Below are 112,302 nucleotides of genomic sequence, written 5' to 3'. Positions count from 1 at the left end.
ACCGTCTTGCCTGGGCGGGAAGGTGGCCCACGGTGCACGGCTTTCGATGTTGCCGGTGGCGGCATCGAACACAAAGCGGTCGATGCGGTGCTCGGGCGTGTTGGCCCAGTAGAGCCAGCGCTCGTCCGGGCTGAACGCCAGGCCGTTGGCGGTGAAGTTGTCGCCCGCCATCTTCTGCACCCGAAAGCCGCCGGGCGCCGCCTCCAGCCGCCACAGGGCCGCGTCGGGCGCCGTGCGCGGGCTGATCACCGAGCCGGCCCAGAACCGGCCCGCCGAATCGCAGCGCCCATCGTTGAGGCGCAGCACCCGGGTGTCGTGCGCGTTGCCGGGCAGCAGGGCCAGGCAGGTGAGGGCACCGCTGCTGGTGTCGAGCAGGTAAAAGCCGTCCCGTAACCCGATTACTAGTTTCTTGCCCGCCACCGGGGCGCAGCAACCGGGTTCGGAGGGCATGTCCCAGGTGCGCAGCTGCCCGCTGGCTGGCGCCCAGGCGTTCACCTGCCTTCCCTGGATGTCACACCAGTAAAGGGATGTTTCATGGGGGTGCCAGAATGGCGATTCGCCCAGTTCCGAGGGGGGCAGGGGGAGGGTCTGCAGGGTCATGGGCTTGATCCGGGGTAGTTATCGAGTTACATTCTAGAGGCTCCTGTTGGAGCTGTACTCTCTTTTCCCCACTATCCAAGTCCACCCCCGATGGAGCATCCCATGCATTCAGTCGTAGCGCGCGTGACGGCCCGCATCATCGAGCGCAGCAAGGACACCCGTGCCGCCTACCTGGCCACGGTCGACGCCATGGTCCAGCGCAAGCCCCCGCAGGACCGCATGGGCTGCGCCAACCTGGCCCATGCCTATGCGGCGCTGCCGGGCTCCGAAAAATTCAAGGTCACGGTCGAGAAGGCGCCCAACATCGGCATCGTCACGGCCTACAACGACATGCTGTCGGCCCACCAGCCCTACCAGAGCTACCCGGCGCTGCTGCGCGACGAGGCCGCGCGCCACGGCGCCATGGCCCAGGTAGCAGGGGGTGTGCCCGCCATGTGCGATGGCGTGACGCAGGGTACGCCCGGCATGGAGCTGTCGCTGTTCTCCCGCGACGCCATTGCCATGGCCACTGCGGTAGCGCTGTCCCACGATGTGTTCGACGGCGTGCTGCTGCTCGGCGTGTGCGACAAGATCGTGCCGGGCCTGTTGATCGGCGCGCTGCACTACGGTCACCTGCCCTGCGTGTTCGTGCCCGCCGGCCCCATGGGCTCGGGCCTGCCCAACAAGGACAAGGCCAAGGTGCGCGAGCTCTACGCCCAGGGCCTGGTCGGCCGCGACGAACTGCTCAAGGCCGAGTCGGCGGCGTACCACAGCCCCGGCACCTGCACCTTCTACGGCACGGCCAACAGCAACCAGATGCTGCTGGAAGCCATGGGCCTGCACGTGCCCGATGCGGCGTTTGCCCCGCCCGGCACCGGCGAGCGCGAGGAGTTCACGCGCCAGGCCATGCGCACCGTGCTCGACATCGGCAAACGCGGCAAGCGCTTCACGCCCATCGCGCATGTGGTGGACGAGCGCTGCATCGTCAACGCCATGGCCGCGCTGCTGGCCACGGGGGGCTCCACCAACCACCTGATCCACTGGGTGGCGATCGCGCGCAGCGCCGGCATCCTGATCGACTGGACCGACTTCGACGACCTGTCCTCCGTCGTGCCGCTGCTGGCCCGCGTCTACCCCAATGGCGATGCCGACGTGAACCAGTTCCAGGCCGCGGGCGGCCCGCCCTGGATTCTGCGCGAGCTGCTGGCCAACGGCCTCATGCACCCCGACGTGCTGAGCGTGAACGAGGGCGGCATCGCGGCCGGGGGCGCCCCTGCGCCCGCCACCTCGGGCGACGAGGCGGTGCTGCGACCCGTGGCCCAGCCGTTTTCGCCCACGGGTGGCCTGCGCCTGCTGCAGGGGCGCCTGGGCCGCGCCGTGATCAAGGTCTCGGCCGTGCCGGAAGACCGCCACATCATCGAGGCGCCAGCGCGCGTGTTCGACTCGCAGGAGGACTTGCTTGCGGCCTTCGCTGCGGGCGAAGTGCAGCAGGACATGGTGGCCGTGGTGCGCTTCCAGGGCCCGCGTGCCAATGGCATGCCCGAGCTGCACAAGCTCACGCCGCCATTGGCCGTGCTGCAGAACCAGGGCTTCAAGGTGGCGCTGGTGACCGACGGCCGCATGAGCGGTGCCTCGGGCAAGGTGCCGGCCGCCATCCACGTGACGCCCGAAGCGCTGGGCGGCGGCCCGCTGGCCAGGGTGCGCGACGGCGACCTGCTGCGCGTGGACGCCGTGGCGGGTACGCTCGACGTGCTGGTGGACGAGGCCGAATGGGCCGCGCGCATCCCCGACGAATGCAAGGCGCCCGCAGCCACCGGCTTTGGGCGGGAACTGTTTGCCAACTTTCGCCGCCATGCGGGCGGCGCTGAACAAGGAGCCTGTACATGGCTGTGAATGCCTCCCCCCCCGCCCTGAACCCGCTGGACATCGCCAGTTACGGCCCGGTCATCCCGGTCATCGTGATCGACCGGGTCGAAGACGCGATTCCGCTGGCCGAGGCCTTGCTGGCCGGTGGCGTCAAGGTGCTTGAAGTCACCCTGCGCACGCCCGCGGGCCTGCCTGCCATCGAGGCCATTGCGCGCCAACTGCCCGAGGCCGTGGTCGGCGTGGGCACCGTGCTCAACGCCGAGGATGCGCGCCGCGCGAGCGAGGCTGGCGCCCGCTTTGCCGTGAGCCCGGGCTACACCTCGGCGCTGGGCTCGGCCTGCAAGGGGCTGAACCTGCCGCTGCTGCCCGGCGTGGCCACCTCCAGCGAGATCATGCAGGCCTTGGCCGATGGCTTCCAGTTCCTCAAGCTGTTCCCGGCCGAGGCCGTCGGCGGCATCCCGCTGCTCAAGTCCTGGGCCAGCCCGTTCGGCCAGGTGAGCTTTTGCCCCACGGGCGGCATCACCAACGCCACGGCGCCCAACTACCTGGCGCTGCCCAATGTGCGCTGCGTGGGCGGGTCTTGGCTCACCCCCGCTGACGCCGTGCGCTCGGGCGACTGGGCGCGCATCACGCAACTGGCGCAGGCCACGCAGGCGCTGAAATGACCTGAACGGCGCGCACCATGAAAAAAGCCCGCAGGCCGTAAGGCCTGCGGGCTTTTTGCTGGTTGGCAGCGCAGTGAGCGGGTCACTGCGCCAGGCCGGGCAATTACATGCCCATGCCGCCCATGCCACCCATGCCGCCCATGTCGGGCATGCCGCCGCCGGCACCGGCCTCGTCCTTGGGTGCTTCTGCAACCATGGCTTCGGTCGTCAGCAGCAGCGATGCCACGGAGGCAGCGTTCTGCAGGGCCGTGCGGGTGACCTTCGTGGGGTCCAGAATGCCCAGTTCGAGCATGTCGCCGTAGGTGTCGTTCGAAGCGTTGAAGCCGTAGTTGCCCTTGCCGGCCAACACAGCGTTCACCACCACCGAGGCTTCGCCGCCGGCGTTGTTCACGATTTCGCGCAGGGGCGCTTCGATGGCCTTCAGGACCAGCTTGATACCGGCTTCCTGGTCGGCGTTGTCGCCCTTGACCGAGTCACCGACAGCTTGCTTGGCACGCAGCAGGGCCACGCCACCACCGGCCACGACGCCTTCTTCCACCGCTGCACGGGTAGCGTGCAGGGCGTCTTCCACGCGGGCCTTCTTTTCCTTCATTTCGACTTCGGTGGCAGCGCCGACCTTGATCACGGCCACACCGCCGGCCAGCTTGGCCACGCGTTCCTGCAGCTTTTCGCGGTCGTAGTCGGACGTGGCTTCCTCGATCTGCACGCGCACTTGCTTGACGCGGGCTTCGATGTCACCAGCAGCGCCGGCGCCGTCGATGATGATGGTGTTTTCCTTGCCCACTTCGATGCGCTTGGCCTGGCCCAGGTCGGCCAGGGTCACCTTCTCGAGGGTCAGGCCCACTTCTTCAGCGATGACCTTGCCGCCCGTCAGGATGGCGATGTCTTCCAGCATGGCCTTGCGGCGATCGCCGAAGCCAGGGGCCTTGACGGCCACGACCTTCAGGATGCCGCGGATGGTGTTGACCACCAGCGTCGCCAAGGCTTCGCCTTCGACTTCTTCGGCAATGATCAGCAGCGGACGGCCAGCCTTGGCAACCTGCTCCAGCGTGGGCAGCAGGTCGCGGATGTTGCTGATCTTCTTGTCGAACAGCAGCACGAAGGGGTTGTCCAGAATCGCGGATTGCTTTTCGGGGTTGTTGATGAAGTAGGGCGACAGGTAGCCGCGGTCGAACTGCATGCCTTCCACGACGTCCAGTTCGGAGTCGAGGGACTTGCCGTCTTCCACCGTGATCACGCCTTCCTTGCCAACCTTGTCCATGGCGTCAGCGATCAGCTTGCCGATGGTTTCGTCGGAGTTGGCCGAGATCGAGCCGACCTGTGCGATTTCCTTGGAGGTGGTGGTGGGCTTGGAAGCCTTCTTCAGCTCGATCACCAGGGCCGTCACGGCCTTGTCGATACCGCGCTTCAGGTCCATCGGGTTGATGCCGGCGGCCACGTACTTGAAGCCTTCGCGCACGATGGCCTGGGCCAGCACGGTCGCGGTGGTGGTGCCGTCACCAGCGTTGTCGCTGGTCTTGGAGGCCACTTCCTTCACGAGCTGGGCGCCCATGTTCTGCAGCTTGTCCTTGAGTTCGATTTCCTTGGCCACGGACACACCGTCCTTGGTCACGGTAGGGGCGCCGAACGAGCGCTCCAGCACCACATTGCGGCCCTTGGGGCCCAGAGTCACCTTGACCGCGTTGGCCAGGATGTTCACGCCTTCAACCATGCGTGCGCGGGCTTCGCCGCCGAAAACTACGTCTTTTGCTGCCATTTGGAGCTCCTGAAAATTAACTGAATCAATTGCGACTGGCTTGGGGGAGAGGGGAAAGCGTAGCGAGCAGGTGCCAGGCTAGGCGCACGGAGCACAGCAACCGGAACGTACTTCCTGTACGTGAGGATTGCGAGCACCGCGCAACGACGCATGGCGCCTGCGCAGCAGCTTTACTTCTCCACCACTGCGAACAGGTCGTCTTCCTTCATGACCAGCAGCTCATCGCCCTTGATCTTGACGGTCTGACCCGAGTACTTGCCGAACAGAACGCGGTCGCCGACCTTCACGTTCAGGGCGATCAGTTCGCCCTTGTCGTTCTTCTTGCCGGGGCCGACGGCCAGCACTTCACCTTGATCGGGCTTTTCAGCGGCGTTGTCGGGGATCACGATGCCGGAGGCGGTCGTGGTTTCGCTTTCGATACGCTTGACGATCACGCGATCGTGCAGGGGGCGAAGGTTCATTGCATTGCTCCTGGTTCAAAAATTACCGACAGTACGAAGCGCCCGGACCGGGCCCAGGCGCTACCAAACTTCATCCAGCAAGGAGTGTTAGCACTCCGTTGCAGTGAGTGCTAATGATACGGGCATTTGTTGCCGTTTCAAGACATGGGGTGATTGGGAGGGTGTGAAACACGCATCCAGTTGCGGAACGCCACTGTAGTTTCGTCAACGCGCCACTTAACCTTCGTTTTTTAGAGTGGCTGGCAGAAGCCGTTTGGACGGTTGGGTTCGACGCATTGTGAAGCCGGGATTGATTCGGATGCTGCGAATTTCATAGCAATTTCATTCTAACTGTGGGAAGGCATGCACTGCCTGGGCGCTGCGCGCGAGTCACATCCAACACGACGTCAAAGCCGCCGGATTGAGGGTTGTATGTAACTATTTGTGTTTTGAGTTTGAAGCTGTTTTGGGGCGCGAGGTCGTCCTGAGAGACCGACTAGCAAGGCAACACGGGGCGACGCTGTCCGTCAGATCTATATCACCAGCTAAACCAGCGGGTTGATTCGACTCTTGACGAGACAGACGTGGACCAGTCATGCAACTTGGCCAAGAGCGTGATGGTGACTGAATCGGTGCTGCTTACGGGTCCCTGTGATCGTATAAATAAAAGGTGTCAGGTAAAAATAAGAGGTGTCAAAACCCACAGGTGGCCTCTCCCTCAAGAGCAGGGATCGCGCGAAGGTGATGTTTGCAGCTGTCAGGGTCTACAACCTTGTTCATCCGACCTGAAGCCCGAGCTGAGACACATTGGTCTGCGGACAGGTTCTGCAATCCGGCTAAGCCCGTTACGGTGACTGCACAAGGTGGGGTTTTGACTCCTAGTGACTACAACAAATAAAGTCCGTCGGATGAAAACAAGGTCCGTCGGGCACTTCCTGCATTGTGGAAATTGCCAGGCCTGGCCGTCCTGTGGCATGAGGGCGGCAGGCCAACGGAGTGGCACTATTGCACTGAGGGCAGCAAGCAGGTGTTCTCGTCGGGCCAAGCACCCATCGTGATAGCGGCCCAGATGGCTTCACTCACATCTCCCGAGACCTGAACCAGGTCTCGGGCTGCGTTTAGCACCATGAGCGACCTCAGAAGTTGGTCTTCCTCAGGTGGAGCGCACAGGTGGTAGCTCCGTCCTGACTCCGTTTTGACAATTGCCTTGGGCAGGTCTATGGCTTGCAGCAAGGAGGTGACACGCAGTGACCCCGAATCAAGTTGGGCGGCAATGTGCAGGGTTCCATTGCCCCGCCGCAGGATGCGCCAGTGGTGCAGTTGGACTTCGGGCTGCGAAAGGACATCCGGCGCCGGACGCTTGTTGACAAGGTGAAGCTCCATGATGAACCTCGTTGTTCGTCCAGAGACAAGCAGGATAGCAAAGCCACTGCGTGCACCCAAGGTGTCCCTCGAAAGCCTTGATTGGGCAGCGTTGGTTGCACTTCAACAGGCAGGACCTGCAGCCCATGCTCGGTCTTGCCTATGAATTAAGCACTCCGTTAGGACCCGCGCCGGTGCGGGCACTGCAGGACATACCACGGAGATATCCACAGATTCATCCACGGGTTGAGTGGACATTCTTCTATCGGAAGGCTGTTTGGCCGTCCATCCCCAGAAAATCTCGGCAGCGAAGCTTGAACTGCGCGCATCGAGGCGTACTGGCCACTGCTTTTGCCGAAGATGGTGCGGGGGCTGGACCAAAGCAATGCACGAACACCGTGGCCTTGATTCCATACTGCCCTTGAAGCCCCAGCCCGTTGGAGGTATGTTGCTCCCATTGCAAGGAGCGACCATGTCAATCGACCGTTCCATCCACAGCGGAATCCCCGCCGACTTCCCGATAGTCGCGATCCCTTTTGCTCTCTCTGGCGCGCATGCCAAGATGAGCTTGATCGAAGAGAATGGAAAGTTCTACGCCCCAGGTACCTCACCCTCCGAGGTCGCTACCGCCTTCGAGGTCTGCGAGGACTTGGTCGTACAGATGGTCCCGTACTGCGAGCGCAAACTGGCTGCGTTTCAGGGGGACCAAGAGGCTACGCTGAGAGCGGTTTTTCAGAGCTTGCTCAGCAAGAAGTGGTGTACAGACTTGCAATCCGAATGGATTGTGCGCAAGACCGCCGAGCGCCTTGGATGGCCAATCTCACAATCAAATCTTATGCCATGACGCTGTCAGGCTGACCTCCGTTTTGAATTTTGGTCAGTGGCGTCAGTGGACGCATCAAGTTAAGCGCAAAAACTATTTGAGTATTTTGCGATTCCGTACCAGAGTGATGGTGGAGGCGCTCCCAGTGCAGAGTGATTTGAGCGCATCTAGAGGCGATTAAACGGGGTGGCCTAAAAATATGGCGATTTAGGAGGGAGAAATAGGTGTGGCATGACAATGAAACGACGATCGACTATCTAAACTTTGGGGTCGTAGCGGATGCTTGTGCAAAGCTGCTGCAGCAGGCTGGAGGCGAGCCCATATCTGTCGGAATTTCTGGAGGGTGGGGCGCGGGTAAGACCTCGCTGGTCAAAATGGTCGCTCAGCGCTTACAAGCGTTGAACAAACCAAATGAAAACACATACGTGCTTGTCACGTTCAACCCTTGGCTCTACCAAGACTTCGATAGTGCCCGCAATGCTCTGCTCCAACTGGTAGGTGACGAAGTGCTCGAGCGAGCAAGGAGCAATCAGGACCTATATGAGAAAGCCAAGCGCCTCTTGAAGCGCATCAATGTTTTGCGACTTGTCCAATTGGGAGGCGAGGCAGCTGCTACCTATTTCACGGGCGTACCAGTCGGCATGGTTGGTCGAGCGATGCAGCGATTTGGGCTCATCGGCAAAGGCGATGCTGAAGAAAAAGAGAATGAAGAAAAAGAAAAAAAGAACGGCGGAGACGGACTTCTCAAGCCAGCCGAGCCTATCTCACTACCTGGAGAGATTCAGGCATTTCGAGCAGCGCTCGAAGCGTTGCTTGAGGAGCTGAAAATTACGTTGGTCGTCTTCGTCGACGATCTTGATCGCTGCCTGCCAAAAACCGCGATCTCAACGCTCGAATCTATCCGTTTACTGCTCTTCATCAAGCGCAGCGCTTTTGTGATCGCTGCCGACAATGACTTCATCAAAGGTGCAGTCCGTGTTCATTTCGCAGGGACTGAAATCAAGGACGAGGTCGCGACCAACTACTTTGACAAGCTGATCCAGGTTCCATTGCAGGTTCCGAGATTGGGCGTGAACGAAGCCAAGGCATACATCGCGCTTTTGCTCATGCAGCGCGCAAAGGAGGATGGGGTCTTTAACCCGACGAAATTTGACATTGCCCGAGCCGAAGTTTCCAAGAGACTGCGTGACGCATGGCGCGGCGATGCGGTTAGCCTAGAATTTTTAGAGGCGCAGGTTGGTGTCGACAACCAACTGATGGTCGAAAGGATGAAGCTCGCGGATGGGCTTGCGCCATTGTTGACCAGGTCGATCGCCGTCAATGGAAATCCGAGGCTCATTAAACGCTTCCTGAACACCGTCTTTCTGCGATCGAGCTTGGCGGAGCCCCAAGGTATCACGCTGGACCTCGAAGCACTCGCGAAATGGCATCTGGTCGAGCGCTGCGCCCCTGAGCTCGCCATCGATCTTTCAAATCTAGTGACGTCGGAGTCAGACGGGCGAGTAGCAGCGCTGAGATCTGCCGAGGAGTCTAACGCGACGGGGCAAGCCCTTGTAGCGCCGTTCAACGATCAAGACACATTTGTGCGTCAATGGCTCGGGCTTTCTCCATCGCTTGGCAACATGGACCTTCGTCCATTGCTGCATCTCAGCCGAGACACACAAACCCGAGACTTCGGTGCGGATTCGTTGACGGCCGTTGGGCGAGAGCTGCGAGACGCGCTCGCTGCAGCAACGACCCCAAACGTACATCTAACAGTGGCAATTACCAACGCCGGTGCTCTTCAGGCCGGCTTGGCGATGACAAGGGCTTGGGCACTACAAGCGCCCAAGCGCGGCTGGCGTAACGCCGTCGACGTCTTGATGCTCATCGAAACCTGCAAGGTATATCCACAACATGGTCCAACAGCGGAAGCGCTATTGTTTAAGGCCCCCGTTTCCCAAATTGGCGCAGGGATCATCCCTGGACTCAGTACTCAGCAGTGGGCAAAGCCTGTGCTGGATTCCTGGCTTGCTCACTCGGACACTGACGTGAGGGTCAAGCGTGCAATCCAGCCCGATGGCAATAGGTCAAGCTGATGGGAACTTCAACTTCGAGTAAGGGAGGCGGTCCCCGCTCACCGTTTGATCCAGAGTGGTTGGAAGGTGCCCCCGGCGGAGGCGATACTGGCGCTGACGATAACGACGATGCACCGGGTGATGGCCATTCTGGAGCCCCTGGAGAAGACGATGCACCTCAAAGCGAAATAGAGCCCAGTCATCTGGTTCCAGCTGCGAATCCGGCACGAAGGTTCGCCGGGGCACGCGTCGCGATGTCCGGTGCCCTCGGCGGCGGAGGGCGGGACGGCTTCAAGACCGCAGCGAAGCGCATGGTTAGTCGAGGAATGGGCGGTGCTGCTCGTGCTGCAAACACTATGCGGGCTACTGCGCAAGGAGCCGGTGCACTCGGCCATTTCCTCACCCAGGCGCGTGACGGAACAGATTCGGGCATCGTCAACTGGGTTCAGCGCGCTCGAGCGGCCAACCTCTCCGCGAACGACCTTATTTTGGAGGTGGTTAGAGAGGTTATCCCGCAGTCTGGAAGCATTGACGAAGACTCGATTCGCAATGCGGCAACGGAGACGTTGTCGATGTTGTACGAAACGTCACCAGATGTCGATATCTTCAATCTGAGTGATCAACAGATCGCAGACATCGTCGGCTTCACCGTGGCCAACGACATCTGCAATCGTGTAGACCTGCTCCTCGGTCAGAGCTATGAGAAGCTCAAGTACACCCCACAGCAGGTGCAGCTGTGCCGAAACGACATTCGTGAATATGTGCGGGGATTGGTTCGTGTAGAGATCGATAAGTTGGGAACAAGACCCGTTGATGCACACAGTCTAGCTCGGGAAGTCCTTGCTGCAACCTTGGAGGTGTTCGGCGAATGAAAGTCCTATGCACAAGTGCTGACAGCTTGCCGGCGAGCATGCGGCCTGATGAGCAAGCCTTCGCATTTTTTCGAACGGCGGGGCGCGAAGGCGTCGGTAACATTGCCAATAAATGGAGGTCTCAGTTGAAGCGCAAGGGCTTCGCGCCTGACTCTGTGACTTGGGATTTTGTACAGTTTTGCCTTGCCGCCTGCGCGGCCGACCTGGCGTGTCCTAGAGAAAATAGCGCTGACGGATGGACTCGCGTAATAGAGCTGACCATTGGCCTGCACGAGCCTATGCGCTGGGTTGGATTTGAGGAGCATCTGGCGAAGATGCTCAAGTTGCTGACGGGTGACTACTGGACTCTCCACTTTGTCGCAGGTGGGGAGGCGCCACCTACGGGAAAAGTGACGTCCTTGCCGCACGACTGCGTGTGCCTGCTTTCTGGTGGACTGGACAGCCTTGTGGGCGGAATTGACCTCGTTTCTGGAGGTCGAAGGCCGGTTTTCGTGTCTCAACTGGCGCATGATGACTCGGTTAAGCAGGGGAAGTTCGCGAACAGGCTGGGTGGCGCCAGCGCACATTGGCAGTGGAGTCACGGCATCAACTTCGCTGGTCAGCGTGAGCCGTCGACACGCGCCCGGTCCCTGGCTTTCTATGCTTTTGCGGTACTAGCTGCGTCTCGCATTGAGGGAGAACGCGTGCAAGTATTTGTCCCGGAAAACGGATTCATCTGCATCAATCCTCCATTGGTGCCGGGTCGTGTATCTAGCCTGAGCACCAAGACAACTCACCCTCAGTTCATCGCGATGATGCAGTACCTGCTGGACGAACTTGGTTGCAGGGTAGTGCTTGAGTTGCCCTACAGATTCAAGACCAAGGGCCAGATGCTCCAGGAGTGCCGCGATCAATCCCTGCTGCAAGGCTTGGCCTGTGAAACGACAAGCTGCGGCCGCTTTCGCACATACAACCGAAAACATTGCGGGCGCTGTGTACCTTGCATGATCCGGAAAGGCGCGTTTCACGCATGGGGGCCAAATCGAGATGCAACGGTCTATGTACACGACTCCCTTGCTGCATCGGACAAGTCGAGCGGACCTGACGACGCAATGGCTGCAGCGCTTGCAGTTCTCACCATGGAAGAACGAGGACTAGATCGGTTCCTGGGCGCAACGTTGGCATTCGCTGGACCTGACGAGCGGGCGTTGTATCGACAGGTACTTAGCGATGGCCTGGTCGAGATTGAAGCGGTCCTTCGGAGGGATGGCGTGCTTTGATGGACTTTCACTGCCATCTTGATCTATATCCTGGTGCCAAAGCTGTCTCAGAGGAGGCAGCTCTTCGCAATGAATTCACCTGGCTTGTAACCACCAGCCCCAGAGCCTATGACGCCACGTCGAGGGTGCTGGGTCATGTGCCGCGAGTACTCATTACGCCTGGCCTGCACCCCGAACTGGTCGAGACCCGCGCCGGCGAGCTCCCCCAACTGCTGCAGCAGATGGAGCATGCAGTAGCGGTAGGTGAAGTAGGGCTGGATGGCTCCTATCGCTTTAAGTCGAGTTTGGCGATCCAGCGTCAAGTTTTTGATGCCGTCGTGTCGCGAAGCAGAGAGCTGGGCGGGAGAACTTTGAGCATCCATTCACGGGGTGCCGCGAAAGAGGTCCTGTCCATTCTTCTCAAGAACCCAGGCTTCGGCACTGCGGTACTGCATTGGTTCACTGGGACAGTTGGAGAGATGGAGACCGCATACAAATTGGGGTGTTGGTTCAGCATAGGACCCGCTGCGTTTAACAGCGCAGCCGGCCGCACGCTTGTCGCAAAGATCCCTCGTGACAGGGTGGTTCCCGAGAGCGATGGACCGTTCGCCGAGGATAATGGCGTGCCAGTTCAGCCTTGGAGTATGGAGAGAACAGCCCAGCTATTTGCACCTCAATGGGAATGCGCAGAACCCGAAGCGTTTGAAATACTACGCACGAACGGACGCAGACTGCTGCGCACGATGGGCCGACTGCTGTAGCTCCCAATACATGCCACCCCTCTGACACGCGAGACTATCGTGGCGCGTAGAAGGGGTGCAGTCACTCGCCTGTAGATGTGCCCGTACGATGCCGCCTCACATCTCCACATATTGGTCTGGGACGTTTTCCCAGACACGGCACTTCCGATAGACAGCTCGTTTGAAAGCTCGGAAAAGTGCGTACGAATCAAACTCCGCATTCGGAATCTCCTCTCGTACCGCGTCTTCCAATGCTCGGCGCATTTCCGAGCTGAGGTGATCTACTACATCTTCAATTTTTACTCGTGCCATATGAATACTCCATAGAAAAGTGAGTTGTCATTTACGATCTTGTAATCTGCCGGCCTGCTTCGGATCGCTGAGCTCGATGTAGCTTTACGCCTTGATGATGCGGCTGTACGCGGCCCAGTCAATTGCCGGTACTGTTCCCAGACTCTGCAGCCGCGCGAGGAGACGAAAGAGGAAGTACATCATTGCACCCTGTTCAGACACCACGAGATGGCTGCCGTCATAGCAGTCGTAGCAACCATGATCCAGGGAGCACACGCAGTCAAGTGCGGACACGGACTGGCTGCCGAGGTTGCCCAAGAAGGTGCTGTCCAGGCCATTGACCCACCCCGAGCGTGGTGCCAGCAGCCCTGCCAGGATGCGGAAGTGCGGCTTGGCCTGGTAGGTACCGCCAGCGTGCGAGATGGCCACGGAAGTGCGCGTCATGCTGCGGACAGACGCAGCCTTCTTCTCCGCATACTCGATGTATCCCTTGTTGACTTCAGGCTTGCATTCGAAGATTGCGTAGACGGCCTCGGCGGGAATGTACCGGTGGTTCTTTTGATCAAGCAGGGTGGGCGTGAAGTGCCGGTCAAAGATGACCACATCGATTTGATCGCTGCGATTTCCCTTCGAGTCAATAATGATGCCGGTTGCTACCTCATAGCGATTTGGTAGGTAGGAGCGGAGCAACTCCAGCCAGTGCTCCTCATTCACCGAGCCCATCGTTCCCGCGTGGCTGATGGACTGAGTGGCTAGCGCCATCTGGCTGCCGAGCGCGGTCTGGACGTTCGCAAAAGCCTGTTTGAGCCAGCTGGTGTCGTCGACAGCGGCATTGAGCGCGGTCGTCGTCGTTGTTGTTGTTGAATTTTGGGTCATAGGTACGCTCTAGGAGAGTGGGAACTTGGGGCCGAACAGAGCACGCCACGCCTTCAATGCCTCGCCGCTCTGCCCCTTGCGAGCCAGGTGTATGGCGTTGGAGGCCTCACGGCTGGCAGCGAGAAGCAGTTGTTGTGCTCGGTCCCTTCTCGCAGCATCCATCCCGTCGCTGATGGGTGATCCCATTGCCGCTGGATCAGGCCACTCGTCCGTGATGCGATTAGCGAGCGACGAGAACATCGCCTGCATCTCATAGTCAAAGCGCCCCTGCCAGCCGCCGTGCAGGCACTCCAACGCCATCACCTCGATGAGGAATGACGGCTTTACAGGTTTGTCTGCGCCGTGCTTAGGGTTGTTGTTCCAGTACTTGACCATCCGGACAAGCCCTTTCCACTCCGAGGAGAAGGCTTGGTGCGCATCCCGCGCCTTGTTCGCGTGGATTTCGGGATTGGTTTTCATCCATTTGCCGGTGTCGTTGTTGGGAATTTCGAAGTCAGAGCCAACCGCTACAGCAGGTACTACGTCCACGCTGACGACACGGTAGTCCGTGTTGTCTTCTGCATCGACAACCACGCCGAAGTCGACGCTGACGGAGCGCCCTTGCTTGCGAACAGCCTCCTTGCCGTACTTCTCAACCAGCGCGTTGTAGAAGTCTTCCAGAATCTCTGAAGGTGCCTGGGGGCGGTACTTCTTTTCCTCGGAGTCCGACAAGACGAAGAAGATGTCGATGTCCTTCAAGGGCTTGGTCTTGGTGTGCCGTTTGTAAGAACCAGTCAGGAAGTCGCGCTGGATCGAAAATCTGGAACAGATATGCTCACGAACTTCGGTGTGGCGCTTGGAGGCGTTTGCCTGTTCGCGGTCGTTGAGCTCAAGCCGGGACTTGAACTTTCGGAAGGCATCATCGAGGGAGATCATCAGCGGGTCCTCCAGTAAGCGGTGCTCGCCCCGAGTCCGCTATGTTCAACAGTAGAGCCAAGGGTCTGGCGCACCATGCCATCGGTCGAGCGCGAAGTAGCAGGCCCCCAGCCAGAGACATCCGGCCGACCAGGCTTGGTCTTCAGGATGACTTCATAGCTCGCGCTCTCAGGGGCCACGCCGGCTTTTCTGATGGCGTATTTCAGCTGCTCGGTGTCGGTGTAGAACGAACCATCGCAATCGCTCCACTGGTAGACGATGTCCAGGTCCCAGCGGACGATCATCGCGTTCGTCGCCGGGTTGAAGATCTCCAACTCGACCCGTTCAAGGTGGCGGGATTCAATCCAGGTCTTTATGGCGCGGTGTTTGCTCTCCCAGCTGTTCACTAGGTTTGCGGGTGAAAGTCCGCTCATGCGGATGATGTCTTTCAGGCTCTTGAGCACGTTGTCGGTGACGTAAGTGACCGAGTGGGTGTACGAATAAACGGAAACGGTGCTCATGGCTTCAGGAACCCTTGCCAGTCGAGCGCCACGGCGGATGCTCTGGCCGACTTCTTGTCGGCGTCGACTTCAATGCCGTCCGCTGCATCACGTGCGACCACCCGGTTTGTCTGCTTTTTAAGCGCCGCCTGCACCCAGGAAAGATCTTCGGCAGCCACCGCGACTGAGACCTTCCAGTCGCCCTTCGTCGCATCGAATCCTAGCTTTGCTTCGTTGCTAGCCGAGTCATCGAGTGCGTCGTCGTCATACAGACAGTAGATGCGCGTGCGCGGTCCGTCGCAGGTGACGACGATTGGGCTAGATTGCGGAACTTGATCGGTGATCACGCTCGCCACAATTCCTGCGATGCTCAGGAGTTCCTTGCGGGCTTCGGCATTGGGACTGCTCGCCGTAATGAGGTCTACGATGGCACTCCATGTCTCTGCGGCATCGCGAGACGGGACGCTGCGGAAGTCTCGGCGGACGGTACTCATTTGAGGCCCCCCTTGCGCGAGCGCACCAGCTTTGCCTCCTTCGCCGCAGCGAGCAGATGAGCAGCGGTCAGCTTGTTCGGGTCAGCAGCAACTTCTCGACTCATGGCCATCGCATTCACCACCATCTTGCGCAGCGCGCGACCATCCAGTCCTTCACATGCATGTGCGATTTTGTCGATTTCCTGGGAGTTTGCGACAGTGGCGATTCCCGGGAACTGGGTTGCTAGGCCGGCCAAGCACTGCTGGAGAATCTCTGTGACAGCGTCTCGGTTTGGAGGGGGCACTTCGATGACCAAGTCGCAGCGCGACGTGAATGCGTCGTCAATGGCTTGTGGGAAGTTGCTGGTGGCGATAAACAGTATGTTCGGATTGCTCTCTGCCAGCGCATCGAGTTGGACGAGCACTGCATCGGTGGCGCGATGAATGTCCACCGGATTTGCCTCCAGACTCATCCGTGAACGGTCTGCAGCCAAGGTCTCGACTTCATCCAACAGAACCACGGTCGGCCCGTTGCTCGCCTGTTCCGAGATTGTCTGGGAAAACAGCTCGCTGACTGCGCGCTGCGTTTTCCCCATCGCCGAGCTCGTCAACGCATGGGGATCGACTTCGACCAGGCGAGGCTTGGCCTTTGGCATGAGACCCGCCAGCTTGCTGGCCAGACCCCGCGCCAACGAGGTCTTGCCTGTGCCTGGAGGGCCAACTAGAAGGATCACCCCATGCATCGGCAACTGGTCGCGCGAGACCTTCGGGCGCAGGGAGAAGTTCAGGATGGCCTGAGACAGCAGGCGCTCCTTGATGTCTGGGGCCACAATGATGCTGTCCCAGAGAGCGTCAAGCGTTGCGTGTGGGAGCACGCGGATAGCAGAGATGCCCCGCGGCAGGTCTTCGGGGCGTACCAGATGGTGTGCTGGGGTATTGGCGTTCAAGTCTGTCCCGTCCTTGTGAGGACGCCGTTGTTGTGTTGGACAGAAGTTTTCCAGCAGTTGGGAAAGGGTTGGTAGAAGACCGGTTCAGGTGTTGGGGCGCTTGCCTTGCTCGGTTATACGTTTCCGTGAAGGCGCCTCGACATCTTGTCATGATCGTCCTGTGGTTAAGAAACCTGAACCGCGTGCCCCCAAATCCTGCACGTGTTTGTGAGATGCTGCGATTCTCTGAAAACCCTTGTTCTGGGGCCCCCATGATTCGTATAGCCATCATTGAAGACGTCCAGGAGGACAGCGATAACCTGAAAGCGTTGATCCTGAACTCGCTGCAGGCTGACGTCAGACAGGCCTATACCAAGGCGGAAGCTGAAACGTTGCTGAAAGAAGAAAAGTTCGACCTGGTCCTGATGGACATCGAGCTGGGAACTGGCGCGAAGAATCGCTATGCTGGGCTTGGGCTGCTGAGCGACATTCGCGCGAACTGGCCAACGATCGTAGTATCCGGGATGCCGGAGGACAACCTCAGGGGGTTGGCGCTCACGCTGCATGCATACGACTTCATTGCAAAGCCGGTTGATGAGCAGGATCTTATTAATAAGATCGAACACGCGCTCGAATGGTCGAATTCAGAGGCCGGGAAAGACCTGACTACTCAACAAGGGTTACCGGATGGTCTGACCGCTGACCCTCTGCGGAAGAATCGCTACCTTTGGAAGGGGAACGCGGTGGCGCTGACGATGACACAACTCAGCATCCTGCAATGCTTGATTGAACGACCTGGTACCGTAGTGGAGACAAGGAACTTGGTCAGGAACCTGAAGTCGGGAATGTCAGCCAAGGCAATCGCAACGCAATTGTCAAACGTGCGCACTAAGTTCCGTGAGTTCGACCCAGATTTTGACCGAATTGACAACGAACCCGGCCGTGGCTATTTCTGGAAAACAACACCGTAGTCGTTTGCCGCAGTGGTGGCAGAGTTGGGACTTCACTCTCACCACTGTCGCACTCCTCGCCCTCCTCATCGCCATCTTGGGCGGGGCGGTATTTGACATCAGCATATCGGCGCACAGGAAAGAGCAGCGAGTTCAAGAGTCCGAGCTCAATGGACAGCTTGCCCAGTTCCTGCTCAGTACACGTGAACCCGATGGATCGTCGCTGCTTGAGAACCCCGCTGAGTTTTCGGCGGTTTCTCGCGCGCTGAACGTCATCACGTTACGTCGCTCGTTCTTCTCTTACCTGCTCCAGACTGGCAACGCAAGGGCGTTCAAGACAGGAGACATCAACTTCGAGGCGCCGAGAGCCTGCCAAGTGGAATACACCGGTGGTCGGCGGGAAGGACCGCTCGCGGGAAACCTGCGTGCCTGTTTCGCCGCAGTGCCAGGGGACCAGACTGGGCGCTATGTGTATTTCTCTTTGCGCTACCCTTCCAGCAAGATCGAGCGCCATCACCCTGGCCGCCCGCTCGCAGAGGTGAATCGTGTAGTCCTCACGTTCGGCGGGCCCCGAGAGAATCGCCTCACTCTCGCCTATCAGGTCCCTCCGCTGGCCCGCTCGCGGTACCCCTCACAATTGGCCCGCTTCGAGCAGGTCCACGAGCTTGCCGGATTCGCTTCAGGAGAGGGGGGCTTGCCCTCCCGATTCGTCAGCGGGCAGGCGTTCGAAAGCCAGGTCGAAGAGGATGGCAGCGCGCCGCAGAGTTTCGTGACGGTAGTAGGCCGCCTTGACTCAGCATTCCTGCTGCCGACTGGCTCTGACGACGCATGGCCCTCAACTGCTCTGAAGCAGATCGCAATTGGTGTGAGGATCTACGACAAGGCATCCACTACCTCGGACACGGAAGTTCTTTTTGATGTGCCTCCTGGAAAAGCCGGCACTCCGGTTGTGTCTTTGACACAGGCTTATCTATCAGCGGTTCCGTCACGCGCGTCTTTGCAGGTCAGCTCCATTGGCTCTGGAGGTGCTCGGCGCATTCTTTGGCGATCTGACGATGCAGGCATCAGCCAGTCGACGACGCGGCTTGATGGGTGGTGGCAAGACATCGCTGATCATTGGTCCGAGTTCATCATCTCCAAGGGCGTTCTTCACAGTGAGCCTGTGCAAGCCTCCCAAAACATGCGAGTTGGCGGAGTTGTGAATGCTCGAGCTACGCTCACCGCTACGCCATTCACGCTGCCCGACCTTGCGACACGTGCGTTCACGTGGGTTTCTGCGGCAGTTGGACTCATTGTGGTCTTGGCCATTTACTGGGGGCACAATGCACTGAAGCTACGTCGTCTTAGAACGGTAGCTTACGCAATGGCGGTGCGGCCCGCTGGCGGTGGCGATCTGAAGAAGTTCGCCGCCCCCAACGAAATTGGTACCTTAGCGCGCGTCTTTCACCTTTTGCTAAGACGCAATCGATCCCGGGATGCAAACTTGGTCAAGCGGCTACGCGCGCAGGAATTGCGGCGCGCTGAAAGGCTGCGGTTGGCCGAGGCTCATGTGCAGAACAGAAAGGCGATTCTGGATGCCATTGGGCACGAAATCCGAGCGCCGCTGCATTCCCTCGTGAACACGACCAAGGACCAGCAAGCGGTTCAGCAAAAGCTTGCCCGCATTCGACGCGCGGTCGAAGCGCTTCATGAAGCCACAAGTGTGGAGGACGGGCTTCGGTCAGGCGAAATCGCAATGTCACCACATGACTTGACAGATTGGCTCAAGCGGTTCGCGCGTAACCTGAATGAAGACAATAGGGACGTGAAGTACGTCGGCCCTGAGCACGAAGTTGTTGTGCAAATGGACTCCATCCAACTGGAGCAAATCTTGGACAACCTTCTGGACAATGCCCAGCGTTATCGAGTTGCCGGCAGCAGCATTGAACTGCGATTGTCAGAATCAGGTGATCTGGTTGAACTTGCAGTCTTTAACCGAGGGGAGTCAATTCCGGAGGCGGATATCGAGAGAATCTTCGACTTGGGCGTGTCCGACAGTGACGCACCGAGTCATAGCGGACTTGGGCTCTTCGCGTCACGCATCTATGCATTGGCGATGGATGTGACTGTTCGTGCTCGTAACGAGTTGGATGGCGTCTCATTGGTATTGCAGTTTCCACGCCCAAGTCGAGATTGAGCGATCTCTTGGTCAATTTGGGCAGCGAATAGCTGATCTTGACCGTCCACCGCAATCTAACTTTGACCTCCAACTTTTGTAGCGATCCTGTGAGTTCATCCTGTCCGCGCTGTCTTGTTGAATGGCGCGGCAATAGCGCTGGTGAGAGTCTTCACGCAACGCGGTTTGGTGCTCCACGTCGCCGCAGGTCCGCAACGATCGGGTCGAGTTCGTCATTCGCCGTTCTTCCATTCTTAGCCGTGATCAGATGCCGTCACGGCTGAAGCATTGTTTTGATATGTCCTACTGTAGGGAACCTCTAGAAACCCCTGATTATTCAAAAACAGCGCACGTATGTCATTTATTCATATGGGCGAAAATCTGGAGAATTGAGGATTTTAGAGGTGCCCTGTGGTTCCATCCAGTCATGCACAATCACCGCATGGAACTCGACCAGATCGCCATCGCCCTGTTCGGCGCCCTCGCCGCCTGGCTGTCCCAAGCCCGCAGTGAGAAGCTGCGGCGCTGGGCCTGCATCTTCGGCATGCTCGGCCAGCCCGCCTGGTTCTACGCCGCGTGGAAAGCCGACCAGTGGGGCATCTTCCTCGTGAGCGTGATCTACCTGGGCGCCTGGATGCGCGGAGTGTGGGTCCACTGGATCGCCCCGCCACCTGCGTCTGGCCTGGGCACCATCCAGATCGTCCCCCGCAAGTGATCCGCATCCGCAGCCATCCTTCTGCCCGCCCTCCAGAGGAGACCTCTTCGTGAAATTCATCCACACCGCAGACCTGCACCTGGACAGCCCCCTGCGCGGCCTGTCCTCCTACCCCGATGCCCCCGCGGAGCGCCTGCGCACCGCCACCCGCGATGCCTTCGAGCGCCTGGTCACGGTGGCCATCGACGAAAAAGTGGACTTCATGGTCATCGCCGGTGACGTCTACGACGGCGACTGGAAGGACTTCAACACCGGCCTGTTCTTCGTGCGCCAGATGGGCCGCCTGCGCCAGGCCGGCATCCCTGTGTACCTGCTCTACGGCAACCACGACGCCGACAGCGAGATGACCAAGGGCCTGGAACTCCCAGACAACGTCCATGCCTTCGCCTCGCGCAAAGCCGAGACCTTCCGGATCGAGCCGCTCAAGGTCGCCCTGCACGGCCGCAGCTTCAAGGTGGCCGCCACCACGGAGAATCTGCTCCCCGGCTACCCCATGCCCATCGCCGGCTGGCTCAACATCGGTGTCCTGCACACCGCGCTTGAAGGCCTCACCGAGCATCCCAAGTACGCCCCGTGCACAGTGGCAGAGCTCCAGGCCAAGGGGTACCAGTACTGGGCCTTGGGCCATGTGCATGAGCAGCGAATCGAGCGCGGCGACACCACCATCGCCTACCCAGGGAACCTGCAAGGCCGCCACATCCGCGAGACCGGCCCGCGCGGTGCGCTCTTGGTCAGCGCCGAAGAAGGCGAGATCACCGAGGTCGAGCGGGTCGAAGTCGACGTGCTGCGCTGGCACGCCTTGGCCGTCGATGTCAGTGTCTGCGAAGACCTGCGCAGCGCCATTCGTTTGGCGGGCCAGGCCATGGAGGACCTGCTCACGAACTCACCCGCTGGCCTGCCCTTGGCGGTACGTGTGAGCTTCACAGGCCAGTCAGCCGCCCACGCGGCCCTGGCCAGCGACGAGGGCCAACTGCGGCAGGAGATGATCGCCCAGGCCGTGGTGCTGGACCCGGACCGCATCTGGATCGAAAAAGTGCGCGTCGCCACTACTGCGCCTGCGACACAAGCCGCTGGCCTGGAGGGCGAAGCCCAGGATGCGCTCAACGCACTGCAGGAACTGGCCGCCTCTGCCCATGCCGATCCGGAGTTCCTGCAGTCGCTTCAGGCTGATTGGCAGGCCATGCTGGAAAAGCTCCCGCACGACGTGCTCCAGGCATCTCTCGAACTCGCAGAGCTTCGCCAAGCGGATCCATCGCTCATTGCCGATCGGGTCCGCCAGGCTACCCCCGTACTCATGGCTCGGGTAGCTGGCGCTGGCGCCTCAGTCTGACATCACCACCCAGCTCGACACCTCCATGCGCATCCGCGAACTCAAGCTGATCCGGTACGGAAAATTCACCGACCGCCACCTGTCGCTGCCCCAGCAGGCGAGAGATATCCACCTCATCGTGGGCCCCAACGAAGCCGGCAAGTCCACAGTCCGCTCAGCTATCGGAGACTGGCTGTTCGGGATTCCCGTCAGGACTTCCTTAGGCTTTCTTCACCCCATGTCGGAGTTGCGGGTTGGCGGCGTGCTGGAGCGACTGGTCTCGGGCGCGGCAGAGAACGTGCAACTCGCCTACGACCGCACCAAGGGCAACAAGAACACGGTGCGTTCACCCGAAGACGCGGCACTGCCGGACGCTGTGCTGCAGCCCTGGCTGGGCGGAATGCAGCTGCAGGCCTTTACGCGCATGTATGCGCTGGACCACTCCACGCTGGTCGAAGGCGGCGCCGGCATCCTGTCGGCTTCAGACGATGTTGGCCGGCTGCTGTTCCAGTCGGCCGCTGGCATTGAAGGACTCGCTAATGTCCTGCAGAAGCTAGAAGCGGAAGCGGATGCCTTGTGGGGACCGAAGAAAGCCGGCTCTCGGCTCTACTACCAAGCACTCCAGAGCCACGAAGCTGCGAGCGCAGAGCTGAAGCAGGCCGTTCTCAAAACCAAGGATTGGAAATCCCAGCATGACGCCTTGCTAGCAACCGAGCAGGCCCTCGCCGACACACGCCAGCGCGACCGGGATACCCGCCAGCAGCTGAACCAGTTGGAGCGCATTCGCCGCGTGCGTCCCATGCTGCAGGCGCTGGATGCCGCCCAGACCCAGAGGGAAGCACTGGGCCTCACCGATGACGTTCCGCTACTGCCAGAGAACGCATCCTCCACCATTCGGGATGCGGCCCAGGCCATGGCCCTGGCCCAAGCAGAGAGCCAGCGCCTCGAACAGGAGAGCTCTGCGCTGCGCACCCAACTAGAGGGCATCCACGTCGACCAGGCTCTACTGTCTTTGGCTGCGGATATCACCGACCTCAATGAACGCAGGCTGCAGTACCGCAGCCACAGGACGGACATCGTCAAGCGCGCCGAAGAGATCCAGACCCACTGGACTAGGGTGAAAGAACTCTCCGGCAGTCTGGGTTGGGCGACCGATACCGAAGACGCGGTGCGCAAGCGCCTGCCGGCGTCGACCACGCGCAACCGCCTGGCAAACCTGCTCAAAGAGCGGGGCACACTGAACCAGCAGTTGCGCAGCGCCCAGTCCGCGCTGACCGATCGCGAGCAGCAGATGGCGCAGGCGCAGCAGGCTCTGGAGCGCCTGGTCGCCCGCGAGGTGCATCCAAGGCTGGCAGGCACTGTCGAGAAGGCGCTGAAGCTTGGCGACCATGCCGGAGCAGTCTCCCAGCTGGCCCAGAAGGCGGATGCACAGAGGGCATCGCTTGCGACTGCCTTGGCCGGCCTTGGAAAGTGGCGAGCCGAACCGGACGATCTCGCAGGCATGCTCGTACCCGACGACACCGTTGTGCAAGGCCTGCTGGATGAGAGCCGAACAGGAGTCGCAGAGGCCCAGGCACTGCAAGACGCGGTAGCGACGAAAGCAGAGGAGTTGCAACGGCTGGAGTTGGAGCTGCAGCAGTTCGTCCAGGACTTCCAACCGGTGACCCGAGAACAGGTCGACGAGGCCCGCCAGTCACGAGACCTGGAATGGCAAGCGATCAAGGCCGCGCCAAGCGAGCTGACCGCCAAGGCCAATGCCTATGAGCAATGGGTGGGCAAGGCCGATGTGCTCGCTGACACCCGGCTTGATCGCGTCCAGCATGAGGCGACCCACCGGTCCAGGGCCGAACGCATCGAGCATGTGCGTCTGGAGTTGCAAGGGCAGCAGGCGCGGCTGCAGGCGGCAAACGACCGGAACGAGGCCCGAGCGCGCCAATGGCAAACATTGGCCGAGGCGAGTGGCTTGCCACAGCTGCCGCTGGAAATGGCGCCGGCATGGCTGCGCCAACGCAGGGCGATTCTGGAGATCAGTGCCGAGCTGGGCCAACTCGACCAGCAGCACAAGGATCTGGTGACCGCTGGTGTCGAACTCGCAACTGCCCTCTGGTCGATGCTGGGCGGTGCAGCGGAAGCGACCGAGATGCCCACCCTCCACGACGGTCTGCAGCGAGCACGCAAGCTGCTGGCTGCCGTCGACCAGGCGCAAGGTCAGCGCAGCGCGCTGGAGCAGCAGGTGGCCGACGCCCAGAACAGCGTTCCCAGACTGCAAAGCTTGGTCCAGCAAGCGCAGTCAGCGTGGAGCGAATGGGAGACTGCCTGGCAGGCGGCCGTAGCAGCGGCAGGCTATGAGAGCGCGACGACAGCTGGCCAGATCGAAGCAGAGTTCGAAGCAATCCAGGAGGTTGAACGGTTGCTGACCCAGATTCGTAGTGTCCGCAGCGAGCGCATTGAACCCATGCAGATGGACCTCTCCGACCTGAAAGCGTCGGCAGAGGCCCTTGCACAGCGTGCCGCCCCGGACTTGGTCGAGCAGGAAGCCGACATGATCGCCCAGGAACTCTTCGCGCGCCTTGCGACCGCCAAGCAGTCCGAGAAGACGCAACGCGAACTGCGTACCAGACAAGCCCAGGTCGAGGCCGAGCTCGCCGAGGTCCAGCAGCGCCAAGCAACTCAAAACGCGCGCTTGGCGCCATTGATGGCCACGGCAGGTGTGGACGATATCAACGCGCTCGCCGCCGCAGCCGAGCAGTCCGAACAGCGCCGAGCCTTTGAAGCCAAAGTCAGTGCAGCCCAGTCCAACCTGGTGCACGGCGGAGATGGACTTGGCCTGGACCAACTCCGCCAGGAAGCGCAAGGCGTCGCTCCCGATGAGCTGATGGCCGAGATCGATCGACTGGGCGCGCAATCCGCGCAACTGGTGGAAGAGATCGCCCAGTTGAGCAATCAGCACGGAACCCAGCGCAAAACCTTCGACGCCCTGGACGGCACAGACGCCGCTGCCAGGGCCGATGCACGCCGCCAGGAGGCGGTTGCGTCCATGGCCGATGCAGCCGAGCGCTACCTCAAGCTGCACACGGCCGCCCGCCTGCTCAAATGGTCGATGGAGAAATTCCGCGAAACGAGACAGGGCCCGATGCTCGCCAAAGCCTCCGCAACCTTCAACACGCTGACCCTGGGCTCATTCGAGCGCCTGCTCGTTGACGCCGCTGACGATAAGCCCAGGCTCTTCGGTATTCGGCCCACCGGTGCACAGGTTGAAGTGTCGGGGATGAGCGAAGGATCCCGGGACCAGCTGTATCTGGCGCTGCGCCTGTCGGCCCTGGAAATGCAGATCGAGCAAGGCCTGAACATGCCGCTCATAGCGGATGACCTGTTCATCAACTTCGACGACCGGCGCACGGCAGCCGGGCTTCAAGTTCTGGGCGAGCTGTCGAGGAAGATGCAGGTGATCTTCCTGACCCACCATGATCACCTGGTGCCTCTTGCCAAAGAGGTGCTCGGCAGCGAGCTCAATGTGGTGACGCTCTGACCGAACTGGGCTCAATTGCAACGACCGGCTGCTATGCTTTCTTCATCAGAGTTTCGATGGAGAAGAAAACATGGACGCCAATGAACGCTTGGTAGCTTTGAGCCGCATGCAGGAGACAGCGGATGCGTTTTATCGCAGCGCCGTGTCCATCGGCAACCATCCCTTCATCGAGTTTGCCGGGCTCATGAATGAGTACATCACGGCCTGCCGGGCTGCACACAGGGACGGGATTGACTTCACGCAATGCAATGTGCACAACGGGCAAACGCTGCCGCTGCACCCAGTGATGTCGGACTACATCAATGAGAAGCTGGAGTGCATTTTCTCTGGTTCGAAGGTGCTGCGGGCCAGGCAAGCTTCCTGATCAAGGAAGCCAGCAAAGCTTTACTGGCCGTCTGCGAGCAGTGCGAGGGCTTTTCTTTTGCCCATGCCAAGCACCTCGTGGATACGCTCCAGTTGCGTTGCGCGAGGAGCGGCTTTGCCGGCTTCCCACTTGTAGACAGACGGGGAAGAAGCCTGCAGCAGCTTGGCCATGTCTTGTGCTGAGATACCCAATTCAGATCGCTTTGCCGCCAATGCTTCTGGTTTGAAAACCCACTTTCGACCGCCCTTGCGCACGGGCGCTTCTTCGACTACGGAGGCTTGCACCGGCACTTTGACCGACTTCTGGGTTGCCTTGAGTTGCGAGGTCAACGCTTTAACTTCGCGCTTGAGTGCCGCAATCTCCGAACGGTGTGAGGTAAGCGCCTTGCGCATGCTCTGCAGCTCTGGCTTGAGTTCCTTGCGCGCCATGCGGACGACTTCAGCGCGGAATGCATTTGAGAAAGTATTCATGCGCGCATTGTGTACGAATCGAGTTGGATAGCTGCTTCGCTCAAAGAAAAACCGCCAAAGCGGTGAGCCCTGGCGGTCAATCGCTGGAATTGATTTGAAGGCGAAACGCAGACTACTTGCCAGCCTTTTCTGCTTTGCGCTTTGCGGCCTTGGGATCTACCGCGGCCTTGAATTTGGCACCGGCCACGAACTTTGGCACGGTGGATGCAGGGATCTTCAACGCGGCGCCGGTGGATGGATTCTTGCCTGTGCGCGCGGCGCGCTTCGCAGACTTGAACGTGCCGAAGCCGACCAGTTGAACTGCATCGCCCTTCTTGACGGCAGTCTGAATGGTGTCGATGAGCGTATCGAGGACAGCGTTCGCTGCGACCTTAGAAAGGTCATTCTTTGAAGCAAGGATTCCGACAAGATCAGCACGGTTCATATGTAGTCACGGTAAAGGAGGGAGAGTGAGTTATATCGTACTTCCCATGGATTGATCATTAGCTTCCAATCCACCCGTCGGCCCTGCCGAAAATAGACGGGCGCAACTGCTCCATCCCAGCAAAAAATCTCTGTACAGGACGCCGGACGATGTGCACGTGTCTTTACTCAACTGCATCGTGGAGGTGTGAACCTTGAGTCGCCCGAGGCGACTTAGCAATTCGATGTACAAGCAGAAAGAGGCTGGCTTGCGCTTGCAAAGTAGCCAACAAATGCTATCGATTCCGGGCTCAAAGTCGATCAGGCGGCTTTGGCATTCATGGAAAGTGGCCGCGTGAAGTTCTTCGGAACGGACTCTTTGGTCAAACACCTGTCGCGCAGCGGGTTACCCCGCTGGACGCACAAGATCACGATGTAGACAAGAAAAAACATGGACGGCACCCGCCGTCCTTTTTTCTTGGGCGGATGCGATGTGCTCCTGCCTGACGATGTCCGTCGTCAAATCGACGCCTGGTTCACCCGCCGCATCAGTGCCTCACCCGACTCCTTGCGCTCGCTGTAGCGGTCCACCAGGTAGGGGGACACGTCACGGGTAAGCAAGGTGAACTTCACCAGTTCCTCCATCACGTCCACGATGCGGTCGTAGTATGGCGATGGCTTCATGCGGTCGTCGTCGCCAAACTCCTGAAAGGCCTTGGCCACCGAGGACTGGTTGGGGATGGTGATCATGCGCATCCAGCGCCCCAGCACGCGCAGCTGGTTGACGGCGTTGAACGACTGCGAGCCGCCGCACACCTGCATGACTGCCAGCGTCTTGCCCTGCGTAGGGCGAACAGCACCGACAGACAGCGGAATCCAGTCGATCTGGGTCTTCATGATGCCGGTCATCGCGCCGTGGCGCTCGGGCGAGCACCAGACCATGCCCTCGGACCAGGCGGCCAGTGCGCGCAACTCCACCACCTTGGGGTGCGTATCCGGGGCACCGTCGGCCAGGGGCAGGCCCTCGGGGTTGAAGACCTTCACCTCAGCCCCCAACGCAGTGAGGATGCGCGCACCCTCCTCGGTGGCCAGGCGGCTGAACGAGCGCTCGCGCAGAGAGCCGTACAGCATCAGGATGCGCACGGGGTGGGTGGATACCAACGGTGCGGACAGGCGCGCGGTGTCAGGTTGCTGCAGCAATTGGGCGTCGATTTGGGGTAAGTCTGGATGCATGAGGCAGATAAGTGTAGAGAGGGTCGCGCAAGTTGGTGCGCGCCCAGTGTGCGGTCAACTGTGCGCGATCCTGTTCAGTTGCGCTTGCAGGTCCGCGTCGCTCAGTTCGTCCAGCGGCAACTCCAGCAGTTGAAGCATGCGGTAGCCGATGGCCTGGCGCGTGATCTCGAAGGCCTGGCGTTTGGCCTCGTCGCCGCCCTGTGCGTTGGAGGGGTCGGGGTAGCCCCAGTGCATCTGGATGGGGGTGCCGGGCCAGTATGGGCAGACCTCGCTGGCGGCGCTGTCGCAGACGGTGATGACGATGCGCATCACCGGCGCGTCGGCGGCGGTGAACTCGTCCCAGCTCTTGCTGCGAAACGCCTCGGTCTTGACGCCCGCGCTGGCCAGCGCTTCGAGCGCCAGGGGGTTGATGCGGCCACTGGGCGCACTGCCCGCACTGTGGGCCTGCACGTCCAGGCCGCGCACGGCAGCCAGGTGGTTGAGCATGCCTTCGGCCAGCACGCTGCGTGCGGAGTTGTGCGTGCAGAGGATGAGGATGTGGGTGGTCATGGTCTTGGCAAGGTCTTAGAGAGATGCAGCGCTGGTGGCGGGCCCTGCTTATGCTCGACCAATGTCCTCAACTTGGCGCTTGATGGCCAGGGAATCGAGTTTGTGCAGCGGCAGAGCAAGCAGCAACTCGATGCGCCGCTTCAGAATAAGAGCGGTGTCGCGGAATGCCTTTGTCACTTCATCAGGTGTTCCTTCAGCAGCAGATGGGTCAGGTACGCCCCAATGTGCGCTCATTGGCTGACCTGGCCAGATGGGGCAGACTTCGCCGGCAGCGTTGTCACACACGGTGAACACGAAGTCCAATTCAGGAGCGCCAGGCGCGGCGAACTCCTCCCAGTTCTTGCTGCGCGCATCAGTGGCCGGCACATGCAGGCGTTCCAGTGTGGTCAGTGCCAGCGGGTTGACTTTGCCCGAGGGAAAGCTGCCAGCCGAGTAGCCCTTGAAGCGCGCTCCTCCGAAGTGGTTCAAGATAGCTTCTGCCAGGATGGAGCGGGCAGAGTTGTGTGTGCAGATGAACAGCACGTTGTAGATTTTTTCGCTCATGAGAAGGCTCCTTAGCCAGTTGGGGTGGAGGGGAAATCTTTTGGACCCAAGTCAGGGGACGTGATCAATGGGGCTTCTTGATCGAATCCACTCTCAGACAATGCAGACAGGCGTTCGATGCCTATTGGTTCTTCTCTCAGCAACGGAACCACGGCGTAGCGCGTGGCATGCTTGTGAGCTACGGCATCAATCTCTCTCAGTTCATTGCGTGCTCTCTGTTGCAGCAATGCGGAACCAGGCCGCGCAGCCGCCAAGCTGTTGTTCACGATCCATGCCCATGGGCTGATCCCGGCACGTCGCAAGTCGGATTGCAAACTCGTAGCTTCCAGCACAGGCGTGGTCTCGGCGAGCGTTACAACGATCACCTTCGTCTTGCGTGGGTTCTGAAGATCCATGAGAGGGGTCGTGTAGTGCAACCCGGTACTGTCCATCTGCCGCGCTATTTCACGGTGATAGGCTCCAGTGGCGTCCAACAGCAAAAGCGTATGGCCGGTAGGCGCCGTATCCATCACGACGAACTTCTTGCCCGCTTCGCGAATGATCCGAGAAAATGCCTGAAATACGGCAACCTCCTCAGTGCATGGCGAGCGGAGGTCCTCTTCCAGGAGCGCTCTCGACTGCGGGTCCAGCTTCGCGCCTTTTGTGGCGAGCACATGCTGGCGATATCGCTCGGTTTCCACGTGCGGATCAATGCGCCCCACCGAGAGGTTGTCCAGAGTTCCCACGAGGGCATCATTAAGGTGGGCGGCCGGATCTGACGTGGTCAACAACACGGGCAACCCGCGCTGGGCCAGCCCTACGGCGATGGCGGCAGCAAGGGTTGTCTTGCCCACCCCACCTTTGCCCATCAGCATGATCAGGCCGTGGTCTTCTTTGGCAAGATCGGAGACCAAACTGCCCAGTTGCGGGGCGACTACTGGTGCAACGTCTAGGGAGGCTTCACCAGGGTAGACACGCTCGTCGAGCAGCGCGCGAAGTGCCTCCACGCCGACCAAGTTGAAGGACTTCAGTGCAATGCGGTCCGTGGGAAGAGCTAGCAGTTGCTCGGGCATCGCGCCCATGGCCGCGGTCTCGCGGCGAAAAATTGCGGCGGCAACTGCGTCCTGAACCGCTTCACTCTCTGGCAGCAACCCGTTCACCACCAGATGCTGCCGCTCAATGCCGATATCAGAAAGCTCGGAATGGGTGCGCGCTGCCTCGCGCAATGCAGCACCCTGGGCACGCGCTACCAGCACAACGCGCGTATGCAAAGGATCCGTCAATGCACTCAGCGCTTGACGGTACTGCGACTGCTGTTTCTGCAACCCGGCCAGTGGGCCCAGACACGACGCGTCGCCTTTACCTGTTTCAAGAAAGGTGCTCCAGGCACCCGGCAGTTGCAGCAACCTGATGGTGTGGCCAGTAGGGGCAGTATCAAACACCACATGATCAAAATCCTGGTCCAGAGACTCACTGGTGAGGAGCGCCGTGAACGCGTCAAACGCCGCTATCTCCGTGGTGCAGGCCCCCGATAGCTGCTCTTCTATACCGATGACCACTGCGGGCGGGAGCACGCCTCTGACCGGAGCAACGATATTCTCGCGGTAAGCGAGCGCCGTCTCCTCGGGATTCAGCTCCAACGCGGACAACAGCGCCACGCTCGGCACAGGCGTCACGTGGTTGCCAATTGAAATACCGAACACCTGACCCACGTTGGACGCTGGGTCCGTGCTTACCAAGAGCACTCGCGAACCCGACTCAGCAAGATGGACTGCAACGGCGCAGGCGATCGAAGTCTTGCCGACACCTCCCTTGCCTGTGAAGAAGAGAAATCTGGGGGGGGCGTCAAGAATGTGCATGGAACGGTCGGATTCAGCAGCATCCGTTGCCTGCGCAGCAACTGCGAACTGCGGCAGGAGTGCCTTCGGCTTCAATCCCTGCCCAACGGGCCAGTTCGCCACGCGCCGGATAGCGCCCAGCCAATACAACTTGCCCATCCACCAGGACCAGTGGAAGCGACTCAATTCCGGAAGTTTCCAGGAACCGCTTCACTGGCGGGGAGTCCGCAAACGCCACGGGCTGCTGGGCGAGGTTGAAGCGCTCAATCTGCGCTCCATGTCCTTGAGCCCATCGCAAGTCGGCGGCGAAGTTCACAAGCGCCTGGTCGGAATCAACACCGCACACTCCAGAGTTGCAGCACATCGCAGGATCAAAAATTTGAATTGTTTTCATTTCAATATTCCATTAAACATTGAATTAATGACCGAAAGAAGACACCAGAGTGAGTCCTGCTTCACTCCACAGTGACGACCTTCGAAGCCTTCCTGGTCTTCGCAGGAGACGCCACTGGCGCTACGACTTCACCACAGCCGGTTGGCCCACTCAGTTCCACACACTGACCGGGATTGCCAGCGCAGCACTCCGCCGTGAGGTAGGCGATGACCTCCACCATGACTGAAATGTTGGTCCGATAACGCTGATAACGCCCCTCCTGCTCGACCGTCAGCAAGGAGGCATGGGTCATCGCCTTGAGGTGAAACGACAAGTTGGTGGGGGGGAGGTCCAAGGCGGAGGCGATCTCCCCCGCAACCATGCCCGCAGGGCCTTGCTTCACGAGGAGGCGGAATACATCAAGCCTCACGGGTGAGGACAGAGATTCAAAAACGGATGTTGCAGCTATTTTATCCACGAATTGACTATACAACAATTGTTGTAATGTTGTGAGACAACTCGGCATGAAGGGTTATGCCCTCAGTCGCCCTCCACCATCGACCGCTCGGCTCAAGTAGGTTGGGGAGCAGTCTGCTTCGCAGGTTGCCTGGTCTGGGACAGGGTGTCTTCGACGCATTGGGGCAGTGCAATTCCGCATTCCTCCGGTGAGCCATTGCAGCAATGTTCGGCCAGGAATGCCAGGAGTTCATTCATCCGCGGAAACTGCGCTCGATAAAAAACGAACTTACCTTCCTGCCGCCCGTTGATCAAGCCGGCGTGCGTGAGTTCCTTCATGTGAAAGGACAGCGTCGCAGGCGCCAGTTGAAGTTGCTCTCCGATCTTTCCGACCGACATCCCAGCCTCACCAGCCACGACCAGCAGGCGATAGATGCCTAGACGCGAGGGTTGGGCCAAAGCGGCAAGGGCAATGACGGCTTGATCAGTGTTCATCAGGGAAGCGCGAGGGCACCGGGTTTGGCTGCGAGGAGACTAACAGAGCATTATCGCCGCAGCACATGACAGGTTTGTGGCGGTCTTTAATCCATTGGCCACCGGCGACGGAATAGCGCCTGTCACGAATCTGTCACCAAACCTGCACAGAATTCGCTTCGACATATCCACATTTCTAGTTATGTCGGCAATCATCCAACTACCCATCAAGGCTCCCATGGAAAAAATGTCTTTCAAGCTGGCGCTCGCTTGCGCAGCGTTCGCGTCGTTGACCGCAGTCCCTGGATATGCGCAGGTTGTGAAGATCGATGGATCTTCGACCGTTTTCCCTCCCACTGAAGGTGTCGCCGAAGACTTCCAGAAGCTGAAGAAGGGTGCCATGAAAGTCACCGTTGGCATCTCTGGCACCGGCGGCGGTTTCAAGAAGTTCTGCCGCGGCGAGACAGACATCTCCAACGCATCGCGCCCTATCCTGAAGGCTGAAATGGACGCATGCAAGGCCGCTGGCGTCGAGTACTTCGAGCTGCCAGTGGGCTTTGACGCTCTGACCGTGGTGGTCAACCCCAAGAACACCTTCCTCAAGCAATTGTCGGTTGCGGAACTCAAGACCATGTGGGAGCCTGCTGCACAGGGCAAGATCACTTCGTGGAAGCAAGTGAACCCCGCCTTCCCCGATGCCCCGCTCAAGTTGTATGGCGCCGGTTCGGATTCGGGCACGTTTGACTATTTCACTGAAGCCATCAACGGCAAGTCCAAGGCCAGCCGCGGTGACTACGCCGCGACTGAAGACGATCACGTCACGGTCAAGGGTGTCGCGGGCGACGTGAATGCGATCGGCTACCTGGGATATGCCTACTACGCGGAAAACCAAAGCACTCTCAAGGCCCTGCCCATCGTGGAAAAGGCGGGCAAGGCTGCTGTTGCACCCAATGAGCAGAACGTCATCAACGGCTCTTACCAGCCCTTGGCACGCCCCATTTTCATCTACGTGAACTCCAAATCGCTGGAGCGGGCCGAGGTCAAGGAATTCGTCGCCTTCTACATGAAGGAAGGCTCGCGGATCATGAAGGAAGTCAAGTACGTGCCACTGCCGGCCAACGCCTACAAGAATAACGAAGAGCACCTTGCCAAGGGCAAGAAGGGCACCGTGTTCGGCGGCGTAGCGGAAGTCGGCGTAACCATCGAAGAACTGCAAAAGCGCGAAGCCAAGTTCTAAGCACGGCATAGCCCACAGCCTCGCTTTTCGAGGCTGTGGGCGCCTCTAACGCCTTTTTCAGGATCACCCTAGTGAGCACCTTGCCAGCCGCCCCCCTTGGCGCCAGGACCAGCCCGCCCCGTGCGACCGGCGCGGCGAAACTGGCCCAATACGCACGCAACAAAAAGATCCGCAAGCAAAAGGAAGCTCTCATCGAGTTCGTCCTTCTGATGTGCGCCTGCGTATCCGTCTTCACCACCATCGGCATTGTCTATATCCTGGTCAAAGAGTCCGTGGTCTTTTTTTCCGCCGTGCCCATCTGGCAGTTCCTTACCGACAAGCAATGGACTCCGCTTTTCTCAGATGCGCACTTCGGCATCTGGGTACTGATGTCCGGAACCCTCACTAGTTCGCTGGTGGCACTAGCGGTAGCAATACCACTGGGCACCATGATCGCCATCTACCTGTCGGAGTTCGCTCAGCACAGGGTGCGCGAGGTGCTCAAGCCGGTGCTGGAGATCCTGTCCGGGATCCCGACAATCATCTACGGATATTTCGCACTGATGTTTGTGACCCCGCTGATTCAGAAGATCTACCCGGGCTTGCCGACATTCAACATCCTGTCTGCCGGCTTGGTCATGGGGGTAATGATCATCCCGTACGTCTCGTCTCTTGCTGAAGATGCGATGCGCGCCGTGCCCATGACCCTGCGCGAGGGCTCATATGCCATGGGCGGTACGCGGTTGCAGACGGCCATGCGTGTGGTGGTGCCTGCCGCTACGTCCGGCATCGCTTCCGCCTACATCCTGGGAATCTCGCGGGCCGTCGGTGAAACCATGATCCTCGCAGTAGCCGCAGGCATGCAACCCAACTTCACGCTGAATCCGCTGGAGCCGGCCGCGACGATCACCGCCTACATCGTGCAGGTGGCCCTCGGAGACCTTCCCCATGGCAGCGTCGGTTATCAAACCATCTTCGCTGCGGGGCTGTCACTGATGGTGCTGACCTTGACATTCAATCTCATCGGCCACTGGATGCGCCGCCGCTACCGGGAGGTGTACTGATGAACGCGAAGACAAACGCGCTGCGTGCTTCAATACGCACAAGAAAGCGCTGGGACCTGCTGTTTGGCGCGCTGGGCATCCTCTCCATCATGGTCGCCGTGATGACTCTCCTGGTGCTATTTCTGGACATGGCGATCACGGGGATACCCCGGCTGAGCACCGAGTTTTTCACCTCTTTCCCATCGCGCCGGGCGGCCAACGCAGGGATCCTGTCCTCATGGGTCGGCTCCATCCTGGTGATGATGGTGACCGCTGCAGTGGCGGTTCCTATTGGCATCAGCAGCGCCATCTACCTGGAGGAGTACGCACGCAAGAACTGGTTCACTGATGTCATCGAGATCAACATTACGAACCTTGCTGGCGTACCGTCCATCATCTACGGTCTGCTTGCCTTGGGTCTGTTCATCTACACCTTCGGCCTCGGCCAGAGCATCCTTACCGCCGGGTTGACGCTCGCGTTGCTGATACTGCCGATCGTCATCACGACCACCCGAGAAGCGCTGCGCTCCATTCCAGTGCACGTCCGCGAAGGAGCGTATGCGTGTGGGGCCTCCCGTTTCCAAGTGGTGAGCCATCACTTGGTCCCCTACAGCCTTCCAGGCATCCTCACGGGCGTGATCATTGGCATGTCGCGTGCCATCGGTGAGACGGCGCCCATCATCACCATCGGAGCACTTACGTTCATCGCCTTCTTGCCGCCTGTGCCTTTCAGCGGCACGCCCCCGGCAGGCATGTTCGACTGGCTGACGTCACCCTTTACCGTGATGCCCATTCAGATCTTCAACTGGACATCCCGCCCGGACCCCGCCTTCCTCCAGAACGCTGCTGCAGCCAGCTTTGTTTTGGTCCTTATGACTCTTTGCATGAACGCAGCGGCCATCTGGTTGAGATACCGCCTGCGCAAAAACATCAAGTGGTGACCTGCCCATGATCGCGAAACCAAGCACCCATCGTCATCTGACCGCGAACGACGCGGTGGAAGAGGCAGACGAGCCAGTACCGCCGACAAAAGCCGAGTCCCGCAACCTGGAGTTTCACTACGGCGATTTCAAGGCGCTCAAGGGCATCTCAATGCCTGTCTACGAGAACAGGGTGACTGCTCTGATTGGCCCCAGCGGCTGCGGTAAATCCACGTACCTGCGCTGCTTCAACCGCATGCATGACCTGTACCCGGGCAACAAATACGGTGGCAGCATCCAACTGCTGCCGGATGATGTGGACCTGTTGGACCCTGCGGTCGACCCCATCGAAGTACGCATGCGCATTTCCATGGTCTTCCAGAAGCCCAACCCGTTTCCCAAGTCGATCTTCGAGAATGTGGCCTACGGCCTGAAGGTGCGGGGCGAAAAGTCCGGCAGCTACATGGAAGACAAGGTGGAAGCCGCATTGAAGAGCGCAGCGCTTTGGAACGAAGTGAAGGACCGCCTGGGCGAGTTGGCCATGAACCTGTCGGGCGGGCAGCAGCAGCGTCTGTGCATCGCGAGGTCGTTGGCGACCGACCCCGAACTCATCCTGTTCGATGAGCCGACATCCGCGCTCGATCCGATTGCCACCAGCAGCATCGAGGAGCTGATCGCCGAGATGAAATCCAAGGTCACTGTCCTCATCGTGACCCACAACATGCAGCAGGCCGCACGGGTATCCGATTACACCGCCTACATGTATCTGGGCGAGTTGATCGAATTCGGTATGACCAAGGATGTCTTCATGAAGCCGCGCCGACGCGAAACCGAAGACTACATCACGGGCCGTTTCGGCTGATGCGCCCATGTCCGGGCGGCATCTGGATCATCAGTTTGACGCAGAGCTGGAAGACATCACTCGTCGCGTCTTGAGCATGGGCGGGCTGGTGGAAAACCAGGTATCCCAGGCACTCTACTGTGTGGCTTGCCCCACTCCTGAGGTAGTTCAAAGAGTTCTCCAAAGGGAGCGGGACGTCAATGCCATGGAGCTGGAGATTGACCGCGAAGTGTGCTCCATCATCACCCGTAGACAACCAGCCGCTATGGACCTGAGACTGCTCATGGCGCTGTCGAAGACCACGGCCAACCTTGAGCGCGCGGGGGATGAGGCAGTAAAGGTAGCCCGCATGGGCAAAGCGATGCATGAGCACAGCCGGACACGGGACTTTCCGACGTCAGGTCTGCGCATCGCGGGAGATCTGGCATCTGAGCAACTGAGCAAATCGCTGGATGCGCTGGCACGGATGGACGCTCCGTCCGCCCTGAGTTTGCTTGAAGATGACCTAGCGATCAAAGCTGCGCTGGAGGGGTTCGTGCGCTCCATGATCACGCACATGGCCAACGACACTCGCAGCGTACGCGCAGGCCTGGATTTGCTCTTTGCAGCCAAGGCCATCGAGCGCATCGGCGCTCACGCCAAGAACCTGGCAGAGTTCACGATCTACGCAACCAACGGGTTGGACGTGCGGCATTCCAGCTCCGCAGGCCGCCTGCAGCCCGCAGCGCCATCCGCGTAAGGCCTGCGGCCATTGCCGCCAAGCTTGCCTGAGCTCAAGCGACCCGCTGTCCTTGGGCGTCGATGACCAGCTCACCGTCTTCCTTGGTGAACGGGCCGGGCAGCGCGGGCAGCAGGTCCAGCACCGCCTCGGAGGGGCGGCACAGCCGCGTGCCGGCGGGCGCCACGACGATGGGCCGGTTGATGAGGATCGGGTGGGCGAGCATGGCGTCCAGCAGGTGCTCGTCAGACAGCGCGGGGTCTTGCAGGCCCAGCTCGTCGTACGGCGTGCCTTTTTGCCGCAGCAGCGCGCGCACAGGGATGCCCATGGCGGCGATCAGCTCGGTGAGCTTTTCGCGGCTGGGCGGCGTCTTGAGGTACTCGACGACAGTAGGCTCGATGCCGGCGTGGCGGATCATCGCGAGCACGTTGCGCGACGTTCCGCAGGCCGGGTTGTGGAAGATCGTGATTGGTTGAGAAGGTTGCATGAAATCAATTATGCAACTACTATTGAAATATTCAAACTCCCGGTGTATAGCCGCGCCGACAGCGCAAGCATTTCGACCGGTTGCCCATCACAAACCCCTGCACGTATTGCTCCTGATCCGCTGGATCTGGGGAGTTCTCACGCGCGAGCACCAAGAAAGAGGAAACAGATGCTTCTGGCTCTGTCAATATTCGTCGCCACCATTGCCCTGGTCATCTGGCAGCCGCGCGGGCTGGGCATCGGCTGGAGCGCCAGCGCGGGCGCCGCCGTGGCCCTGCTCACCGGCGTCGTGCAGCTGTCCGACATCGCCGTGGTCTGGCAGATCGTGTGGAACGCCACGGCCGCCTTCATCGCCATCATCATCGTCAGCCTGCTGCTCGACGAGGCGGGCTTCTTCGAGTGGGCGGCCCTGCATGTGGCGCGCTGGGGGCGCGGCAGCGGCCGCATGCTGTTTGCGCTCATCGTGCTCTTGGGCGCGGCTGTCGCGGCGGTGTTCGCCAATGACGGCGCGGCCCTCATTCTCACCCCCATCGTGATTGCCATGCTGGTGGCCCTGGGGTTCAGCCCCGGCGCCACCCTGGCGTTCGTGATGGCAGCGGGCTTCATTGCCGACGCGGCCAGCCTGCCGCTGGTGGTGTCCAACCTGGTGAACATCGTCTCGGCCGACTTCTTTCGCATCGGGTTCAATGAATACGCCTCGGTCATGGTGCCGGTGAACATCGCCTCGGTCGCGACCTCGCTGGCGGTGTTGCTGCTGTACTTTCGCAAGGAGATTCCGGCTGCGTACGACCCGGGGCAGCTCAAGCCCCCATCGGCCGCCATCCGCGACCTGGCGACCTTTCGCACGGGGTGGGCGGTGCTGGCCTGGCTGCTGATCGGCTTTTTCGGGCTGGAGCCGCTGGGCGTGCCGGTCAGCGCCACCGCAGCCGCAGGCGCCGTGCTGCTGCTGGCCGTGGCGGGCCGTGGCAAGGTGATCAGCACCACCAAGGTGCTGCGCGAGGCACCCTGGCAGATCGTCATCTTCTCGCTGGGCATGTACCTGGTGGTCTACGGGCTGCGCAACCAGGGGCTGACGGCGTACATCAGCCAGTGGCTCAACGCCTTTGCCAGCTACGGCATCTGGGGTGCGGCCATGGGAACCGGGGTGCTGACGGCGGTTCTGTCATCCATCATGAACAACATGCCCACCGTGCTGGTAGGCGCGCTGTCCATCGATGCCTCTGCCGCCACCGGCGTGGTCAAGGAAGCGATGATCTACGCCAACGTCATCGGCAGCGACCTGGGGCCCAAGATCACCCCCATTGGCTCGCTGGCCACGCTGTTGTGGCTGCATGTGCTGGCACGCAAGGGCATCCGCATCAGCTGGGGCTACTATTTCCGCGTGGGGGCGGTGATCACCGTTCCCGTGCTGCTGGTCACCCTGGCGGCGCTGGCGCTGCGGCTTTCGCTGCGGTAAGACTTCGCCGGGCCGCAAGGACTTCTGTCCAGGGGTCTGCTGGGGCGTTGACGCCTGTGCTTTCGTACTGCAACAAGCCCGTCACTTTATCTGCAGGATCCACACCACCAACGCTCGCGCATCTGCATCAGACAGGCCCGCATTGGGCGGCATGGGCATGGGTCCCCACACCCCACCGCCGCCTTTCTTCACTTTCTGCACGAGCTTGTCGGTCGCACCCTTTTCGCCCGCGTATTTGGCGGCTATATCCTTGAAAGCGGGTCCCACAATTTTTGTGTTTTTGGAATGGCAGGCCATGCAGTTGCTCTTCGTGGCAAGAGCATCGCTGGCTTGGGCGGCAGGATTGGCAAGAATGAGCACAACGGCAATGCCGGATATCTGGGAGATGGAACGAAACATGGAATGCAAAGTAGACGGGTTAGTGGAGAAACTACGCGGATAGAACGCGCAGAACGGAATGGGGATCGGGGCGTTGCCGCTCACGCGGCGGCGCCGAGGACGTGCCCAGTGCGATGAAGCAGATGGCACGGTGGTGTGGATGAAGCCCGAGCAGAGAGCGCACGGCGTTCGAGCCCAGCGACCGGCCGCTGGTCAGGCCACTCGCATAGCCCATCGATGTTGCGGCGAGCAGGATGTTCTGTATCGCGCACCCCAGAGACACTAGCCGCTCCTGGTCAGGGATGCCACTGGTGCCGTCATCAGCGTGCATAACGGCAACCAGCAGGCACGGTGCGCGATCGGCCTTCTCTGCTGCAGCCGTGGTCTGGGCCTCCGTCGCGCCTGGATCGCGCTCGATCAATGCCGCTGCAAACGCCCGGCCAAGCGCTTGCCGCATGTCTTTCGGAATGAGGATGAAGTGCCATGGAACCAGCAGGCCATGGTCCGGTGCAGTGACTGCAGCCTCCATCACAGCCGAAAGGGTGTGCGCATCTGGGCCGGGCCCGGACAGGCGCCTGGGAGATGTGTTCTTGCGGCGTGCGAGCAGTGCCATCAGGTCTGGCTCTGCCCGCACGCTGGTCCGGGGCTGTAGCGGGTCCTGGTGCCCAGGGGTTAGCCCTGCCGCCGGGTTGGGCACCGCACTCATGCAAAGTGCCTTTCCTTGAAGGACACGGTCGCTTTGTAGTCTGCCAAGGTGCCCACCCGCCGGATGCTGGCCCACGCGCCCTTGTAGTAGGGAATCACATTGCGGTCCGTCCAGTCGCTGGTCACGTTGCCAGCCGTGCCGTTGAAGTAGCCGAACAGCATGAAGGTCTGCCCGGCTTTGATCGACTTGGCGGGGTACACCATGGCATAGGTGCTGCCATAGTCGTTGAACACCTCGACGACATCGCCAGCGCTCAGGCCCAGGGCCCCGGTGTCGCTCGGATTCATTTCCAGGTAAGCCATCGGGTAGCGGTCCTTGACCAGCTCGTTGTACTGGTCGTGGTAGGCGGTTTGCCATACCTCGTTGGCGCGACCATTGTTGATCCAGAACTTGTGCTTCGTCTTCTGGGCGGCAATGGGTGCGGGCAGGCCATTCCAACTGGCTGGCTTGAACGCCGCCTTGCCGTCCTTGGTGTCGAACTTACCGTCGCCGTAGAGTATCGGCGTGCCGATCAGCTTGCCGCCCTTGACTTCGACAATCGGAAGCTGCACACCATCGTTGCCCGCCTTGCGCAGGAGTTCGTAGGTGGCCAAATAGCCTGTGTCACCACCCTGGCTGTCGATATGGCCAGCGCCGGGCCGACCTGCCTGGCGAAATCCGTCGTTGAAGGCATCTTCCTCCGTCTTCCAGTCGAATCCATTGAACCGGGCCGCCATGCTGGCGTTGCCAGCCTGGGAGTACAGGGCCTTGAGGGTGTTCGCGATGTCCGCCGCAATCAGGCAGTCGGGTTTGGCGGAGCCCGGTGGATCCATGAACCGCTCAGACAAGCGAAGGCGACGCTCCCCGTTCATCGAGGTGAGGTTCATCTCCCCGGGCTGCGCTGCGGGAAGCAGCATGTGTGCGGCCTCTGCCAGCTTGGTCGGGTACAGGTTGATGCCAACGACGAACAGCCCGCCCTTGTTCTTGCAGGCGTCATAGATGACGTCCACCATCGCCGCCACGTCCGCACCACGGGCCTTTGCCATGGCCTCGCGCACGATGTTGGCGCGGCGCGTCAGCACTTCCCGGTGCTGCTGCGCGTTGTTGGTGGACTGGAAGGGATTGGTACCCCAGATGGTGTACATCAGGCCGCGGCCCTGGATGACCTCCTGGTCGATGTAGATCTTCTTGTCGCCTGGGTAAGGGGGCCGCGTGTAGCCCTCTTGGTGCCCACCCATGCGCACGACGCCGGTCCCACGACGCCCCACGTTCTGCGTAGCGATGACCAGGCTCACCAGCGCGCTCTGGATCACATAGTTGTCGTTGCCCCAGATGATGCCCTTCTCGTAGGCGTGCATCGTCCTGGGTTGGTGCCCCGAAGACTTCGGCTTGTAGGCCCATTCAGCCGCCTTCTTGATCTTTTCGATAGGCAGCCCAGTGATCCTGGCTCCTTCTTCAAGGGACATGCGGTTGGTCTTCATGGCCTCGTCAAAGCCCGACGTGCGAGAGCTGATGAACGCCTTGTCGTGCCATCCCTGGTCCACCACGTAGGTGAGAAGCGTATTGAACAAGGCAGTGTCCGTGCCCGGCTCCAGGTCAAGGTGCAACACGTTTTCCTTGCCTGCCACCTGCTCGGCAATGGCGATGGTGGATGTGCGTCGCGGATCGACCACGATCAGCTTGCCCGCCGCAGCTGCCTCGCCGGGGAACCACTTCTTCTTTTTGTCGGAGGTGCCGCCAGACAGGTTGGGCACCCAGTGGTTGAGAAAATAATTGGTCTGGGTCTCATAGGGGTTGCAGCCCGTCGCCACGATGCAGTCGGCCACCTGCGCGTCTTCGTAGCTGTTGTTCAATTCACCGATGCCCATCTCGCGCGTGGCATGGCATTCGGAGTTGTATGCGGGGCGGTTGTGTATGCGCACCATGGGCGTTTTCAAGGCCGAGAACATCAGCTTGCCCGTACCCCAGGTGTTCTCGAAGCCGCCACCCGCGCCGCCGTGGTCGAAGCAGTCGTACATCACGCCCGAAGGGCCGTCGGTGTCGAGAATCTTCTTGGTCACGCCGGCATAGATGGCGAGCGCTTCACTCCATGTGGTGTCAAACCAGTCCACGCCCCGGAAGATGCGAGGCGTCTTCAGGCGGTCCTTGCCGATCCCGTCGGAGGTGTACATGTACGAACCCATCTTCCCGCCTCGGGTGGATGACAGGCCACTGTTGACCACGCATGCCTTGTCCGGCAGGACCATGATGTTCCACCGCTTGCCCGAGTGGTCGGTGATGGTGTTGGTCATGGCAGGGGTCATGGTGATGGCCATGGGCGGCACCTGCTTTCGGAAGTCCACACCCAGGGCGTTCTCGCCCGGTGCGCGCCCGCCTTCCCGGTTCACGTCCCACTTGTAGACGTGGTAGCCGCAACCGACGATGCAGAAGTGGCATGTCATGTTGCTCTTTTGCGCGTCCTTGGGAGGCAGCGCGATACGGTCTCTGATGTCGGTGCTCATGGTGTACCTTCCTCACAGAACATTGGATTGGCGGCCGTACAGCAGGCCGTTGATGGCGACGGCCTGCACGCTGTCGGTGCGTGCGTCGTACTCCAGCAGAATTCTCGGAAGGTCCTCCGTTGCCTGGCCGCACACCATCTGGCCGCTGTTCTCTGGGTCGAACACCGAGAAATGGCAACCGCACTTGAAGGTCTTGGTACCGCCGTCGTAGGTGACGGGGCAGCCCATGTGGGTGCACATGGCGCTGTAGGCGACGATGTCCTTGTCAGGGCCGACACCGCCAGGAACGGGCGCGCCCATGCGGATGGCGTAGCACATGGAGCTGGCATCGGGATAGTTGAACGTGACGGCTTCGTTCACCGGCATGGCGCGGGCCTTGCCGACTGCCCGGCGCGGGTAGTTCAGCGTGGTGGCGCCCGCGCCCGCTGCGCTGGATGGCGCCGCATGTGCGGTGCCGAGGTGGGTCGTGGCCAAGGCAGCCGCGCTGCCCCCGCTGGTCATCATGAAGATGCGCCGGCTGAGTTTTGGGTTTTCCATCGTGTCTCCGTTGTGTGTGCTGACAACGGACTTGTGCAAGTTGGATGCCCGCACAGGAAATCAATGATTTCAAGCACTTAGCGAAGTCAATCCTCGGGTATGTCCGGGTTTGGTAACTCTCACAAGGGCGCTAAGTTACGGTTTCGTAACCATAGAACCCACGATGCAACGAAGAACTGTGCTCCGGGTGCTGCCTGCCCTGGCGGGCTGCGCCGGCGGTGCCAGTGCCCACAATGTGCCGCGCATTCGCGTTGGACTGACGGCGGTGATCCTTGCCGACCAAGCGGCGTTTCTGTCCCGCTGGGGGACCTATCTCTCCAGTCGTACGAACGCCGAGGTCACCTTCACCACCCGCGAGTCGTACCAGGAGATCCTTGACCTTCTGTTCGCTGGCCATTTGGAGGCCGCCTGGGTATGCGGGTATCCGTTCGTGCGGCAACGCACTCGGCTGGAGTTGCTCTCGGTACCCCTGTTCGAAGGCCAGCCGCTCTACAGGTCCTACTTGATTCGCCCGGTGGACCAGCGCCACAAGATCGAGGGCTGGGCCCAGTTGAAAGGTCGTGCACTGGCCTATTCGGATCCGCTCTCCAACTCGGGCTGGCTGGTACCGCAGGCGCAGTTGCGGCAGGCCGATCTACGTGCGCGCGACCTTCGCCGATCATTCTTTGCCCACGGCCATCGCAACGTTGCGGAAGCTGTGGCGGCGCAGCTGGCCGACGCAGGGTGCATCGACGGCTATGTGTGGGAGACCATGCGTCGCCAGGGCATGGCTGCTGCATTTGCCACCGAGGTAGTGTGGCGGTCTGAGTCCTTCGGGTTCCCGCCATTGGTAGTGCAAAGCGGCATGTACGACGCGGCAGCCCGGAGTCTGCAATCGGCCCTGGCGGGCATGGGTCAAGACCCTCTCGGAAAGCCTTTGTTGCAGGCCCTCAACCTGGACGGATTCGCACAGGAGCCTGCCAGCATCTTTGCCTCCATCGAACGCCTCGCCGAAGAGCAGGCGCGGGCGGGCTGAGTCCATGTTTCGCAGGCTTCCCTATCGTTTTCAGGTACCGCTCGGGCTGGTATTGGCCGTCTTGGTTTCGGCTTTGCTGGTTTCGGCTGTGGCGGCCCAGATAGCCGCGCGCTCAGCCAGGCAAGAGGTATTGACCACCGTGCGCCAGGCGATGGTTCTTCTGAGGGCCCAGGCCCGGCCCCTGCTCGCCGCAGACGATACCTGGCGTGCCTACACCCTGCTGCGAGACACAGCGGCGTTACTACCGGGCACAGAGCGGGGCCAGACACGTGCCGCCATCCTTGACGCTAAGGGTCGGTTTCTCGCAGGCTCTGATCCTTCCAGGCTGGTGACCGGGGTCATGGCATTGGGAGAGTCAGCGCATGCGAAGCTTGCTCTGGCGGCGAATGATATTCGCGCCCGGGTTGAGCAGGCGGCCGATGATGGCGCGCTGACACTCGTGGAGCCTATCCGCAGCGAGGACGGTGGTTTGCTGGGATTTGTGTATGTCGAGATCGATGCCCCTGCTTTTGCAACCGACTGGGTGGCTGTTGCCCAGCCTGCGGCGATAGGTGCGCTGCTGGCAGCTGCACTGCTGGTGCCAGCCGGCTGGTTTTTGGGCGAGCGGATGGGCCGGCCCATCGCGCAAATCGCGAGTTGCATCGCAAAGATCGGCCGCACCGATGCCGCGCAACTGAGCGCCCAGGTGCCCGTGGCCAAGGATCCCGAACTCAATCGCATTGGGGATGCGGTCAGGCGCCTGCTATCCGAGCTTCAGGTGCGCCAGGAGGCTGAACTGCGTGCGCTGTCGGCTGAGCGCCTGGCTGCGGTTGGGCGCATCACCGCAGCGGTTGCGCACGAGATCAACAACCCACTGGCGGGCCTGCTCACTGTCGCCCAGACCCTGCGCATCCATGGCGCAGCAGAAGAAACACGGATTCGCAGCATCGATCTGATCGACAGAGGCCTTAAGCAGATCCAGACCATGACGGCAGCTCTGCTGCCCCAGGCGCGCGTGGAAGACCGGGCCCTGCTCCCCGGCGACATCAACGACGTTGTCACGCTGGTTCAGCCCGAGGCACAGCGCCTGGGCGTGCAGATCAGCCTCCACCTGGACATCTCTTCGGCGTTTCGCGTTCCGTCAGCGGTGGTGCGCCAGGTCATGCTCAATTTGTTGTTGAACGCCATCAAAGCCGCAGGCGATGGCGGACTGGCGCATGCCTTGGTCCAGTCAGATGCGCAGGTCTTGCGAATCAGCATCGGCAATACCGGCTTGCGCCTGACGGCGGCTGACTTGGAGACTCGCGTCGCATCCGAGGGGGGCAATGACCCCCGTGGATTCGGCCTGTGGATATGCCGCGAGATTGCCAATCGCTTCGGTGGCGGCTTTCACTTGGTCGCCGATTCAGCGGCTGCAACCGAGCTTTGTTTCTGGATACCCAACCTCAATGCACATGAGCAAGTCACTGTTACTCGTTGAAGACGATCCAATCATGGGCGAATCGCTGCAGCAGCGCTTCGAACTGGAGGGCTATCAGGTGGTCTGGTGCCGCCGCTTGGCCGAGGCCACTGGCCGTATCGCTGATCCCTGGGCCGTGGTCATCAGCGACGTGCGCCTGCCTGACGGATTGGCCACCGACTGGTTTTCGAGTCTGCCGCCGGCAAGCCGGTCCATCCCGTGGTTTTTCCTGACAGGCTATGGCAGTGTGAATGACGCTGTGGCCGCCATCCGGGCGGGAGCCCGGGAGTACCTCACCAAGCCCTTCGAAATTGAACGCTTGGTGGAGCAGGTACACGCCTGTACCTCTGCCGGTCATCCTGAGACCGACGACGCAGTTCTCGGGGTATCCCAGTCGATGCGCAGGATCGAAGAAATGATCCACAAGATTGCTGGGCAGAAGTCTTCCGTGTTGCTCACGGGCGAATCGGGTGTGGGCAAGGAAGTAGCCGCGCAGTTCATCCACAGTCTGGATCCGCGCAAGGCCAAAGGCGACTTCGTGGCCGTCAACTGCGCTGCGGTCCCGGAGAACATGATGGAGGCGGAGTTTTTCGGGTACGAGAAAGGAGCCTTCACGGGCGCGCAGCGCGCGCACAGAGGATTCATGGAGCGGGCGCACGGAGGGACGCTGTTTCTGGATGAGGTGGGAGACCTGCCGCACCATATGCAAGCCAAGCTATTGCGGGCTCTGCAAGAGCACTGCTTCTTCCGTTTAGGTTCGGAGCGCACCACGGTCAGTGACTTTCGAGTGATTGCAGCCACCAACCGTGACCTGTATGCAGACATGGTGGCCGGTTCGTTCCGGGAAGACCTTTTCTATCGCTTGGCCGTCATCAATCTGCGCCTCCCGCCCTTGCGCGAGCGGCCCGAGGACATCCGCTGGCTTGCACAGCGCATGCTGGGACAGTTGACGGCGGAGCACGGCCGCGTGCTCGCTGTCTCGGAGCCATTTATGCGCGACCTCATGGGGCGCACTTGGAAGGGAAATGCACGGCAGCTACGCGCCTACCTGGAGCAGGCGGTCGTGCTCAGTGATAAGGGCGTTATCGATTTGCCCGTGGACGCGGAATCTCCGGCCACACGCAATCCGTCGCACGGGAATGACGACGAAGCGGCTGATTTTGTACCCCTGCAGGCGATGGTGGAAGAGGCAGAGCGCCGCCACATACAGCGTGCGCTTCAGCGCGCCGAAGGCAGTGTGTCGGGTTCGGCAGAGCTTCTGGGAATCAGCCGCAAGACCTTGTGGGAGAAGATGAAGCGGTTCAAGGTGGTAGGTACGGACGCCGCAAAGGTATCTTCCTGACCTGTGGAGGTCAGTCCTCAGCGAGGGCTTTCACTGGGCTGCAAATATGAACGGCCTGCGGCTGGTAGCCCTCGGCACCGGTGCCGGGGGGCGCGGCAAGATGCCCGCATCGGTCAGGTCGGAAGTCAGAGGTTTGCGAGAAAGCCGATAGCCCACTAGCCTTACCGTCTGGATCATGGAATCCATCCCAGTCGGGGCCAGCGCAGTCCTGAGGCGCTTGATGTGGGCATCGATCGTCCGTTCATCGATGGCCTGGTCCTCACCCCAGACCCTGTTGCGGATTTCCAGCCGTGTATGCGCAACCTCCGGTTTGCTCATGAGGAAGTGCAGCATCCGAAATTCCGTGGGGCCGATTTCGATGCGGACCTCCCTGTGCCCGACCAGACAAGTGACCTCGTGCCTGGCGGGGTTGAGCGTGAGCGCACTGACTGTCACCTCTCTGTCTGAAATCTCAGGGGCGCGCCGGCGCAGTACCGCCATCATCCTTGCCAGCAACAGGGCGGGCGAAAAAGGCCTGACCAAGAAGTCATCAGCGCCGGCCTCCAGCGCCTCAATGGCCTGCTGCTCGCCCGCGCCCTGGTCGATTGCGATGACCGGTGTGTGGGGGTGGGCCAGGGATGTTCGCAGGCTTTCGATGAAGGCCTCCGGAGACGCCTGCGCAAACGACCAATTGACGACGATCAGGTCTGGTTTGGCCCGACACAGACAATCTTTCGCCAGGGAAGGCTTGGCCGACTGGAACACGGAAAAGCCGTTCTGCGACAGGAAAGTAGCGGTAATTTGCCTCGCCAGATTCTCGCCATCGATGACGAGGACGCTTCGCGGAAGAATTCGCGCATTCATCATGGTCAAACCTTGCGAAAGGATCAGGTACGGTCGTCCGTCCAGTGACCCAAGTAGGTCGGCGAATCACGCCGGGGAGTCCAGTGTTTAAAAATGAGCAGGCCCGTGCTGCTGCATGGGCCTGCTCTGTTCTCAAGTCAACTATCAGTCTGATCAGCTACCGATGCGACCACCGTCGTTCTTGGTGATCACGATCGTGGCGGAGCGCGGACGCTTGCCAGGGCCGTAGCCGGCGTTGGACGGCCATTGGCTCGTGTACTTTGCGGGGTCACCAATGTTGGCGTTCGCAGTGTTCTCGCCCGGGTGCTGGATGTTGATGAACATGGCTTTGCCATCCGGGGTTTCGCACAGGCCCGTGATCTCCGATCCGACCGGTCCGACGAGGAAGCGCTTGAGGGTCGACGGGGTCGGCGCCTTGCCCACGTCTGTGGCGACATCAAGCTTGCTGCCATCGGCCTTGGTGTAGCTCAGGGTTTTCTTGCCACCGTCACCCACACGGCCAGGGATGGCCGCCAGCATCATGTTGTTCGTCACATCAGTGTAGGCACCGTCATCGGTCTGGATCCAGCAGATGCCGGTGGAGGGGCTGAACACCAGGCCGTCTGGGCTGGAGAAGTCCTGGTCGGCAGTCAGGTTGGAGATGTTCACCATCCCCTTGTCGGCACCGGCTTCGGCGCCAAACAGGTAGATGTCCCAGGTGAACGAAGTTGCAGCGCCGCCTGCGCTGCCTTCCTTCATGCGCAGCAGGTGGCCGTTCGGGTTTCCTGGCTGTGCGGTGGAGCCCTTCATGTCGGTGTAAACACGAGGATTGGAGGCGTCAGGGGCCAACTGTGTGGAGCCCGATGGCTCAACGCGGCGGTTGCTGTTGTTGGTCAGGGTCTGGTAGATCTCGCCATTGGCGGGGTTCACGCCACCCCATTCGGGACGGTCCATCTTGGTGGCGCCGACGGCGTCGCCTGCAATGCGTGCGTTCACCACAATGTCGGCCTGGTCTGCGAACTTGTAGCCGGCGTAGTTGGCGATCAGGGGGTTGGCCATCGACAGCTCAATCCATTGCCCGGACCCGTCAGCGTTGTACTTGGCGACATACAGCTTGCCGTTGTCCAGGTACTTGTCGCCAGTCGCCATGCGATCGGTGGGATTGGCGTCCGCTGCGGACCAAAGGGCGCTCGAGACATACTTGTAGACGTATTCATTGCGGGCATCGTCGCCCATGTACACCGCCAGAGGTTGGCCCACCACTGGCGTGCTAAAAGCGGCACTTTCATGCGCAAAGCGGCCCAGGAAAGTACGTTTCTTCGCGAGCTTGGACTTGTCCAGCACGTCGATCTCGACGATGTAGCCCATGCCGTTCATCTCGTTGCGGTAGTCGTCGCTTCCGTTGGCAGAGGTGCCCAGCTTGCTGTTGATCCAGCGCGCGTACTTGTCCTCAGTGCCGCCGCTTTCCCAGCCGTGGCGGGATGCTGCACCCTGATTGCGGCCGTAGCGGTTGAGCGAGGTAACGCTCTTGTCGTTGCCACGGGCGGCATCGTCGGTTGAGGAACGGGTGAAGTAGCCGAACCAGTTTTCTTCACCGGTAAGGAAGGTGCCCCACGGCGTCTTGCCAGTGCCGCAGTTGTTCAAAGTGCCGCGGGTCCGGGTGCCCGTAGGCGAGAACTTCGTGACCATCAGCGCGTTTCCGCGCGCAGGCCCTGCCACTTCCATCTCGCTCAATCCAGTGAGGCGGAAGTTGAATGCGGACGACTGCACCGTCGCCCATTTGCCAGCGGTCTTCCTGACCTCCACGACGGAGATGCCGTGGGCAGCTACTTCCTTGTCGATCTCGCTGGCAGGACGTGGCAGCGTGGTGGTTCCGCCATTGGCGTGCATGAAGAACGAGCTCAGCTTCTCGTCGGTCGTGGCTTCGTGGTTGACGGCCAACAGCCCACGGTCCGTCGAAGACGTGGAGAGGCGCCCATCGCTGCTCAGGCCAAACCATTCCATCCCGTCGTGGTGGTCGCCTGCGCGGTTTTCATAGTCGACGTCGGTGCCATCGTTCTTGAAAGCGGGGGTCGTCGCGGTCAGCGGATCGCCCAGCGCATAGATCACACTGGCCGTGTAGCCAGCAGGTACGATGACCGCATCGGCCAGGCTCTTGCCAACAGCGGTAAAGCCCAGCAAGGTTTCCCCAGGAACCGCAGCCACGTTGTCATCGCCGCCACCGCAGGCTGTAACCGCGAAGCTACCGAGCAATGCCGTACCTACGGTGCCCATACCCCCGCGAAGCAAACCACGACGGCTCAGGCGGGCTGCCAAGACGGAGTCGAAGGTTGGATTGCTGGAGGTGTTTGAGTTCTCGTCATTGAAATCAATGGTGACCGCATCGCTGAGCTTCTTCATCGCACTACCCTTTTAGATATTTGGAAATATCGAATTTAAGAGGGTTGTGTTACGACTTTGTGACTGCGAACGGCAGCCTAGTGTGGTGACCAGGCTGCGGCGAAACCTAGCGCAGTGCCGCAGAGCTGGCGGAGCCGACCCGCGATGGACGATGGAACTGGGCTTGGCAAGGGCAATCAGTGAATGCCGCGCTTTGCAAGCAGCGGCATTGACGACAGGCGCCAGGCTGAAAAGCGAGCGCGTCTATGGTCTCCTTCATCCCCACAGGGTAGTTTCAGTACCCGCGCATTGACTATTCAACTGGCGGACCTAGTCAGCCTGAGCTCCAGAATGAAGGAGCACATCAGCAGGGGATCTGAGCGGGTCAGCACCAAAACGGTCACAAGCACGGCCGCCAAAGTCAATGACGCGGCGACGATACCTTTCGCTTGCACTTGGTATGGCGCACAACCCTGTATTACCCCTCAAGTGCATGCGTTGCGACTACACCGACCAGGACCGTCAGATCACGGCCCCCGTGCCAGACACCAGAAAAACTGCGCGCTTGTCCTGGGGCATCTGTGCCAGCTCATCGGGTGTCAGGCGCGCATAGAGTTCAATCTGATAGCCCGTGGGATCCCGAAGCCACAATTCGTGCAGCGGCGTGCCGTGCCAGGTGGTTCGTGGGGGCTTGATCACCTCCCATCCTTGTGCAAGGGCGTTGTGGTAGCTTTCGATGACCGACTCACGGTCAAGCAGCCCCAGGCCAAGGTGGTAGAGGCTGTAGGTGTCCAGCGGCTGGCCGCTGTCGTTAACCACCAGCACCAGATTCAGTCGCAGCGCTGTCGAGAGAAAGGTCGCGAACCTGGCCGTTCGGTCCTTGGGGGGACTTCCCAGCAACGCCGAGTAGAACGCGATGCTGGCATCGAGATCGGCGACCCGGATGCTGAGGTGGAACTCGGCGGGTGGAGAAGTCAAAGGGGATAGAGGTGCGATTGTCACGGGGGCCTTTCAAGCTGCAGGGCGTGTAGTAGGTGGAAAGATGCTTGTGTTGCGGCGGCAAGCACGCGCAGGAACCGAATGGCGATGAAGGCAGCCAGGCCCAGCGCGGCCTCCAGCCACTGGGCGCTCGCCCACCATCGGTCGGCAGCCAACCAGAGTCAGAATGTGCCACGGCCTGCAGCAGGCGCGCCGGCAGCATCAATCGATGCCGTGCCAGCAATTGCCACTATTCCAGTTCGGTGCCACGGGGGTCCTCAACCGCAGCATGCGGACTTGAGGCGCTTGGCCGATGCAGCAACAACCGCCGACTTCGGGCCACAACCGCAACCCGCCTCGCCCTCGGTTTTTTTGACTTCGTCGAGCGCACAGCAAGCTGATGCGTCTTCCTTGGGCGGGCCTCCGCAGCAGGCGCCGCCACCGGCGACTAGGTCCGGGCTCGCCAGATCTGTAGAGCAGACCCCAGTCTCTGGCAACTCCAGTTGCACGTCGTCCGCAGCGGCCAAGTCGCCCGCCAGCGCGGCCACAACGGAGCGGGCTTGCTCGTAGCCGGTCGCCATCAGAAAGTTCGGCGCGCGGCCATAGCTCTTGGCACCGATGGCGTAGAAGCGGGGTTCCGGGTGCTCCAACTCTCGATGGCCGTGTGGGCGCACCGTGCCGCAGCTGTGCACATTGGGGTCGATCAGTGGCGCCAGCGCGTCGGTGCTCTCCAGCCAGGGGTCAAAGCGAAGCCGCAGTTCGCGCAGCATGCCCAGTTCGGGCCGCGAACCTGTGGATGCAATAATCTCGTCGACACCCTCGATTGGCGGCTTTGTGCTGTCTGAGGCCACAACGCGCAGGCCTTCAGGCAGCTTCCCGTCCAACACGATCTCGCGGATGCCAAAACCCAGGTGCAGTTCCAGCAGCTCCTGCTCAACCAGTGCACGCAGCCGCGAGCCCAGCTCGCCACGGGCTGGAAGGCCATCGTTTTCGCCGCCGCCAAACAGCCGTCGCAGGTCGGTCCCGCGCACAGCCCAGGCCAGTCTCGTGCCGGGCGTCTGTTCGGTCAGAGTCGCCAGTGCGAGAAGGTTGCCCGCAGCCGAGTGACCTGCTCCAACCACCAGCACTTTGCGCCCCGCATAGCGCGAACGGTCTGCGCCCAGGATGTCGGGCATGCCGTGCACAATGCGCGCACGTATCCCGACCTCTGTCTCACCCCGTGCCGACAGGCCGTGAATACCCAATGGATTGGGTTGCGACCAAGTGCCAGAGGCATCTATCACCGCACGGGCGCGCTGCTCGTATAGGCCGTCGCCGGTCTGTACCTGCAATAGAAAATCGGCCTGCTCACGGCCTGCGGTCTTGGCCTTGTCGAAGCCGAGCTTCGACACCGCAAGCACCCTCGCGCCGAAGTGGATATGCGGTGCCAGCGCTGGCGTGCGCGACAACGGCGTGAGGTAGTCGTCGACGAGTTCACCGGCTGTGGGCAACTGCTCGTCGTCGGGGGCCTTCCAGCCCGAGGCCATCAGCAGCTCGCGCGCTGCACGATCAATGTTGAAACGCCATGGCGAAAACAGCCGCACCTGCCGGTATCGGCCCAGGTGATCGGCGACGCCCGCACCGGCCTCATACACCACGACGGGCAGCCCGCGTCGAACCAAATGGGAGGCAGCGGCCAGGCCTACTGGCCCGGCACCGATGACGGCAATGGGAGAAGGGGAGATGGTGATTGAAGACATGACTCAGGTTCCTTCGTATTTAGTTGATCTGGGAGTAAATGGGTAAAAGATCTCAGGCAAATGCTCCTGCTTTACAGAAGTGCCAGGTCCCGCGACGCCCCAAGTAAGACAGGGCCCGGATACCTGCCGGTCTGCACGGACAGTTGAATAGGGATGCGGTTCATGTAGGACTCCATGGGTTGCACCAGACGTCGGTGCGTTCGACCATTCGCAGGGATAGACGCCGTTTTCGACCCAAGGTGGCAGGGTCAAGGGGCATCGGCGGGCCAGTGCCGGTGCGCATGCCACCTTTGCCCGTCGGGGCCGTCTATGCCTGCACAACCTTGTCCAGGAGCATGAATGAAGTCACCAGCCATACACTTTGCAGCAGCGTTTTTCGCAGCACTGGCAGCGTCGGCAGCGCTGGCACAGTCACCGGCCGGCCCCCAACGGCCCCGCGACTCCGTCGAACTGGGCCGCTATTTGGTGAAGACCACCGGCTGCAACGACTGCCACACCGCGGGCTACAACGAGTCGGCCGGCAAACTGTCCGAATCGAAGTGGCTCACGGGCGACACGTTGGGCTGGCGCGGCCCCTGGGGCACGACCTACGCCACCAACCTGCGCCTGTACTTCGCGAACATGGATGAGACCCAATGGTTGCAACACGCGCGGACCATGACGCCGCGCCCACCCATGCCCTGGTTCAACCTGCGCGCCATGTCCGACAACGACCTGCGTGCGATCTACCGCTATGTCAAAGCAGCAGGGCCGGCGGGCCAGCCGGCGCCGGCTTACGTCCCGCCTGGCAAGACGCCAGCAGGCCCGTTCGTGCAGTTTCCGTGAGGCGCGGCATGTCCAACTCCGCGCCGCCGCCCCTGCCTATCACGTGGCAACCCAAGCCGCTGACCAGCGCACGCAGCGGCGCGCAGGTGCTGCCCGACGGAGGGCTGCACTGCTGGATCGAACATGAGGTGTTGCAGGGCATCACGCCGCGAATGCTGGCCTGGTGGTTCCAGAACCGCGAGGGTGACATGGACTTCGAAGGCGGGCGTTTGCCGCGCTACCCAGTCTGGCACCCGCGCGACCATGTACGGGTGTCGTACGCGCAGCCCCTGGGCGATGGCAGTATCGGGGTAGGTGCGCAGTTGCATATCGTCGAGTTGCTGAATCGCAATCCGAGCTACCGGGTCGATGTGCTCAGCGACATCGTGCGGCTCGACGAACAAGGCTCTGGGCACCGGCCGCGTCTGCATGGTCTGCGTATGGCAGCCATGGACTACCGCTCGAGGCCGTGCCAGACGGCATACGCTTCATCAACAGCCTGACGATCGGCCTAGCCTCGGGCTGGGCCCGGCCGCTGATCCGCCGCTTCGTGTTCGACACGGCACGGGGCGACGCGTGGATCCTCCACAACATCGAAGAAGTAGGGCAGCTGGAGCGCTTTTTGCCGGACTTGTACGCGCGAGAAGCACCGACAGACGCGGCGGCGTGAGCCGCGTGGACCGCCCCCGGTTCAGGGTGGATCGCGTCCTAGCGCCTCGTCTATCTCCTGCGCAGTGGCGCGGGCGCTGCGCATCACGCCTACAAGCGTGGCCGAGGCCATTCCGGTCCAGTCGCCATAGCCCACAAGCCACAGGCGAGGCTCGATCACGCTGCGGGTGCCGTGAGTTGCCACCTCCACCCGGCCATGTGCGTCGACAATGCCCAGCGGCGCCAGATGCTCCAACGCCGGCCGGAAGCCGGTGCACCAGATCACCACATCGAAGGCAGATTCGCTGCCATCGCGCCAACGCACCCCGTTTGCCACAAAGCGCTCAAAGGGCTCGCGCGCCACCAGCACTCCGCGCGCGCGGGCCTCCCTTACCGGCGGCACCATCACGATGTCGCCGAAGCCGCCCGGCAGGGCCTCGACCACGCGCCCCTCTTGCTGCGCGCGCCATCGCTCTGTGGCCCGTTGGAACAGCACCGAGCCATCCACGTCGTCGGGCAGGAAGCGCGGCGGTTGTTCTGTTACCCAGGTGGCCTGCGCCAGGGCCGAAACCTCGGCCAAGATCTGTGCGCCGGAGTTGCCACCACCCACCACCAGCACCCGCTGGCCCGCCAGGGACGCCGGATCGACATATTGGGCGGAGTGCAATTGCAGGCCCCTGAAGTTAGCAAGGCCCGCGTACGACGGGGTGTAGGGGCAGCGCCAGTTGCCGGTGGCGCTGACCACCGCCCTAGCCTGCCAGGCGTCGTCGGCCGACTGGACCAGCAGTCCCTGCTCGTAACGCGTCACGGCCTTGACCATCACCGGCCGCTGCACTGGCAAGGCATAACGTTCTTCGTAGCGCTGCAGGTAGTCCTGCACCTGGTCACGCGTCGGGTAGCGGTCTGGGCCAGGCGGCATGGGCCAGCCCGCCAGTGAACTCCAACTGGCGGGCGAAAACAGCCGCAACGACTGCCAGCCGTGGCGCCATGCGCCGCCAGGCCCAGCCTCGGCGTCGAGGATCTGATAGCTGCGCCCCGTCCGGCGCAGGAAATAGCCGACAGACAGCGCAGCCTGCCCGCCGCCAACAATGATCACATCGGTCTTGTGCATGGAGCTGATCATCGCAGGTGCCGCGCCTGCTGGACTGGCGTAGGCAGCACGGCAAGGGTGAATCGTTCGCACTGAGTCAAAATGGGAAACGCTCCTGGTCGCGGCAGCGCCGTGCCGGTGCGTGGATACCCATGTTTCGCAGAGTCGACCGGGTCAGGCCAATCTCTCCCAACTCGATGTCATTGAGGTAGCCGAGGTAGCGCGCGTCGTGCCGGCTCCGGCGCCATGCGGCGATGGCATCGGTCACCCGGTCGCGAAGTCGTTTCACGCTGGCACCCATCGACTTGCGTTGCCTGGGGCCGGTAATAGCACAACAGGGGACACTGGGGCGGGCGGCGGCGGGTGTGTTGAACATGGAAGGGGTCTGGTGGAGAATTGAGTACCTCCAAAGACGCCGTCGGCCAGCCAAGGTCGCAACGCAGCCCGGCGGCACCCCTGCGGGAGGCGATAGTCACCAGACTTTGTCACCTTTGGCCTGGCTGCGCGTCTATGTGTCGATCTGCCGCTATCGCGGCCCGAAGGGAGCAGCAAATGAACATCAACGCAGTGGCCCCAGACGACAACATGGACCGGAGCCCGCCGTGCGCCAGCGCAGCGCAGTCCGTGCGCGGCCCGTTGCGCGAACGAGGGTGCCCAGACAGCGCGTTTCCCTGTGGGCGTGTGCCGCATGCCATGCCAGCGGCCGAGCCCATTGACACCGTCGCTGAAGCATACGCTCAATTGCGTGGGGCACTGCTGGCGTATCTGCGCAAGCACACCGGGGACGCCCAGGTGGCCGAGGACCTGCTGCACGATGTGGTGGTCAAGGCGCTTCTCGCCAGTCGCGACGAAGCCCACGCGCCGCAGAACCTGACCGGCTGGCTCTACGCCGTGGCTCGCAATGCGGCGATGGACCACCACCGCCGGCAGCGGCCAACCGACGAGTTGCCCGAGGACCTTGCCACCCCCACGGCCGGCGATGAAGATGCCGCGGTCATCGAATTGGCCAACTGTCTGCGGCCAATGGCCGAACGGTTGCCAGACACCTACCGCGCTACGGTCATCGCCTGCGAGCTGGACGGTCAACCACTGGCCCGTGTGGCCGATGCACAAGGCCTTTCGCTGTCGGCGGTCAAGACTCGCGCCAGCAGGGGGCGCCGCCTGTTGCAAAAAGAACTGGTGGAGTGCTGCCGCGTGGCCTTGTCGGCCAAGGGACAGGTGCTCGACTACGACGCAACCGCTGCCGCCATGTGTGCACCCGCCGGGTCTGGCCGTTTGCGCGCTGCGCTCACCACAGGCTGGCAGCCGCGCGAACTATCTGCAACCGAAAAGCTCTGACACCTTTTGCCGTGGTCTCCGTCTTTGCGATGTGCCCCTTGTGCCGCACCTTCAGAACGGAGATATTGATGCCCCCCCTTCAAAGTACCGCGCCGACAGCAGCGGAGCCCGCCGAGCCTTCGCTACGCCTGTACCACCACCCGGTCTCGACCACCAGCCGGCCGATCATGATGTTTGCGGCCGACCACTCGCTGGCCATCGAGATGCGTGTGGTGGACCTGTTCGCGGGTGAGCAATTCAGCCCTGCCTTTACCACCATCAATCCCAACCAGGCCGTGCCGGTGTTGGAGCACGGAGAGTTTAGACTCACGGAGTCGTCGACGATCCTGAAATACTTGGCCGACCACGTTGGCTCGGCCACCTACCCCGCAGAGACCCAGTCGCGGGCCCGGGTGAACGAGGCGATGGACTGGCTGAACACCGGCCTGTCGCGTGAACTGCTCTATGGGCTGGCCTATCCGCAGTTGTTTCCCCCATACCGCCGGCGCACGGCTGAGGCACAGCAGGAGGTGCTGTCATGGGCGCAGCCGCGTGTGGAGCGGTTACTGAGCATCCTCGATGCCGACATGATCGGACCCAACGGGCGCTTCCTGGTGGGTGAGCACATCACATTGGCCGACTACCTCGGCCTCGGAATCCTCACGGTCGGTGAAGCGGTCGGCCTAGACTACGCGCCGTGGCCCAACCTGCAGCGCTGGCTGCGCACCATGAAAGCGCGATCAGCCTACGTTAGCACCCACGCCATGTTCCATGCCGTGCTGGCTCAGCCAGGTGAAGCCACGGCCACTGATATGGCGGCGGGCTGAGCCATGAGAACACCTACCCTGCCAGCCATCTACGGCCTGCACCACAACGCCTGGCGCTGCAGTGATGCCGAACGCTCACGCCGGTTCTACGAAGACCTCCTCGGCCTGCCACTCACTGACGCCTTTGAGATCCGGCAAAGTAAGACCGGGCGCGATGTGCAGGCGCTGCACCTGTTCTTCGCACTCGGCGATGGATCCAGCCTGGCGTTTTTCGACGTGCCGGGTATGCCCTTCGATTTCAAGGTCCAGCACGACTTTGACCTGCACATCGCGCTGGCCGTGGACGCAGATGCGCTGCAGCCGATGATTGACCGGGCACGGGCGGCTGGTGTGGAGGTCCGGGGCATCAGCCACCACGGCCGCATCAGATCCATCTACCTGCGCGACCCCGACGGGTATGTCGTAGAGCTGGCCGCTCCCGCAGACGAAGGGGCAACGCTAGTGCCGACAGCCGAAGCCCGCAAGACACTGGATGCGTGGCAGCAGCGCAAATCCGAGCCCTGTCCTTTACAAACATAAAGATGTACCGGATTACCTCCCACTACCGCTGGTCCCACGGCGCGCGTTTCGACGCGGTGTACTACCAGACAGAACACATGCGCATCACGCTTCAGGCCACCGGACCGCTGGGCTTGGTGCGCCTGGAGTCGGACCTTGTACACCGCGTGGCACCGCTGCAGGCTGGCGACCTGGTGGCGAGCACCCACGCCTGCTTCGCGACCCTGAGCCAGGCGCAAGCGGCCTTGGCCGAAGCCGGACCCTGCTTGAGGGCAGACCTGTCCCGCTATACAAACATCAAGCCAGAACTGTTCTTTGTGCTGGTCAGCCACCACAGTCACGAGGGCTGAAAAGTAAAACCCACGAATGAACCATGCCCGCAAGCGGCCGACTGTAAGCGACGGGTACTGGCCCGGTGACTCGGCACTGATCTGAGACGGCTTCTGGAACGCCGTGAGCGCTGTTGAGCTTAGAGGTTGGCACGAGAACCTTTGAGCTGATCAACAATCGACAGTGCACGAACTACTCACATGACAATCAAGGAGCTTGCTGCTTGCATGCCGCCTCTTTGTTACCCCGTAGGCAATTTGTCACCAGTCATTTAGCGCTAGTCTCTTGTGAATTGACCGTGATTTGCAGCGAACGGCACGCCGTGGTGCGGCGAAACTACGGAGCTGTATTCCGGATGAAGATCAGCCGATTTAGCTGCCGCGAAAGAGTGCCCAATGAACTGCCTATCCAAAGCCTGGGTCCAGAACGAAGCCGAGTTGCGCGGCTGGGCTCGTCAACGCATGCACAACACGGCAGACGTGGACGACTTGCTGCAAGACTTGTTTCTCAAGGCGCTGCGCCAGGGTGAGCGCTTTTGCTCAGTACAAAACGCCCGCGCCTGGCTGTTTGAAGTTGCGCGCAACACGCTGGCTGATCGGCTGCGGGTTGCACGCAGCTCGGTTGAGCTGCCGGAAGACCTGCCCAGCCCGGAGATAGAGCAGCCGCAAGCGGTGGACATCCTGAGCGCTTGCCTGCCCCGGGTGTTGTCGGAACTGTCTGCCGACGACCGCGAGGCCATCACCCTGTGTGACCTGCAAGGCGTGCCGCAGGCGGACTACGCTCGGGCCAAGGGGTTGACCCTTAGCGCGGCCAAGTCGCGCGTGCAGCGCGCACGAGTGCGCATGAAGCAGCAAATGACGACCGCGTGCCGCGTGCAACTCGACTCGGCGGGGCATGTGCAGGACTTCGTAGCGCGGCCACCGCTCTGATTTGCTCCAATTTATATAGCTGATAACGCAAGTGATACGGGCGCTACAGCCTATTTTGGCTATATTTCCAGGAAATCCTGCGTCTTTTGGGAGCATGCCGCGTCTTCACAGGCATGAACACTCTCACCGCGCCCCCAAAGCCCTGGTCGCAGCGCCATCCCATCGCTTTTCTGGCCCTGGCCGCCATCGCTTGGCTGGGCTTGTACCAGACGCTGATCCCCGCCTCTGAGGCGCTGGTCGCCGCCTTGCCGGTGGACCGCGCCAGCCATCTGGGCGGTGCCCTTCAATTCTTCTTCTATGACACCCCCAAGGTGCTGATGCTGCTCACGGGCGTGGTATTCGTCATGGGCATGGTCAACAGCTATTTCACGCCGGAGCGCACGCGCGCCTTGCTGGCCGGGCGCAGCGAGGGAGTGGCCAATGTGATGGCGGCGTCCCTGGGCATCGTCACACCGTTTTGCTCTTGCTCGGCCGTGCCGCTGTTCATTGGCTTTGTGCAAGCGGGCGTTCCGCTGGGGGTGACCTTCTCGTTCCTCATTTCCGCCCCCATGGTGAACGAAGTGGCGCTGGCCCTGCTGTTTGGCATGTTCGGCTGGAAGGTCGCATTGATGTACCTCGGCCTGGGTCTGAGCGTGGCCATCGTGGCCGGCTGGATCATCGGCCGCCTGAAGATGGAAGCCCACCTGGAAGACTGGGTGCGCGAGATGCCCAAAACCGCCGTGCAGTTTGAAGACACCGGCGCCACCCTGGCCGACCGCATTCAGGGGGGCTTTGCCGCCGTGCGCGAGATTGTCGGCAAGGTCTGGCCTTACATACTGGGCGGCATTGCGCTGGGCGCCGCCATCCATGGCTATGTGCCAGAGGACTTCATGGCCAGCTTCATGGGCAAGGACGCCTGGTGGTCGGTGCCGCTGGCGGTGCTGATGGGCGTGCCCATGTACACCAATGCAGCCGGGGTCATCCCCATCGTGCAGGCGCTGCTGGCCAAGGGCGCTGCGCTGGGCACCGTTCTGGCTTTCATGATGAGCGTGATTGCTCTGTCTCTGCCCGAGATGATCATCCTGCGCAAGGTGCTGAAGGTCCGCCTGATAGCCACTTTTGTCGCTGTGGTGGCCACGGGCATTTTGATGGTCGGCCTGGTGTTCAACGCCGTGCTGTAACCGCGCCATTTTTTTCAACGTCAACTCCCAAGGAAATTCCATGGACATCAAGGTACTCGGCACCGGCTGTGCCAGATGCAAAACCACCATTGCTCTCATTGACCAGCTGGCGCAGGCAAGAGGCGTCACGGTCAAACTTGAAAAGGTGGAGGAACCGCGCGCCATCATGGGCTACGGTGTGATGAGCACCCCTGGGGTGGTGGTCAATGGCAAGGTGGTGCACGCCGGCGGGGTGCCCAGCCGCGAAAAGATCGAGCAGTGGCTTTGCGTCTGACGCGTTGGGAGAGCTTCCAGCATGCATCCGCAAAAAAGGGTTTCGCCTGGTGTTCTCCATGGTGATGGGCGCGCCAATGATTTTCGTCATGACCTTTGTCATCATCGCGGTGAACGTGGGTTGGAGCGGGCGGCTTCTGGAGGCTTGGGCGAAGGCCTTCTGCGTTGCCTATGTAGTGGGTGTGCCCTTGATTTTTCCCGTCGCCCCTATCGTACGCAAGCTCACAGGCAAGTTGCTGGGCACCCCGCCATCTCCCAGGAGCGCTCGGAGAGCCTCGGCAAAGCTGCGCGAAGCCCCGCCTTGAAGCTGCGCAGCGTGGCACCTTCTCCGACGGCTGAGCAACGAGGACGGGCCGCTATTCCTCGGTTTTCTTGCGCCTGGAAGTTCGGGGTCGAATTCCAGGTTGAACATCTGATGACTCAGGCCGTAGCGTTACGAGACGTCCCTCGCGAACAGCAGCATTGAGGGCGTCTAAGGTGTTGCGCACGCTCTCGCTTTTCAGACGGTCTCGGGCCTGCGAAGCGGATTCAGGAGTCGGCTTTTTGGCGGTCATTGAGACCTCGCAATTTGAATGACTGATGTAAGTCCAGGGCTACCGGGGCTGCAAGTCTACGTGCGGCGTACCGCTGCGGGAAGCCAGTTTTTATGGTGCCCTTGATCGCAGCGTGCAACCAGGTCCGAGTACCCACTCGCTGAAGCGCCACAGGTCGCCATGCAAGGAATGAATCTGTGCGAGCTCTGGCCCCACGTTGGGCGTTCCGTTGCCCCCACGGGTAATCAGGGCACGATGGACGGCCGGCGGAATGCCGCGGAAGTACGGCAGAAAATCATCTACAAATGCCACCGGCGCAAGCTGCTCGATGGCATCAGCTTTAGGGCTGCGCGCTCCCGCAGACCGCCCCGTTGCGATCACACGCTCGATAGGGAAGCCGGCATCCCTTAGGTTCCTGAGGCGGAAATCTTGGAAGTCGTTCGCAAGCGCGGACACACAGACCAGGTCGTAGCCAGCGTCGTGGAGCCGGTGGCATGCATCGACTGCGAGTTCAAGCGGAGGCACGGAAGACCAGAACTGCTCATCCATGTATGCGCGCAGAACAGCCAGGCGCTCACCCTCCAAAAATTCAACTGCCCAGCGGTCAAGCGGCGAGTACCCGTCCTTGTCCTTTTCGGCCGGCCGCTGGCCAAAGGCTCGCTCCCACACAGAGGCATAGGCCAGGTTGTAGTCGAGAAGCACGCCATCCGCGTCCAGAGCAATGATTGGTTTGAAGCTCATATCCTTGCTCCTGTAGGAAGTCTGGGAATTGGAGCCGTGTCACTTCCGGGTGCTCCTCAACCGATCAATCATGGCCATGTTTGCAAACACGCCCATGTTACGAGCTGAGCTTGGCTAGCGCCAACGGCTGGTCTTTGTCCTCGCACGAAGAAAAACGAGGTAGGTGTCGCTCATTGATCTGCCTCGGGCGGAATGGGAACCCATGGATCACCCTGGCGCCTTGACTGCACGTTGTGTGCATGGCACCGTGGGCATCGCGCGCGATCACCTTGCTGTAGCTGGTCGCGCCAGATGCCGTAGCAGTTCCGGGGTGATGCGGAAACTGGTTCCATGCAGGCAGTTTTACCCTCGATCGTCCACCACGTTGAACTCGAATCGGAATTGACCGCGGCCATGTCGGGCGGCGCAACACTAGCCGGGCTTCATGGGGATGGAAGATAGTTTTGCCGTCACTCTTGACGGCACCATGGCTAACGGAGAGCGTTTCCATTATTGTTATGCCCTCGCGAAGCGCGAGTTTTATGCCCAACGCGGGCGGCGCTTGCTGCGCAATCTTACGAGCGGCGCGAAGCCGTTGCGCCGGATGCGTCCGGAAGCCAATCTCCCTTGCCACAACATCCGAGGTTTGATCGTAATCACTACCCCGGGTGACTCGTCCCAATCACTGGCATTCTTCGCAAGAGAGAAATACACGCGGCTTCCCACCCTCCACCCAATCTCCGCTGGCAGAGCGACTCGGTAGCGGCTATCAATCGACGCGCTGCGCTTGGGCTCGGAGCGCTTCTTGACGGTGTTGGGGTTCAGAGGCATAGCGATCCTTGAGTGAGGTCCAGGCCCATATTCATGAAGTGAGTGGACGCAAGTTTGATGCAATTGATCAGAGAGTCAGCAGTCGCTGTAGCAATTCGCCTGAAGCCTGAGCAGTCAAGCCGGTCTTGCCGTTGACCGAGAACAGAGCGCGGTTAAAGGGCCTGTACAGCCAAGACCTGTCATCCAGGGCCAGCCAGGGGCTTGCAACCCGCCCATTGGCGCGAAGCCGCGCGTTGCATTCAGCCTCGCGCTCGAAACTCAGCAGCGTTTGTGGAACGTCGTCAAGAGCCGGAAAGTGGGGCGTCACGCCAATGACCCGCTGCGAGACGTCCGCAGAAAACCGCCGAGCCAGATCCTCAAGTCGGTGTTGATGCCGCCAAGTGCTTGCAATAACTATCTCAACTTCAGGAGCAAGTCGCACAGCCTCTTCAAAATACGGCAGGCAACAAAAGTGCGTGGACTCGTGGCAGAACTCCGGGTGCAGTACCTCATCGAAGTCAAGAAGCAGTGTTGGCATGGCATCAGATTACTGCGCACGGACTCGAATGCCAACGAAACTTGTGTCCACCAACATGGCTATAGGGCTGTAGCTGATGCAGGCGGCGCCTACGGCGCAGCTCGAAGCAAGTACCGTGAGTTGCCGCGTGCGTTCATGCAGGCCAAGATCTACCGTGTGTTGGTCTTCAATCTGTGCCAGGATGATGAGCGTGCAAGCGTTGGGTTGTCTCAGGATTGGTGTCGTCGTCAGATCGCATGGCTGGCCGCTTACCGGACAGTTGGTGCAGGGAGCATCTATCGTGCGAGAGCTGTTAAGGCCTCGCTGACACGTTATGCAAGCAACGCATCGTGCTGCTCCGCTAATATTGAAATTTCAGTGTGCAGCGAGTATGTTGGACTCCTTTGAAAGGAGCACAAATGCTCGATGTCAGCAGAGTCGCCCACCCTGGAGTACCGCTGGACTTTCCCGTCACCGCGATACATTCCGCCCTCGCAGGCGCTCAGCCAAAAATCTCTATCGTCAAGGAGGCCGGGAAGTTCTACGCCCAGGGTACCTCACCCATTGAAGTCATCGAGGCCTTCGAAGTTTGCGCAGATCTGGTGGAGCAGATGATTCCGTACTGCCAGCGCAAGCTTGCGGCTTTTGACGGCGATCACGACGCCACCGTGCGTGCAGTTCTGCAGGGTTTGGTTGCCAAACAATGGTGCACTGCGGAGCGGTCTATCTGGATCATGCGCACGACTACACAGCGTCTGGAATGGCATTTGCGCAAGGACACCTTGCCCGACTGATTGTCGCTTGGCGAGATGCGCCCAGTAGTCGCGAACTTCAAAGTCTATACGGTGGGGCGCGAGCACCGCCGCGTGTAACTAAAACAAGACAAAGAAGACCAAAACACATCGCAGTGTCAGAGCAAAGCTATCCCCTGCTCTTCGTGCGGTATCGAAATATTGAGGAGAAACCCACCCCAGAAAGAACAAACGCCAACCACCCTTTCAGATGATCGGCGCTGTCGGTCGCGGAGTTAACTGCCACCTAAGGATTCGGCCCCTTTGCGGTGAATTTACTCCTGTGACTGCGGCGATGTCAAGCCGCGCGCGCAAATTTTTTTGTTGCGTGCTGGGCAAGCTCAACCCAACAGGAGTACCCGTGACACGAAAAGTCGTAACCCGAAACCCACACCGCGAGGTCGGTGTGGTTAATCCAGGCTGGCTGCTAGATCATCCGGTCGAGCACGAATCGCATTTGGAACGCCGCTTTGTAATAGCGGCCTTGGCATGCCCCGTCGTCAAAGACATCGTGCATCAGCCGCTTGAGCTGATATTGATGAACGGAACGAAGGAGGAAAGCTACACGCCCGACTTCAAGATCGTCTTCAGAGATGGTGGGGTTTTGATCGTTGAGGTCAAGCCGAAAGTCTTCATCGCCAAGCACGAAGACAAGTTCAAACGTGCCAAAGAACGCCTACTTGCGGACGGCTATCGCTTCCTTGTCATCACTGATGAAATGATCGATGGTCAGGCCCTTGCCGCGCGAGCTTTGCTGCTGATGCGGTACGGGCGCTTACGCTTCACAGACGAGCAGGCACTCGAATGTCTTAAGGAGATGCGCGAGCGTTGCTCAGGCAGCGCCACAGTCAAAGCTCTGGTCGAAACCGGTCTGTCCGAAGCATTGATCTGGAACCTGGTTGCGCGCCACAAGTGTCGTGTGCCTGCGGATTTTCTCGTAGAGCCAGAGCAAGTCATTTTTATCGAAACTGTGGAAGGAGACAACCATGATTACTTTAAGTCGTGGTTTGGTGCTTCGCCACGGTGAACGGCAGCTGGAGTTCGAACGTGACTTGGGCGACGGCCGCGTTCAGTTCAAGTACCTGGACAACTTCGAAATTGTCACATTCAAAGTCAGTCAACTGCTCAAGGATATCTTTGCTCGAAAGTACGTGCCGACATCGGTGCCTCCATCCTCGGATTTCCGCGAGGATACCTACAGTGCAATGCCCGTGAGCTGGACGCCGCGGCAGCTAAAGCTGATCGAGTTCCGCCTTCGGTTTGTCAAGGGTGTACTCAATACCCCTGTCAGAAGTTTCTCCCGCGCGCAGTGCAAAATCGTAGCGGAGAAAGTTTGGTCGGCAATAGCTGACGAAGCGACCAAAAAGGGAGAAAAGACACCGTTCAGACCTCCGTCAGGGGCAACCGTTGAAGCGTGGGCTCGAAAATACTTGGCTTCGGACCAGAATGCGTATGTTCTGGTGGACCGGCGGGAGTTCACCGTTCGCCCGAAACGCATCCAAGTGGATGTCGAGTGCATTGTTGATCGACTGATTGCAAAACGCTATCTATCGCTGCGAGGCCCCTCGGTCAAGCAGGTCACGTCCGAGATTCGAGAGGCTGTGAAGCAGCACAACCGAACGAAGGGAACGGCGTTGCAGTGCCCGTCAGAAAGGACGATCAATAGACGGGTAGAGCAGATTCCGCCGTACATCCGGGATGTCAAACGTGTGGGGGTTGACTACGCACGGAACAAGTGGCGCTATAGCCTCAAAGGAGACCAGAGCTCGCGAATCATGGAACGGGTCGAGGTGGACCACACGATCCTTGATATCTGGGTCATTGATCCGAGGACGGGAGTGCCCTTAGGCCGGCCATGGATCACCCTGCTTATTGATCGCTACTCTGGCTACCTCCTCGGCCTCTACATCAGTTTTTACGGACCTTCGTCAGCGACAGTCGCACGAGCTCTTCAAGTATCGATCCTTCCGAAGGACGATTGGGTTGAAGCCCTCGAAGAGCACCCTTTACGTTGGACAGCAATGGGTGTTCCTGAGCTCATCGTCGTCGACAACGGCTTGGAGTTTCATGCCGCAAATTTCAAGCGTATAGGCTGGGAATTGCGCTGCGACTTGATCTTCAACCCGGTTCGTCAGCCATGGTTCAAAGCGGCAATTGAACGTGCTATTAAGGAGTCGAATCGGACGCTGCCTATGCATGGGCGTGTTCACTCGGTCATTGGCAATGCCATCGCGCCAGACCCTTCAGTGACAGCGGCAGTCGTCTTTGACGACCTGTGCACATGTCTTGTGCAGTGGGCTTCCCAGGCGTATCCCCTACAGATCCACCCCAAGACTCTATGTCGTCCGTGGGATCTCTGGGAAGAAGGGCGTCTATCCAGTCCTCCTGCAATGTTGCCAACGCAGTTGAATGGACTGGACATTTTGTGCGGACTGGCCGCATCTCGGCGTGTTGATGGTGATGGGGTGTTCTTTCAGTATCTCAGGTTCAACTCGGTTGAACTTCAGGACTACCGCCGCCAAAACCGAGGCTCGTTCCAGGCCGAAATTCGCTTCAATCCGGACGACCTTAGCAGCATCTATGTAAATCTCCCAAAGGCCAAGTCTTGGCTCAACGTTCCTTTGCAACGGCCACTATTCAATGACGGCTACGGCTTGTCACTGGTGCAGCTGCAGATCATTCGCCAAGAACTCGGCAGGCGCTTGACACGCGCAAATGCCTACGAAGAAATGGAGAAGTCGATATTGCGGCTCCAAGCAAGTTGGGAAGACGCAACTAAGCGAGGGCTTCGCGTGCGCAAGCACTCTGCACTCGTCCGTCTACAAGGGTTGACCTCTGTCCCCATGGAACCCTCTCGACCACAACCCACCATGACAACAGAAGTCCCTCTTCAGGTCAGCCAAGTGATGCAGACGAAGCTCCCTGAAGTAATGCCATTCCGCTCTTTCTCACTTGAGGAGAACTGACTCATGAACGATTCATTGCCCGATTTTTCCGGTCGTAGATCAACGGAGGTACTCAAAGTGGGTGAACAGGTGCTTAACGTGGTGGTCGATCATCAAGCATTTCAAAGAGTACGGGATGCTTGTCGAGATCTGATCCACACAATGAGGACTCTTCGCTCACCCAGCGGGATTCTGATCATGGCCGAACCCGGCATGGGTAAGACGTTGCTATTGGATCTCATCAACCGAGAGTTCTCAAAGCCTTCCGCACTTGAAGAAAGCTGCCTGCGAATAGCTTTGGATGATGCTGTTGACCAACGAGGTATTGCAGCTGCGATGACGATGGCGTTGGGGTTTCCTGCATTGCCCTCGCGCCCCACCCTCGTGGCTTTGAATCACATGACCACTGTTGCTCTGCAGCGCCGCCGTCCATGTGCATTGTTGATTGATGAAATGCAGCATCTCTGCGAGGGGGGCAAAGACATCACTGCCAGAGCTGCCACAGACTGGTTGAAAGTCCGTATGGATATGTTCAATTTTCCTGTGATTGGCGCAGGAACCAGAGTCCTGGAGCGGTTATCGCTCTTGAATCCGCAATTTATAAGCCGCGCATCGGCGTCTTTTGTGCTCCACCCACTTGCGCTCGATGACCATTGGCGGATGCTTCTCGGAGGATTCTCTCAAGGCGTTCAAGCCGTGGATTTGTCGATAGTGAACACGGATGCCTGCCGACCTTTGCATACTGCCACGGGCGGAAACATGCGATTGCTCAAGCGGATTCTTACCTACGCATGCATGCACGCTGCATCCCAGCCGAATAGGGTGGTGACACTTGAGTCTCTATCAAAGGGGCTTCGCGATGCGAAGGGTGACATTGCTGATCAGAACAACCCCTTTGCTCGGTACAAGCCTGGCGACGGAAAGGCACAGCGATGAACATGCCCGAGGGATTGCAGGACGAGGCAGGCCGCTTTTGGGCTGCCAGTCCGCCTTTGCCGAACGAAAGCCGTGCATCGTGGCTTCAACGCCTCTGCGGTGATCACCAATACTCTTTTGCGGTACTCACGAGAGTAGTGCGATTTCGACCGCAGCAGTTCGATTGGGATCGCCCGCTCCCGATCATTGAATGGCGCCGCACCCTGCGCATGGCGGGGTTCGACTGCACTGATATCGCCTCTTCTATGGATTGGCTGCCAGTGCTTTCGGTTGAGTCGGGAGAGAAGAACCTCATGTATCGCCGCAACGGAGCTCCCTGCTATCGATGGTGCGGGGCGTGCTTTGAGGAAGACCAAACGCCCTACCTGCGCTGGTACTGGCGCCTCGCCCACGTGCGGGAGTGCTGGATTCACGGAGTGCCGCTCAATCAGGAATGCTGCGTGTGCTCCTACCCGTTCATTGTCGACAAGGCTAGATTGACTGGTCGTTCGGCGCTGTCGCTCGCTGAATGTCCGAAGTGCGGCTGGTCTCTTGCTGCGGTGAACAGTAAAAATTCTGACTACAACCGGAGTGAGCAAATAAGGCTTCGCAAAGCTCTTGCCCCAGTGTGGGAGGCCGAACTCGTTGAGCAAAGGGATCTCATTCAAGTCGTCCCTTTGTATGTAGCCGCGCTGCAAGCTCGTCAAGCGCGGCGTGACGTCGCCAGGCCGCTTTCGGAGAGGCTCCAAGCAGGGAGCGCATCCGAGGTGAGGGCAAAAGCTAGAAGTGCTGAAAACATGGCACGGCTTAGCGAGATCTATATGCGTGAAAGAGGTTGGACGCTCAACTCAGACAGTTTTCTCTCTCTGGGCACATCGCCTTCCAGGCACCGACCGCCGTGGCACTGGCGGCTCTCCTCAAAGCGGCGTATGCAGTTGGGCGGGCTGCTTTGGCGGATTCGTGGCGAACTGCGGGCCTCTCCCCTCTACCCCAGGGAAAGGCGCTCGCTATGAATCCCCTGCATCCATCGTTGATCGAGGAATCACCGGTATACCCGCTGCAAGATGAGATATGGAGTGGTGAGTCTGGGCAGGGGTACGCGCTACGAATGAGTAGTGGCAACGGCATTGGAGGACTGGTGCAAGTCAAGCACATGCTGGGCAGGAATCGGTTTCACACGCTGAGTTCCCAAGATGCTCCTCGTCTGGCTGAGTGGTTTGGAGCGAGTGTTGAGCGGCTTGAGCTCGCGCTTGAGCGCGTCCAGGAACAGCGCCGAGTGAATGGCTGCTCGTATATGGGTCATGGCTTAGGCCGCAGCTACTTTCTCAATCGCTTTTATCCAAGGGTGTGCCCGGACTGCCTGCAGGAGTCCGGATACTGCCGGGCTGCATGGGATTTTTCCCTTGCGGTTGCATGTGCAATGCACAAGCGGCTATTGATCGACTGTTGCCCAGCGTGCGCTCGAACTCTCAACTGGCATCGTCCATGCGTTGGCGTTTGCGACTGTGGATACCCTTGGGCAGCCGTAGATGTGCTCGAAGAGCCAACGCCTTGGGAGCTTACTCTCGCTCAATGGATTGATAGCCGCATGGACGATGGACACCGAAGGACTGTAGCCAGCCTCAAATCCATGGCTAAAGACGACGAAGTTGAGTATCCGCTGGCTCCGTTTATGGCGGGATTGAGTCTCGACGGACTTTTCAGGATGACCTACGCGCTAGCAACTGCATATAGCTACACCCCAGACTCGCAAGATCAAAAACGGAATCGGGGCGCTCTGCCTAAGGCTCGGCAGACTATTGAATGGGCAGGAAGCATTGGGCTCAGACTGGCGCGAGGTGAGCATGTGACCCTGGCCCGTCGGCCATCCGTTTTGCTTGATCTTCTGGGTGAGGCAGCTACGGGTGCGAATACGGTCTCGCCTGACTCCAGCTCGGCGCAATCATTGTTGGAAGCCCTGCTTATCCACTCCCCTGCTTCCCGATGGGCCGCAAAGCACTCGTCGTTAGCGCAGATGGTGCTTTTCTAGTGCCTTTGCAGGCCAGTGCGACTTCGTGTAAGAGCTATGCCGGACAGTGTGCAATTTCGTTTCCGCAAAAACTAGGATTTGATGGCGCAAATACCTCACCGACGAATGTTGAGTGGCGCGGGCACCGCAAGTTACATGGCGCGTTCTGGGGAGCCACTAGAAAAATCAACGACTTAGCAGAGATGTGTCGCGAGAGTTAACAGTCGTTCCGCACCCTCCCCCCACCCCCGGCGCGCCCGCGCGGGCCGCCCCCGCCCTCGTTCCCTCCCTCCCCCCCCCCCCCCCGCCCCCCCCCCCCCCCCCCCCCCCCCCCCCCCCCCCCCCCCCCGCCCCCCCGCCCCCCCCCCCCCCCCCCCGCCCGCCCCCCGGCCCGCCCCTCTCTCTTTTTTTTTTTTTTTTATTGTTGATGCTTCCTGAGGATCAGCTTTTCTTTCCCCCCCCCCCCCTCCCCCCCCCGCCCCCCCTTCGCTTTCGCGTCCCCCCCTCCCCTGCCGCTGCCCCTCTCCCTGCCTTCCACCCGCCTTCTCCTTGCCCTCGCTGCCGCGCTCTCGTCCCGGGCCGATGCCGCGGTCCTCGCTTGGCGCTCCGGCTCGGCCCCCCCCCCCCGCGCCCCCCCCACATCCCCCCCCCTCCCCCCCGCAGAATGCTGGTGGTCGCGGGGCGCTTCCTCTTTTGGGCCCCGCTCGCCCGCGACGCCCTGGGCCGAGGGGGCGCCTTCCGGTGTCCCCCCCCCCGGCGCCCGCGGCACCTTGGCGCCCTTGCGCTTCCATGCCCCTGGCTTCCCTGTCGTCTTTCTTCCCCATCCATGCCCGCGCCCCCCCCTTCCCCCCCCCTCCCCCGGCCGTGTTTTTTTGGGTGGGGGCACAACCAGCCCCCCCCACCTACCCCCCGGGCAGGCCCGCCCGGCCGCACCCCCCCCCCCCCCTTGCCGCCGCGGGCGGAGGGGGGGGGGGGGGGTGGCTCCGACGGCGCGGCGGTGCCCCTGCTCCGAGATGGTAGGATGGTTGTTTCGTGGGGATAGGAAGGAAAGAACGCGCGCCCGCCGCCCGCCCCCCCCCCCCGCCCGCCACGGGTGCTCTTCCCCCCCTTCCCGGCGCTGCCCCCCCCCTCCCCCCCCCAGGCGAGCACGCCCGCCCACTCCACGCCCTAGGCCACCGACCCCTTCCCGGCCGGGGGCGGGCACGGCCCCCCCCCCTCTCCTCAGACCGGAAGGTGGCGGCCGCTTCTGGGTTTTCCCCCTTGACCTCTCCCCCCCCCCTCCCCCCTCCCCCCTCCCCAACATCAAGCCCCGCCAAGGGCAAACCCTTTTCCTTCACCCCCACCGTGCCGTTCCTTCCCTCCGCCTCCACCACCCCCCCCCCCCCCGGTTATGGGACCCTGGTAACCCCCAACCCCAGGCCCCCAAGATTACCATTTCGCGGGGCCCGCCACCGGTGGTGGCGGCTGCGGCCGGCTCGGCCATTTCCGCCGTCATCGGCGTGGATGGCAGTGTCTGGGTGTGGGGCAAGGCCACCAACCTGGCCACGGGCGGTGCCGACAAGGCGACGGCGCCCGTGCGGGTGGCGGGTGCCAACGGTGTTCCGTTCGACGCGGGCCGGGTGGGTGAAGCCCCGGGCACCTTTGCCGGCGGGCAGACCGGCCCCTTGAGCAATGTGACGATCGATGTGGCAGCCGCCATTTCTCCACTGCACCGCGGCAAGACCGGCCGCGTCTACGTCGCAGCATTTGCCGGTTCCACCGTGGTATTCCTCGGGCCGAACGGCTGGGTGCCCTACACCGGGGGCGCCTTTCCGGCTTACCGCAGCGGACCGCTGCCCCGCACGGTTCCGGTGGGCATTGCGTCCGGCCTGAACCTCAGCGGGCTGGAGGGTGTGCAACTGGTCGTGGGTTACGGTGTGGGCGACGACGCTTCCGCCGCTGCGGAAATGGTCCGTGCAGGCCGCTACAGGGTCGTGCACACGCTGAACTGAGCGGCAAGCGCGTGAGCTCGCCCTGGCGGGGCTGCGGGAAGTACCGTCAGCGGCTTTCCATCGGACGGTCCGACGGGATGCAAATCCGCACCGGAACGGCGGCGGACCCGCGGTCCGCTGCGCCAGGGCGTTCAGTGCTTGTGCGCACCGTGGGCCGCGGGTGCCGCCGTCGCGTTGAGCGGGCGCACGGGTGCCTTGACCTCCACCGATTCGCGCTTGCCGTCCTTGCCCTCGAAGACCAGGGTGATCGGCACCGTGTCACCCGCCTTCACCTGTTGCTGAAGGTTCATCAGCATCACGTGGTAGCCGCCGGGTTGGAGGTTCACCACCTTGCCGGCGGGCAACTCGACGGCCGGCACCTGGCGCATGCGCATCACATTGTCCTGCATGGCCATTTCGTGGACCTCGACGGCGTTCGTGAGCGGGGAGCTGGCAGACACCAGTTTGCTGTCTCTGGCGGCCTGGATCTGCATGAAGGCGCCCGTGGCCTGCTGCTGGGGCACGGTGGCGCGCACCCAGGCGTCCTTGACGGTGACCTGGGCCTGGGCTGCGAAGGGAAATGCGGCGATGGCAGCGGCGGCCAGGAGCGATCGGTGGATGAAAGGCATGAAAAATCTCCGTGGATGGAATGGGGTTCAGGCGGATTGCTGGAGCAACTGGCGCAGGTCGTCGGCGCATTCCTTGACGCTTTGTTCATGGCGCAGCACCAGGCGCGGCTTGCCTTGCGGGTCGAAGACATAGCTGAAGGCGGAGTGGTCCATGGTGTAGGAGGCACCCGTGGGCACTTTCTTGTAATAGACCTTGAACTCCCTGGCCGTCGCAGCCGTCTGCTCCAGGTCGCCGTACAGGCCGACGAAGCTCGGATCGAACACCTGCGTGTAGGCGCCCAGCACGGTCGGGTTGTCGCGCTCGGGGTCGATGGTGATGAAGACCACCTGCAGCCGCTGGCCGTCGTCGCCGAGCAGCCGGCGGATCTCGGCTGCCCGGGTGAGGGCGGTGGGGCACACGTCGGGGCACTGCGTGAAGCCGAAGAACAGCATCACCGCCTTGCCGCGGTAGTCGGCCAGCGTGCGCACCTGACCCTGGGCATCCTTGAGCTGGAAATCGCGGGCGTATTCGGCGCCGGTGATGTCCATGCCCTTGTAGGCCACGGGCGCCTTCTTGCAGCCCGCGAGTGTCGCCGCCAGCAAAGGCGCGAGCGCCAGGCCCAGCAGGTCGCGGCGATGGTGGGAGGGGCCTCGCGCTGCGGCAGCGGCCCGGCGGGGTGGTGTCGATGGGGTGTTCATGGGGGCACGTATCGGAGGATGGGACGGCGGGCTGCCGCCGGGGCGCGCACCGGCGCCGTCAAGGCGCGGTGGCTACCGCCAAAAGCACGCGCATGCCCTTGAGGGGCATGCAGCAGCGCAGGTGTCAGGCGAGGGAGGTCGGTGGCCCGCGGGCGGGCAGGGGGGCGCCAACGATGGCCGCGATGGTCGCTGCCACAGGGGGCGCGAGCGCGTGCGCCAGGGGCCCATGGCGCTGTGCATGCTGCTGCGCAGGTGGCGGCGGTGCACTGGCGCCCAGGCACATGGCGCAATCGAGGGTGTGCTGACCCAGTTCGGTGGCGCCGCCGTCCTCGCCGACCACCACCAGCTTGACGCTGCTGCCCGTGGTGCAGACCACCTGCAGGGCCTGGGGGTGGACGATGGGCGATGCGATGGCCGCGCCCACAGTCAATACGAACCACGCCAGGATCAGGCGGGCCAGCAGTGACGAAGTGCGCAGCGCGTGCATGGGGCATTATCGACCCTGGCCCCTGCGCATGGGTGGGGGTGGGGCAATTTGTCCCACGCCCTGGGGGACATGCGTTCAGCGCACCGCCTGCCGGCCGCGCCCCACGGCCAGCACCATCAGCACCGCCGCCAGCACCAGGGCACCGCTCAGCAGGTACAGGCTGAGCGCGAAGCCGCCGGTCGCCGTCTTGATGGCGCCCACCATCACGGGCGCCACCACCCCGGCCGTGCCGCCGAGGGTGGTGATGAGGGCGATGCCCATGGCTGCGGCGTTGCGGCTCAGCAGGCTGCCGGGCACGGCCCAGAGGATGGCGAAGGCGCTGGAGATGCCGACCGAGGCCAGCGACAGGCAGGCCACGGCGGCCAACGGGCTGTGCATGAACAGGGTGGTGAGCGACAGGCCGGCCGCGCCGATGCAGGCGGTCACCGCGAAGTGCCAGCGCCGCTCCTGCCGGCGGTCGGAATGCCCGGCGATGAGCAGCGTGGCCACGATGCCCGTGACTGCCGGCACCACCGAGTACAGGCCGATCTGCATGACCGACAGGCCCATGGACTGCAGCATGGTGGGCTGCCAGAACGACATGGCGTAGATGCCCAGGATCACCAGGAACGAGATGAAGCCCAGCAGCCACACCTGCCCGTTGCGCAAGGCGCTGCCAAAGCTGCTGCGCGCATCCGCGCCGCTGGCCGCCTGGTCGCGCGCCAGATCGTCCTGCACCTGGCGCTTCTGCTCGGGTGTGAGCCAGCGGGCGGCCTGCGGCCCATCGTCGAGCAGGCGGTAGGCGAGCACGGCCAGCAGCACGCAGGGCAGGCCCTCCACGATGAACAGCCACTGCCAGCCGTGCAGCGACCACAGGCCGTCCAGCCAGGTCATGGTCGCGCCCGCCAGCGGCCCTGCCACGATGGGCGCCGCGCCATAGGCCATGAAGAACAGCGCCGTCACCTTGGCCCGGCGCTGTGAGGGGAACCACAGCGTGAGGTAGAACAGCACGCCCGGCGCAAAGCCCGCCTCGAACACCCCCACCAGGAAGCGCAGCACATAGAACTGCGCCGGCGTGGTCACCCACAGCGTGGCGGCCGAGGCCAGGCCCCACAGCCCCATGATGCGCAGCAGCGTGAGCCGAAAGCCTACGCGCGCCAGCAGCATGTTGCTCGGTATCTCGAACAGCGCATAGCCGATGAAGAAGATGCCCGCGCCCAGGCCGAACACCGCGTCGCTGAAGCCCAGGTCGCTCTTCATCTGCAGCTGGGCGTAGCCGATGTTGGTGCGGTCCAGGTAATTGAACACATAGCAGGCGAACAGCACCGGGATCAACCGCCAGGCGATCTGGCGGTAGGTGGCGTCGTCGGCGGTGGACGGTGCCTGGGTGGCACCTGCCGCAGCGGGGAAAAGGGCGGTGGGGGAGTTCATGGCGTTTGTCTCGTGTTGTTGGTGTGGAAAGCCGCGCAGGGGAACCGCCGTGGATCTCACCCAGGTCGCTGCAGCACGCCGGCGGTGGTGGCACCCCACAGGTGGCTGGTGGGTGCACCGGGGAACAACCAGTGCGGCGAGCATTCGCTGGACGGCACCACGTTGCTGAAGCCATGCGTGGCCGAGATGCCCGCGATGGTCTTCTCCAGCACCATCGACAGGTACTGGTCGACGCTGCCCTCCTGGGTGTTGCCGTTCAGGATCACCTCCGAGCCGGTGTCCTTCGCATAGCGGCGTATGCCGTTGTGGCGCGAGGCCTCGGGCGCCCAGCTGTCGGCGCTGACCCCGTTCTCGCTGCTCACGCGGATGCCATCGGCCGTGCGGTATACCAGCGAGTGGTTGCCCTCGGTGTGGCCCGGCGTGTGCACCAGTGCGATGCCGCGCCCCAGTTGCACGCTGCCGTCGAAGGGCACGACGCGTTCGGGCGCCACGCCTTGCAACCCCTCGGGGCAGTACCAGTCGGCCTGCGTGGGCAACAGGCCCGCCACGCTGGCCAGCTCCTGGCGGTGCACCAGCAGCCGGGCGTTGGGCAGCAGGCCGCGCTCGCTGCCCGTGCCCAGCCAGCGGCGCAGGTTCTGCGTGTGCAGGTGGTCGTAGGTGATGAAATCGATCTGCTCCGGTGCCACGCCCACCGAGGCTAGGGCCTGCAGCACCGTGCCGTATACCGGCGCGATCACGCCGTGCAGAAACTTCGGGGTCTGCTCGCTCAGGCGCTTGAAATAGGGCGTCTCGCTGCCGGTTTCGAAATCGGCGGGGGTGAACAGCAGGTGCCTGAGTTGGCCCCCGAAATCCTCGAACTGCACCAGCACCGTGCGCGCCAGCAGATGCACCATGTGCGGCTTGAGCAACTGTTGCGAGTACACGCCGTTGAAGGCATACCAGGCCGGGTAGGGGATGCGCAGCAGGTCGAAGCTGCGCGCATAGCGCACGGCAGGTTCGCCCAGAAAGCGCTCGCGGAATTGTTCGCCCGCGCGGCGCAGCGCGCGCAGCCGGTCCTGCGGCGTGGGGGCGCTGCGTGCGCCGTCGAAGTCGGCCACCGGCTGCAGCAGGCGGGCCGGCGAGAGGGGTTCGGTCATCATGTTCATGGGGAATCTCCTCAATACAGGGAACGGCCGCCCGAGATGTCGAAGACCGCCCCGGTGCTGAACGAGCAATCGGCAGACGCCAGCCAGGCCGCCATGGCAGCCACCTCGGCCGGTTCGACGAAGCGGGCCATGGGCACGCGCGACAGCAGTGCCTGGTGCAACTGGGCGCGGTGTTCTGCGGGAACGCCGTCGAACACGCCGGTCTCGGCCGCCGACGGGGTGATGCAGTTCACCAGCACCCCGGTGGTGGCCAGTTCCTTGCCCAGCGACTTGGTCAGCGCGATCAGCCCGGCCTTGGAGGCCGAATACGCTGCGTTCAGGCCATTGCCCTCCTTGCCCGCGACCGAGGCGATGTTGACCACGCGCCGCCCCAGCGCGGGCGCGCGCTGCCCGGCCAGGTCGGCCAGCATCTGCGGCACCAGCGCGCGGCAGCACAGGAAGGCGCCGGTGAGGTTGGTGTCCAGCACCGCGCGCCACTGGGCCGCGCTGTGCTCCCAAGTGGGCACCAGCGGGCCGAGCACGCCGGCGTTGTTCACGAGCACGGTGGCGGGGCCCAGGGCTGTGGCGCTGGCCTGGGCGGCAGCCGTCACGGCGGCCTCGTCGCACACGTCGGCGGCTGCGGTGAACACCCGGCCCGGCGCGTCCAGCGCCTGCGCTGCGGCCTGCAACTGGCGCTCGCCGATGTCCCAGAGCGAGACGCTCGCGCCCTCGTGCAGGAAGCGGCGCGCAATCGCCAGGCCAATGCCTTGTGCGCCGCCGGTCACCACGGCGTGGTGGCCCTGCAGGCGCGCGTTCATGCCGTGGCCTGCTCGGGCACCGGTGTCTTGCCGGCGGTGGCAGCCTGGCCGCTCAGCAGCGAGCCGATGATGCCGGGCAGCGCGGCCGGTGGCACGCCCACCAGCAGCTGGCGCAGCATGGTCAGCGTGTCGAAGTACACGCGCTCGCAGACCAGGGTTTCGGCCTCGTCGAAGATGAACAGCGCGATCATCCGGCAGCGAAAGCTGTTGCCCGTGGGCGGCAAGGCGCCCAGCGGGCCCTTGTGCGTGCCCAGCAGCCAGAACTCCACGATGACCGAGTCGCCGGCATGGCGCAGCTGGATGATCTCGTGCCGCTGGTCCGGGAATGCCTGGCGCGTGGCCGCGTAGTAGCGGCGCACATCCTCGTTGCCGTCGTGCACCTCGCCGGTAGGGATCAGCTCGTAGTGCGGGTGCGGGAAGGTGCCGAGCACGGCATCGAAATCCTGGCGCGTCTCGTCGGCGAAGTGGTCGAGCACGGTCTTCTCGCGGCGGGCGTTGCGCTCGGTGGTGGGGGTCGTCATGGGGTGGTCCTTTGGTTCGGTGGTGGGTGGGTGCGGCACCCCGGGGGGCTGCCGCGCACCAGTCCACTATCCGCAGGCCGCCCCGGCGAGACTGTCCGGTGTTGGCAATTGGGGGTTGGTACAAACCCGGAGATGTCCGCTGCGCGTCGCCATGGCGGCTTCCCTTGCCCACACAATGGCTGCCGCCAGCCACCTCGCCCCGAGCGCACGCCATGCCTTCCCATCCCGAACCGGCCACCGACGCCGACCTGCCGGCCCACCTCGGCCACCGGGCCGACGAACGCCTGCGTTTGCCAGAGGAGGTGCAGGACGCGCTGCTGCAGGTGGCGCACCGCCGGCAGCTGCAGCGCGGTGACTCGCTGTTCCTCAAGGGCTCGGCGCCCGACGCGCTGTTCGGCATGGTGCAGGGCGCGCTGCGCGTGAGCGTGGCCGCGCCCGACGGGCGCGAGGCCGTGATCGCCGTGCTGGAGCCGGGTCACTGGTTCGGAGAGGTGTCACTGTTCGTGGGCCAGCACCGGGTGTACGACACCTGCGCCGTGGAGCCCTCGGAAGTGGCCGTGGTCCAGGCCGCGGATTTCCACCACCTGATCGCCACGCAGCCGGCGCTGCACATGGCCTTCACGCGGCTGGTGTGCCAGCGGCTGCGCCAGGCCCTGGCCTGGATCGACGACGCCATATTGCAGCCGCTGCCCGTGCGGCTGGCGCACCGGCTCGTGACGCTGGACAGCCGGCCCGCCAGTGCAGAGTCCACCACGGTGGTGCTGGCCGTGTCGCAGGAGGACCTGGCCTTCATGCTCGGTGTGTCGCGCCAGAGCATCAACCGCCAGCTCAAGCAGTGGGAAGAGGAGGGGATGCTGCGCGTGGGCTACCGCGTGGTCGAACTGCTCGACCGCGAGCGCCTTGCGCGCTATGCGCAGGCCCGGGGCTGACCTCTCTGGTCAGAGTGACGCCGGGGGCGGGCTTTCCGGCACCGTGTCCGGCTCCAGCGCCTTGATCACCATGCGGCAGATCAGTTCCTCGGCCTTGCCATAGTCGCGCTCGGTCAGTGCCGGCTTGCCCAGCAGCAGGGCGAATTGGGCTTCCTGCTCGGCATAGGCCTGGGTCACCGACCAGATGATGAACATCAGGTGCGTGAAATTGACGCGCGCGATGCGCCCCTCGCGGGCCCAGCGCTCGAAGGTGCGCACCTCGGCCTTGAGCAGCGGGCCCACCCGTGCGGCGATGGCGGCACCATAGCGTGGTGCACCGGCAATCACCTCTTTGGTGAATACCTTTGCACCATTGGGGCGCTCGCGCGAGTAGCGCAGCTTGGCGCGGATGTAACGGCGCAGCGCCTGCTGCGGGTCGTCGCTGTGCGACAGGTCCTCCATGCCTTCGAGCCACTGGGTCAGCACGTCGTCCAGCACGCGCTGGTACAGCGCTTCCTTGTTCGGGAAGTAGTACAGCAGGTTGTGCCGGCTGATGCCGATGGCCGCCGCGATGTTCTCCAGGGAGGCGCCCTCGAAGCCGAACTGCGCGAAATGGTTCTCCGCCTCGGTCAGGATGCCCTGCTCCTTGAGCAGGCGCGACGCGGTGGGCGCCTTGGCGGCGGTTTCAGCGGCAGGGGCAAGGGGGGCTTGCGGGCGCCGCCGGGCGGGGGCGGCAGGGGGCTGTCGGACGTCGGTCATTGCACCATTGTGTGTCAATGTGGCTGGCAAACGCCTGGCATGGGGTTTGCTGTAGGGATTTTACTGATTGGTAAATTTTTACTGGTTGGTAAATTGAATGGCAAAGCAGGGCACCGGCGCAGACAGAGCACCGGGCACCTGCACCCCCTAGCGAGGACCACGATGAAACCTCCGGAATTTGCGGCTGCATGCCCCCGTGCATGCGCCGGCCGCCCTGTTTGCGCAGCCCCCTGCCGCCGTCCGTGCGGATCAGGCCACGCCGCTGCGCGCCTGGCGTGCAGCGCCCCCACCCCCACCCCCACCCTGACCCTGCCGGAGGAAAACTGATGGACACACCCGCAAGCCACGCCTGCGGCATTCATGCCGCACGCCTGAACCTGGCCGACTACGCCACCCGGTTCGGCGACGCCCACCCGCCGCTGACGCGCCCGCAGGCGCTGATCGAGGCCGAGCGCTGCTACTACTGCCACGACGCACCCTGCGCCACGGCCTGCCCGACGGGCATCGACATCCCCTCCTTCATCCACCGCATCGCGCAGGACAACAACCGCGGCGCGGCCCGCGCCATCCTGGAGGCCAACCCCCTGGGCGGCATGTGCGCCCGGGTCTGCCCCACCGAGGTGCTGTGCGAGCAGGCCTGCGTGCGCAACACCAATGAGGACAAGCCGGTCGAGATCGGCTCGCTGCAGCGCTACGCGACCGACGCCTTCTTCGCCAAACCCGAGGCGCCGCTGTTCCAGCGCGCCGCTCCCACCGGCAAGCGCATCGCCGTGGTCGGTGCCGGGCCGGCCGGCCTGGCCTGCGCCCATGGCCTGGCCGTGCGCGGGCACGACGTGGTGCTGTTCGACGCCCGCCCCAAGCTCGGCGGCCTCAACGAATACGGGCTGGCCAGCTACAAGACCGCCGGCAACTTCGCCCAGAAGGAGGTCGAATGGCTGCTCTCGGTGGGCGGCATCGAGGTGCGCACGCGCCAGTTGCTGGGCCGCGACATGACCCTGGACAGCCTGCTGGCCAGCCATGATGCGGTGTTCCTGGGCGTGGGCCTGTCGGGCGTCAACGCCCTGGGCATCGCCGAACCGACGGCCAGCGGCGTGCGCAATGCCGTGGACTTCATCGCCGAGCTGCGCCAGGCCAGCGACCTGTCCACCCTGCCCGTGGGGCGCAGCGTGGTCGTGATCGGCGGCGGCATGACGGCGGTGGACGCCGCCGTGCAGGCGCGCAAGCTCGGCGCCGAGGAGGTGACCATCGCTTACCGCCGCGGGGCCGAGAGCATGTCCGCCTCGCACGTCGAACAGGAATGGGCGCAGACCAACGGCGTCACCATCCGCCACTTCGCCGCGCCCAAGGAGGTGCTCAGCGCCGATGGCGCTGTCACCGGCGTGCGCTTTGCCGCCACCGCAGTGGAGGGTGGCCGCCTGGTGGAAACCGGCGAGAGCTTCGTGATCCCGGCCGACATGGTGCTCAAGGCCATCGGCCAGACCTATGTGCCCGAGCCCGTAGGCCAGGCCATTGCGCTCACGGGCGGGCGCATCGCCACCGACGCGGACGGCCGCACCAGCCTGGCCCGCGTGTGGGCCGGCGGCGACTGCCGTGCCGGCGGGCGCGACCTGACCGTGGAGGCCGTGGAGCACGGCAAGGTGGCTGCCGTGTCCATCCACGCCGGGCTGCAAGGCGCCTGAGCACGCGCCACTGCGCATCCATTCCTACACCGGAGCACCACACCATGGCCGACATCCGCAGCAATTTCCTGGGCATCCGCAGCCCCAACCCTTTCTGGCTGGCCTCAGCGCCCCCCACCGACAAGGAGGTCAACGTCACCCGCGCCTTCGAGGCCGGCTGGGGCGGCGTGGTCTGGAAGACCCTGGGCGAAGACCCCTCGGTCGTCAACGTCAACGGCCCGCGCTACTCCACGCTGATGTCGCAGGACCGGCGCGTGATCGGGCTGAACAACATCGAGCTCATCACCGACCGGCCGCTGCACACCAACCTCGAGGAGATCAAGCGCGTCAAGCGCAACTGGCCCGACCGCGCCATGATCGTCTCGCTCATGGTGCCCTGCGAGGAGCAAAGCTGGAAGAACATCCTGCCCCTGGTGGAGGACACCGGGGCCGACGGCATCGAGCTGAACTTCGGCTGCCCGCACGGCATGAGCGAGCGCGGCATGGGCGCCGCCGTGGGCCAGGTGCCCGAGTACATCCAGATGGTCACCGCCTGGTGCAAGCACTACAGCCGCCTGCCGGTGATCGTCAAGCTCACGCCCAACATCACCGACGTGCGCCAGCCGGCGCGCGCGGCCAAGGCCGGCGGGGCCGACGCGGTGTCGCTGATCAACACCATCAACTCCATCATGGGCGTGGACCTGGACCGCATGGTCATGAGCCCCAGCACCGACGGCTGGGGCTCGCACGGCGGCTATTGCGGCCCGGCCGTCAAACCCATCGCCCTGAACATGGTGGCCGAGATCGCACGCGACGCGCAGACCGCGGGCCTGCCCATCAGCGGCATCGGCGGCATCACCACCTGGCGCGACGCGGCCGAGTACATCGCGCTGGGCTGTGGCACGGTGCAGGTGTGCACGGCGGCCATGGTCTACGGCTTCAAGATCGTGCAGGACATGTGCGACGGCCTGTCCAACTTCATGGACGAGCATGGCTACGAGACCATTGCCGACTTCCAGGGCCAGGCCGTGCCCACCGTCAAGGACTGGAAGAACCTCAACCTCAACCACATCGACAAGGCCGTCATCAACCAGGACGCCTGCATCCAGTGCGGCCGCTGCCACGTGGTCTGCGAGGACACCTCGCACCAGGCCATCACCTTCACCAAGGAGGGCGGCGTGCGCAAGTTCGAGGTCAACGATGCCGAGTGCGTGGGCTGCAACCTGTGCGTCTCGATCTGCCCCGTGCCCGAGTGCATCACCTTGCGCAGCCTGGAACCCGGCGAAGTGGACGCACGCACCGGCAAGGTGGTCACCGGCGAGTACGCCAACTGGACCACGCACCCGAACAATCCCCAGCGCGTGGCGGCGGGCGCGTGATGCGGGGACATGCCATCCGGCGCGGCGAGTGCGCAATCGCAACGCGGTGCTGCACTGCATCTGGCGGAGCCGGCAGCGGGTCTATAGCATCGCCGGCTTCCCCCGGAGCGCGGTGACCGCGTTCCCGTCCGCCATCTGCCGGTACCGGAGCGCCGGAGCAGACAGCGGCTTGTGTGCAACCCCAAGAAGTCAACATTTCACAGGAGTACAGGCATGAACCACAGTACCGGCAGCGCCGCCCACGGGGCGGGGCATCTGCCCGGCGCAGCGTCCAATCCGCTGGCCAACGAAGATCTGCTCCCCACCACGCCGGCGCAGCGCCACTGGGCGTGGAAGGACTATGCCGCCCTGTGGGTGGGCATGGTGGTCTGCGTGCCGACCTACACCATGGCCAGCTCCATGCTGGACCAGGGCTTCACCTGGCAGATGGCGGTGTGGCTGGTGTTTGCAGCCAACTGCATCGTGCTGATTCCCATGGTGCTCATCGGCCGCGTGGGGCCACGCTATGGCGTGCCCTTCCCGGTGCTGGCGCGCGCCTCTTTCGGTGTCAAGGGCGCCAATCTGCCGGCGGTATTGCGCGGGCTGGTGGCCTGCGGATGGTTCTCCATCAACTGCTATTTCGGCGCACTGGCGCTGCACGGTTTCCTCAACATCCTGGGCATGGGGCTCGCAGGGCCGGCCGAAGGGCAGACCATCAGCACTTCGCAGTTCATGTGCTTCCTGGCGTTCTGGGCCGTGCACATCTGGTTCATCTGGAAGGGGCCCGAGTCCATCCGCGTGCTGGAGGTGATCGCTGCGCCGCTGATGGTCGGCGCCTCGCTGCTGCTGGTCGTGGTGCTGATGATGAAGGTGCCCGCCGGCCAGCTGTTCAACCTGCCTGCCAAGGTGGTGGAAGGCGGGCCCAAGACCTGGGCCGCGCTCACCGGGCTGGTGGGCTTCTGGGCCACGCTGGCCCTGAACATCCCCGACTTCACGCGCTTTGCGCGCTCGCAGAAGGACCAGGTCATCGGCCAGGCCATCGGCCTGCCCATTCCCATGGCCCTGTTCTCCATGGTCGGCGTCATCGGCTTCTCGGCTTCGGCCATCCTCTACGGCAAGGCGCAGCTGTTCCCTGACGGACTGCTCACCCAGATGGGCAGCCTGGCCGCCGGTATCGGCCTGCTGGTGATCCTGCTGGCCAACCTCACCACCAACGTGGCGGCCAACCTGGTCTCGCCCTCGTACGACTTCAGCCAGATCGCACCATCGAAGATCAGCTTTCGCATGGGCGGCCTGATCGCGGCGCTCATCGGCCTGCTGTTCATGCCCTGGAAGCTGCTGGCCACCTCGGGCGGTTACCTGTTCACCTGGCTGGGCGGTTACGGCACACTGCTGGGCGCCATCGCCGGCATCCTGCTGGTGGACTATTACCTGGTGCGCAAGGGCGAACTCAAGGTGGACGACCTGTACCGCCGTGGCGGCGAGTACGAATACAGCAACGGCTGGAACATCCACGCCCTGGTGGCCTTCTTCCTGGGCGTGCTGCCCTGCCTGCCAGGCTACTTGGCGGTGTCGGGCGTGGTGGACAAGGGCGCGGTGCCCGGCCTGCTGCAGTCGCTGTTCGACTTTGGCTGGTTCTTCAGCCTGGCCGTCGCCGGCACCTACTACTACCTGACCGCGAAGAAGAAATGACGACCTGCCCCGCAGCGACCCCATCCGGCCTGCTGCGGGCCTGTGGCCCTGGCCACCCCTGCAAACCCTGAAGGAGAACCCCATGAGCCAAGCCCTTGTGATCCGCGGTGGCACCGTGGTCAATGCAGATCGCGAGCAGCGCGCCGACGTGCTGTGTGTGGATGGCCGCATCGTGGCCGTCGGGGAGGGGGCGGCCGCGCAGGCGCCTGCGGGCGCGCAGGTGCTGGACGCCAGCGGCCAGTACGTGCTGCCCGGCGGCATCGATCCGCACACCCACATGCAGCTGCCGTTCATGGGCACCGTCACCATGGACGACTTCTTCACCGGCACGGCCGCGGCCCTGGCGGGCGGCACCACGAGCATCATCGACTTCGTGATCCCCGACCCGCAGGAGCCCATCATGGACGCCTACCGCAAGTGGCGCGGCTGGGCCGAGAAGTCAGCGGCCGACTACAGCTTCCACGTCGCCATCACCTGGTGGAGCGAGCAGGTGCGCGCCGACATGGGCACACTGGTGCAGGAGGAGGGCGTGAACAGCTTCAAGCACTTCATGGCCTACAAGAACGCCATCATGTGCGACGACGAAACCCTGGTGAACAGCTTCAAGCGCGCGCTGGAGCTGGGGGCCATGCCCACGGTGCATGCCGAGAACGGCGAACTGGTGTACCTGCTGCAGCAGGAGGTGACCAAGATGGGCATCACCGGGCCCGAGGGCCATCCGCTGTCGCGTCCGCCCATGGTCGAGGCCGAGGCCGCGAATCGCGCGATTGCCATTGCCGACGTGCTGGGCGTGCCGATCTACGTGGTCCACGTGAGCTGCATGGAGTCGGCCGACGCCATTTCCCGCGCCCGCGCGCGCGGCCAGCGGGTGTATGGCGAGGTGCTGGCCGGCCATCTGCTGATCGACGACAGCGTGTACCGCGACCCCGATTTTGCCAAGGCCGCCGCCTACGTGATGAGCCCGCCGTTTCGCCCCAAGGGCCACCAGGAGGCGCTGTGGCGCGGCCTGCAGTCGGGCCAGCTGCACACCACGGCGACGGACCACTGCACTTTCTGCGCCGCGCAGAAGGCCATGGGCAAGGAGAGCTTCGCCAAGATCCCCAACGGTACGGGCGGTGTGGAAGAGCGCATGGCTGCCATCTGGGATGGCGGCGTGAACACCGGGCGCCTGACGCCCAGCGAGTTCGTGGCCATCACCTCGGCCAATGCGGCCAAGCTGTTCAACATCTACCCGCGCAAGGGCTTCATCGGCGAGGGCGCCGATGCCGACCTGGTGCTGTGGGACCCCGAAGGCACCAAGACCTTCTCGGCCAAGACCCAGCACAGCAAGGGCGATTTCAACATCTTCGAGGGCCGCACCGTGCGCGGCATTCCGAGCCATACCGTGAGCCAGGGCCGCGTGGTGTATGCCAACGGCGAGCTGCGCGCCGAGCAGGGCCAGGGCCGCTACCTCAAGCGCCCGGCCTTCGGCGCCAACTTTCAGGCGGTGCAAAAGCGCGCCCAGGACCTGGCGCCCACCGCAGTGGCCCGCTGACAGAACCGATCCGGAGAACACCATGGACACCGCAACCAAGACCGACATCGACAGCCTGCGCATCAACGGCGAGCGCCTGTGGGATTCACTCATGGAGCTGGCGCAGATCGGGGCCACACCCAAGGGCGGCGTGTGCCGCCTGACGCTGACCGACCTGGACAAGCAAGGCCGCGACCTCGTCACCCGCTGGGCGCGCGAGGCCGGCATGACCGTGACCATCGACCAGATCGGCAACGGCTTCATGCGCCGCCCGGGGCGCAACAACAGCCTGCCGCCCATCATGACCGGCAGCCACATCGACACCCAGCCCACGGGCGGCAAATTCGATGGCAACTACGGCGTGCTGGCCGGCATCGAGGTGGTGCGCACCTTGAACGACCACGGCATCGAGACCGAGGCACCGATCGAGGTGGCTTTCTGGACCAATGAAGAGGGCTCGCGCTTCGTGCCGGTGATGATGGGCTCGGGCGTGTTCGCCAAGGCCTTCACGCTGGAGCATGCCTACGCCGCCACCGACACCGAGGGCAAAACCGTCAAGGGCGAGCTCGAACGCATCGGCTACATCGGCGAGCAGGTGCCGGGCGACCACCCCATCGGCGCCTACTTCGAGACGCACATCGAGCAGGGCCCGGTGCTCGAAGACCACGACAAGACCATCGGCGTGGTCACCGGCGTGCTCGGCATCCGCTGGTACGACTGCACCGTGACCGGCATGGAGGCCCATGCCGGCCCCACGCCCATGGCCCTGCGCAAGGATGCGCTGCAGGTCGCCACGCACCTCATGCAGGAGGTGGTGGCCTGCGCCCACCGCCACCCGCCGCACGGGCGCGGCACGGTGGGCATGGTGCATGTGCACCCCAACAGCCGCAACGTCATCCCGGGCCAGGTCAAGTTCAGCATCGACCTGCGCAATGCCACCGACGCGCTGTGCGATAGCATGGACCAGGACATCCGCGCCGTGGCCGCCAAGTTGAGCGCCGACACCGGTCTGCCGATCGTGATCGAGCAGGTCTCGGCCTATCCGGCCCAGGTGTTCCATGCCGACTGCGTGGACGCCGTGGCGCGCGCCGCCGCCAAGCTCGGTTACTCCAACATGCCCGCCGTGTCAGGCGCCGGGCACGACGCCGTGTACATGGCGCGCCTGGCGCCCGCCGGCATGGTGTTCATCCCCTGCAAGGACGGCATCAGCCACAACGAGATCGAGGACGCCAAGCCCGAGCACATCACGGCTGGCTGCAACGTGCTGCTGCATGCGATGCTGGAGCGGGCGGGCACTTGATATGGACCGAGGGCTTGGCTACGAACCAAGTCCTCTCCTGGCCAAGCCAGTTACTGCACCGCAGGGGCTGGGCGGAGCCGGTCAGCCCCAGAAAATGGTCCAGCATGTGGAAGTGGTCCTCGAAGAATTCCTCTTCCATGCCTGCCAACTCGGCAACCGGCGTCCACTGCACCTGCTGGGCATCGTCATCGGCCTGCACGGTGGGGAACGGTGCCTGGCCCAGGTCGAAGTAGTGCGCGTGCGTGAGCGTGCGCCCGCGCTGGCTGCGGTCGGGGTGGTCGAACACGGCCACAACCTGCAGCGCGGCGCGCATGGTGGCCTCGGGCAGTTGGCAATGGGTCTCTTCCACCAGCTCGCGCAGGCACGACTGCCACACCGTCTCGCGCTGCTCGATGAAGCCGCCGGGCACGGCCAGTTGGCCCTTGCCGGGCGCATGGGCGCGGCGGATCAGCAGCACATGGTCCTGGCAGCGCAGCACGGCGTCCACCGTCACGAACACGGGCGGGTAGGGCGCTGCGGACCAGGCCTCGCGGTAGCGGCGCAGCATGCGCCATTCTTCCTGCAGGGCCGCGAAATGCGGCGTCTGTGCAAAGCGTTCGAGAAAGGCCAGCGTGCTTGCGGGCATCTCGCCGCGCAGGTCGTCGAGTTCCGTGCGCACGGTGGTCGGCGTGGCGCCGAAGTAGGCGTCGCGGATGGCCGTGGCGTCGATGCGGCCCTGGCGCTCCATGTGGATCAGCTCCCAGCCCGGGAAGGCGCTCAGGTAGCTGCTGGTGGCGTCCTTGAAGTGGCCCACCAGGCCGATGCGGCCTGCCTCGGGCGCGATGCGGGCCACGCCCTCGCGCACGGCCTGCACCCACACGGCCTCGTTGTAGTAGTCGCGCACGGGCAGCACCTGCACGCGGGCACGGTCGGCCTCGGGCAGGGCCTCGCGCAGCATCTGCTCGCGCTCGGCGGCGGTGAAGGGGTTCTTGGGCGAGCGGGCCTGCCAGGCCGAGCCCATGACCACGATGACCTGGCGTGCGCTGTCGAGCGCGCGCTGCAAAAGGGCCATGTGGCCCTGGTGGACGGGCTCGAAGCGGCCGATATAGAGGGCGGTGTCGTACATGGGGTGTATTGGATCAGACATAGCGGGCCGCGATCGGCATCTGCCGGCCGCTGCCGAAGGCGCGCGCACGCACGCGCACGATGGGCGGCGCCTGGCGGCGCTTGTATTCGTTGCGGGCGACCATCATGCGCACGCGCTGCACCAGCGTGCGGCCGTCGTCACCCTGTTCGAGCTGCTGTACGAAGGCCCGGGCGGCATCGTACTCGGCAGGTGCCAGGCGGTCGCCCTCGATCAGCATCTTGAGCACCTCGTCGAGCACCGGGTAGGGTGGCAGGCTGTCCACATCGCGCTGGTTCGGGGCCAGCTCGGCCGAGGGCTCCTTGTCGATGATGGCCTCGGGGATCAGCTCACGGCCCGCATGCGCGTTGATGTGGCGCGACAGGGCGAAGACCTCCGTCTTGTACAGGTCGCCAATCAGCCCCAGGCCACCGTTGGTGTCGCCGTACAGTGTGCAGTAGCCCACCGAGATTTCGGACTTGTTGCCCGTGGTCAGCAGCAGGTGGCCGAAGGCATTGGAATACTCCATCAGCACCGTGCCGCGGATGCGCGCCTGCAGGTTTTCAAGCGGCAGACCCTGCAGCACCTGGCCAAAGCTGGCCTCGAACTGCTGCGCATAGACCGCCACCAGGTCGGCGATGGGGTGGGTGATCAACTGCACGCCCAGGTTGTGGCACAGGGCCACCGAGTCGTCCACCGAGCCGCTCGATGAAAAGCGCGAGGGCATGGTGATGCCCACCACGTTCTCGGGCCCCAGCGCCTGGGCGGCGAGCGCCAGGGTGAGGGCACTGTCGATGCCCCCCGAGCTGCCCACCACCACCTGCTTGAAGCCGCAGCGCCGCGCATAGTCCGACAGACCCAGCACGATCTGCTGGCGGTAGAACTCCATGGTGGGCAGGCCCTGCGCGGGCACGGGTTCGGGCTTCTCCCCTGCGGCGGTGAGGAAGCGCCCGTTGTCGAACTGCAGGGTGCGCACGTCTTCCACAAAGCGCCGGGCTTCGAAGACGATGCCGGCTTCGGGCTCCACCGCGAACGACGCGCCGTCGAACACGATCTGGTCGTGCCCGCCGACCTGGTTCACGTACAGGATGGGCAGGCCGTTGCGGCGCGAGGCGTCGCCGAAGATCTGGTGGCGCTGCTCGCGCTTGGCGATGTGGCTGGGGCTGGCGTTGATGCTCACCACCAGGTCGGGGGCAGCGTCGCGCATGCGGTCGAAGGGGTTGGTCGCATAGTCGGCGCCGTTGTCGTTCCAGCCGTCCTCGCAGATCAGGAGGCCCACCTGGGCATTGCCGATGCGCAGCACCTTGGCCACGTCGGGGCCGGGCTCGAAATGGCGGCGCTCATCGAAGATGTTGTAGGTGGGCAGCAACTGCTTGGCATAGCGCAGTCGCACCGCGCCACCGTGCAGCACCAGCAGGCTGTTGTGCAGCCGCTTGCCGGGCCCCTGCGCGGGCGTGGGCGCACCCACCACCCAGTGCAGGCCGGGCAGCTCGGCCGAGGCCTGCTGCAACGCGGCCAGCCCGGCGGCCACGCGCTGCTGGAAGGCGCTTTCGTCGAGCATGTCGCCCGGGTAGTAGCCGCACAGCGCGAGTTCGGTGAAGACCACCAGGTCGGCCTGCTCGCTCGCGGCTTGCCGTGCGGCGGCCACCATGCGCGCGACATTGCCTTCGATGTCGCCGACGGTGAAGTTGAGTTGGGCAAGGGTGATGCGGAGCATGCGTGCTTTTCCTTGTGTCGAACCTATGTGCTTGCAGAGCGGCTGAAAAAACTCAGCGAAGCGGTCCTGGCTAGGCGTTTCGTCGCAGACAGTACTGAAAGTACGGCAAGACGGAACAACGACGCCAGGAGAGTTTTCTCAGTCGCTCATCCCTTGACATTGAATACCTGGCGCAGATAGGCCAGAAAGGTCTCATCGTCGCACAGGGTCTTGCCGGGCGTATCCGACAGCTTGGCCACGGGCTGGCCGTTGGCGCGCGTGAGCTTCATCACGATGTTCAGCGGCGTCTGGCCCATGTCGTTGGTGAGGTGGGTGCCGATGCCGAAGCCCAGCTGCGTGCGGTCGCCGAAGTGGCGGTAGAGCATGAGGGCACGCTCCAGGTTCAGGCCGTCCGAGAACACCAGGCGCTTGGTGTGCGCATCGATGCGCAGGCGCGCATAGTGCGCCAGGGCCTTTTCGCCCCAGGCCACCGGGTCGCCCGAGTCGTGGCGCAGGCCGTCGAACAGCTTGGCGAAGTACAGGTCGAAGTCGGCCAGGAACGCGTCCATGCCCACGGTGTCGGTCAGCGCGATGCCGAGGTCGCCCCGGTATTCCTGCACCCATTCTTCGAGCGCGGTGTTCTGGAAGTCGCGCAGCCGCACGCCCAGGGCCTGGTAGGTCTGCAGGTACTCGTGCGCCATGGTGCCGATGGGCACCAGGTTCAGGTCACGCGCCAGCAGCACGTTGGAGGTGCCCTTGAACCATTGCGGTGCCTCTTTGGCAAAAGTCTGCACCACCTCGCGCTGCCATGCGCCGCTGTAGCGCCGGCGCAGCCCGAAGTCGAACAGCTCGAAGGGGTGGCGCAGCGTGGCCTGCTGCGCCAGGTCCTTGAGCGTCTGCACCTTGGCGGCCAGGCGGCTGCGGCCTTCGGCGAGCGCCGCGGCCGGGTCGAAGCGCCGGAAATACAGCTCGTTGACGATGGCCAGCACGAAGATCTCGAAGCCCATCACATGCACTTGCGGGCCGCGCGCGACGATGTGCAGTTGGCCATCCTCTGCAGAGGCCTCGATGAAGTTGCGCTGGAACTGGAAGATGCGCAGGAAGTCGATGAAGTCGCTCTTGATGTAGCGCAGCCCGCCCACATAGGCCAGTTCGTCGGGCGCAAAGCGCAGCGTGCACAGGTGGTCGAGCTCGGCGTTCACCTCGTCCAGCAGTTCACTGAGCGGGTAGGCGCTCTGGTTGCGGCAGACGAAGCGGTACTCGCTCTGCGTCTGCGGGTGGCCGTGCAGCAGGGCCTGCCACATGGTGAACTTGTAGAGGTCGGTGTCGAGCAGGCTGTCAATGATGTGGTCGGACATGGTGGCTCCTCAGAAATCGTCGGTGCTGCGCGCCAGTTGCACGCCTTGGGCGCGCATGGCATCGAGGAAAGCGGTGTGCTCGGCCTCGAAGCCGCCCACCGGGCTCATGCAGTCGGTCAGCAGGGTGATACGCGCGGGCTCCCAGCCCGGCTGCAGCCGCGGCAGGTGCTGCACGATGTGCTCGGTGGTGGCGCGCACGCAGTGGCTGCTGGCCTCGCCGGCGATGAACAGCCGGTCGGCCGCGCCCAGCGCTGCGAGCAGGCGGGTGTTCAGGGCTGTGTCCGGGTCGTCCGCATCGGGCACCTCGGCCTCGATGGCGCTGTAGTGCTCGGTGAAGGGGCTGGTGCCCTTGAATACGTTGCGCACCGCGCGCTGGCGTTGCAGCTGCCACTCGCCGCAGGCAGCCAGCACTTCGGCATGCACGCCATGGCCCCAGCTGCCGATCTCGCAGTGCACGGGCCACACCATGTGGGTATAGCGGCCTTGCCGTTCTAGCGCGTCGAGATACTGCAGGGTGCGCGGCAGCAGGGCCGCGTTGCGGGGCGCGAAGGCGCCGGCGCGCACCTGGGCTGCCGTGATGGGCGTGAAGGCCGCCACGGCCCGCCCATCGGCCTGTTGCCAGTAGCCGGGGTGGGCGATGTCGAACTGCTGGTGCGAATCGAGGGTGATGATGATGCCGTCGAGCAGTGCACCGCGGGCCCGGACGAAGGCGGCCGTGCGCTGCATGTCGGCATGGGCACCCGCTACCGGCAGCGAGGGGGTGGTGCGCATGCCGGTGACCGGATCGGCAGGTTGCCAGGCAGCGGGCAGGTCGCAGAAATCGTTTTGCGGGTCGATCACCAGAGCCTGGGTGGTGTGTGCCATGGTCATGTCCTTGTCTGTCGGTGGCGCCAGTGTAAGCCAGTTAATTCAATTGTGCAACTAAGTGGCGCAAGGCGAACTGCAGGTGCGTGACATGATGGCCGGGACGCAGCCCAGCATGGACAGGGTGCTGCATGCAGCACGCCACTGGGCGAATTTCATTGGACCGGGCGTGCAAAATCTGGCACAAACGAAAACTTTGTGCCGTGTTGCAACCGCGCCTGTTGGGCCGGTAACGCACGACACAGCCACGATGGGGTGCGCCGCAGGCTGCCAAAGCTTGCTTGCCATCCGTCATACATGCTGGCTACAGTCGGCTACGAGGTTTTCCATGTCATTGCGGCTCAAATTCAATCTGGTGCTGGCCTGTGTGCTGCTGGTGGCGGCGGCAGGCACGGGCCTGTACGTGCACCGCTTCCTGCAGAAGACGGCCATCGAAGAGGTGCAGCACAACTCGCAGCTCATGATGCACGCCGCCATGGCCATCCGCGACTACACGACCGAACTGGTCAAGCCGCACCTCGATGTGACGCTGGCCGAGCAGTTCCTGCCGCAGACGGTGCCGGCCTTTGCAGCCACCGAAACGCTGCGCCGGCTGCAGAACCGCTTTCCGGGCTACGAGTACAAGGAGGCGGTGCTCAACCCCACCAATCTGCGCGACCGAGCCAATGAGTGGGAAGAGCGCATCATCAAGGACTTCCGCGAAGGGCGGGCCGATCTCAAGAAAGAGGTGACTGGTGAGGTCGGCGAGGGCATGCACCGCACGCTCTATGTCGCCCGCCCGATCACGATCAAGCAGCCGCAATGCCTGGCCTGCCACAGCACGCCCGCCGCAGCGCCGCCGACCATGCTCAAGATCTACGGCGACAAGAACGGCTTTGGCTGGCAGATGAATGAAACCATCGGCATCCAGGTGGTGCGGGTGCCCATGTTCTACCCGCTCGAGAAGGCGCGCACGACCTTCAACACGGTGATGACGGCGCTGGCGGGCAGCTTTTTGCTGCTGTTTGCGATACTGAATCTGTCGCTGTCGTCGCTGGTGATCGAGCCCATGGCGCGCTTGAACCGCAAGCTCGAAGACCTGGCGACCAAGGACTTCCTGACCGACCTGGTGAACCGCCGCAAATTCTTCGAACGGCTGGAGGCCGAGATGGCCGACACGCGCATCAAGAAGAGCAGCCTGTCGGTCGTGATGTTCGACATCGACTTCTTCAAGCGCATCAATGACACCTTCGGCCACGATTCGGGCGATGTGGTGCTCAAGGCCACGGCCCTGCGGGTGCGCGAGCTGCTGCGCTCGTCCGATTGCGCGGCGCGCTTCGGTGGCGAGGAATTCATCCTGCTGCTCAAAGAGACGCCGGTCGACGCCGCCATGGCCATGGCCGAGGCGGTGCGCGCACGCATCGCCACCGTGCCTTTCGACGCGGTGGGCCATGTGAGTGCCAGCTTCGGTGTGGCCACATGGAACCAGGTGGAAGACGCGCACGCGCTGATCAAGCGCGCCGACACGGCCTTGTACGTAGCCAAGTCCAGCGGCCGCAATTGCGTGGTGCAGGCCAAGGACGCGGTCTGAGCCTGCCGCCTACGATGCCACGGAACGATCAGGCCGTGGCTGCCTTGGCGTCGTCGTAGTCGCTCAGGTAGTCGCCGGCCAGGGACGTCTTCTGCTTTTCGGTCAGCAGCTTGCCGGCCATCTGGAAGAAGCGGTGCTCCTCTTCCTGGAGGTGGTGTTCCACCTTCTCGGCGAGCTTTTTCGCGAGGGGAAGCCAGGCAGGGGTGGCGGGATCGGCTTTTTCCAGTGATTCCACCAGCTCATCGATCTGGTGGTGCTCCGAAATCGCGTGGCGCGACAGGTCCATGCCGGCGTCGAGCTGCATCAGCGGGGCATAGAAATTCCGGTCCTCCGCCAGCTCGTGCGCCGCCAGCTCGGTCTTGAGCTGCGTGAACAGCTCCTGCCGCTCAGGCGTATCGCCACTGGTTTCGGTCAGGCGGCGGTACAGGTCGCGCTGCAGTTCGTGGCTTTCGCGCAGGGCTTCGAAGATGTTCTGTTGGCTCATGGGAATCCTTGGCAGTGAGAGGGCAGGCGGGCGGCTTACTTGAGGGCCTTGCGGGCCGCGCCGACACCGATGGCCGCCAGGACCACGAAAATCACGGCCAGCACCAGGAACAGCACGAACAGGATCTTGGCAATGCCTGCCGTGCCCGCCGCCACGCCGGTGAAGCCCAGTGCACCGGCAACCAGCGAGATCAGGGCAAAAATGATGGCGTACTTGAGCATGTGGGTTCCTTGCAGTGGGGGCAGCAACGGCTGCGAATAGATGTGACTGAAAGATACCGGGGTGGCCGTGGCGGGAGCGTCGGCAGGTGCGGAGTGTGGGTGTAGGAGAGCACCGATCCGATGGAGCGTGGGGCCGGAAACGACAAAGCCGCAGCGCGGTGAGCGCTGCGGCTTTGTTGTACTGAAGTTTCCCGAAGAGGGGAGGCGCCGGGCCTTACAGCCCTGCAGCTGCACGCAGTGCAGCAGCCTTGTCCGTACTTTGGTCTGCGTTCACATCGCTTACGCGATATGAACTTCGCCCGAAGACCGAAAACCGCGCTATTCGCGCGGCGGGCTTACAGCCCGGCTGCTGCGCGAAGCGCAGCAGCTTTGTCGGTCTTCTCCCAGGTGAACTCGGGTTCTTCGCGGCCGAAGTGGCCGTAGGCGGCGGTCTTTTCGTAGATCGGGCGCAGCAGGTCCAGCATCTGGATGATGCCCTTGGGGCGCAGGTCGAAATGCTCCTGCACCAGTGCAGCGATCTTGTCGTCGGGGATCACGCCCGTGCCTTCGGTGTAGACGGTCACATTCATGGGGCGTGCCACGCCGATGGCGTAGGCCACCTGGATCTGGCACTGGCGCGCCAGGCCGGCGGCGACGATGTTCTTGGCCACGTAGCGGGCGGCATAGGCGGCCGAGCGGTCCACCTTGGTTGGGTCCTTGCCGCTGAAGGCGCCACCGCCGTGGGGGCAGGCACCGCCGTAGGTGTCGACGATGATCTTGCGACCGGTCAGCCCGCAATCACCCTGGGGGCCGCCGATGACGAAGCGGCCGGTGGGGTTGATCAGGTACTTGGTGTCCTTGAGCCACTCGCTGGGCAGCACGGGCTTGATGATCTCCTCGATCACGGCCTCGATGAAGCTGGCCTTCATCGTCTTGGCGGTTTCGCTCTGGTCGGGGTGGTGCTGGGTGGAGAGCACCACGGTGTCGATGCTGTGGGGCTTGCCGTCCACATAGCGCATGGTCACCTGGCTCTTGGCATCGGGGCGCAGGAAGGGCAGGCGCCCATCCTTGCGCAGTTGGGCCTGGCGTTCCACGAGGCGGTGGGCGTAGTAGATCGGCGCGGGCATCAGCTCGGGCGTTTCGTCGCAGGCATAGCCGAACATCAGGCCCTGGTCGCCGGCGCCGGTGTTCAGGTGGTCGTCGCTGGCCTGGTCCACGCCCTGGGCGATGTCGTTCGATTGCTTGTCGTAGGCCACGAGCACGGCGCAGCCTTTGTAGTCGATGCCGTAGTCGGTGTTGTCGTAGCCGATGCGCTTGATCGTGTCGCGCGCCACCTGGATGTAGTCCACGTGGGCGTTGGTGGTGATTTCACCAGCGAGCACCACCAGGCCGGTGTTGGTCAGCGTTTCGGCGGCAACACGGCTGCGGGGATCTTGCTTGAAGATCGCATCGAGGATCGCGTCCGAGATCTGGTCCGCCACCTTGTCGGGATGGCCTTCGGAGACGGATTCCGAGGTAAAAAGAAAGTCGTTCGCCATTTGAATAAACTCCTGTGTTCCGGCATTTGGGGCGTTGCCCTCACTCCGAAGGAGCTTTGGCGAACGCTTTAGCAGATTTATTTAACGTCGCCCTGCAAGTTGCTCATTTAACTCAGCGACCCTGTCATTTTAATGCCATCTCTGTTCCGTCTCTTTTCCGTGTTGCCACTGTGGCTGCTCCATGGCCTGGGCGCTGCCATGGGATGGCTGGCTTTTCTGGCTTCGCCCATCTACCGCGGGCGCTTTCGGGCCAATGCCGCGCAGGCCGGCTACCGCTTCGGTGAGGTGAGCTCCGCCGTGGGCCATGCGGGCCGCATGGTGGCCGAGCTGCCGCGCCTGTGGCTGGGCGCGCCGCTGCCGTTTCGCATCGAGGGCGGGGCCTGCGTCGAAGAAGCCTATGCGCAGGGGCGAGGCATCCTGTACCTGACGCCGCACCTGGGATGCTTCGAGCTGTCGGCCCAGGCCGCTGCGCACCGCTGGAGCGCCACGCACGGCCCCATCACCGTGCTCTACCGTCCTGCGCGCCAGGCCTGGCTGGCCAAGGTGATGGAGACCGCGCGCAACCGGCCAGGCATGCTGGCCGTGCCCACCAACCTCTCGGGCGTGCGTCAGATGATCAAGGCACTGCGCCGGGGCGAGGCCGTGGGCCTGCTGCCCGACCAGGTGCCGCCCCAGGGCCAGGGGCTGTGGAGCCCCTTCTTTGGCAAGGGCGCCTATACGATGACGCTGTCGATACGGCTGGCGCAGCAGACCGGGGCGGCCGTGGTACTGGCGCGCTGCGAACGGCTGTCCTGGGGCCGCGGCTACGTGGTGCATTTCGAACCCCTGCCCGCGCCGCTGGCTGCCGACGCCGATGCCGCCGTGCTACAGATCAACCAGGCCATGGAACACCTGATACGCCAGTCCCCCCAGCAGTACCTCTGGGGCTACGGCCGCTACAAGGAGCCGCGCGTGGAAGTGGCTGCAACCGGGGTGGGCGCATGACCGGCCGCCTGGGGGTGTGGTTCATGCGCGTGCTGGCGCTGTTGCCGCTGCCGGTGCTGCGGGCCATGGGATGGCTGATCGGCCATGCCCTGTACCTGCTGGCGGCGCCGCGGCGCAGGGTGGCGCTGCGCAATCTTGCACTGTGCTTTCCCGATGCCACCGAGGCGCGGCGGCGCCAGTGGGCGCGCGAGAGCTTCGTGGGTTTCTGCCAGACCTGGCTGGACCGCAGCTGGCTGTGGTTCGCCCCGCGCGAGGTGGTGCTGGGCCGCGTGAAGCTCACGGGCGCACTGGACGAGCTGCTGGGCGACACGCCCACCATCATCTTCGCGCCGCATTTCTACGGCATGGATGCCGGGGGCTCCGCGCTCACCTTGCACACCGACCGGGCCTTCACTTCTATCTTCACGCCCCAGCCGGACCCGGCGGTGGACGTCTGGATTCGCAACGGGCGCCAGCGCTTTGGCAACGTGCGCATGCTCAACCGGGGCGATGGCGTCAAACCCATCCTGAGCGGGCTGCGCAAGGGCGGCCTGCTGTACCTGTTGCCCGACATGGATTTCGGGCGCAACGACTCGCTGTTCGTGCCTTTCTACGGCGTGACGGCGGCCACGGTGCCTTCGCTCTCGCGCTTTGCCCGGCTGGGGCGTGCCAAGGTGATCTCCATGGTCACGCGCATCACACCCACGGGCTACGTGGCCGAGCTGTCGTCCGCCTGGCCTGGGTACCCGACGGACGATGCCGAAGCCGACACCGCGCTGATGAACCAGTACCTGCAGTCCTACATCGACGTGACGCCGGGGCAGTACTACTGGGTGCACAAGCGCTTCAAGACGCGCCCCGAGGGCGAGCCTTCGATCTATTGAAGCGGGGGGCTCAGCCCCTGCGGAGAAAGCCCCCGAGCGCGTTGGCCACCCGCTCTGGCTGCTCGTGCACGACCCAGTGCGATGCGCCTTCGACCCTGTCGATCTGCAGGTGTGGAACCCAGCCCGGCAGGCCATCGAGAAGACCGGGCAGCAGGGCAGGGTCGTCCATCGCCCAGACCACCAGGGTGGGCACCGACACGGTGAGCATGCTGTCGGGCAAGGAGATGCCGGCGATGGCGTTGTCGTCCCCTCGTGGCGGGCGCAGCGGGCTTGCTCGGTAGTAATTGCAGGCGCCGGTCAGGCCCTGCTGCCACAGCGCACGGTATTGCGCGCGCACGCCGTCGGTCAGCCACTGGGGCGCCCGGCCTTCGGGGTCGTCGAAAAAAGCGAACAGGCGTTCGAAGTCATTCTCGGCCAACAGGGCCTCGGCATCCGGCCTGCACAGGAAATGCATGTACTGGCTGCTGGCCTGTTGCGCGGCGTTGTGCTGCAGTTCGCGCAGGAAGGTGCCGGGATGGGGGGAGTTGACGATGGCCAGCCGCTGCATGAGTTGCGGCTGCTGGTTGGCCAGGTTCCAGGCCACGGCGCCGCCCCAGTCGTGGGCCACGAGACACTCGAGCGGCTGGCCGGGGCTCACGGCCGCGACCAGTGCGACGAGGTCCTGCACCAGGTATTTGGCCCGGTAGGCCTGCACGTCCACGGGGCTGCTGGATTCGCCGAAACCGCGCAGGTACGGTGCCACGCAGTGGTAGCCGCCGTTTTCGGGCTGCGCGAAATGGGCCAGCATGGCGTCCCAGATGAAGGCGCCTTCGGGAAAGCCGTGCAGGAACAGCAGCACGGGCCGGCCGGCGGCGCCGCTCTCGCGGCACTGCAGGGTGGTGCCGTGGGGCAGGGTCAGGTTGCGGGTCTGGATCATGCGCTGTTGCTATCGTTAGGGTAGCTGCCAGCGCTCATGGGACCGGCGCCGGCGCTCAATCTTCCTCGGGTTCCTGGTCGTCGGCGCTGGCCGCGTCGGGTGCAGGGGCATCGCCAGGGGCCGGCTCGGCACCCGGCACGGGGTGGGACCATTGCCACAGCAGCTGGGCCACCTCGTCCACGCCCTGTTTCTTCAGGGCAGAGAACATCTTCACCTCGCCGCCGCCGGCCTGCAGTCGCGTAATCGACAGCACCTTGGTCTGTTCGGCACGCGTGAGCTTGTCGGCCTTGGTCAGCACGATGAGGAACTTGAGGCCTTCCTCGACCCGGGGGCGAACCGCTTCGAGCAGGGCTTCGTCGAGTTCGGTGAGGCCCAGGCGGGGGTCGCACAGCAGCACGATGCCCGTGAGGCCCGGGCGGCTGACCAGGTAATTGACCATCACCTGCTGCCAGCGCACCTTGTCCGAGCGCGAGACTGCGGCATAGCCGTAGCCCGGCAGGTCGGCCAGCACGGCGTCCATCACGCCTTGTTTTCCCAGGGAAAACAGGTTGATGTGCTGGGTGCGGCCGGGCTTCTTGGAGGCGAACGCGAGCTGTTTTTGCTGCGTCAGCGTGTTGATGCAGGTGGATTTGCCGGCATTGGAACGGCCCACGAACGCAATCTCGGGTACCGTGATGGGGGGCAGGTGGTGCAGTTGCGCAGCCGTGGTCAGGAACCTGGCCGTGTGCATCCAACCCATGGCGATCTTGGCGTCGGGTGCGGGCGGAAGAGAGCCAGCAACTGGCGCGATAGGGGTGGTCGTCATGAGAAGTTGAGATGCGTGTGGGGCCTCATTGTAGAATCGCGGAGATTTTGCGCACATAAACACACAGACCCTCGATATGAAGTTGCTCGCCTCTATGCTGATGGCTGCCGTGCTGGCAGCACCTGCTTTTCCGGCTTTTTCTGCGGGCGAGACACCCGCTACGCCGCCCAAGGCGGCTGCCAAGCCTGACCTGGTCAAGGGCGAAGCCAGCTTCACGGCGGTGTGTGCGGCCTGCCACGGTGCGGACGGCAACTCGGCCATCGCTGCGAACCCCAAGCTGTCGGCCCAGCATCCCGAGTACCTGGTCAAGCAACTGCAGGAGTTCAAGTCCGGCAAGCGCAACGATCCGGTGATGAAGGGTTTTGCCATGGCCCTGTCCGACGAGGACATGAAGAACATCGCGTACTGGGTGACGGCCAAGGCCGCCAAGCCCGGTTTCGCCAAGGACAAGGCCCTGGTCACCCTGGGTGAGCGCATCTACCGCGGTGGCATTGCCGACCGCCAGATCGCGGCCTGTGCCGGCTGCCACAGCCCCAACGGCGCTGGCATTCCGGCCCAGTATCCGCGCCTGTCCGGCCAGCATGCCGACTACACCGCCACGCAGCTCGTCGCCTTCCGCGACGGCAAGCGCGGCAACAGCCTGCAGATGACGCAGGTGGCCGCCAAGCTGAACGACCGCGAGATCAAGGCCGTGGCGGATTACATCGCCGGCCTGCGTTGATGGATCGACTGGCTGACTGATCTTTCTCAAGCAAGGCCCACACAGCGCGGGCCGACCGGAACCAACCGCCAAAAACAAACCCAAAAAGGGCGGGTCCATCGAGCAGATGGTCCCGTCCTTTTTCTTTGCCTGCCCCATCGCCCCTCTTTCCTCCATGTCTGACAACACCCAAGGCGTTCGCGTCCAGTACGGCTCCAAGGCCCTGCGCGCCGTGATCGAGATGCTGTCTTCGATGCGCTTCGCCATTTCGCTGCTGACGGTGATCTGCATCGCCTCGGTGATCGGCACCGTGCTCAAGCAGCACGAGCCGGCGGCGAACTACGTGAACCAGTTCGGCCCGTTCTGGGCGGCGCTGTTCGGCGCCATCCAGCTCAATGCGGTGTACAGCGCATGGTGGTTCCTGCTGATCCTGGCGTTCCTGGTGCTGAGCACCTCGCTGTGCATTGCGCGCAACACGCCCAAGATTCTGGTGGACCTGCGCGTCTACAAGGAAAACATCCGTGAGCAGAGCCTCAAGGCCTTCCACCACAAGGCCGAGGCCGAGCTGCCCGAGGGCGCCGAGGCCGAGGCGAAGCGCATCGGCACCCTGCTGGCCGGCGGCGGCTGGAAGGTGCGCCTGCAGCAGCGCGACACGCCGGCCGGCGCTGGCACGGGCTGGATGGTGGCGGCCAAGGCCGGGGCCGCCAACAAGATCGGCTACATCGCCGCGCACAGCGCCATCGTGCTGGTGTGCGTGGGCGGGCTGCTCGATGGCGACCTGATCGTGCGTGCGCAGATGCTGCTGGGCGGCAAGACGCCTTATACCGGTGGCGGACTGATCGCGGACGTGAAGCCCGAGCACCGGCTGTCCGAGCGCAATCCGACTTTTCGCGGCAACCTGCTGGTGGCCGAGGGCACGCAGTCGAGCACTGCCCTCCTGAACCAGTCCGATGGCGTGCTGCTGCAGGAGCTGCCGTTCGCCATCGAACTCAAGAAGTTCATCGTGGAGCACTACTCCACGGGCATGCCCAAGCTGTTTGCCAGCGAGATCATCATCCACGACAAGGCCACGGGCGAGAAGACGCCGGCCCGCGTGGAGGTGAACCACCCGGCCAGCTACAAGGGCGTGGAGATCTACCAGTCGAGCTTCGACGATGGGGGCTCGCACCTGAAGCTGCGTGCCGTGCCCATGGTGCCGGGCGCCAAGTCCTTCGATGTGGAAGGGGTGGTGGGGGATTCGACCCAGCTGACCAACAAGGGCGGCGTGCCGGGCAGCGACACCATGACGCTGGAGTTCACGGCGCTGCGCACCATCAACGTCGAGAACTTCGGCGGTGCCGGCCCTGGTGCGACGGGCGTGGACGTGCGCAAGGTGGACCTGCGCGAAGCGGTGGAGTCGCGCCTGGGCGCGGCCAACAAGACCGTGACCAAGAAGGAACTGCGCAACGTGGGCCCGAGCGTGAGCTACAAGCTGCGCGATGCGGCAGGCCAGGCGCGCGAATTCCACAACTACATGCTGCCCGTGGACACGGGCGACGGCGTGCCGGTGTACCTGCTGGGCGTGCGCGAAACGCCGACGGATGCCTTCCGCTACCTGCGCATACCGACCGACGACCAGGGCGGGATGGACGGTTTCCTGCGCCTGCGCGCCGCGCTGGCCGACCCGGCGGCGCGCGAACAGGCGGTGCGCAGCTATGTGGCGCAGGCCATCGACCCGTCGCGTCCCGAGGTGGGCGAGCAATTGGCGCAGTCGGCCATGCGCGCACTGGCCTTGTTTGCCGGCAATGGCATCGTCGATGGCAAGCCCACGGGTGGGTTGCAGGCGATCTCCGACTTCATGGAGTCCAACGTGCCGGAGGCCGAGCGCAACCGGGCGGGCGAGGTGCTGATCCGCATCCTCAACGGCACCCTGTTCGAGCTGGCGCAACTGTCGCGCAAGCATGCCGGCCTGCAGCCCCTGCCGCCGGACGACAAGACGCGCGGTTTCATGACGCAGGCCGTGCTCTCGCTCAGTGATGTGCAGATCTACCCGGCGGCCATTGCCTTCGAACTCAAGGACTTCACGCAGGTGCAGGCCAGCGTGTTCCAGGTGGCCCGTGCGCCCGGCAGGAACATCGTCTACCTGGGCTGTGCCTTGCTCATTCTGGGCGTTTTTGCCATGCTCTACATCCGCGAGCGCCGCATCTGGGTCTGGGTGGCGCCGCAGGGCGAGAAGACGCATGCCATGATGGCGCTCTCGACCAACCGCAAGACCATGGACGGAGACAACGAGTTCGTGGAACTCGCAGAAAAACTGATCGGGGCCAAGCCCCTGCAAGGCAACCCATGAACACGGCCACCCGCAACACCACGATCACCCTGAATGAGGGCTTTTTCTCCCGCCGCAACTGGCTGGACTGGGCCTTTGCCGTCATCGTGGCGGCAGGCGCGCTGTTCGCGCTGCAGCGCTATGGCAGTTTCATGGATGTCTATGAAAAGGGCATCCTGCTGGGTGCCATTCCCTCGACCATCTGGCTGGGCTGGTTCTGGCGTCCGCTGCGTACGCTGATGCTGGTGGTGACCGTGGTGGCACTGATGGCCATCGGCCTGTACCAGGTCGACGGGGTCGGCAGCCTGGCGCGCGCCGACACGGTGTTCTGGCTCAAGTATTTCCTGTCGAGCCAGTCGGCCATCCTGTGGATGAGCATGCTGTTCTTCATGAGCACGGCGTTCTACTGGATCGGCATGTTCGCGCGCGGCGAGGGCCACACCATGAACCTGATCGGCTCGCGCCTGGCCTGGGTGGCTGTGGGCATGGCGCTGATCGGCACCCTGGTGCGCTGGTACGAGAGCTACCTGATCGGGCCGGACATCGGCCACATCCCGGTGAGCAACCTGTACGAGGTGTTCGTATTGTTCTGCTGGATGACGGCGGCCTTCTACCTGTACTACGAAGCCCAGTACAAGACGCGCGCCCTGGGCGGCTTCGTGATGCTGGTGGTGAGCGCGGCCGTGGGCTTTCTGCTGTGGTACACAGTGGTGCGCGAGGCGCACGAGATCCAGCCGCTGGTGCCTGCGCTCAAGAGCTGGTGGATGAAGCTGCATGTGCCGGCCAATTTCATCGGCTACGGCACGTTCGCGTTGTCGGCCATGGTGGCCTTCGCCTACCTGATCAAGCAGCAGGCCACGGAGACGCGCTGGTACAAGCTGGCGCCGCTGTGGCTGCTGGGCGTGGTGCTGTGCTTCGAGCCCATCGTGTTCCGCCAGGGCGCCACCGAAAGCGGCGGTGGCTATTGGATGGTGTACTTCGGCATCTCGGCGCTGATCGTGGCCGGCATCCTGCTCGGGCGCCGGCGTATCGCCGAGCGCCTGCCCTCGTTCGAGATCCTGGACGATGTGATGTACAAGGCCATCGCCGTGGGCTTTGCCTTCTTCACCATCGCCACGGTGCTGGGCGCCTTGTGGGCAGCCGAGGCCTGGGGCGGCTACTGGAGCTGGGACCCCAAGGAGACCTGGGCGCTGATTGTCTGGCTCAACTATGCCGCCTGGCTGCACATGCGCCTGATGAAGGGCCTGCGTGGCACGGTGTCGGCCTGGTGGGCGCTGGTGGGCCTGGCCGTCACGACCTTTGCCTTTCTCGGGGTCAACATGTTCCTGAGCGGGCTGCACAGCTACGGCACACTGTAGGGGGGCGCGAGGCGCAGGATACGGAGCGCGGGTGCTGCAAACATTGCATCTGCGGTGTAACCTGATCCGTATTGGGAACGAACTAAGGGTGGTATTGCTCTACCCGTAGACGATTCCATCACCGCCTGACCGGAGCCCCCATGACCTTGAATTCTCGCCAATCGGGTTTCAACCACCCGCACTCCTCCGACATCACGCCGCGCGCGGCCTACGAAGGGCGCCGCGACATGCTGCGCCTGATGGCCGGCGGCGCAGCGGGTGCCGCCATGGCCGCCTGGGCGGGGCGCGAGGCCCTGGCGCAGGCGGCGCCGCCTGCCCGGCCGGGCAAGCTGGCCGCGCTGGCGGGTGCCAAGTCGTCCGTGGCGGGCGCGGTGTCGATGGAGAAGCTGACCGACTACAAGGACGCCAGCACCTACAACAACTTCTACGAGTTCGGTACCGACAAGGCCGACCCGGCACGCAATGCGCACACCCTCAAGACCTCGCCCTGGACGGTGGAGGTCGAAGGCCTGGTGAAGAAGCCAGGCAAGTACGGCATCGAGGACCTGCTCAAACTCAGTGCACAGGAAGAACGCATCTACCGCCTGCGCTGTGTGGAAGGCTGGTCGATGGTGATCCCCTGGGTGGGCTATTCGCTGGCCGAACTCATCAAGCGCGTGGAACCGCAGGGCAGCGCCAAGTACGTGGAGTTCGTGACGCTGGCGGACAAGGCCACCATGCCTTTCGTGGGCTCGCGTGTCCTCGATTGGCCTTACGTGGAAGGTCTGCGCATGGACGAGGCCATGCATCCGCTGACCCTGCTGGCCTTTGGCATGTACGGCGAGGTGCTGCCCAACCAGAATGGTGCGCCGGTGCGCCTGGTGGTGCCGTGGAAGTACGGCTTCAAGAGTGCCAAGAGCATCGTCAAGATCCGCTTCACCGAGAAGGAGCCCGGCACGGCCTGGAACAAGGCGGCGCAGCAGGAGTATGGCTTCTACTCCAACGTGAACCCCAATGTGGACCATCCGCGCTGGAGCCAGGCGACCGAGCGGCGCATCGGCGAGGATGGCCTGTTCGCGAAGAAGCGCAAGACGCTGATGTTCAACGGCTATGAAGCCCAGGTCGGCCAGCTGTACGCGGGCATGGACCTCAAGAAGTTCTACTGACCTGCCGGCGCCCGGCATTTCCCGCGCCGCTGCCATGCGAAAACTCCTGCTCCATCCCTGGGCCAAGCCGCTGGTGTTTGTGCTGTGCCTGCTGCCGCTGGCGTGGCTGGTGTACGCGACCGCATCCAACCAGCTCGGCGCCAATCCCGCCGAGGCGCTGATCCGCGCCACCGGCGACTGGACGCTGCGCGCCCTGTGCCTGGTGCTGGCGGTGACGCCGCTGCGGGTGCTGACCGCCACCCCGCAACTGGCGCGCTTTCGGCGCATGCTGGGCTTGTTCGTGTTCTTTTATGCGCTGCTGCACCTGCTGTGCTACAGCTGGTTCGACATGGGCTTCGAGATTGCGGACATTGCGGTGGACATTGTCAAGCGGCCGTTCATCCTGGTGGGATTCGCTGCCTTCGTGTTGCTCATCTTGATGGCGGCCACTTCGTTCAACCGCGCCATCCGTGCCCTGGGCGCCAAGCGCTGGCAGGCCCTGCATCGCACGGTGTATGCCGTGGCCGGCCTGGCGGTGCTGCACTTCTTCTGGATGCGCGCGGGCAAGAATGATTTTGGCGAGGTGGCGGTGTATGCGGCCATCCTGGCGGTGCTGCTGGGCTGGCGCGCATGGCAGGCCGCTCGCAAGCGTGCGGTGAAGGCCGCCAGCAGCGCCGCCGCCGTCTCGCGCTGAGCCTCACCCCGGCCATCAGCCCACGGCGCGCAGGGCGGGGCGCATCTGGCGGGTGACAGGATCGATGTGTGCGGTGGGGATCTGGTAGGCGCGGTCGTCGAACAGGTCGATGCCGCACATCAGGTTCTCCACCCAATCGAAGAAGTCGTTGATGGCCTTCTTGCCCAGGATGGGGGCGCCGTGCTGGGGCACCAGCATGGAAATGTCCAGCTGACGCGCCATGCGCACCCACAGCCGCAGGATCTTGTTGGAGACCATGTAGCGGCGGTGAAAGCCCTCCATGCGCGGAATGTGCGGCGCTAGGTCGGTGACGGGAATGCGGGCCTCTGCCCCCGAGGTCATCGACACCGCCAGGTCTCCCGTGAAGAGGATGCGGCTGACCGGGTCGTAGAAGTGGAAGTTGCCCTCGGAATGCAGGAAGTGCGCTGGCAGCAGCACCAGTTCGTTGCGCCCCAGGGGCAGATGGCCGCCACTGTCGGGCACGCCGATCACGCGGTTCTCGGTCTTGCCGACCTTGGTGAAATGGGGTGCGAAGCGTTCCCAGACGCGCGAGATCACCAGCTTGGCCTTGGTGCTGGTCATCCAGCGGTCCAACGAGGCGATGATGTCCGGATCGGCATGCGAGGCAAGCAGGTAGGACAGCTTGTGTGGCGCAAAGTGCTTGGTCATGCCGACGAACAGCTCGTTGAACGCCAGGTTGCCGCCGGGATCGATGATGGCGCCGGTGTCGTCGTCCACGATCAGGAACTGGTTGGCCTGCACGGCCTGGCCATCCTCCTCGATCAGGTCGGTGAACATCAGGCAGGCGTGGTTCTTGTCTCGGTACAGTTCGATGGCCATGGCAGTGCCGCAGTGCAGTGAAAAACCGACTGTAGGACGGCGCATGGCCAGGCGGCTTGATGGAAATCAAGCCATGGGCAATCAGGGACCGGGGGGCGCCCGTTTTGAAAAGACGGGGTCAGCGCGCCGTGGAGGCGGGGGCCTGGGGCGCTGAAGTGGCTGTCGAGGGCGTGGCGCCGGGTGTGAGCGTTTCGGGCAGGGTGGCGCGCTGCGCGGCCGCAGGACCGGAGGGCAGGTACAGCGGGCCGCGCTGGCCGCAGCCTGCGATGGCCGCCGCACTGGCAGCAAGGACAAGCGTCCTGACTAGAATTTGGGATGCTTTCAACATGCGCAAATTGTAATGACTGACCTTGAATTCCAGGACCATGCCGAGAAACTGCTGGCGGCCGTCGAGCGCAGTTGCGATGAACTCAATGACACCACGGACGCGGATATCGACAACCAGCGCTCGGGCGGCATGATCACGCTGAGCTTTGCCAATCGCAGCCAGATCGTCATCAATCTGCAAAAGCCGCTGCACGAGGTGTGGATGGCCGCCAAGTCGGGCGGCTATCACTACCGGTTCGATGGCTCGCTGTGGCAGGACACCAAGGGAGGCGGCGAGTTCTTTGCAAGGCTGACCGAGGACGCACGCACGCAGTCCGGGATGCCGTTGGTCTTTTCCGCCTGACACGTGCGGGCGCAAGAATGGACAAGGGCCGCACACGGCGGCCCTTGTTCTCAAGCGTTGGCGTTGATCAATTGCGGAACAGGTCGAGAATGCGGTTGCGCTCTTCTGTCGGCGGTGGCGCATGCGGGGCCACATCGGGGCCACCGGTGGTGCGCTGCTGCTCCTCCAGCCCGACGCTGGCAATGCCTGCGTTGCGTGCATATTCCTCGTAGAACCATTCTCCGCCGACATTGACGACGCCGGGCGGCACGACGGGCTCGCTCACCGGGACACCCTTGAGTGCGCGCTCCATGAAGCTGATCCACACCGGCAGGCTCAGGCCACCGCCGGTTTCGCGGCTGCCCAGGTTGCGCGGCGTGTCGTAGCCGATCCAGGTGACGGCGGCGATGGTCGGTTGGTAACCGGCGAACCAGGCGTCCACCGAGTCATTGGTGGTTCCGGTCTTGCCGGCAAGGTCGGGCCGCTTCAAGGTGCCCTGGGCGCGCGCAGCGGTGCCGGAGCGGGTGACTTCCTGCAGCAGGCTGTTCATCACGAAGGCATTGCGCGCATCGATGGCGCGTGGCAGCTCAGACACCGCAGGCGGCGTGACTTCGGAAATCACGCGGCCCTTGTGGTCGGTGACCTTGGCGATCAGCCAGGGGTTGACGCGGTAGCCGCCGTTGGCGAACACCGAGTAGGCCGAGGCCATCTGCAGCGGCGTGACCGATCCCGCGCCCAGCGCCATGGTCAGGTAGGCGGGGTGCTTCTCGGCGTCGAAGCCGAAACGCGACACCCACTCCTGCGCCGTCTTGGGGCCGACGGCCTGCAGGATGCGGATGGAGATCATGTTCTTGGACTTCGCCAGGCCTGTGCGCAGGGTCATGGGTCCGTCGTACTTGCCGTCGTAGTTCTTGGGCTCCCAGGGCTGGCCGCCGGTGGTGCCTGCGTCAAAGAACAGCGGCGCGTCGTTGACCACCGTGGCGGGCGTGAACCCTTTCTCCAGTGCCGCCGAGTAGATGAACGGCTTGAAGCTGGAGCCCGGCTGGCGCCAGGCCTGCGCAGCGTGGTTGAACTTGTTCTTGTCGAAATCGAAACCACCCACCAAGGCGCGGATGGCTCCGCTGCGTGGATCGAGTGCCACGAAGGCGCCTTCCACCTCGGGCAGTTGGGTGATCTCCCAGGCGCCCTTGGGCGTCTTGACCACGCGGATCACGGCGCCGCGGCGGATCTTGATGTTGGGCGGTGCCTTGTCGCTGAGGCCGGACTGGGCAGGCTTGAGCCCATCGCCGGTGATTTCGAGGTTGTCGCCATTGGCACGGGCTGCAACGATCTTGCGGGGGCCGGCTTCCAGCACCACGGCGGCCATCACGTCGCCGTTGTCGGGGTGGTTGGCCAGCGCATCGTCCACGGCGTCTTCGACGTCCTGGGCGGCGGTGGGCAGCACCACGAACTTTTCGGGGCCACGGTACTGCTGGCGGCGTTCATAGTCCATGATGCCGCGGCGCAGGGCCGTGTAGGCCGCTTCCTGTTCTCCTGCATTGAGCGTGGTGTACACGTTCAGGCCCCGGGTGTAGGCCTCGTTGCCATACTGCGTGAAGATGAGCTGGCGAGCCATCTCGGCCACGTACTCGGCATGGATGCGCGTGTTGTCCGGGCCGCTGCGGATCTTGAGATCTTCCTTCTTGGCGGCGGCGGCTTCCTGGGCGGTGATGAAGCCGTTCTCTTCCATGCGCTCAATGATGTAGAGCTGGCGCGAGCGTGCGCGCTTGGGATTGCTGATGGGGTTGTAGGCAGAAGGCGCCTTGGGCAGGCCGGCCAGCATCGCCGCCTCGGCAATCGAAATGGATTTGAGCGGCTTGCCAAAGTAGGCCTCCGCTGCCGCAGAAAATCCGTAGGCGCGGTTGCCCAGGTAAATCTGGTTCATGTAAATCTCAAGGATCTGGTCCTTGGTCAACATATGTTCCAGTTTGAATGTCAGTAATATTTCGTAAATTTTGCGAGTAAATGTTTTCTCTGACGACAGATAAACATTGCGTGCCACCTGCATTGTGATAGTGGAAGCGCCCTGGCTTTTGATGCGGCCCAGATTGGCCAGGCCCGCGCGAATCACGCCCTTGTAGTCCACACCGCCATGCTGGAAGAAGCGCGAGTCTTCGATGGCCAGCACCGCATCCTTCATGACCTTGGGGATTTCCTGGATGGGGGTGAGGTTGCGCCGTTCCTCGCCGAACTCACCCAGCAGTGCACCTTCCGAGGAGTAGACCCGCAGAGGCAGCTTGGGGCGGTAGTCGGCCAGGTCCGAGATGTCGGGCAGATTGGGGTAGGCCACCGACAGTGCCACGGCAATGGTCAGCAACAAGCCGAGCGCGCCCGCGACGGCCAGGCCCGTGGTCCAGAGAACGAAGCCGATCAGCCAGCGGAGCCAGGTGGGACGGGAGCGAGTGGAAGCGGCGGTCGAAGAGTCGGTTGGCTTTTGCTGGGGAGAAGAGGGCGGCGGCATATCGCTCCGATTGGTGGAGGCACCATTATAAAAATGTCGGGCCTCTTTCAGGGGAAAGGGGATGAAGGCCCCGACCAACGGTCTCGGCGGCCGCTTTACGGTGTTGCAATTGCGCAGAGCCCGCCCAACCAATCGTGTGGTTTTGGCAACGCTCGGAACCGATCAGATGGGGAAAATTCTTTGCCGGTGAACTACCTTACTGATAGCATTCATGTGAAGTGTTAAGTTTTGTTGCGTCATTTTGACAAGTTACAGGGGACCCATCTTGATCTCAACGGGATCTTTGTTCAGTCGCCAGGCTGCGCCTCTGCTGGGTATCGACATCAGCTCATCCAGCGTCAAGTTGGTCGAGTTGGGGCGGGACAAGGCGGGAGGCCTGGTCCTAGAGCGCTGTGCCATCGAGCCGCTGGAACGCGGCTGGATCACTGATGGCAATATCGAAAAGTTCGACGAAGTGGCCGAAGCCCTGCGTCGCCTCGTGAAGAAAAGCGGCACCCGCACCAAAAATGTGGCGCTCGCTTTGCCCCCCTCGGCGGTGATCACCAAAAAGATCACCCTGCCCGGCGGCATGACCGAGCAGGAGCTCGAAGTCCAGGTCGAGTCTGAAGCAAATCAGTACATTCCTTTCTCTCTGGACGAGGTGAGCCTGGACTTTTGTGTCATAGGGCCCAGCAAGAGTTCCCCGGGTGATGTGGAGGTTTTGATTGCCGCGTCTCGCAAGGAAAAAGTGCAGGACCGGCAGGGGCTCGCAGAAGCTGCCGGACTCAAGCCCGTGGTGGTGGATATCGAGTCCAATGCCTCGCGCCTGGCCGCAGGCCGCTTGATCGAGGCCTTGCCCAACAAGGGTGTGGACGCTCTGGTGGCACTGTTCGAGGTAGGGGCCGTGACCACCAGCATGCAGGTCATCCGCAATGATGAGGTGGTGTACGACCGCGACCAGGCATTCGGCGGTGCACAGCTGACCCAGTTGATTGTTCGGCAGTATGGTTTTTCGGTGGAAGAGGCCGAGAACAAGAAGCGCAATGGCGATCTGCCCGAGGATTACCAGGCGGCGGTGCTGCGGCCCTTCGTGGACAACATGGCCCAGGAAATCGGTCGGGCGCTGCAATTCTTCTTCACCAGTACCCCCCACAACCGCATCGATCACATCGTCCTGGCGGGTGGTTCTGCTCCGCTGCCCGGCTTGACGGAGGCAGTCACCCAGCAAACAGGTTTTGCCTGCAGCCTGGCCAATCCCTTTGATGGCATGGAAATCGGCAACTCGGTGCGGCTCAAGAAGATGGTGCGCGAAGCGCCTTCCTACCTGACATCGTGCGGCCTTGCCATGCGGAGGTTCCTGCAGTGATCTTGATTAACTTACTTCCCCACCGGGAAGCCGCCAGAAAACGCCGCCGTGAAGGATTTCAGGCGACGATGGTGGCTTCCGCGATCATCGGTCTGCTGATCGCCGGGCTGATCTATTGGGTCTTGCAAACACTGATTGAGGACCAGCAAGCCAAGAATGGGGTCCTCAAGTCTGAAATTAAAGTGCTTGAAGGCCAGATTAAGGAAATTGCCAATATCGAAGAAGAAATCGCTGCACTGCGCGCCCGCCAGAAGGCTGTGGAGGATCTGCAGGCGGATCGCAATCTGCCGGTTCACTTGCTGACGGAGTTGGTCAAGCAACTGCCTGACGGCGTGTATGTGACCAGTTTGAAACAGACCAACCAGTCGATTGAAATCAAGGGAGTAGCGCAGTCCAATGAGCGGATCTCGGAAATGCTGCGCAATCTTTCCAACAACACACCTTGGCTTTCCAAACCCGAATTGGTGGAGATTGTGGCGAGCAACGTGGCCCTGTCCCCTCGGGACACCCGGCGGGTCGCATCGTTCAACCTTCGCTTTCAATTGGTGAAATCCAGCGAAGCGCGCAAGGCGATGGAAACAGCAGCAAGTTCTGCTAAAGGCTGACCCATGGCAAAAATCAAAGCCCAAAAAGTCGATGTGTCTGCGCAGTTTGCAAACCTGCAACGCCAGTTCACCAATCTGGATACCAAGGATCCCTCGCTGTGGCCGCCGCTTCCTCGGTATATGCTGTGTCTGTTCATTGTCGTGGCAGTAGCGGTTGCGCTCTGGTTTGTCAAACTGACGGACTATGAGGTGGAACTGCAGACGGAAAAGGCCACCGAGTTGACGCTGCGCGAAGACTACAAAAAGAAGCTCCAAAAGGCGGTGAGCCTGGATGCCTTGAAGAAGCAGCGCGAGCAGGTTCAGCAGTATGTTATCCAGTTGGAAAAGCAACTGCCTAGCAAGGCGGAAATGGCTGCGCTTCTCTCTGATATCAACCAATCCGGGCTGGGGCGTAGTTTGCAGTTTGAACTCTTCCGGCCAGGACAGGTCGTTGTCCGGGAGTACTATGCAGAGTTGCCCATTTCCGTCCGGGTGACAGGCCGCTACCACGATATGGGGGCATTTGCTTCCGACATCGCCCATTTGTCGCGTATTGTCACTTTGAATGATGTGGCGATTAGCGCGCCTCAGGGCAAAGACAAAGAGCGAGATATAGCTAATGGCGTTCTGGTCATGGACGCCACGGCTCGGACCTTCCGATATCTTGACTCTGAAGAAATTCAGGCACAGCGCAAGACGGCAGCGAAGGGAGCTGCAAAATGAGAGTTCTGAAAAGCGGGTTGGCACTTGCCTGTGCTGCAGCGTTGAGTGGCTGTATTGCTTCGGGCGAGGATGAAGTGCGGCAGTGGATCAGCGATGAGCGTGCGCAGGCCAAGCCGCGCGTGACCCCGATTACCGAGCCCAAACAATTCAAGCCTGAGGCCTACGCAGCGGATGCGCAGCTGGAGCCTTTCAATCCTCTCAAGCTGACACAGGCTTTGCGCAGGGATTCTGCGCAACTGGCTTCCAACGCCGCGTTGATTGCGCCAGAAATGGCGCGCCGCAAGGAGCCTTTGGAGGCGTATCCGCTGGATACCATCAAGATGGTGGGCAGTCTGCAAAAGAAGGGACAGCCGGCAGCCTTGGTCACGGCCGACAAGCTGCTGTACCAGGTCACAGTAGGCCAGTACCTTGGGCAGAGCTATGGGCGCATCACGTCCATCAATGAAACAGCCATTCAGCTGCGTGAGATTGTGCAGGACGCGACAGGCGACTGGATTGAACGCACGACGTCGCTTGAGTTGCAAGAAGGGGTAAAAAAATGAAGCAGAACAGTTTCGGGATGATGCGATTTTTCAATCGAGGCGTACTTCTTGCGACATCGGTTGCTGCGTCGTCGCTGGCATGGGCGCAAGGCTCCATTGAGAATATTTCGGGTGCCATGCAAGGTGGGGTCGAGATTGTACGGATTGATTTTTCAGAGCCTGTGTCGGCTTTGCCGACGGGCTTCGTGACGCAATCTCCTGCGCGTATCGCCTTGGATTTTCCTGACACGACCAGTGCAATGGGAAAGTCGGCGGTGCAGATCAATCAGGGGAACATCCGTTCGGCCAATTTGGTCCAGGCTCCTGGGAGGTCACGGGTGGTGCTGAATTTGAAACAGGCGTCGTCCTACCGTACGGAACTTCAGGGCAAGTCGGTACTGGTTTATCTGGATAACAACTCGGCTCCCGCCGTCGCAACCACTTC

General features: G+C 62.6%; 110 protein-coding genes (2 of these 110 cut by a window edge). 60 read left to right on the top strand and 50 right to left on the bottom strand.

The window, feature by feature from the left end; translation table 11 throughout:
- Window positions 1-600, bottom strand: partial view of an SMP-30/gluconolactonase/LRE family protein gene (locus U5N23_RS24930; RefSeq protein ID WP_322595381.1) — the 5' portion only. 318 nt of this gene lie to the left of the window's left edge; only the first 600 of its 918 coding nucleotides appear in the window; it begins with the start codon at window positions 598-600; its stop codon lies off the left edge, out of view.
- Between the two features lie 102 nt (window positions 601-702).
- Here U5N23_RS24930 and edd point away from each other — a divergent pair, with 102 nt between their 5' ends.
- Both edd and U5N23_RS24920 read left to right on the top strand, forming a co-directional pair.
- Window positions 703-2,472, top strand: a complete 1,770-nt coding sequence (gene edd, locus U5N23_RS24925) for a phosphogluconate dehydratase (protein WP_322595380.1) — start codon at window positions 703-705, stop codon at window positions 2,470-2,472.
- Window positions 2,463-3,110 (top strand): bifunctional 4-hydroxy-2-oxoglutarate aldolase/2-dehydro-3-deoxy-phosphogluconate aldolase, encoded by a 648-nt coding sequence (locus U5N23_RS24920; RefSeq protein WP_322595379.1) that lies wholly within the window; start codon window positions 2,463-2,465, stop codon window positions 3,108-3,110. Before edd ends, U5N23_RS24920 begins: the two co-directional genes overlap by 10 nt.
- 103 nt (window positions 3,111-3,213) lie before the next feature.
- On the opposite strand, the gene groL is transcribed toward U5N23_RS24920, so the two are convergent.
- Window positions 3,214-4,866: a chaperonin GroEL gene (gene groL, locus U5N23_RS24915; protein ID WP_007854022.1), complete on the bottom strand. Its 1,653-nt coding sequence runs from the start codon at window positions 4,864-4,866 to the stop codon at window positions 3,214-3,216.
- 170 nt (window positions 4,867-5,036) lie between these two features.
- Window positions 5,037-5,327, bottom strand: coding sequence for a co-chaperone GroES (locus U5N23_RS24910; protein WP_007854024.1), 291 nt, complete (start codon window positions 5,325-5,327; stop codon window positions 5,037-5,039).
- Window positions 5,328-7,140: 1,813 nt separating this feature from the next.
- Between U5N23_RS24910 and U5N23_RS24905 the strand changes: the two genes are divergently transcribed.
- The 5 genes from U5N23_RS24905 (at window position 7,141) to qatD (ending at window position 12,419) form a co-directional block, all read left to right on the top strand.
- Entirely contained in the window at window positions 7,141-7,512 is a 372-nt protein-coding gene (locus U5N23_RS24905) for a hypothetical protein (RefSeq protein ID WP_322595378.1), read from the top strand.
- A gap of 203 nt (window positions 7,513-7,715) precedes the next feature.
- Window positions 7,716-9,569 carry a KAP family P-loop NTPase fold protein gene (locus U5N23_RS24900; protein WP_322595377.1) on the top strand — a complete coding sequence of 618 codons (1,854 nt, stop codon included), beginning with the start codon at window positions 7,716-7,718 and terminating at the stop codon, window positions 9,567-9,569.
- Between the two features lie 233 nt (window positions 9,570-9,802).
- On the top strand, window positions 9,803-10,420 hold the full coding sequence (gene qatB / locus U5N23_RS24895; protein ID WP_322595376.1) for a Qat anti-phage system associated protein QatB: 618 nt from the start codon (window positions 9,803-9,805) through the stop codon (window positions 10,418-10,420).
- Window positions 10,417-11,679, top strand: coding sequence for a Qat anti-phage system QueC-like protein QatC (gene qatC, locus U5N23_RS24890; RefSeq protein WP_322595375.1), 1,263 nt, complete (start codon window positions 10,417-10,419; stop codon window positions 11,677-11,679). The genes qatB and qatC overlap by 4 nt, the downstream gene beginning before the upstream one ends.
- Window positions 11,679-12,419, top strand: coding sequence for a Qat anti-phage system TatD family nuclease QatD (gene qatD, locus U5N23_RS24885; protein WP_322595374.1), 741 nt, complete (start codon window positions 11,679-11,681; stop codon window positions 12,417-12,419). Before qatC ends, qatD begins: the two co-directional genes overlap by 1 nt.
- 375 nt (window positions 12,420-12,794) lie before the next feature.
- On the opposite strand, the gene U5N23_RS24880 is transcribed toward qatD, so the two are convergent.
- Genes U5N23_RS24880 through U5N23_RS24860 form a run of 5 tightly spaced genes read right to left on the bottom strand, consistent with a single transcriptional unit; the run spans window position 12,795 to window position 16,379 of the window.
- Window positions 12,795-13,565, bottom strand: coding sequence for a DUF6602 domain-containing protein (locus U5N23_RS24880; protein ID WP_322595373.1), 771 nt, complete (start codon window positions 13,563-13,565; stop codon window positions 12,795-12,797).
- 9 nt (window positions 13,566-13,574) lie between these two features.
- Window positions 13,575-14,480 carry a CBASS oligonucleotide cyclase gene (locus U5N23_RS24875; protein ID WP_322595372.1) on the bottom strand — a complete coding sequence of 302 codons (906 nt, stop codon included), beginning with the start codon at window positions 14,478-14,480 and terminating at the stop codon, window positions 13,575-13,577.
- Window positions 14,480-14,980 carry an HORMA domain containing protein gene (locus U5N23_RS24870; protein WP_322595371.1) on the bottom strand — a complete coding sequence of 167 codons (501 nt, stop codon included), beginning with the start codon at window positions 14,978-14,980 and terminating at the stop codon, window positions 14,480-14,482. The genes U5N23_RS24875 and U5N23_RS24870 overlap by 1 nt, the downstream gene beginning before the upstream one ends.
- Window positions 14,977-15,453, bottom strand: a complete 477-nt coding sequence (locus U5N23_RS24865; protein ID WP_322595370.1) for a hypothetical protein — start codon at window positions 15,451-15,453, stop codon at window positions 14,977-14,979. The genes U5N23_RS24870 and U5N23_RS24865 overlap by 4 nt, the downstream gene beginning before the upstream one ends.
- Window positions 15,450-16,379 carry an AAA family ATPase gene (locus U5N23_RS24860; protein ID WP_322595369.1) on the bottom strand — a complete coding sequence of 310 codons (930 nt, stop codon included), beginning with the start codon at window positions 16,377-16,379 and terminating at the stop codon, window positions 15,450-15,452. The genes U5N23_RS24865 and U5N23_RS24860 overlap by 4 nt, the downstream gene beginning before the upstream one ends.
- 149 nt (window positions 16,380-16,528) lie before the next feature.
- On the opposite strand from U5N23_RS24860, the gene U5N23_RS24855 reads away from it, so the two are divergent.
- From U5N23_RS24855 to U5N23_RS24830, 6 genes are all read left to right on the top strand, one after another.
- The gene (locus U5N23_RS24855) at window positions 16,529-17,329 is read left to right on the top strand and encodes a response regulator transcription factor (protein ID WP_322595368.1); all 801 of its coding nucleotides are present in this window, start codon (window positions 16,529-16,531) and stop codon (window positions 17,327-17,329) included.
- The gene (locus U5N23_RS24850; RefSeq protein ID WP_322595367.1) at window positions 17,256-19,484 is read left to right on the top strand and encodes a HAMP domain-containing sensor histidine kinase; all 2,229 of its coding nucleotides are present in this window, start codon (window positions 17,256-17,258) and stop codon (window positions 19,482-19,484) included. Before U5N23_RS24855 ends, U5N23_RS24850 begins: the two co-directional genes overlap by 74 nt.
- A gap of 421 nt (window positions 19,485-19,905) precedes the next feature.
- Window positions 19,906-20,178: a hypothetical protein gene (locus U5N23_RS24845; RefSeq protein WP_322595366.1), complete on the top strand. Its 273-nt coding sequence runs from the start codon at window positions 19,906-19,908 to the stop codon at window positions 20,176-20,178.
- A 49-nt stretch (window positions 20,179-20,227) separates the two neighbouring features.
- Window positions 20,228-21,508 carry a DNA repair exonuclease gene (locus U5N23_RS24840; RefSeq protein WP_322595365.1) on the top strand — a complete coding sequence of 427 codons (1,281 nt, stop codon included), beginning with the start codon at window positions 20,228-20,230 and terminating at the stop codon, window positions 21,506-21,508.
- 25 nt (window positions 21,509-21,533) lie between these two features.
- Window positions 21,534-25,016: an ATP-binding protein gene (locus U5N23_RS24835; protein WP_322595364.1), complete on the top strand. Its 3,483-nt coding sequence runs from the start codon at window positions 21,534-21,536 to the stop codon at window positions 25,014-25,016.
- Between the two features lie 70 nt (window positions 25,017-25,086).
- The gene (locus U5N23_RS24830; protein ID WP_322595363.1) at window positions 25,087-25,380 is read left to right on the top strand and encodes a hypothetical protein; all 294 of its coding nucleotides are present in this window, start codon (window positions 25,087-25,089) and stop codon (window positions 25,378-25,380) included.
- Between the two features lie 20 nt (window positions 25,381-25,400).
- On the opposite strand, the gene U5N23_RS24825 is transcribed toward U5N23_RS24830, so the two are convergent.
- The 9 genes from U5N23_RS24825 to U5N23_RS24785 form a co-directional block, all read right to left on the bottom strand.
- A complete protein-coding gene (locus U5N23_RS24825; RefSeq protein WP_322595362.1) occupies window positions 25,401-25,850 on the bottom strand; it encodes a helix-turn-helix transcriptional regulator in 450 nt (149 codons plus the stop codon).
- Window positions 25,851-25,962: 112 nt separating this feature from the next.
- On the bottom strand, window positions 25,963-26,274 hold the full coding sequence (locus tag U5N23_RS24820) for an HU family DNA-binding protein (protein WP_322595361.1): 312 nt from the start codon (window positions 26,272-26,274) through the stop codon (window positions 25,963-25,965).
- Between the two features lie 497 nt (window positions 26,275-26,771).
- Complete coding sequence (gene arsH / locus U5N23_RS24815) at window positions 26,772-27,485, bottom strand: arsenical resistance protein ArsH (protein ID WP_322595360.1); 714 nt, start codon at window positions 27,483-27,485, stop codon at window positions 26,772-26,774.
- 54 nt (window positions 27,486-27,539) lie between these two features.
- Window positions 27,540-28,034: an arsenate reductase ArsC gene (locus U5N23_RS24810; RefSeq protein WP_322595359.1), complete on the bottom strand. Its 495-nt coding sequence runs from the start codon at window positions 28,032-28,034 to the stop codon at window positions 27,540-27,542.
- Between the two features lie 48 nt (window positions 28,035-28,082).
- Entirely contained in the window at window positions 28,083-28,577 is a 495-nt protein-coding gene (locus tag U5N23_RS24805; RefSeq protein ID WP_322595358.1) for an arsenate reductase ArsC, read from the bottom strand.
- 11 nt (window positions 28,578-28,588) lie between these two features.
- Complete coding sequence (arsA, locus tag U5N23_RS24800) at window positions 28,589-30,415, bottom strand: arsenical pump-driving ATPase (protein ID WP_322595357.1); 1,827 nt, start codon at window positions 30,413-30,415, stop codon at window positions 28,589-28,591.
- Between the two features lie 13 nt (window positions 30,416-30,428).
- Complete coding sequence (gene arsD, locus U5N23_RS24795) at window positions 30,429-30,788, bottom strand: arsenite efflux transporter metallochaperone ArsD (protein ID WP_322595356.1); 360 nt, start codon at window positions 30,786-30,788, stop codon at window positions 30,429-30,431.
- A 61-nt stretch (window positions 30,789-30,849) separates the two neighbouring features.
- Entirely contained in the window at window positions 30,850-31,293 is a 444-nt protein-coding gene (locus tag U5N23_RS24790) for an ArsR/SmtB family transcription factor (RefSeq protein ID WP_416208662.1), read from the bottom strand.
- Window positions 31,294-31,337: 44 nt separating this feature from the next.
- Window positions 31,338-31,718 carry a metalloregulator ArsR/SmtB family transcription factor gene (locus tag U5N23_RS24785; protein WP_322595355.1) on the bottom strand — a complete coding sequence of 127 codons (381 nt, stop codon included), beginning with the start codon at window positions 31,716-31,718 and terminating at the stop codon, window positions 31,338-31,340.
- Window positions 31,719-31,899: 181 nt separating this feature from the next.
- Between U5N23_RS24785 and U5N23_RS24780 the strand changes: the two genes are divergently transcribed.
- The 5 genes from U5N23_RS24780 to phoU all read left to right on the top strand — a co-directional run bounded on the left by U5N23_RS24780 (window position 31,900) and on the right by phoU (window position 36,456).
- The gene (locus tag U5N23_RS24780) at window positions 31,900-32,934 is read left to right on the top strand and encodes a PstS family phosphate ABC transporter substrate-binding protein (RefSeq protein WP_322595354.1); all 1,035 of its coding nucleotides are present in this window, start codon (window positions 31,900-31,902) and stop codon (window positions 32,932-32,934) included.
- A gap of 71 nt (window positions 32,935-33,005) precedes the next feature.
- Entirely contained in the window at window positions 33,006-33,977 is a 972-nt protein-coding gene (gene pstC, locus U5N23_RS24775; RefSeq protein WP_322595353.1) for a phosphate ABC transporter permease subunit PstC, read from the top strand.
- Complete coding sequence (gene pstA, locus U5N23_RS24770) at window positions 33,977-34,897, top strand: phosphate ABC transporter permease PstA (RefSeq protein ID WP_322595352.1); 921 nt, start codon at window positions 33,977-33,979, stop codon at window positions 34,895-34,897. Before pstC ends, pstA begins: the two co-directional genes overlap by 1 nt.
- Before the next feature lie 7 nt (window positions 34,898-34,904).
- On the top strand, window positions 34,905-35,738 hold the full coding sequence (gene pstB / locus U5N23_RS24765) for a phosphate ABC transporter ATP-binding protein PstB (protein ID WP_322595351.1): 834 nt from the start codon (window positions 34,905-34,907) through the stop codon (window positions 35,736-35,738).
- A 7-nt stretch (window positions 35,739-35,745) separates the two neighbouring features.
- The gene (gene phoU, locus U5N23_RS24760) at window positions 35,746-36,456 is read left to right on the top strand and encodes a phosphate signaling complex protein PhoU (RefSeq protein WP_322595350.1); all 711 of its coding nucleotides are present in this window, start codon (window positions 35,746-35,748) and stop codon (window positions 36,454-36,456) included.
- Window positions 36,457-36,490: 34 nt separating this feature from the next.
- Here phoU and arsC read toward each other — a convergent pair whose 3' ends face one another.
- Window positions 36,491-36,922 (bottom strand): arsenate reductase (glutaredoxin), encoded by a 432-nt coding sequence (arsC, locus tag U5N23_RS24755; protein WP_322595349.1) that lies wholly within the window; start codon window positions 36,920-36,922, stop codon window positions 36,491-36,493.
- Between the two features lie 168 nt (window positions 36,923-37,090).
- On the opposite strand from arsC, the gene U5N23_RS24750 reads away from it, so the two are divergent.
- Window positions 37,091-38,377 (top strand): arsenic transporter, encoded by a 1,287-nt coding sequence (locus U5N23_RS24750; protein WP_322595348.1) that lies wholly within the window; start codon window positions 37,091-37,093, stop codon window positions 38,375-38,377.
- 81 nt (window positions 38,378-38,458) lie between these two features.
- Here U5N23_RS24750 and U5N23_RS24745 read toward each other — a convergent pair whose 3' ends face one another.
- The 4 genes from U5N23_RS24745 to U5N23_RS24730 all read right to left on the bottom strand — a co-directional run bounded on the left by U5N23_RS24745 (window position 38,459) and on the right by U5N23_RS24730 (window position 42,478).
- Complete coding sequence (locus tag U5N23_RS24745; RefSeq protein WP_322595347.1) at window positions 38,459-38,776, bottom strand: c-type cytochrome; 318 nt, start codon at window positions 38,774-38,776, stop codon at window positions 38,459-38,461.
- A gap of 31 nt (window positions 38,777-38,807) precedes the next feature.
- Window positions 38,808-39,368 carry a nitroreductase family protein gene (locus tag U5N23_RS24740; protein ID WP_322595346.1) on the bottom strand — a complete coding sequence of 187 codons (561 nt, stop codon included), beginning with the start codon at window positions 39,366-39,368 and terminating at the stop codon, window positions 38,808-38,810.
- An 89-nt stretch (window positions 39,369-39,457) separates the two neighbouring features.
- A complete protein-coding gene (locus U5N23_RS24735; RefSeq protein ID WP_322595345.1) occupies window positions 39,458-41,941 on the bottom strand; it encodes an arsenate reductase (azurin) large subunit in 2,484 nt (827 codons plus the stop codon).
- Between the two features lie 12 nt (window positions 41,942-41,953).
- On the bottom strand, window positions 41,954-42,478 hold the full coding sequence (locus tag U5N23_RS24730) for an arsenate reductase (azurin) small subunit (protein WP_322595344.1): 525 nt from the start codon (window positions 42,476-42,478) through the stop codon (window positions 41,954-41,956).
- Window positions 42,479-42,641: 163 nt separating this feature from the next.
- Here U5N23_RS24730 and U5N23_RS24725 point away from each other — a divergent pair, with 163 nt between their 5' ends.
- From U5N23_RS24725 to U5N23_RS24715, 3 genes are read left to right on the top strand one after another with little or no spacing between them, the layout of a single operon-like run.
- A complete protein-coding gene (locus tag U5N23_RS24725; protein WP_322595343.1) occupies window positions 42,642-43,493 on the top strand; it encodes a PhnD/SsuA/transferrin family substrate-binding protein in 852 nt (283 codons plus the stop codon).
- Between the two features lie 4 nt (window positions 43,494-43,497).
- Entirely contained in the window at window positions 43,498-44,952 is a 1,455-nt protein-coding gene (locus U5N23_RS24720; protein WP_322595342.1) for a HAMP domain-containing sensor histidine kinase, read from the top strand.
- The gene (locus U5N23_RS24715) at window positions 44,927-46,273 is read left to right on the top strand and encodes a sigma-54 dependent transcriptional regulator (RefSeq protein WP_322595341.1); all 1,347 of its coding nucleotides are present in this window, start codon (window positions 44,927-44,929) and stop codon (window positions 46,271-46,273) included. Before U5N23_RS24720 ends, U5N23_RS24715 begins: the two co-directional genes overlap by 26 nt.
- Before the next feature lie 30 nt (window positions 46,274-46,303).
- On the opposite strand, the gene U5N23_RS24710 is transcribed toward U5N23_RS24715, so the two are convergent.
- The 4 genes from U5N23_RS24710 to U5N23_RS24695 all read right to left on the bottom strand — a co-directional run bounded on the left by U5N23_RS24710 (window position 46,304) and on the right by U5N23_RS24695 (window position 52,191).
- Complete coding sequence (locus U5N23_RS24710) at window positions 46,304-47,119, bottom strand: winged helix-turn-helix domain-containing protein (RefSeq protein WP_322595340.1); 816 nt, start codon at window positions 47,117-47,119, stop codon at window positions 46,304-46,306.
- A 150-nt stretch (window positions 47,120-47,269) separates the two neighbouring features.
- Window positions 47,270-49,495 (bottom strand): PhoX family phosphatase, encoded by a 2,226-nt coding sequence (locus U5N23_RS24705; RefSeq protein WP_322595339.1) that lies wholly within the window; start codon window positions 49,493-49,495, stop codon window positions 47,270-47,272.
- Window positions 49,496-49,996: 501 nt separating this feature from the next.
- Window positions 49,997-50,476 (bottom strand): VOC family protein, encoded by a 480-nt coding sequence (locus tag U5N23_RS24700; protein WP_322595338.1) that lies wholly within the window; start codon window positions 50,474-50,476, stop codon window positions 49,997-49,999.
- A gap of 254 nt (window positions 50,477-50,730) precedes the next feature.
- Complete coding sequence (locus tag U5N23_RS24695) at window positions 50,731-52,191, bottom strand: NAD(P)-binding domain-containing protein (protein ID WP_322595337.1); 1,461 nt, start codon at window positions 52,189-52,191, stop codon at window positions 50,731-50,733.
- A gap of 339 nt (window positions 52,192-52,530) precedes the next feature.
- Between U5N23_RS24695 and U5N23_RS24690 the strand changes: the two genes are divergently transcribed.
- The 3 genes from U5N23_RS24690 to U5N23_RS24680 are packed head-to-tail and all read left to right on the top strand — an operon-like array spanning window position 52,531 to window position 53,665.
- On the top strand, window positions 52,531-53,016 hold the full coding sequence (locus tag U5N23_RS24690) for a c-type cytochrome (protein WP_322595336.1): 486 nt from the start codon (window positions 52,531-52,533) through the stop codon (window positions 53,014-53,016).
- Between the two features lie 8 nt (window positions 53,017-53,024).
- The gene (locus U5N23_RS24685) at window positions 53,025-53,498 is read left to right on the top strand and encodes a DAPG hydrolase family protein (protein ID WP_322595335.1); all 474 of its coding nucleotides are present in this window, start codon (window positions 53,025-53,027) and stop codon (window positions 53,496-53,498) included.
- Window positions 53,465-53,665, top strand: a complete 201-nt coding sequence (locus tag U5N23_RS24680; RefSeq protein WP_322595334.1) for a hypothetical protein — start codon at window positions 53,465-53,467, stop codon at window positions 53,663-53,665. Before U5N23_RS24685 ends, U5N23_RS24680 begins: the two co-directional genes overlap by 34 nt.
- A gap of 21 nt (window positions 53,666-53,686) precedes the next feature.
- Here the strand turns inward: U5N23_RS24680 and U5N23_RS24675 are convergent, their stop codons facing one another.
- Entirely contained in the window at window positions 53,687-54,754 is a 1,068-nt protein-coding gene (locus U5N23_RS24675) for an ArsO family NAD(P)H-dependent flavin-containing monooxygenase (protein WP_322595333.1), read from the bottom strand.
- A gap of 76 nt (window positions 54,755-54,830) precedes the next feature.
- Window positions 54,831-55,109, bottom strand: a complete 279-nt coding sequence (locus U5N23_RS24670; RefSeq protein WP_322595332.1) for a hypothetical protein — start codon at window positions 55,107-55,109, stop codon at window positions 54,831-54,833.
- Between the two features lie 176 nt (window positions 55,110-55,285).
- Between U5N23_RS24670 and U5N23_RS24665 the strand changes: the two genes are divergently transcribed.
- The 8 genes from U5N23_RS24665 (at window position 55,286) to U5N23_RS24630 (ending at window position 60,372) form a co-directional block, all read left to right on the top strand.
- Window positions 55,286-56,071: a sigma-70 family RNA polymerase sigma factor gene (locus U5N23_RS24665; RefSeq protein ID WP_322595331.1), complete on the top strand. Its 786-nt coding sequence runs from the start codon at window positions 55,286-55,288 to the stop codon at window positions 56,069-56,071.
- Between the two features lie 68 nt (window positions 56,072-56,139).
- Entirely contained in the window at window positions 56,140-56,877 is a 738-nt protein-coding gene (locus tag U5N23_RS24660; protein ID WP_322595330.1) for a glutathione S-transferase family protein, read from the top strand.
- 3 nt (window positions 56,878-56,880) lie between these two features.
- A complete protein-coding gene (locus tag U5N23_RS24655; protein ID WP_322595329.1) occupies window positions 56,881-57,396 on the top strand; it encodes a VOC family protein in 516 nt (171 codons plus the stop codon).
- Window positions 57,397-57,398: 2 nt separating this feature from the next.
- On the top strand, window positions 57,399-57,725 hold the full coding sequence (locus tag U5N23_RS24650) for an EthD family reductase (protein ID WP_322595328.1): 327 nt from the start codon (window positions 57,399-57,401) through the stop codon (window positions 57,723-57,725).
- A gap of 375 nt (window positions 57,726-58,100) precedes the next feature.
- Window positions 58,101-58,634, top strand: a complete 534-nt coding sequence (locus U5N23_RS24645; protein WP_322595327.1) for a sigma-70 family RNA polymerase sigma factor — start codon at window positions 58,101-58,103, stop codon at window positions 58,632-58,634.
- Between the two features lie 113 nt (window positions 58,635-58,747).
- Complete coding sequence (locus U5N23_RS24640) at window positions 58,748-59,794, top strand: permease (RefSeq protein WP_322595326.1); 1,047 nt, start codon at window positions 58,748-58,750, stop codon at window positions 59,792-59,794.
- Between the two features lie 40 nt (window positions 59,795-59,834).
- Window positions 59,835-60,068 (top strand): thioredoxin family protein, encoded by a 234-nt coding sequence (locus U5N23_RS24635; protein ID WP_322595325.1) that lies wholly within the window; start codon window positions 59,835-59,837, stop codon window positions 60,066-60,068.
- The gene (locus tag U5N23_RS24630) at window positions 60,001-60,372 is read left to right on the top strand and encodes a DUF2798 domain-containing protein (RefSeq protein WP_322595324.1); all 372 of its coding nucleotides are present in this window, start codon (window positions 60,001-60,003) and stop codon (window positions 60,370-60,372) included. The genes U5N23_RS24635 and U5N23_RS24630 overlap by 68 nt, the downstream gene beginning before the upstream one ends.
- A 339-nt stretch (window positions 60,373-60,711) precedes the next feature.
- Here U5N23_RS24630 and U5N23_RS24625 read toward each other — a convergent pair whose 3' ends face one another.
- On the bottom strand, window positions 60,712-61,341 hold the full coding sequence (locus U5N23_RS24625) for an HAD family hydrolase (RefSeq protein ID WP_322595323.1): 630 nt from the start codon (window positions 61,339-61,341) through the stop codon (window positions 60,712-60,714).
- An 877-nt stretch (window positions 61,342-62,218) separates the two neighbouring features.
- Entirely contained in the window at window positions 62,219-62,668 is a 450-nt protein-coding gene (locus U5N23_RS24620) for an HAD domain-containing protein (RefSeq protein ID WP_322595322.1), read from the bottom strand.
- Between the two features lie 398 nt (window positions 62,669-63,066).
- Between U5N23_RS24620 and U5N23_RS24615 the strand changes: the two genes are divergently transcribed.
- From U5N23_RS24615 to U5N23_RS24590, 7 genes are all read left to right on the top strand, one after another.
- Window positions 63,067-63,441 carry a hypothetical protein gene (locus U5N23_RS24615; RefSeq protein ID WP_322595321.1) on the top strand — a complete coding sequence of 125 codons (375 nt, stop codon included), beginning with the start codon at window positions 63,067-63,069 and terminating at the stop codon, window positions 63,439-63,441.
- Window positions 63,442-63,799: 358 nt separating this feature from the next.
- Window positions 63,800-64,465: a TnsA endonuclease N-terminal domain-containing protein gene (locus U5N23_RS24610; RefSeq protein WP_322595320.1), complete on the top strand. Its 666-nt coding sequence runs from the start codon at window positions 63,800-63,802 to the stop codon at window positions 64,463-64,465.
- The gene (locus tag U5N23_RS24605; RefSeq protein WP_322595319.1) at window positions 64,425-66,404 is read left to right on the top strand and encodes a Mu transposase C-terminal domain-containing protein; all 1,980 of its coding nucleotides are present in this window, start codon (window positions 64,425-64,427) and stop codon (window positions 66,402-66,404) included. Before U5N23_RS24610 ends, U5N23_RS24605 begins: the two co-directional genes overlap by 41 nt.
- A 3-nt stretch (window positions 66,405-66,407) precedes the next feature.
- Window positions 66,408-67,319, top strand: a complete 912-nt coding sequence (locus tag U5N23_RS24600) for an ATP-binding protein (protein WP_322595318.1) — start codon at window positions 66,408-66,410, stop codon at window positions 67,317-67,319.
- Window positions 67,316-68,311, top strand: coding sequence for a TniQ family protein (locus U5N23_RS24595; protein WP_322595317.1), 996 nt, complete (start codon window positions 67,316-67,318; stop codon window positions 68,309-68,311). Before U5N23_RS24600 ends, U5N23_RS24595 begins: the two co-directional genes overlap by 4 nt.
- Window positions 68,308-69,327 carry a TniQ family protein gene (locus U5N23_RS33175; RefSeq protein WP_416208661.1) on the top strand — a complete coding sequence of 340 codons (1,020 nt, stop codon included), beginning with the start codon at window positions 68,308-68,310 and terminating at the stop codon, window positions 69,325-69,327. The genes U5N23_RS24595 and U5N23_RS33175 overlap by 4 nt, the downstream gene beginning before the upstream one ends.
- Before the next feature lie 1,436 nt (window positions 69,328-70,763).
- Entirely contained in the window at window positions 70,764-71,297 is a 534-nt protein-coding gene (locus U5N23_RS24590; RefSeq protein ID WP_322595316.1) for a hypothetical protein, read from the top strand.
- 131 nt (window positions 71,298-71,428) lie between these two features.
- Here U5N23_RS24590 and U5N23_RS24585 read toward each other — a convergent pair whose 3' ends face one another.
- The 7 genes from U5N23_RS24585 to U5N23_RS24555 all read right to left on the bottom strand — a co-directional run bounded on the left by U5N23_RS24585 (window position 71,429) and on the right by U5N23_RS24555 (window position 76,943).
- On the bottom strand, window positions 71,429-71,905 hold the full coding sequence (locus U5N23_RS24585) for a copper chaperone PCu(A)C (RefSeq protein WP_322595315.1): 477 nt from the start codon (window positions 71,903-71,905) through the stop codon (window positions 71,429-71,431).
- A gap of 27 nt (window positions 71,906-71,932) precedes the next feature.
- Window positions 71,933-72,583: an SCO family protein gene (locus U5N23_RS24580; RefSeq protein ID WP_322595314.1), complete on the bottom strand. Its 651-nt coding sequence runs from the start codon at window positions 72,581-72,583 to the stop codon at window positions 71,933-71,935.
- Between the two features lie 124 nt (window positions 72,584-72,707).
- Window positions 72,708-73,070, bottom strand: coding sequence for a hypothetical protein (locus tag U5N23_RS24575; protein ID WP_322595313.1), 363 nt, complete (start codon window positions 73,068-73,070; stop codon window positions 72,708-72,710).
- A 75-nt stretch (window positions 73,071-73,145) separates the two neighbouring features.
- Window positions 73,146-74,480, bottom strand: a complete 1,335-nt coding sequence (locus U5N23_RS24570) for an MFS transporter (RefSeq protein WP_322595312.1) — start codon at window positions 74,478-74,480, stop codon at window positions 73,146-73,148.
- A 56-nt stretch (window positions 74,481-74,536) separates the two neighbouring features.
- On the bottom strand, window positions 74,537-75,625 hold the full coding sequence (locus tag U5N23_RS24565) for a hypothetical protein (protein WP_416208660.1): 1,089 nt from the start codon (window positions 75,623-75,625) through the stop codon (window positions 74,537-74,539).
- An 11-nt stretch (window positions 75,626-75,636) separates the two neighbouring features.
- Window positions 75,637-76,422, bottom strand: a complete 786-nt coding sequence (locus tag U5N23_RS24560) for an SDR family NAD(P)-dependent oxidoreductase (RefSeq protein WP_322595311.1) — start codon at window positions 76,420-76,422, stop codon at window positions 75,637-75,639.
- A complete protein-coding gene (locus U5N23_RS24555; protein WP_322595310.1) occupies window positions 76,419-76,943 on the bottom strand; it encodes an ester cyclase in 525 nt (174 codons plus the stop codon). The genes U5N23_RS24560 and U5N23_RS24555 overlap by 4 nt, the downstream gene beginning before the upstream one ends.
- A 212-nt stretch (window positions 76,944-77,155) precedes the next feature.
- On the opposite strand from U5N23_RS24555, the gene U5N23_RS24550 reads away from it, so the two are divergent.
- Window positions 77,156-77,872, top strand: a complete 717-nt coding sequence (locus tag U5N23_RS24550) for a Crp/Fnr family transcriptional regulator (protein WP_322595309.1) — start codon at window positions 77,156-77,158, stop codon at window positions 77,870-77,872.
- A 9-nt stretch (window positions 77,873-77,881) separates the two neighbouring features.
- Here the strand turns inward: U5N23_RS24550 and U5N23_RS24545 are convergent, their stop codons facing one another.
- Window positions 77,882-78,610, bottom strand: a complete 729-nt coding sequence (locus tag U5N23_RS24545) for a TetR/AcrR family transcriptional regulator (RefSeq protein ID WP_322595308.1) — start codon at window positions 78,608-78,610, stop codon at window positions 77,882-77,884.
- 326 nt (window positions 78,611-78,936) lie between these two features.
- On the opposite strand from U5N23_RS24545, the gene U5N23_RS24540 reads away from it, so the two are divergent.
- The 5 genes from U5N23_RS24540 to U5N23_RS24520 all read left to right on the top strand — a co-directional run bounded on the left by U5N23_RS24540 (window position 78,937) and on the right by U5N23_RS24520 (window position 86,131).
- Window positions 78,937-80,289, top strand: a complete 1,353-nt coding sequence (locus tag U5N23_RS24540) for an NAD(P)-dependent oxidoreductase (protein ID WP_322595307.1) — start codon at window positions 78,937-78,939, stop codon at window positions 80,287-80,289.
- Between the two features lie 44 nt (window positions 80,290-80,333).
- Window positions 80,334-81,647, top strand: coding sequence for an NAD-dependent dihydropyrimidine dehydrogenase subunit PreA (preA, locus tag U5N23_RS24535; RefSeq protein WP_322595306.1), 1,314 nt, complete (start codon window positions 80,334-80,336; stop codon window positions 81,645-81,647).
- Between the two features lie 213 nt (window positions 81,648-81,860).
- Window positions 81,861-83,318 carry an NCS1 family nucleobase:cation symporter-1 gene (locus U5N23_RS24530; protein ID WP_322595305.1) on the top strand — a complete coding sequence of 486 codons (1,458 nt, stop codon included), beginning with the start codon at window positions 81,861-81,863 and terminating at the stop codon, window positions 83,316-83,318.
- 82 nt (window positions 83,319-83,400) lie between these two features.
- Window positions 83,401-84,852: a dihydropyrimidinase gene (gene hydA, locus U5N23_RS24525; RefSeq protein WP_322595304.1), complete on the top strand. Its 1,452-nt coding sequence runs from the start codon at window positions 83,401-83,403 to the stop codon at window positions 84,850-84,852.
- A gap of 22 nt (window positions 84,853-84,874) precedes the next feature.
- A complete protein-coding gene (locus tag U5N23_RS24520) occupies window positions 84,875-86,131 on the top strand; it encodes a Zn-dependent hydrolase (protein WP_322595303.1) in 1,257 nt (418 codons plus the stop codon).
- Here U5N23_RS24520 and U5N23_RS24515 read toward each other — a convergent pair.
- From U5N23_RS24515 to U5N23_RS24500, 4 genes are all read right to left on the bottom strand, one after another.
- Complete coding sequence (locus U5N23_RS24515) at window positions 86,076-87,236, bottom strand: bifunctional nicotinamide-nucleotide adenylyltransferase/Nudix hydroxylase (protein ID WP_322595302.1); 1,161 nt, start codon at window positions 87,234-87,236, stop codon at window positions 86,076-86,078. The genes U5N23_RS24520 and U5N23_RS24515 overlap by 56 nt on opposite strands.
- Window positions 87,237-87,249: 13 nt before the next feature.
- Window positions 87,250-88,950, bottom strand: a complete 1,701-nt coding sequence (locus U5N23_RS24510; protein ID WP_322595301.1) for an NAD+ synthase — start codon at window positions 88,948-88,950, stop codon at window positions 87,250-87,252.
- A gap of 146 nt (window positions 88,951-89,096) precedes the next feature.
- Window positions 89,097-90,287 carry a nicotinate phosphoribosyltransferase gene (gene pncB / locus U5N23_RS24505; protein ID WP_322595300.1) on the bottom strand — a complete coding sequence of 397 codons (1,191 nt, stop codon included), beginning with the start codon at window positions 90,285-90,287 and terminating at the stop codon, window positions 89,097-89,099.
- 9 nt (window positions 90,288-90,296) lie between these two features.
- Window positions 90,297-91,151 carry a cysteine hydrolase gene (locus U5N23_RS24500; RefSeq protein WP_322595299.1) on the bottom strand — a complete coding sequence of 285 codons (855 nt, stop codon included), beginning with the start codon at window positions 91,149-91,151 and terminating at the stop codon, window positions 90,297-90,299.
- A 328-nt stretch (window positions 91,152-91,479) separates the two neighbouring features.
- On the opposite strand from U5N23_RS24500, the gene U5N23_RS24495 reads away from it, so the two are divergent.
- Window positions 91,480-92,721, top strand: coding sequence for a diguanylate cyclase (locus tag U5N23_RS24495; protein ID WP_305741899.1), 1,242 nt, complete (start codon window positions 91,480-91,482; stop codon window positions 92,719-92,721).
- A gap of 28 nt (window positions 92,722-92,749) precedes the next feature.
- Here the strand turns inward: U5N23_RS24495 and U5N23_RS24490 are convergent, their stop codons facing one another.
- From U5N23_RS24490 to metK, 3 genes are all read right to left on the bottom strand, one after another.
- Window positions 92,750-93,205 (bottom strand): hemerythrin domain-containing protein, encoded by a 456-nt coding sequence (locus U5N23_RS24490; RefSeq protein WP_322595298.1) that lies wholly within the window; start codon window positions 93,203-93,205, stop codon window positions 92,750-92,752.
- Window positions 93,206-93,240: 35 nt separating this feature from the next.
- On the bottom strand, window positions 93,241-93,426 hold the full coding sequence (locus U5N23_RS24485) for a DUF1328 domain-containing protein (RefSeq protein WP_305741901.1): 186 nt from the start codon (window positions 93,424-93,426) through the stop codon (window positions 93,241-93,243).
- A 335-nt stretch (window positions 93,427-93,761) separates the two neighbouring features.
- On the bottom strand, window positions 93,762-94,943 hold the full coding sequence (gene metK / locus U5N23_RS24480; RefSeq protein WP_305741902.1) for a methionine adenosyltransferase: 1,182 nt from the start codon (window positions 94,941-94,943) through the stop codon (window positions 93,762-93,764).
- Window positions 94,944-95,075: 132 nt separating this feature from the next.
- On the opposite strand from metK, the gene U5N23_RS24475 reads away from it, so the two are divergent.
- Together U5N23_RS24475 and U5N23_RS24470 are read left to right on the top strand one after the other, a co-directional pair.
- Window positions 95,076-95,927: a lysophospholipid acyltransferase family protein gene (locus U5N23_RS24475; protein WP_322595297.1), complete on the top strand. Its 852-nt coding sequence runs from the start codon at window positions 95,076-95,078 to the stop codon at window positions 95,925-95,927.
- A complete protein-coding gene (locus U5N23_RS24470) occupies window positions 95,924-96,790 on the top strand; it encodes a lipid A biosynthesis acyltransferase (protein ID WP_322595296.1) in 867 nt (288 codons plus the stop codon). The genes U5N23_RS24475 and U5N23_RS24470 overlap by 4 nt, the downstream gene beginning before the upstream one ends.
- Window positions 96,791-96,800: 10 nt before the next feature.
- On the opposite strand, the gene U5N23_RS24465 is transcribed toward U5N23_RS24470, so the two are convergent.
- Window positions 96,801-97,706, bottom strand: coding sequence for an alpha/beta fold hydrolase (locus U5N23_RS24465; protein WP_322595295.1), 906 nt, complete (start codon window positions 97,704-97,706; stop codon window positions 96,801-96,803).
- Between the two features lie 55 nt (window positions 97,707-97,761).
- Complete coding sequence (yihA, locus tag U5N23_RS24460; RefSeq protein ID WP_322595294.1) at window positions 97,762-98,511, bottom strand: ribosome biogenesis GTP-binding protein YihA/YsxC; 750 nt, start codon at window positions 98,509-98,511, stop codon at window positions 97,762-97,764.
- A gap of 76 nt (window positions 98,512-98,587) precedes the next feature.
- On the opposite strand from yihA, the gene U5N23_RS24455 reads away from it, so the two are divergent.
- From U5N23_RS24455 to U5N23_RS24435, 5 genes are all read left to right on the top strand, one after another.
- The gene (locus U5N23_RS24455) at window positions 98,588-99,232 is read left to right on the top strand and encodes a c-type cytochrome (protein ID WP_322595293.1); all 645 of its coding nucleotides are present in this window, start codon (window positions 98,588-98,590) and stop codon (window positions 99,230-99,232) included.
- Window positions 99,233-99,386: 154 nt separating this feature from the next.
- Window positions 99,387-101,540, top strand: coding sequence for a cytochrome c biogenesis protein ResB (locus U5N23_RS24450; RefSeq protein WP_322595292.1), 2,154 nt, complete (start codon window positions 99,387-99,389; stop codon window positions 101,538-101,540).
- Window positions 101,537-102,877 carry a c-type cytochrome biogenesis protein CcsB gene (gene ccsB, locus U5N23_RS24445; protein WP_322595291.1) on the top strand — a complete coding sequence of 447 codons (1,341 nt, stop codon included), beginning with the start codon at window positions 101,537-101,539 and terminating at the stop codon, window positions 102,875-102,877. Before U5N23_RS24450 ends, ccsB begins: the two co-directional genes overlap by 4 nt.
- A gap of 140 nt (window positions 102,878-103,017) precedes the next feature.
- Window positions 103,018-104,022, top strand: a complete 1,005-nt coding sequence (gene msrP, locus U5N23_RS24440) for a protein-methionine-sulfoxide reductase catalytic subunit MsrP (protein WP_322595290.1) — start codon at window positions 103,018-103,020, stop codon at window positions 104,020-104,022.
- 34 nt (window positions 104,023-104,056) lie between these two features.
- Window positions 104,057-104,695, top strand: a complete 639-nt coding sequence (locus tag U5N23_RS24435) for a protein-methionine-sulfoxide reductase heme-binding subunit MsrQ (protein WP_322595289.1) — start codon at window positions 104,057-104,059, stop codon at window positions 104,693-104,695.
- A gap of 15 nt (window positions 104,696-104,710) precedes the next feature.
- Here U5N23_RS24435 and U5N23_RS24430 read toward each other — a convergent pair whose 3' ends face one another.
- On the bottom strand, window positions 104,711-105,535 hold the full coding sequence (locus tag U5N23_RS24430) for an MBL fold metallo-hydrolase (RefSeq protein ID WP_322595288.1): 825 nt from the start codon (window positions 105,533-105,535) through the stop codon (window positions 104,711-104,713).
- Window positions 105,536-105,653: 118 nt separating this feature from the next.
- Complete coding sequence (gene lptM, locus U5N23_RS24425) at window positions 105,654-105,863, bottom strand: LPS translocon maturation chaperone LptM (protein ID WP_081497335.1); 210 nt, start codon at window positions 105,861-105,863, stop codon at window positions 105,654-105,656.
- Between the two features lie 12 nt (window positions 105,864-105,875).
- Here lptM and cyaY point away from each other — a divergent pair, with 12 nt between their 5' ends.
- Complete coding sequence (gene cyaY, locus U5N23_RS24420) at window positions 105,876-106,205, top strand: iron donor protein CyaY (protein ID WP_322595287.1); 330 nt, start codon at window positions 105,876-105,878, stop codon at window positions 106,203-106,205.
- A gap of 67 nt (window positions 106,206-106,272) precedes the next feature.
- Here cyaY and U5N23_RS24415 read toward each other — a convergent pair whose 3' ends face one another.
- The gene (locus U5N23_RS24415; RefSeq protein ID WP_322595286.1) at window positions 106,273-108,684 is read right to left on the bottom strand and encodes a penicillin-binding protein 1A; all 2,412 of its coding nucleotides are present in this window, start codon (window positions 108,682-108,684) and stop codon (window positions 106,273-106,275) included.
- Window positions 108,685-108,949: 265 nt separating this feature from the next.
- Between U5N23_RS24415 and U5N23_RS24410 the strand changes: the two genes are divergently transcribed.
- The 5 genes in view from U5N23_RS24410 to pilQ are tightly spaced (at most 17 nt apart) and all read left to right on the top strand, a layout consistent with a single transcriptional unit that may run on beyond the window.
- A complete protein-coding gene (locus U5N23_RS24410) occupies window positions 108,950-110,029 on the top strand; it encodes a pilus assembly protein PilM (RefSeq protein WP_322595285.1) in 1,080 nt (359 codons plus the stop codon).
- Window positions 110,026-110,634, top strand: a complete 609-nt coding sequence (locus tag U5N23_RS24405) for a PilN domain-containing protein (protein ID WP_322595284.1) — start codon at window positions 110,026-110,028, stop codon at window positions 110,632-110,634. Before U5N23_RS24410 ends, U5N23_RS24405 begins: the two co-directional genes overlap by 4 nt.
- A 3-nt stretch (window positions 110,635-110,637) precedes the next feature.
- A complete protein-coding gene (locus U5N23_RS24400; RefSeq protein ID WP_322595283.1) occupies window positions 110,638-111,336 on the top strand; it encodes a type 4a pilus biogenesis protein PilO in 699 nt (232 codons plus the stop codon).
- On the top strand, window positions 111,333-111,878 hold the full coding sequence (locus tag U5N23_RS24395) for a pilus assembly protein PilP (protein WP_322595282.1): 546 nt from the start codon (window positions 111,333-111,335) through the stop codon (window positions 111,876-111,878). Before U5N23_RS24400 ends, U5N23_RS24395 begins: the two co-directional genes overlap by 4 nt.
- A gap of 17 nt (window positions 111,879-111,895) precedes the next feature.
- A protein-coding gene (pilQ, locus tag U5N23_RS24390; protein WP_322595568.1) for a type IV pilus secretin PilQ crosses the window boundary here: on the top strand, window positions 111,896-112,302 show its 5' portion. 1,705 nt of this gene lie beyond the right edge of the window; the window shows 407 of its 2,112 coding nt (coding positions 1-407); the start codon lies at window positions 111,896-111,898; its stop codon lies beyond the right edge, outside the window.

This window comes from Acidovorax sp., assembly GCF_034519795.1.
GTDB lineage: Bacteria > Pseudomonadota > Gammaproteobacteria > Burkholderiales > Burkholderiaceae_C > Acidovorax.
Note: the sequence above shows the minus strand (reverse complement) of the source record. Positions and strands in the feature narration are given on the sequence as shown.

Coding starts and splice junctions, on each gene's coding strand:
- U5N23_RS24910 (WP_007854024.1), bottom strand. CDS start 5,327: ATGAACCTTCGCCCCCTGCACGATCGCGTGATCGTCAAGCGTATCGAA.
- ccsB (WP_322595291.1), top strand. CDS start 101,537: ATGAACACGGCCACCCGCAACACCACGATCACCCTGAATGAGGGCTTT.
- msrP (WP_322595290.1), top strand. CDS start 103,018: ATGACCTTGAATTCTCGCCAATCGGGTTTCAACCACCCGCACTCCTCC.
- U5N23_RS24710 (WP_322595340.1), bottom strand. CDS start 47,119: ATGATGAATGCGCGAATTCTTCCGCGAAGCGTCCTCGTCATCGATGGC.
- preA (WP_322595306.1), top strand. CDS start 80,334: ATGGCCGACATCCGCAGCAATTTCCTGGGCATCCGCAGCCCCAACCCT.
- U5N23_RS24655 (WP_322595329.1), top strand. CDS start 56,881: ATGAGAACACCTACCCTGCCAGCCATCTACGGCCTGCACCACAACGCC.
- U5N23_RS24660 (WP_322595330.1), top strand. CDS start 56,140: ATGCCCCCCCTTCAAAGTACCGCGCCGACAGCAGCGGAGCCCGCCGAG.
- U5N23_RS24825 (WP_322595362.1), bottom strand. CDS start 25,850: ATGAATACTTTCTCAAATGCATTCCGCGCTGAAGTCGTCCGCATGGCG.
- U5N23_RS24620 (WP_322595322.1), bottom strand. CDS start 62,668: ATGCCAACACTGCTTCTTGACTTCGATGAGGTACTGCACCCGGAGTTC.
- U5N23_RS24465 (WP_322595295.1), bottom strand. CDS start 97,706: ATGATCCAGACCCGCAACCTGACCCTGCCCCACGGCACCACCCTGCAG.
- qatD (WP_322595374.1), top strand. CDS start 11,679: ATGGACTTTCACTGCCATCTTGATCTATATCCTGGTGCCAAAGCTGTC.
- edd (WP_322595380.1), top strand. CDS start 703: ATGCATTCAGTCGTAGCGCGCGTGACGGCCCGCATCATCGAGCGCAGC.
- U5N23_RS24560 (WP_322595311.1), bottom strand. CDS start 76,422: ATGAACGCGCGCCTGCAGGGCCACCACGCCGTGGTGACCGGCGGCGCA.
- U5N23_RS24520 (WP_322595303.1), top strand. CDS start 84,875: ATGGACACCGCAACCAAGACCGACATCGACAGCCTGCGCATCAACGGC.
- U5N23_RS24790 (WP_416208662.1), bottom strand. CDS start 31,293: ATGCCGAGTTGTCTCACAACATTACAACAATTGTTGTATAGTCAATTC.
- U5N23_RS24490 (WP_322595298.1), bottom strand. CDS start 93,205: ATGAGCCAACAGAACATCTTCGAAGCCCTGCGCGAAAGCCACGAACTG.
- U5N23_RS24615 (WP_322595321.1), top strand. CDS start 63,067: ATGCTCGATGTCAGCAGAGTCGCCCACCCTGGAGTACCGCTGGACTTT.
- U5N23_RS24450 (WP_322595292.1), top strand. CDS start 99,387: ATGTCTGACAACACCCAAGGCGTTCGCGTCCAGTACGGCTCCAAGGCC.
- U5N23_RS24690 (WP_322595336.1), top strand. CDS start 52,531: ATGAAGTCACCAGCCATACACTTTGCAGCAGCGTTTTTCGCAGCACTG.
- U5N23_RS24830 (WP_322595363.1), top strand. CDS start 25,087: ATGGACGCCAATGAACGCTTGGTAGCTTTGAGCCGCATGCAGGAGACA.
- U5N23_RS33175 (WP_416208661.1), top strand. CDS start 68,308: ATGAATCCCCTGCATCCATCGTTGATCGAGGAATCACCGGTATACCCG.
- arsA (WP_322595357.1), bottom strand. CDS start 30,415: ATGCACATTCTTGACGCCCCCCCCAGATTTCTCTTCTTCACAGGCAAG.
- U5N23_RS24835 (WP_322595364.1), top strand. CDS start 21,534: ATGCGCATCCGCGAACTCAAGCTGATCCGGTACGGAAAATTCACCGAC.
- U5N23_RS24565 (WP_416208660.1), bottom strand. CDS start 75,625: ATGAACATGATGACCGAACCCCTCTCGCCGGCCCGCCTGCTGCAGCCG.
- U5N23_RS24920 (WP_322595379.1), top strand. CDS start 2,463: ATGGCTGTGAATGCCTCCCCCCCCGCCCTGAACCCGCTGGACATCGCC.
- U5N23_RS24625 (WP_322595323.1), bottom strand. CDS start 61,341: ATGAGCTTCAAACCAATCATTGCTCTGGACGCGGATGGCGTGCTTCTC.
- U5N23_RS24695 (WP_322595337.1), bottom strand. CDS start 52,191: ATGTCTTCAATCACCATCTCCCCTTCTCCCATTGCCGTCATCGGTGCC.
- U5N23_RS24635 (WP_322595325.1), top strand. CDS start 59,835: ATGGACATCAAGGTACTCGGCACCGGCTGTGCCAGATGCAAAACCACC.
- U5N23_RS24595 (WP_322595317.1), top strand. CDS start 67,316: ATGAACATGCCCGAGGGATTGCAGGACGAGGCAGGCCGCTTTTGGGCT.
- metK (WP_305741902.1), bottom strand. CDS start 94,943: ATGGCGAACGACTTTCTTTTTACCTCGGAATCCGTCTCCGAAGGCCAT.
- U5N23_RS24415 (WP_322595286.1), bottom strand. CDS start 108,684: ATGCCGCCGCCCTCTTCTCCCCAGCAAAAGCCAACCGACTCTTCGACC.
- U5N23_RS24675 (WP_322595333.1), bottom strand. CDS start 54,754: ATGCACAAGACCGATGTGATCATTGTTGGCGGCGGGCAGGCTGCGCTG.
- qatC (WP_322595375.1), top strand. CDS start 10,417: ATGAAAGTCCTATGCACAAGTGCTGACAGCTTGCCGGCGAGCATGCGG.
- U5N23_RS24570 (WP_322595312.1), bottom strand. CDS start 74,480: ATGAACTCCCCCACCGCCCTTTTCCCCGCTGCGGCAGGTGCCACCCAG.
- U5N23_RS24745 (WP_322595347.1), bottom strand. CDS start 38,776: ATGTTTCGTTCCATCTCCCAGATATCCGGCATTGCCGTTGTGCTCATT.
- U5N23_RS24515 (WP_322595302.1), bottom strand. CDS start 87,236: ATGTACGACACCGCCCTCTATATCGGCCGCTTCGAGCCCGTCCACCAG.
- lptM (WP_081497335.1), bottom strand. CDS start 105,863: ATGTTGAAAGCATCCCAAATTCTAGTCAGGACGCTTGTCCTTGCTGCC.
- U5N23_RS24485 (WP_305741901.1), bottom strand. CDS start 93,426: ATGCTCAAGTACGCCATCATTTTTGCCCTGATCTCGCTGGTTGCCGGT.
- arsH (WP_322595360.1), bottom strand. CDS start 27,485: ATGCATCCAGACTTACCCCAAATCGACGCCCAATTGCTGCAGCAACCT.
- U5N23_RS24640 (WP_322595326.1), top strand. CDS start 58,748: ATGAACACTCTCACCGCGCCCCCAAAGCCCTGGTCGCAGCGCCATCCC.
- groL (WP_007854022.1), bottom strand. CDS start 4,866: ATGGCAGCAAAAGACGTAGTTTTCGGCGGCGAAGCCCGCGCACGCATG.
- U5N23_RS24870 (WP_322595371.1), bottom strand. CDS start 14,980: ATGAGCACCGTTTCCGTTTATTCGTACACCCACTCGGTCACTTACGTC.
- U5N23_RS24905 (WP_322595378.1), top strand. CDS start 7,141: ATGTCAATCGACCGTTCCATCCACAGCGGAATCCCCGCCGACTTCCCG.
- U5N23_RS24510 (WP_322595301.1), bottom strand. CDS start 88,950: ATGCTCCGCATCACCCTTGCCCAACTCAACTTCACCGTCGGCGACATC.
- U5N23_RS24855 (WP_322595368.1), top strand. CDS start 16,529: ATGATCGTCCTGTGGTTAAGAAACCTGAACCGCGTGCCCCCAAATCCT.
- U5N23_RS24650 (WP_322595328.1), top strand. CDS start 57,399: ATGTACCGGATTACCTCCCACTACCGCTGGTCCCACGGCGCGCGTTTC.
- U5N23_RS24705 (WP_322595339.1), bottom strand. CDS start 49,495: ATGAAGAAGCTCAGCGATGCGGTCACCATTGATTTCAATGACGAGAAC.
- U5N23_RS24730 (WP_322595344.1), bottom strand. CDS start 42,478: ATGGAAAACCCAAAACTCAGCCGGCGCATCTTCATGATGACCAGCGGG.
- U5N23_RS24585 (WP_322595315.1), bottom strand. CDS start 71,905: ATGCCTTTCATCCACCGATCGCTCCTGGCCGCCGCTGCCATCGCCGCA.
- U5N23_RS24875 (WP_322595372.1), bottom strand. CDS start 14,480: ATGATCTCCCTCGATGATGCCTTCCGAAAGTTCAAGTCCCGGCTTGAG.
- U5N23_RS24530 (WP_322595305.1), top strand. CDS start 81,861: ATGAACCACAGTACCGGCAGCGCCGCCCACGGGGCGGGGCATCTGCCC.
- pstB (WP_322595351.1), top strand. CDS start 34,905: ATGATCGCGAAACCAAGCACCCATCGTCATCTGACCGCGAACGACGCG.
- U5N23_RS24845 (WP_322595366.1), top strand. CDS start 19,906: ATGGAACTCGACCAGATCGCCATCGCCCTGTTCGGCGCCCTCGCCGCC.
- U5N23_RS24630 (WP_322595324.1), top strand. CDS start 60,001: ATGGCAAGGTGGTGCACGCCGGCGGGGTGCCCAGCCGCGAAAAGATCG.
- U5N23_RS24645 (WP_322595327.1), top strand. CDS start 58,101: ATGAACTGCCTATCCAAAGCCTGGGTCCAGAACGAAGCCGAGTTGCGC.
- U5N23_RS24575 (WP_322595313.1), bottom strand. CDS start 73,070: ATGCACGCGCTGCGCACTTCGTCACTGCTGGCCCGCCTGATCCTGGCG.
- U5N23_RS24865 (WP_322595370.1), bottom strand. CDS start 15,453: ATGAGTACCGTCCGCCGAGACTTCCGCAGCGTCCCGTCTCGCGATGCC.
- U5N23_RS24430 (WP_322595288.1), bottom strand. CDS start 105,535: ATGGCCATCGAACTGTACCGAGACAAGAACCACGCCTGCCTGATGTTC.
- U5N23_RS24455 (WP_322595293.1), top strand. CDS start 98,588: ATGAAGTTGCTCGCCTCTATGCTGATGGCTGCCGTGCTGGCAGCACCT.
- U5N23_RS24670 (WP_322595332.1), bottom strand. CDS start 55,109: ATGTTCAACACACCCGCCGCCGCCCGCCCCAGTGTCCCCTGTTGTGCT.
- U5N23_RS24540 (WP_322595307.1), top strand. CDS start 78,937: ATGGACACACCCGCAAGCCACGCCTGCGGCATTCATGCCGCACGCCTG.
- U5N23_RS24555 (WP_322595310.1), bottom strand. CDS start 76,943: ATGACGACCCCCACCACCGAGCGCAACGCCCGCCGCGAGAAGACCGTG.
- U5N23_RS24475 (WP_322595297.1), top strand. CDS start 95,076: ATGCCATCTCTGTTCCGTCTCTTTTCCGTGTTGCCACTGTGGCTGCTC.
- yihA (WP_322595294.1), bottom strand. CDS start 98,511: ATGACGACCACCCCTATCGCGCCAGTTGCTGGCTCTCTTCCGCCCGCA.
- pstA (WP_322595352.1), top strand. CDS start 33,977: ATGAACGCGAAGACAAACGCGCTGCGTGCTTCAATACGCACAAGAAAG.
- U5N23_RS24735 (WP_322595345.1), bottom strand. CDS start 41,941: ATGAGCACCGACATCAGAGACCGTATCGCGCTGCCTCCCAAGGACGCG.
- U5N23_RS24545 (WP_322595308.1), bottom strand. CDS start 78,610: ATGACCGACGTCCGACAGCCCCCTGCCGCCCCCGCCCGGCGGCGCCCG.
- U5N23_RS24435 (WP_322595289.1), top strand. CDS start 104,057: ATGCGAAAACTCCTGCTCCATCCCTGGGCCAAGCCGCTGGTGTTTGTG.
- U5N23_RS24685 (WP_322595335.1), top strand. CDS start 53,025: ATGTCCAACTCCGCGCCGCCGCCCCTGCCTATCACGTGGCAACCCAAG.
- cyaY (WP_322595287.1), top strand. CDS start 105,876: ATGACTGACCTTGAATTCCAGGACCATGCCGAGAAACTGCTGGCGGCC.
- U5N23_RS24550 (WP_322595309.1), top strand. CDS start 77,156: ATGCCTTCCCATCCCGAACCGGCCACCGACGCCGACCTGCCGGCCCAC.
- U5N23_RS24725 (WP_322595343.1), top strand. CDS start 42,642: ATGCAACGAAGAACTGTGCTCCGGGTGCTGCCTGCCCTGGCGGGCTGC.
- U5N23_RS24740 (WP_322595346.1), bottom strand. CDS start 39,368: ATGGCACTGCTCGCACGCCGCAAGAACACATCTCCCAGGCGCCTGTCC.
- U5N23_RS24785 (WP_322595355.1), bottom strand. CDS start 31,718: ATGAACACTGATCAAGCCGTCATTGCCCTTGCCGCTTTGGCCCAACCC.
- U5N23_RS24820 (WP_322595361.1), bottom strand. CDS start 26,274: ATGAACCGTGCTGATCTTGTCGGAATCCTTGCTTCAAAGAATGACCTT.
- U5N23_RS24880 (WP_322595373.1), bottom strand. CDS start 13,565: ATGACCCAAAATTCAACAACAACAACGACGACGACCGCGCTCAATGCC.
- U5N23_RS24470 (WP_322595296.1), top strand. CDS start 95,924: ATGACCGGCCGCCTGGGGGTGTGGTTCATGCGCGTGCTGGCGCTGTTG.
- U5N23_RS24605 (WP_322595319.1), top strand. CDS start 64,425: ATGATTACTTTAAGTCGTGGTTTGGTGCTTCGCCACGGTGAACGGCAG.
- U5N23_RS24600 (WP_322595318.1), top strand. CDS start 66,408: ATGAACGATTCATTGCCCGATTTTTCCGGTCGTAGATCAACGGAGGTA.
- hydA (WP_322595304.1), top strand. CDS start 83,401: ATGAGCCAAGCCCTTGTGATCCGCGGTGGCACCGTGGTCAATGCAGAT.
- qatB (WP_322595376.1), top strand. CDS start 9,803: ATGTCCGGTGCCCTCGGCGGCGGAGGGCGGGACGGCTTCAAGACCGCA.
- U5N23_RS24805 (WP_322595358.1), bottom strand. CDS start 28,577: ATGAGCGAAAAAATCTACAACGTGCTGTTCATCTGCACACACAACTCT.
- U5N23_RS24750 (WP_322595348.1), top strand. CDS start 37,091: ATGCTTCTGGCTCTGTCAATATTCGTCGCCACCATTGCCCTGGTCATC.
- U5N23_RS24500 (WP_322595299.1), bottom strand. CDS start 91,151: ATGGCACACACCACCCAGGCTCTGGTGATCGACCCGCAAAACGATTTC.
- U5N23_RS24665 (WP_322595331.1), top strand. CDS start 55,286: ATGAACATCAACGCAGTGGCCCCAGACGACAACATGGACCGGAGCCCG.
- U5N23_RS24715 (WP_322595341.1), top strand. CDS start 44,927: ATGAGCAAGTCACTGTTACTCGTTGAAGACGATCCAATCATGGGCGAA.
- U5N23_RS24580 (WP_322595314.1), bottom strand. CDS start 72,583: ATGAACACCCCATCGACACCACCCCGCCGGGCCGCTGCCGCAGCGCGA.
- phoU (WP_322595350.1), top strand. CDS start 35,746: ATGTCCGGGCGGCATCTGGATCATCAGTTTGACGCAGAGCTGGAAGAC.
- U5N23_RS24395 (WP_322595282.1), top strand. CDS start 111,333: ATGAGAGTTCTGAAAAGCGGGTTGGCACTTGCCTGTGCTGCAGCGTTG.
- pncB (WP_322595300.1), bottom strand. CDS start 90,287: ATGTCCGACCACATCATTGACAGCCTGCTCGACACCGACCTCTACAAG.
- U5N23_RS24400 (WP_322595283.1), top strand. CDS start 110,638: ATGGCAAAAATCAAAGCCCAAAAAGTCGATGTGTCTGCGCAGTTTGCA.
- arsC (WP_322595349.1), bottom strand. CDS start 36,922: ATGCAACCTTCTCAACCAATCACGATCTTCCACAACCCGGCCTGCGGA.
- arsD (WP_322595356.1), bottom strand. CDS start 30,788: ATGAAAACAATTCAAATTTTTGATCCTGCGATGTGCTGCAACTCTGGA.
- U5N23_RS24810 (WP_322595359.1), bottom strand. CDS start 28,034: ATGACCACCCACATCCTCATCCTCTGCACGCACAACTCCGCACGCAGC.
- U5N23_RS24720 (WP_322595342.1), top strand. CDS start 43,498: ATGTTTCGCAGGCTTCCCTATCGTTTTCAGGTACCGCTCGGGCTGGTA.
- U5N23_RS24780 (WP_322595354.1), top strand. CDS start 31,900: ATGTCGGCAATCATCCAACTACCCATCAAGGCTCCCATGGAAAAAATG.
- U5N23_RS24495 (WP_305741899.1), top strand. CDS start 91,480: ATGTCATTGCGGCTCAAATTCAATCTGGTGCTGGCCTGTGTGCTGCTG.